Here is a 115,343-nt window from a genome sequence, read left to right on the forward strand (position 1 = left end):
GCAGCGAGCAAAAGCAGGATCCACGGCATGGGCACCTCCGTTGCAACGTAAACGGGTAAGTATAGAAGCCGATGGCGGAAGGGGAGGGAAGAGGAATCTGGAAAAGCGGCTCTCTCCGCGGAGGAAGAGAGCCGTTGCGGGTCAGGCGACGTGCTGCAGGAATTCGCGCAGGCGCGGGCTTGGCGGGTTCTTCACCAGCTCCTGCGGGTTGCCGTCTTCAGCAATGCGTCCTTTGTCGATAAAGATCAATCGCGAAGCCACTTTTTCGGCAAAGCCGATTTCGTGGGTTACGATCACCATCGTCATCCCCTCTTCAGCCAGATCCTGCATCACCTTGAGCACTTCATGGCGCAGTTCCGGGTCGAGCGCGGAGGTCGGTTCATCAAACAGCATCATCTTTGGCTTCACCGCCAGCGCGCGGGCAATGGCCACACGCTGCTGCTGGCCGCCGGAGAGTTCAGACGGATAGTGATGCGCGCGCTCGGCCAGGCCGACTTTCGCCAGCAGATCTTTCGCCTGCTTCTCTGCCGCCTGCTTGCTGGCGCCGCGCACCCGCAGCGGACCAAACATGACGTTCTCCAGCGCCGTCAGGTGCGGGAACAGATAAAACTGCTGAAATACCATCCCGGCTTCCTGACGAATCAGACGTTCGTCCACCTTCGGGTCGTTGACCTTCAGGCCATCGACAATCAGATCGCCGCTGGTGATCTCTTCCAGTTTATTGATGCAGCGCAGCATCGTTGATTTACCGGAGCCGGACGGGCCGATAATGACCACCACTTCACCCTGATTAATTTTCAGGGAGATATCGTGCAGCACCTGGGTCGGGCCAAAGTGCTTGGAGACGTTTTTAAATTCAATCACAGGATTTTCATCCTTCTTTCAAGACGACGCAGAATAAAGCTCAGGACCAGGGTGATAATCAGGTAGATCACGGCTACGGCGCTCCAGATTTCCAGGGCGCGGAAGTTGCCCGCGATGATCTCCTGTCCCTGACGGGTCAGTTCGGCGACGCCGATGACGATGAACAGCGAGGTATCCTTGATGCTGATAATCCACTGGTTGCCCAGCGGCGGCAGCATGCGGCGTAGCGCCAGCGGCAGGATCACGTGGCGAATGGTTTCGCGACGCGACAGGCCCAGCGCCAGGCCCGCTTCGCGGAAGCCTTTATGAATGGAGAGCACCGCGCCGCGGGTAATTTCCGCGATATAGGCGCCCGAGTTAATCATGATGGTCACTACCGCTGCGGAGAAGGGGTCGATGCGCAGGTCGCTAAAGGCCATCGGCAGCGCAAAGTAGATGAACATGACCTGCACCACAATCGGGGTGCCGCGAATGATTTCAATAAACACCAGTGCGATGTGGTTGGCGATCCAGCCGCCGAAGCAGCGGGCGAAACCGGCCACCAGACCGATTATCAGGCCGCCGGCCAGGCCGAGGACGGAAATCCACAGCGTCATTTTGGCGCCTTCCAGCAAAATCGGAATGGCAGGCCAGATGGCACTCCAGTCAAACTGCATAATACGTTCCTGTTACCGTGTCGAGAGCAGAGGAAATCCTCCGCCAAAATACGGTCTCCCGCCGAGTCTGTGCCGGAAGACCGTTGTGATGTCGCCGGAGCTGCGTCTGGCGAAGTGTGTTCTTATTATTTTGGTTCAGTGCCGAACCATTTTTTATAAATTTCGTTGTAGGTACCATTCTCGCGCAGCGTTTTCAGCGCACCGTTCACTTTCTCACGCAGCTCGTCGCTGCCTTTCGGGAAAGCGATACCGTAGTTTTGCGCTTCCAGTGATTCGCCTACCGCTTTGAACTTGCCGTTGCCTGCGGTTTTGATGAAGTACAGAATATTTGGCGTATCGTGCAGCACGGCATCAGCGCGGCCGGTACCCAGTTCCATATAGGCGTTATCGATGTTCGGGAACTGACGCAGATCTTTGGTTTTGATATTGGCTTTCGCGTAATCAACGGAGCCGGTACCGCTCTTCACCGCGACCACTTTACCGTTCAGATCTTTCACATCTTTGATGTCGTTATTATTGGCGTTGACCATCACCAGCAGGCCGCTTTTGTAGTAGCCGTCGGAGAAGTCGATCGCTTTTTTACGTTCGTCGGTGATGGTGATCCCGGCCAGCGCCAGATCGATATTTTTAGTTTGCAGCGCCGGGATAATGCCGCTGAAGTCCATTGGCTTCAGGGTGTAGTCGAGCTTCAGCTCTTTGGCGATAGCCGCCCACAGGTCAACGTCAAACCCGACATATTTATCGCCTTGCTTAAATTCGAACGGGACGAACGCCGTATCGGTGGCGACAACCAGGGTCTTATTGGCGGCATGGGAAGAAACCGCAAAAGCCAGGGTCAGTGCAGCCAGTGAAACTTTAAATACAGACTTCATAGCATTTCCTTTTATATCCACGGGACGATCCCCTGCGAGAACGACTAGCCTAATGAAAAAATCGTGCCACTTTTACAAGCTGTTGTTTTTCAACAAACGAAGCGCGAGCGGTTGCACAATTTCGATCATGACAGGCACTCACTGCACCAGGATGGGGCGTCACTTTGGTGCGTTATAGAGTTGCTGAATAACGAGCACATTTTTAGCGCAAACCCTGATGGGAAAACAATCTCAACGTAACGATTGTGTGAGGTGATTATTACAATTGTTTTACTTTTGTGCGCATTTTCATCAATTTGGCGCCCTAAAACGGTGCAATGTCAGCGGGCAATGAAAGCAAAGAAGGGAAAACAGATAGAACGGAAAACAAAAAGGTGGGGCAGGGAAAAGCAAAGGCGCCGCCGACCGCGTTGCGATCGGCGGCAAAGCCTTACTCGATATTCGCTTCGATGAACCACAGGAATTTATCCAGATCGCGGGAGGCCGCGGTGAAAATATCCGCGGTATCCTCGTCTTTGGCTTCACCAATCGCCTTGCGTACGTCGTTAGCGACGACGGCATAGCGGTCAGCCAGCGCTTTCAGGTGATCCTGAACGTGATGGATATCGAGCGGGTAGCTCTGCAGCGGCGTTTTGCTGTTAATGACCTGAGTGGTGCCCAGTGCGACGCCGCCCAGCTGCACGGCACGCTCCGCCATGGTATCCAGGTGCTCGGTTAGCGCGGTACGGAAGCCATCCAGCATTTCGTGCACGGCGATAAAGTTCGCACCGCGCATATTCCAGTGTGCCTGCTTGGTGATAAGTGACAGGTCAATGAACTGGATCACCTGGCGATTCAACAGCTCAATGGTCGCTTTCTTTTCGCTGTCAGCGACATCGTTGCGGGTATAGACCAGATTAGATGCTTTTGATTTAACCAGTTTTGCGGTACTCATCGTTTCATATCCTCTTGATATTGATGCTCGTCACACTTCAAATCTGAATGATGTGGAGCGTTGTCCCAGGTAACTTCGGGACTAAGTATAGCAAGGGTTTCAAAGAGTGAGGCATCGGCAGGCCATATCACTTCGATAGCGCAAAGTGGTTGGTTATTTTAAAAAACGCTAAATATCATAGGGTTATATTTAGCTGAACGGCCCGGATTTCTCACGGGCCGGCGGCGTAACAGAATGTTAATTGATATCGACTTGCTCGATTTTACTTTGTCGCTGCATGGTCAGCGTGGCGCCCATTGAGGCGATAATGATCGCGCCCAGCGCCAGAGTCTGGGAGAGCTTCAACGTTTCGCCGAGGAAGACCATACCGGAAAGGGCGGCTAACGCCGGTTCGAGGCTCATCAGTGTGCCGAAGGTGCGCGTCGGCAGGCGCGTCAAGGCCATCATTTCGAGAGAGTAGGGCAGCGCGGTTGAGAGAATAGCAATCCCCAGCCCCATCGGCAGCAGCGACCATTGCCACAGCGTATCCGTAGCCTGCGCCATGCCTAACGGAACAAACACCAGCGAGGCGATGAGCGACCCCATCGCCACCGTGGCTGGCCCATGCTCTTCACCGGCGCGCTGCCCGGTCAGAATATAGACCGCCCAGCAGGCGCCGGCGCCCAGGGCAAAGAGCGCGCCGGTTAAATCGACCTGCGCCACGTTCTGCCCCAGCGGCAGGAGATACCACAGTCCGAGGATCGCCAGCGCCACCCAGACAAAATCCAGCGGTCGGCGCGAACCAAACAGCGCCACCGCCAGCGGGCCGGTAAACTCCAGGGCTACCGCCACGCCGAGCGGAATACGCTGCAGGGATAAATAAAAGAGATAGTTCATCGCGCCGAGCGCCAGGCCGTACAGTAGCAGCGGCACGCGCTGCGCCGGGGAGAAACGTAACCGCCATGGCTTGAACACGATCACCAGAATCAGCGTCCCGAGCGCCAGGCGCAGGGCGGTGACCCCCGGGGCGCCAACCAACGGGAACAGCGATTTGGCGAGCGAGGCGCCGCTCTGAATCGAGGTCATGGCGATTAAAATCACCAGAATCGGCAACCATGCCGCCGCTTTTCGGGATGGACCGGGCATCCTTTCTCCTGTCAGGTTTTGTCAAAAGTCGTAAAAGTGCCAGTGTACTGGAATAACCTGCTGACGGTTGAGCTAATGTTGAAAAAAACAGAGGCAAAAACAGTAGAATGGCGCACATTGCTGAGAAATTCGCCAGGTGATTAAGATTAATCTGGATGCTTGCGAATTTCTTAATGAGCGTTAAGATGTACGTTAACGCCAAAAATTGTTGTTTTCCATATTGTTATAGAAGTATGGAAACTTTTAGTTACATGAAAAAGTATGTTAGACAATGTAAACTCCAAAGAGTTTCCCAAAAGTTTTTGATATATTTAAGGCTTAGGACTTATTAGAAACACATTTGAGGTGGTTATGAATAAAATTGCACGTCTTTCAGCACTGGCCGTTGTTCTGGCTGCATCCGTAGGTACCACTGCATTTGCTGCAACTTCTACCGTAACTGGCGGTTACGCGCAGAGCGACATGCAGGGTAAAGCGAACAAAGCTGGCGGTTTCAACCTGAAATACCGTTACGAGCAAGATAACAACCCACTGGGCGTTATCGGTTCCTTCACCTACACCGAAAAGGATAACACCAGCAACGGTACTTACAACAAAGGTCAGTACTACGGCATCACCGCAGGTCCGGCTTACCGTCTGAACGACTGGGCAAGCATCTACGGCGTAGTGGGTGTTGGTTACGGTAAATTCCAGAACAACAACTTCCCGAACCAGAAATCCGATATGAGCGACTACGGTTTCTCCTACGGTGCTGGTCTGCAGTTCAACCCGATCGAAAACGTTGCCCTGGACTTCTCCTACGAGCAGTCTCGTATTCGTAACGTTGACGTCGGTACCTGGATTGCTGGCGTGGGTTACCGCTTCTAATCACTCCGGTGATATAAAAAATCCGCCTCACGGGGCGGATTTTTTTTGCCTGTTGCCGGCCAGCCCGGGCGGTTGACCGGGCTGAACGAGTCGTCTTAGTTGACCGTGAACTCATCGCTGCCGAGGTGGGCGTAGTCCACCTTCTGCAGCTGGAAGTTGGTGATGTACACCGGACCGGCCTTTTGCTCAGAGATAAAACGATAGCGCGGGACGATTTCCGCCGCCTTGATCCCAGTCCACTGGGAGAAGAAACTGAGGAAATCATTCGCTGAGCGCTGCGCTTTAATCACTTTATGCGCGTTGTCATCGCTGGACAGCACCATAAACGGCACCTGGAAGTTCTGCTGGAACTTATCGTCATGCGCCAGATACTGCACCTCTTTTCCCCGCTCCTTGAACGCCAGACCATGATCGGAAAAGTAGGTCAGTGAAAAGGTATCGCCGGAGTTTTGCAACTGGCTGTAGAGCTTAGCCAGCAGCGAGTCGGTCTGCGTCATGCTGTAGAGATAACAGGAGGTCTCTTTCGACTGGACGAAAACCGTGTACTTGCCTTTGGTCCGGTCGCAGGCCTGCGGGTGAGAACCCATCAGATGCAGGACGATCAGCTGCGGCTGGGTGCGCTGCGTAGAGAGTACCTGCTCGGTCAGCTTTAATAACTGCTCGTCCTGAGTATTTTTATTGGCCTCGAAATCGCCGTTTTTCAGGAACTGGACTTCATCCGCACGTTTGGCGATGCTGGCGATAGCGGTGTCGTACTCGCCAATCTGCCCCTGGTTGGAGAACCACCAGGTCTGGAAACCGGCGCGATTGGCGAGGGTGACAAAGTTATCCTGAAACTGCGGTTTGCCGTCGACCACCCGGTTAAGCGTCAGGCCGAGCGATTTCTGCGTCGAGCCGCTGGCGGCGACATAGTTGTTAAACAGATAACCGTTTACCGAGCTGGCAAACGGCGTGTTGTCCCAGTGGCCACCGAAGGCGCCGAGGGCGTCGCGGCGGGCGCTTTCGCCAATCACCACCACATAGAGATGGTACTTTGGCTTCACCGCCAGCACGTGCCAGCTGTCTTTCATGCCGGCCAGCTGCGCCATTCGCGCCTGCTCGTCCAGCACCTCGTTATTATTCACCACCACGTCTTTCACAAAACGAAAGGCCGGATAACCGGTGTCAATCACCTTGAACACGCCGCCCCAGGCGAGATTCTGCACCGGCTGCAGAAAGAAAATTCCGATGCTGAACAGCAGGCCCAGGGTCTCCATTTTTCCCCAGCGGGATGGCTCAACGATCCTGCGGCGGACCGCAATGATCCCCAGCGCGAAAATGAAGACCGCCAGCAGATAGTTGTACCATGGGAAGATGGTCAGAATTTCCGTGGATTCTTCCACGTTGGTGGCGTGAAGCGCCAGCAACGTATTGAAGTTGGGGGCGCCGTAGGCCTGGCCAAAGGGGTAGTAGAGCGCCGCCAGCAGCGAATAGGCACCGACCACCCCTTTCTGGACGCGTGGAAAGGCACGCCACAAAAGATGTAACACGCAGGTAAATGCCACGGTATAGAGCAGGCTAAATTCATAGCCCAGCGCCAGGTTAATTAATAGCGACTGTAAAAAGTAGAATCCTGTCCATGGGTTCAGTGCCAGTCGGCGGGCGACCAGCGTATTTTTCAGGGTGGTGACATTCATAGTAAACAATCAAAAAGAGGCCATGCGCATCCCCTGGCATCAAGGGGGAAAACCTGCTGGACAGTGCGCGAAGAGGGTCTCTGCGAGCCGCGAATGTGGCAGGGCTGTGCAAAGATAGGGCTTGTAAATGGTAAGGTCAACCAGACATAACAGATTGTTTTGCGAGGGCGCTTACAAAACTTGAAAAAAGGTCAGGGAAACGGGGGGAACCGGCCATTTTAGCGGCAGAAGATGACAGAAAAATGAAGCGGCGTACCGCGACGCCGCCTTAGGAATTAGGCTTGTCCTGCTGCGGTTTACCGTTAATCATCTCGCACAGCATACCGATCAGCATTAGTCGTACTTTAAAGGGTGAATGGCTAAACACGTTTAAGCACCTCTTGAATTCATTCATCTGCTCTCCTCCTGCCTGTTCACGCCGTCAATCCTTGATGGCTGTTTGCATTACATACAGATATAGCACAGGCTATATTTTATAGCTATGGCTAAAACGTTAATTTTTTGTGCTCTTGGCGCAATCCATTACAATGTGGATCTTTTTATATGATGCTTGACGCGTCACACGAATGAGGAAGCACAATGAACCGTCGCGCAGGTAAGCCAATAACAAAAAAAGTGACGCAGTTAGTAAATGTTGAAGAGCACGTTGAGGGGTTCCGTCAGGTGCGGGAAGCGCATCGCCGCGAGCTGATCGATGACTATGTGGAGCTGATCTCCGATCTGATCAACGAAGTGGGGGAGGCGCGCCAGGTGGATATGGCGGCGCGTCTTGGCGTTTCGCAGCCTACGGTCGCCAAAATGCTTAAACGCCTGGCCAGCGTGGGTCTGATCGAACAGATCCCCTGGCGCGGGATCTTCTTAACCCCTGAAGGGGAAAAGCTGGCCCAGGAAAGTCGCGAGCGCCACCAGATTGTGGAAAACTTTCTGCTGGCCATTGGCGTCAGTCCGGAGATTGCCCGCCGCGATGCGGAGGGAATGGAGCATCACGTGAGTGAAGAGACGCTGGCGATGTTCCTGAAATTTACCCAGAAACAGGGATCCCAGGAAGCATGACTCTTCCCTTCGTTCAGTCGCTGCTGCGCGACCGTTTTTTACACCTGCTGCTGATTATCGCCTGCGTGCTCAGCGCCATCGTGCCGTTTGTCCCGGCAAGCTGGCCGGCGGCCATTGACTGGCATACCATCATCACGCTCAGCGGCCTGATGCTGTTGACCAAGGGCATTGAACTAAGCGGCTACTTTGACGTGCTGGGACGGAAAATGGCTCGCCGCTTCGTGACTGAGCGCCAGCTGGCCATCTTTATGGTGCTGGCGGCGGCGCTCTTATCCACCTTCCTGACCAACGATGTCGCCTTGTTTATTGTGGTGCCGCTGACGCTGACGCTGAAAAAGTGGTGCGCGATCCCGGTTAACCGTCTGATTATCTTCGAAGCGCTGGCAGTCAACGCCGGGTCGCTGCTGACGCCGATCGGCAACCCGCAGAACATTTTGCTGTGGGGACGATCCGGTCTCTCTTTCGTCGGGTTTATCGGCCAGATGCTACCCCTGGCGGCGGCAATGATGTTGACTCTGCTGGTGCTGTGCTGGTTCTGTTTCCCGGCAAACCGGCTCAGCTACCAGAGTAGCGATAAGGCGCCATCGTGGCAGCCTAAGCTGGTCTGGAGCTGTCTGGGATTGTATCTGGTGTTCCTGACCGCGCTGGAGATGAATCAGGCGCTGTGGGGGCTGGCGCTGGTGCTGCTGGGCTTCCTGATACTGGCCCGGGCGGTGATCGTCCATGTGGACTGGTCGCTGCTGCTGGTGTTTATGGTGATGTTTATCGACGTCCACCTGCTGACCCAGCTTCCGGCGCTGCATCATGTGCTGAGCGGCGTCGGGACGCTTTCCGGCGGCGGACTGTGGCTGACCGCCATCGGCCTGTCGCAGGTGATCAGTAATGTGCCCTCGACCATTCTGCTGCTCAACTATGTCCCGCCGTCGATACTGCTCGCCTGGGCGGTTAACGTCGGCGGCTTTGGTCTGCTGCCAGGATCGCTGGCCAATATCATCGCCCTGCGCATGGCCAGCGATCGGCGGATCTGGTGGCGCTTCCATCTTTACTCCATTCCTATGCTGCTGTGGGCGGCCATCAGCGGCTATTGGCTCTTTAAACTCTGCGCCTGATTTCTGCAGAATTGGGCAAGAAACTGACAGAAACACCCCATTCGCACGCCTCGACTCAGCGGTATAACTATACCGCTGACGTTAACCATCCTGTTGAGGAGAGTGCTATGCGATATCAAAAACTGGGCAATACCGGTCTGTTTGTCTCTGAGCTGTGCCTGGGCACCATGACCTTCGGCGGCGAAGAAGGGATGTGGGGCAAAATCGGCCAGCTGCGCCAGGCCGAAGCCGAGCAACTGGTCGGCAGCGCGCTGGACGCCGGGATCAACTTTATCGATACCGCCAACGTCTACTCGGAAGGGCGCTCTGAAGAGATTACCGGCCAGGCGCTGAAAAACCTGAAAATCCCGCGTGAAAACGTGGTGGTGGCGACCAAAGTGTTTGGCGAAACCGGCACCGCTGGCGTGAACTCGCGCGGCAGCTCACGGTACCACATCATGGGCAGTGTGAAAGAGAGCCTGCGCCGCCTGCAGCTCGATCATATCGATCTCTATCAATTGCATGGCTTCGATCCGGCGACGCCGATCGAAGAGACGCTGTCGGCCCTGGATACCCTGGTACAGCAGGGCCATGTGCGCTACATCGGTGTTTCTAACTGGGCGGCCTGGCAAATCGCCAAAGCGCTGGGCATAGCGGAACGCCTTGGACTCTCCCGGTTTGCTTCTCTGCAGGCCTACTACACTATCGCCGGGCGTGACCTGGAACGCGAGCTGGTGCCGATGCTGCAAAGTGAAGGCCTCGGCCTGATGGTCTGGAGCCCGCTGGCGGGCGGCCTGTTGAGCGGGAAATACCGCCGCGACGGCGAGGCGGAAGCGGGTGGTCGTCGCCTGGCGTTCGACTTTCCGCCGGTGGATAAAGCGCGCGCATTTGACTGCATTGACGTCATGCGGGTGATAGCCGAAGCAAAAGGGGTATCGGTGGCGCAGATTGCCCTGGCATGGCTGCTGCATCAGCCGGTGGTGACCAGCGTGATTATCGGCGCTAAACGGGCCGAACAGTTGCAGGATAACATCGCTGCCACCGCTATTCGCCTGAGCGAAGATGAGTTGCGCCAGCTTGATGCGGTCAGCGCCCTGCCGCGCGAATATCCGGGCTGGATGCTGGAGCGCCAGGGGGAATATCGTCGTCATCAGCTTGACGCGCAGTAACGCCGTTTCCACTTACCTCTAAAGATCGCCGCTTGCGGCGATCTTTTTTGTTTGTCTGGCTCACAGAAAACGATCCGTCTTTTGCTTCCGCGGTGGTTTTTTTGTATATGACTAGTCATGAATTTAAAATGACTAGTCATATACAGAGGCGAACCATGAAAGACACATTACCGGCCGATTTTTTATGGGGCAATTCGGTCTCCAGCATGCAGACCGAAGGGGCGTGGAATGAGGGAGGAAAGGGGAGGTCGGTTTACGATATTCGTCAACCGTCGGAGTTCGCCTCGGACTGGAAGGTGGCGACTGACTCCTATCATCGCTTCCGCGAAGATTTCGATCTGATGCAGGATCTGGGCATGAACTGCTATCGCTTTCAGATCGCCTGGAGCCGGGTGTGTCCGGAGGGGGACGGCGAATTCAATGAAGAGGGGATCGCGTTCTACCATCAGTTTATCGATGAGCTTATTGCCCGCGGCATAGAGCCGATGATCTGCCTGTATCACTTTGATATGCCGCTGTCGCTGGCGGAGCGCTACAACGGTTTTACCGACCGCCGGGTCATGGACGCCTTTATCCGCTATGGCCAGAAGATGATCGACTGCTACGGCGATAAGGTGAAGTACTGGCTGACCTTTAATGAACAGAACCTCTACCATTCGCCGGAAGCCTTCCTGATCACCGGCTATTTGCGTGGCGATAAAACGCTGCGCGAACTCTACCAGATCCAGCACCACGTGATGATGGCGCATGTCCATCTGACCCACTATCTGCATCAGACGAAGCCGCAGTGCCTGATGGGCGGAATGCTGGCTCACGCGCTGGTCTATCCGGCTACCTGCAAACCACGCGATATTCTCTGCGCTCAGCAACTGGACGAGTTTTTAAACCAGAACCTGCTGCGCGCCTACGCGGGCGAGGGCTATAGCCCGGAGGTGATGCACTTTGTCGCCCGCGAAGGCTTTGACGATATTTATCGCGCCGAAGATATGGCGCTGATGGCAATGGTGAAGGTGGATTATCTGGCGTTCAGCTATTACGCGAGCCGCTCGCTCAATAGCGACGCGATCCCGCCGGGAACGGCGGTCAACAATTACATGCTATTCGGTAATCAGGATAACCCGTACCTGAAAGCGACGGAATGGAACTGGCAGATCGATCCGCTGGGATTTCGCATGATCATCACCCGTTATTACAATGACTGGCGGCTACCGGTGTTCCCGATTGAAAACGGCATCGGGGTGATCGAATCCTGGGACGGTGAACATCCGGTTGCCGATGATTACCGCATCGCCTACCATCGCGACCATATTAACGCCATGAAAGCGGCGATGTTTGAGGACGGCGCGCAGGTGATCGGCTATCTCGGCTGGGGATTAATCGATATTCTTAGCTCACAGGGCGATATGCGTAAGCGCTACGGCGTGGTGTACGTCAATCGTGAGAACCATGACCTCAAGGATCTACGGCGGGTGCCGAAGAAGAGCTATGCGTGGCTGAAGCAGGTGATCCACAGCAACGGCGAAGCGATGTAACGGTGTCCTGGCGGTCAGGTCAAGTATGCTGCCCGCCAGTCACGCACAGAATGTAAAAGGACCGGGAATGACGGCGAAGTATCTGCAAATTGCGCGGGAAATAAAAAAACGCATCATCAGCCAGCAGTATCCTGCCAGCGCGCCGCTACCCGACCAGTTTGCGCTGGCGGCGGAGTTCAACACCAGCCGGATGACGATTCAACAGGCGATGCGTCAGTTAATCGTCGAAGGGCTTATCTATACTCGCAAAGGGCAGGGCACCTTTGTGCGGAAAAATTTTCTCCAGCTGTCGCAGTGGGAACTGTCCGGCAGCGACTATTTTGGCGCCACCAAAACCTGGGAGCATCTTGGCGAGGTACAAAGCGAAGTGGTGCGCTTTGAGGTGCGTTTTCCCAGCGACAAAGAGCAGAGTTCGCTGCTGATTGACGCCGATGCCCCGGTGTATGACTTTGTCCGTCTGCGGCTGCTCAACGGTGAGCCGGTGTCGCTGGATCTGACAGTTATGCCGGTGGGACTGGTGCCAGGGCTCAATAAAAGCCATCTGGAAAGCTCGGTGTTTCGCTATGTGCAGGAGACGCTGGGGCTGAAGCTGATGGGATCTTACCGCGTAGTGCGGGCGATGAAGCCCGATGAACTGGATAAATTACATCTTCACTGCGACGCCACCGACCCGGTGCTGGAGGTTGAGCAGGTTATCTACCTCGAAGACGGTACGCCGCTGGAGTATGCCCACTGCCACTATCGCTACGATCACGGCGGGATTATTCTGGTGAATAACGGCTAGACCGGGGGGCCTGTTTGCGCAGCGCTAAGCAGGGCCAGGGTGTTGTCAGGTCTGGTAGCCCGGGAAAATACAGATAAAAAAACGGCGGGCATCAGGCCCGCCGTTTTTCTTGCCATACAGAACTTAGTTCAGACGCACCGGCATACCGGAGCGGTTCTGGATAGCCTGCTCAACCACGTTCTGATCGACATCAGACTGGCCGGTGATCGCCTGTACCGGCTGAGTCAGGGTGATTGGCACGATTTCGCCGCCCTGGAACTGCGCTTCGGTGGTCGACAGCGGGTTGTGAACCTCAATGTAACGGCTGCCGTCCGGCTCGGTGGTCGCTTTTACCGGCTCATCGATAAATTGTACGCGGGTGCCGACCGGCACGTTATCAAACAGGAACTTGATGTCATCGTTGCGCAGACGCACGCAGCCGTGGCTCACGCGCAGGCCAATACCAAAGTTCGCGTTGGTGCCGTGGATGGCGTACAGACGGCCGATATACAACGCGTACAGGCCCATCGGGTTATCCGGACCGGCCGGTACGACGGCTGGCAGCGGGTTGCCGGCAGCGATGTATTCGGCATGCATCTTGGCGGTCGGCGTCCATGTCGGGCCGGCTTTCTTGCGTTCGACTTTGGTGGTCCAGTTAATCGGCGTATCTTTACCTAACTGGCCGATACCGATCGGCAGGACGATCACGGTATTGGTGCCTTTCGGATAGTAGTACAGACGCATCTCGGCGCTGTTAATCACGATGCCTTCGTGGACGGTGTCCGGCAGAATCAACTGCTGCGGGATGTTCAGGACGCTACCGCCTTTTGGCAGATAGGTGTCCACCCCCGGGTTGGCTTCCAGCATGTTGGACAGCCCCATCTGATATTTCGCCGCAAAGTATTCCAGCGGCTGCTTGTTATCATCAGGAATGGTGATGACCTGATTCTGACCAACCAAACGGCTGCCGTCGGTCGGCAAAGGATAGGTGACAGCAGACGCTGTATTGCAAAAGCCTACGAGGGCGAAGGCTGCCGCTAAGAGTGTAGATAATTTCATAGTCTTTAATGTCGTGTGCGAAATCAACGCCACACAGGCCTTTGTTAATGATTGAGACAGTAGATGGGAGCGCATTATATGTGCATTCCGCTGAACAGGTAAATCAGATGTGTACGAAATCACATTTTTTTCCCTGTCGTCTCGACTGTCGGGGCCTGGCGGACAATGCGACCGCCGCCTCCCACGCGGTTCACAGGGAGGTTATCCTTCCAGTAACCGGTCCTGTAGCGAAGCGCGGGCCGGGGCGGTGAGCTGGTACTCTTCTGCCAGCCAGGCGTCGACGCTACCATAGCGCTGGTGGATGGCCGACAGCGCGGCGGCGAGATAGGACTCTTTCACCGTCAGAATATCCGCCAGACTCTGGCGTCCCTGGGGCGTCAGGTCGTTGCCGAGCATCTCCAGCATCCAGGCTTCCACCTGCGTCAGCATACCGTGGGTAAGCAGATACTCCTCCATGACCGTCTCGCTGTCGCATCCGACGGCAAACAGCGTCAGCGCGCAGCCGACGCCGGTGCGATCTTTGCCGACGGCGCAGTGTTGGAGTAACGCCCCTTCAAAAGGGGCCGTCAGCCAGGCAGTGAGCTGGCGATAGGCCGGATTGTTAAACGGCAGCTGGCGATAGAGTTGCAGCATAAACTGTTCACCGTTCAGCGCGTTAAGGGTGGCAGCATTCAGCTCGGTGACCTTCGCATTCACATCGCTGATCGGCGGATTGGCTGGCGCGTTCAAATAATGAGTGAGCGGGCTAAGCTTGTCAGGCGTGCGCTGCACCTCACCGGGGTCGCGATAGTCGAGCACCCGACTGAGCGGCAGCGTCGCCAGGTGGTTGAGATCGTCCGCCGTCAACTGGTTTAGCGCGCCGGAGCGTAGCAGCTTGCCGCTGCGTACCGTGCGTCCGTCGGCGGCACGCTGGCCGCCCAGATCGCGAAAATTGATACCGCCCTGCAGGGATAAAAAGGCCGGGTGTCGCGGTAGGCTGGTGGTCATGGGGTTCCTCATAATGACGTACAGAATAACCGTTTGAGCCCTGGTCTGTGGCTCATCTGACAAAGACCTTAGCACAAGCGCCGCGGTGGAATTTACCGCAGGCCGTGAAAAGTGTGTCATTTGCTGGCATAATGTCTGTTGTGTCACACCCCTCATTCTCTTTTTTCAGGATATCCCCGTGCTAGTATCCAGCAACGTTACCATGCAGTTTGGCAGTAAGCCGCTGTTCGAAAATATCTCCGTTAAATTTGGCGGCGGCAACCGTTATGGTCTGATCGGCGCCAACGGCAGCGGTAAATCGACCTTTATGAAGATCCTCGGCGGCGATCTCGAGCCGACGCTGGGCAACGTTTCTCTCGACCCGAACGAGCGTATCGGTAAGCTGCGCCAGGATCAGTTCGCCTTCGAAGCATTCACCGTGCTGGATACGGTTATCATGGGCCACGGCGAGCTGTGGGAAGTGAAGCAAGAGCGCGATCGCATCTACGCGCTGCCCGAAATGAGCGAGGAAGACGGCTATAAAGTGGCCGATCTGGAAGTCAAATACGGCGAGATGGACGGCTACTCCGCCGAAGCGCGCGCCGGCGAACTGCTTCTCGGCGTCGGCATTCCGGTTGAACAGCATTACGGCCCGATGAGCGAAGTCGCGCCGGGCTGGAAGCTGCGTGTCCTGCTGGCGCAGGCGCTGTTTTCCAATCCGGATATCCTGCTGCTCGACGAACCGACGAACAACCTCGACATCGACACCATTCGCTGGCTGGAGCAGGTGCTGAACGAACGTGACAGCACCATGATCATCATTTCGCACGACCGTCACTTCCTGAACATGGTCTGCACCCACATGGCGGATCTCGATTACGGTGAGCTGCGCGTCTATCCGGGCAACTATGACGAGTATATGACCGCGGCGACCCAGGCACGCGAACGTCTGCTGGCGGATAACGCCAAGAAGAAAGCGCAGATCGCTGACCTGCAGTCCTTCGTTAGCCGCTTTAGCGCCAACGCCTCTAAATCGCGTCAGGCGACCTCTCGCGCCCGTCAGATTGATAAAATTAAGCTGGATGAAGTGAAAGCGTCCAGCCGTCAGAACCCGTTTATTCGCTTCGAGCAGGATAAGAAACTGTTCCGTAATGCGCTGGAAGTGGAAGCGCTGGCGAAAGGTTTTGATAACGGCCCACTGTTCAAAGGGGTGAATCTGCTGCTGGAGGTTGGCGAGAAGCTGGCGGTGCTGGGGACCAACGGCGTCGGTAAATCAACGATGCTGAAAACCCTGGTGGGCGAGCTGGAAGCAGATAACGGTACCGTTAAGTGGTCCGAAAACGCCCGTATCGGCTATTACGCGCAGGATCATGCCGAAGATTTCGAGAACGATCTGACGGTCTTTGACTGGATGAGCCAGTGGAAACAGGAAGGCGATGACGAGCAGGCAGTACGCAGCATCCTCGGTCGTCTGTTGTTTAGCCAGGACGATATCAAAAAGCCGGCGAAAGTCCTTTCTGGTGGTGAAAAAGGGCGCATGCTGTTCGGTAAGCTGATGATGCAGAAGCCAAACATCCTGGTAATGGACGAACCGACCAACCACCTGGATATGGAATCGATTGAATCGCTGAACATGGCGCTGGAGATGTATCAGGGCACCCTGATCTTCGTCTCTCACGACCGCGAGTTCGTGAGCTCGCTGGCGACCCGCGTCCTGGAGATCACCCCTGAACGCGTTATCGATTTCAGCGGCAACTACGAAGACTACCTGCGCAGCAAAGGTATCGAGTAATCCCTGCCCGTTACCCGGGTTGCGGCTTACGCCTTACCCGGGCTACGCCTGGCATGTGATCTGTAGGCCCGCGCAAGCGTAGCGCCGCCGGGCAATAAGCGCGGGTAAAGAGCCACTTTCGCGCCGGATGGCGGCTGCGCCTTATCCGGCCTACGGTCCGTGCCATTGTGAGCTTAAGAGCTCTATCTTGTACCCATGGTGACTGAAACTGTCTGTTACCCGGGCTACCAAACCGCACAGTGCTGTAGCCCCGGTAAGCGGTAGCGCCACCGGGGATTTTGAGGCCACCCGTTTGTAGCCCGGATTAGCGTAGCGCAATCCGGGAACATCATTAAATCCAGGCCGGGCAAGGCGTAAGCCGCCGCCCGGCATATCGCTTAGCGCCTCCACTCCGTTCCTTCGACGCCATTCACCAGTAGCTTGCGCTTTTCTCCCGCCGGTAATGACAGCTTCAGCGCTTTCCACGCCGGGCGATAGTTGCCGCGAGCGTTGATATTCAGGTTTATGCTGTTGGCGCTGCAGATCATTTCCCACTCCAGCCATAGCGCATCACCTTCTTTATAGCCCCAGCTTTCGCCGTCGTCTTCAAACAGCAGACCGCGGGTTGAGCCGGTACCTTTCAGCGGGAACAACTGCAGTTCGCGACGATCGTCTTTTTGCGCATCGACATGGCTGATACGTTCACTGAGCGGCAGACCGGCGCCGGCGCGAACCAACAGCGGCAGTTTTTCCAGCGGCGCGTCCAGCGTCACCCACTGGCCGCCGGCGAACCACTGGTGGCTGTAAAAATCGTACCAGCCGTCCTGATTATCGGGCAGCCACAGCTGGCGTTGACGGGCGCCGGGCTCGACCACGCTGGCCACCAGCAGATCGCGACCCAGCAGGAAGTCATCGCACTCGGCGAAGGTCTGGGTATCGTGCTGGTGATCGAGGAAGGTCGGGCGCAGCATCGGTTCGTCATCGGCATGCGCCTGCCACAGCAGAGTGTACAGATAGGGCAGCAGGCGGTAGCGCAGTTCGATGGCTGAGCGGATCGCCGGGGTGATTTCCGGGTACATCCAGGCTTCATTGACCGTCTGGTCGTCATTCCACGAGTGAATGGTAAAGCGAGGATGCATCACGCCGTTTTGCACCCAGCGCACGAACAGCTCCGGCTCAGGTTTATCGCCGGAGAATCCGCCGACGTCGTGGCCGACGTTAAACAGCCCGGACAGGCTCATGCCTAATCCCATGCGGGTGTTATAGCGTAATGTATCCCAGTTGGTGCGGTTGTCGCCGCTCCAGGTCTGGACGTAGCGCTGCATCCCGGCGCAGCCGGAGCGGGAGATCAGATACGGGCGCTTTTGTGGCGCAAAGCGCTGCTGGGCTTCCATGGAGGCGCGCATCATCAGCAACGGCATCACCGGGCGAATATGCTTAATGGCGATTTCGCGGCCAAAGCCGTAGCAGCGCGCTTCGCCGTCCCACACCTCATACTCGTTATTATCGTTCCAGGTCGAATCGATACCCATCTCCAGTAGCTGGGTGGTCACGCCTTCCTGCCACCAGGCCACGGTGTGCGGGTTGGTGAAGTCGAGATGCGACCCTTCATCGTCCCAGAAGCTGGAGCGCTCCGGCGCGTCGTTTTGCGAATCGCGAATAAAAAGACCGCGCTCCGCCACTTCGCCATAGCGCGGATGATCCTGCAGCAGGCAGGGTTTGATATTGGCGGCCAACTTCAGCCCGGCGTCGTGGAACGACTGGCTCATCACTTTTGGCTGCGGCACTTTGTCGTAGTTCCAGTTAAAGACGTAGCGCTTGCCGTTGATCGAGGTATAGCCGGAAGAGAGCTGGAACGAATCGCAGGGGATCGCGTGCTGCTCGCACAGGCGGATGAAGTTCATCAGCTGATTTTGCGCATCCGGCGCGTCGGTGTAGTGCATGGTGGAACCGCTGTAGCCGAGGCTCCATTTTGGCCCGAACAGGGTTTTACCGGTCAGACGGACGAAGGCTTTGGTCACATCCAGCACCTGTTTACCGGTAAACAGGTAATAATCGATATCGCCGGCCTCCGCCTGCCAGCGGCGATAGGCGGTGTGGTAGTTGTCGATTTCATTACCCAGATCCAGCCAGCAGCTGCTCAGGTTGTCGTAAAACAGGCCGTAGCTGATATCGCTGCGCTGCGTGATGGTAAACGGAATATGTTTATACAGCGGGTCGGTGCTGACGGCATTGTAGCCCATGGCATCGAGGTTACGCATTTCATAGCGCTTACCGTTGCGCTGCAGGTCGCCGGCCTTTTCGCCCAGGCCGTAGAAACGCTCATCTTTACGGCGGCTGAGATAATGGGCGACGCCATCCCCGTGAGCGTTTGCCAGATAGGCGCTGGTGGGACGGTCACTGGCGAGCGTCTGCCACTCACCGGCGTCGTCGCGATAGCTCCACTCCAGCCAAAGCGGCTGGTGGACGGTGACGCGCAGCTGGCGGGTGGCGATGGTCAGCGCGTTATCTTCTTTGGTCATCTGCCAGGCCGGGAGACTAAAACCGCTGAGGTCATCCCGCGCACGGCCTTCCCACGGCACATCCTGCTGCGGGGCGATACTCCAGGTGCGATCCAGCGCCAGCTGGCCCTGGCGCTTCAGCAGGACGCGGAACAAATTCTCTTCCAGCACATACAGGCACAGGGTGTGCTGGCCATCGACGGTCAGTTCAACGTGATGCTCCAGCTGTTGGTGCAAACTCCAGTGTTTCAACGTCTTCATATTTTACATCCACTCTCAGGCGCGCTTGGCGCGACGTTCAGCAATAAATGCCACCAGGAAAACGGCGCCAATCAGGTCAAAGAAACCCATGGCGATAAACAGCGGGTTGAAGCCAATTTTATCGGCGGTCACCCCGATCAATAACGAGAACAGGAAGCTGGCGATCCATGCCGCGGATCCGCGCATGCCGTTGACTGTCGCCATTTGCCCCTTGTCGAAAGATTCCACCACCAGCGCGCTGAGCATGCAGGAGATGATCTGGTGCCCGAAGCCGCCAATGGAGATCAGGACGATAGTGATATAGGGATCGCGGGTGATGGCGACGAGGGCCAGCGAGATCATCAGAAACGCGCCGGTCACTGAGCTGGCGATGACTGAGTTGACTCGCGTACAACCGAACCAGCGAACGTACAGGCGGGTGAGGTAGCCGCTAACCACGCTGCCAAGGTCGGCGGCGAGGAACGGCAGCCAGGCAAACATCGCTATCTGCTTCAGATCCATCCCGTGCTCTTTCGCCAGGTACAGCGGCACCCAGAAGCTCAGCACCGCCCAGGCGGGCTCGGCCATAAAGGCGGGGATGGCGATCCCGTAGAAACGTTTGTTCTTTGAGACGGTTTTTAGCGCGGTCAAAAAGGGCAGCTTCACCGGCGGGGCTTCGTTATCCTGCTTGATGTACTCCAGCTCGCTTTTGCTGAGGTTCGGGTGCTTTTCCGGGTTCTGATAGAAAGCCCACCACAGCACCACCCACAGCAGCGCCAGCGCGCCGGTAAACATAAACGCACCCTGCCAGCCGAAGGAGGCGTGGGCGAAGTAGATGATTGGCGGGGCCAGCATCGCGCCGATAGAGAAGCCGACACCAGCCCAGCCGGCGGCGATCGGTCGCTCGGATTTCGGGAACCACTCGCCGATGGTTTTGGCGTTGGCCGGCGTGGCGGCCGCTTCAGCGCCGCCCATAAAGAAGCGCAACATAGCCAGGTGCAGCCAGCTGCCGGCGCCGGCATGGGCGATACAAGCCAGCGCCCACAGGGTAGCGCAGATCATAAACCCGAGCTTCAGGCCGATGACGTCGATAAGCCAACCACAGAGCGGCTGGAAAATCGTGTAAGCCAGCTGAAACGCGCCGACGATCCAGGAATATTGTTCGGTGGTAATGCCGAGGGTCGCTTTCAGTTCCGGGGCGATAATCCCCAGCGAGTTGCGTGTGATGTAGTTGACGGTGACGCCAAGTAAAAACAGGACCAGCACCCACCAGCGCAGGTTTTTTACCACCCGGCGCGTTTTGCTGACCGCGATATCATTGTTGAGGCCTTGACTCATAGCACACTCCACAAGACGTTTGTAGGGGGAAAGTGACGGCCTCTTTCCGTGAGTGGTCACATATTTTTTTAACTATTTGAATAGTCTAATTTTTATCTCAACATCATTGGTATGACTAGTATGGGAGGTGTTGGACCAATTCAGGCTAAGGGAGAAAAATCGTCGGGCATAGCGCTATTTATGCAATTTTTTTCATGAAATGACGAAGATCTCATATTTCGCTGTGATATTTGCTTGCGTGAGGGGCTTTGGCGATTATGAAAATCCTTTCATTTTCCAATCGGAGCTGGATCACAAAATGGATAAAAAGCTGCGCGTTGCCGAAATTGCCGCCCGCACCGGGCTGTCGGCCAGCACGGTTTCACGCGTCCTGGCCGGGAAAGCGAATACCAGTGACAAGGCGCGCCGGGCGGTGCTGGACTGCGCCCGCGAGCTGGGGGTCATGCAAGGGCTGGCCGCCGGGCGTCTGCTGCTCAATAATCTGCTGGTGTTTGCCCCGCAGCGCGCCTTCGATGAACGGTCGGATATCTTCTACTACCGCGTGATCCAGAGCATCAATAACGCGCTGGCGGCGCATGAAGTGCGCCTGCGCTACTGCGCGCTGGACGAGAACGACAGCGACGCCAATCTGTTTCTTGCCCGCATGAACGAAGCGGAGACCCAGGCCGCGGTGCTGCTGGGGATTGACGATCCGCATATTCATGGCCTGGCGGCGGATCTGGGTAAACCCTGCGTATTAATCAACTGTCGGGATGAAGGGATGCGGCTGCCGTCCATTGCCCCCGACCATCGTCTGATTGGCCAGTGCGCGGCGCGCTATCTGTTTGATATGGGTCACCGGGCGGTGATGAATGTCATGTGCCTGCGCCGCTACACCATGGAGCTACGGCTGGGAGGGATCCAGGAGGCATGGCGCGCGCGCAATCTACGCTTTACCGCCAGCCGGGATCTCATCAGCGTCGCCAACTTTAGCGCCAGAGAGACGGAAGAGCAGGTCGGGGTCTGGCTCGACGCTTTACAGGGGCGCCCGATGCCCACCGCCTTCCTGGTGGGTGGTGATTTCATGGCCGCCGGCACCGTCAGCGCCCTGCAAAAACGAGGCCTGCGGGTGCCGCAGGATGTTTCGGTAATGAGTATCGACGGGTTTAATCTGGCGGCGATCCAGGAGGTGCCGCTGACCGCGGTGCATGTGCCGCGAGATGAGCTGGGCAGCGAGGCGGTGCATCTGCTACAGCAGCGCCTGCTGCGCCCGGAGGCTCCGCACGGCTCGCTACTGCTGCACGGCACGCTGGTGGTACGCGATTCTGTACGGCGGATCCGGCCGGGCAAGAGCCATACCGCCGTCGAGCCGCAGGGGCTGTATGATGATTAAACCGGGATACCCAGCGCCCGTTTCCCGTGGATATTCAGATCCTCAAGGGTGAAGCGCCCCTGCCAGCTGGCTTCATAGTCCTCGCGCGGAAAATCCCCCGGCGAGGCGCCTTTTTCCACAGCAATTTTCACTTTCTGCGCGTAGGCGAGGTTTTTCTCGCACATCGGCGCGGCCGGGATGTACATCACGTTGCCCCAGCCCTGTTGATTTTCCACCGGCGCCACTGAGTGAATAACATCGCAGTGCCACCAGACGGAGTCCCCGGCATTCAGCGCCGGAATCGAGCTTAACGCTTTAATTAAGAGCGGGTGCCACTGCTCAGAGATCGGCAGCACTCTGCCCGGCGCGACGCCGCACAGTTCATCTTCCGGCACATCGTCAAGCAGGGGGCGCAGCAGCACATAAGCCATCGCCTCGGGGATCGGCACCACGTGCAGCAGCCCCTGACCCGGGATCATGTCCGACAGCGCGGTCCAGCCCTGGAAGGTGCGGAACACCGAGCATTTGGTGGTGTTGTCGACGGTGTACTCTTCCACTTCGGTACGGTGCGCCGCGTCCCACGGATCGTAGGCGTCGATATTGCCATTAAAGACGTTGGCGAAAACCTGCTGATAGGCGGGAAGCAGCCAGCGCTCCAGCGCCCCGGAATCGGTATGCGCCCCCAGCCCCTTTGACGTGGTTCCCGGCGGACGACGACGAATGCGGTCAGGATAAATCACGCTGACATCCGGATCGAACCAGCGCTTGCCATTCTGCTCAAAGCGCCACAGGCGGTTGAGGAAGGATTGCACTGCTGCCATTTCATCGCTCTGGCGAGCCTGCATCTGTGAGGGCGACCAGTAGATCGGATAGATTTCCGGGCGCGAGGCCTCCAGCGAACCGAAGAAGCTGTCGCCAGGCCCTTTGTAAACATCATCGAAGTGGTTCAGATCGAGGTATTCCAGCATCGCGTTATCCCAGGCCAGCGCCTGTTCGCGCGGGTAGTGGCCTTTGATGACCGCGCAGCCCCGGCGCTTAATCGCCGCGCGCTGCGCATCGCTCACGTTACCCTGGGCGATATCGCTGAACGGGATCGTCGGCCAGACCTCCTGGCCTGCGGCTTTCAGGGCCTCAATCTCTTCCAGGCGCTCTGTGATGCGTGCCGAGAGTTTATCGAATACCGCCTGGACATCGCCGATTTGCGCCCGTAAGGCCTGTTTCATCTGGCGAATTGCCGCTTTGTGGTCGGCAGGTAATGTTTCGTGGGTCGGGAGAGCAGCCATAATAACCTCGCTGTATCTTTCATTCGAAAGTGTTAAATCTTACAAACGTTAATTTAAGTTAAAATGGAGTTAATGCAAGTTTAAAATCTTGCTGCGGCGCACAAAATGGAAAAGCCGGGGCGCGCTGCCCCGGCGAAGGGTCACGCGTTGAAGGGGGCGGTGTTATCGAGGACGGCCTGAATGACGTTCAGCGCGCCGTCATGGTTGTTATCGTCAGTGGCGTAGCCAGCGATGGCTTTGATGCTGTCAGCAGCGTTGCCCATGGCAAAGGCGTATTTCACCAGCTTCAGCATTTCGGCGTCGTTGCCGCTGTCGCCGATGGCCACGCACTGCTGCGGCGAAAGGTTCCAGCGTTTGAGCAGGCGGCTGATGCCGTTGGCTTTATGCAGGCCGGGGATGATCAAATCGACAAAACCAAAGCCGCTGGTGACCGGCTTCATGATCCCGTCGAGCGACACGTGCAGCTTATCGATCAGCTGTGGGATCTCGCTGTCCGGCAGGTTGAGGGAGAATTTAAACAGCGTGTCGTCGATGCGATGGTAATTGCTTACCCGCTGCAGACGGTGGTAGTGCTTTGACATCAGGTCGACGAAGGCATCCGGAGCTTTATCGCTCACATACGCGCTCTGCAGGCCGCAGGCGACGAAGTTCAGCTGCGGATCGTTAAGTAATTCCCCGATCACCACCTGCGATTCGTGGCGGGTCAGTTCGCCGTGGAACAGCTGTTTACCATGCTCAAAGACCAGCGCGCCGTTTTCGGCGACGAACGAAATCTGCTCGCGGATTTCCGGAAAAAATGAGATCAGCTGATAGTACTGGTTGCCGCTGGCGACAACAAATTCAATACCTTGCTGTTTGAGCTGCGCAAACTGCGCGAGGAAACGCGGGCGGTCGTACTGCTTGGCGTCATTGAGAAAAGTTCCGTCCATATCGGTGACGATAACTTTAACGGTCATAAGGGGATGCTCCTGGCTTAACTTCGACCAGTAACATTCTAATTACAATGTGATGGGGAGCACAAATTTATTTCGAATGAAAGTTCACTCAGCGCAGAAAACGCCGGGTGGCAACGTTGCCTTACCCGGCCTGCGGAGCAGGGTAGGCCCGCTAAGCATAGCGCCAGCGGGCACGAAGGGTTACAGCGTATGTTCGGTTCGGGCGATGATATCGTCCTGGGTATCTGGCGACAGCGCGGTGAAGAATGCCGAGTATCCGGCGACGCGGACCACCAAATCGCGGTACTGGTCAGGGTGTTTCTTCGCCTCCAGCAGCGTGTCGCGTGACACGATGTTGTACTGGATATGCCAGCCTTTGTGCACCTCGAAGAAGGTGCGCAGCAGCACCATCAGCTTCTGCTTGTCGGACTCGTTCTCCAGCGTGGACGGATTCAGCTTCTGGTTAAGCAGCACGCCGCCGAGGATCGCCCCGGTGGGGAGTTTGCCCACCGAACTGATGACCGCTGTCGGCCCCAGATGGTCGGTACCGGAGGCCGGGCTGGCCCCCTCCGCCAGTGGAGTGTGCGCTTTACGGCCATCCGGGGTCGCCATGGTCTGGGCGCCGAACGGAACGTTGGCGGAGATAGAGGACGTGCCGGCGTAATAGTTGCCGCCGATTGGGCCGCGGCCATAACGCGGGTTGTGATACTGCTTCAGCTCGTCGATATAGGTCTGGTAGGCCCGCGCCAGCAACTCGTCGACGCTGTCATCATCGTTACCGTACTTCGGCGCGCCGTTGATCAACCGCTGGCGCAGCTGCTCGTGGGTCAGACCGTCGAAATCTTCCGCCAGCGCCTTCGCCAGTTCCTGCTGGCCGATGGCGCCCTGATCGAAGACCAGTTTTTTCACCGCCGCCAGGCTGTTGCCGAGGTTGGCGATGCCTACCTGCAGGCCGGAAACCCAGTCATACTTGGCGCCGCCTTGCTTGATGCTCTTCGCCCGTTCAATACAGTCATCCACCAGCGCCGAACAGAGAATATCGTGGACGTTCTCCTCCAGCATGGTATCGACCACATACTCAATCTCAATGGATTTACGGGTGTAGTAGCGGATCTGGTTATCCCAGTCGGCCAGCACCTGGTCGAAATTAGCGAAGTTGCCTTTCGACAGGGCATGCTCCTGGGGCAGGAATACCTGACCGCTGGTGGCATCGCGGCCGCCTTCCAGCGTCGCCAGCATCACCCGCGCGAAGTTGATAAAGCTCATGCCGGTGCAGCGATAGCCCCATTTGCCGCCGACCGCGGTTTCGATGCAGCCGATGGCGGCGTAATCGTAGGCGTCCTGTGGCTCGATGCCGAGTTTGATAAATTCCGGAATGACGATTTCATCGTTATTAAACGCCGGTATGCCGAAGCCGCAGCGGATCACCTGGACGCAGGCGTCGAGGAAGTCGTTGCTCATCCCGGCATGGTAACGCACGCTGAGGTTCGGCTGGGTAGAGCGCAGACGACCACAGGATTCCAGGATGGCATACGACAGCGGGTTGACGGCATCTTGCGGCTGGCCGTCGACCAGGTTCTGGCCGCCAATGGTGACGTTCTGGTACAGCGGGCTGCCGGCAGAGGCCTTGGAGTGCGAGCCGGAGCGAATTTTGTTGACCTCCAGCAGCTTCAGCCAGCAGCTGTGCAGCAGCTCAATGGCCTGTTCGCGATCCAGCGATTGCTGCAGTTCAACGTCGCGGCGGTAGTACGGATAGAGGTACTGGTCCATACGGCCAAAGGAGACCGAGTGGCCATTGGATTCAATCTGCAGGATCAACTGAATGAAGTAGCACAGCTGCAGTGCCTGCCAGAAGGTTTTCGGCGGCTCATGGGCGATGATGTCGCAGTTTTCGGCAATCGTCAGCAGCTCGTGGCGGCGTGATTCGCGGGATTCTGCTGTCGCCATCTCGCGCGCCAGTGCGGCGAAGCGTTTGCTGTGGTCGCTGACCGCTTCCAGAACGATATCAATCGCTTTCAGGAACTGTTCGCCATGCAGGTCTTCCAGTACCGTCAGGTTAATGCGCGACCGGCGTTCAGCAACCTTGGCGCGCATGCCGTCGAGGCCTTTTTCCAGCAGTAACGGGAAGTTGACCGCCAGGTGGGCGTCACCGGAAGTCATGTTGCCTTCCGCCTTGATAATACCGGTGGCGAGGAGCGCCTTCTGCTCATCGGTAAACATACCGTAGCAGCGGTCCTGTACGGTCTGCCCGCGCCACCATGGGCACACTTCATGCAGCACGCGTTTGTTCTCTTCGCTGACCGAGAAGCCGGCGCCGGGGCGGTCGGCGAGATCGTCGATCTCTTTCTCAATCCAGCTGACGGTGTATTCCGGGAAAATCGGCGCAGCGCGCACTTCGCTGGCCTGGTTGCCGACGATCAGCTCATCGTGCTTGATCCAGATGGTGCGCTCCGCCAGGTGGTGGGCGAGGGCCAGGGCGCGACGCACCGGGATCGGTTTATCGAGATGTTGCTGATACATCTCGGTGTAGTGGCGGGCGCGCTCGGTACAGACCGGCGGCTTAACGATATGCACCAGCGCCATTTTATGGGCCTGGATGCGGGCGCTGAGGGTGTTGAGTTTCAGGGTCGTCATAGGGTTATCCTCGTAAGATCGCCGTTAGCCCCTTGCTCCGCGCATAATCTTGCGCAAAGGTGAGCAGCTCAGGAGCATCCAGCGGTTTGTCCGGTGCGGTGTAGGGCTGACTGAGTAACTGGTATTTGTTCATTCCCAGCGTGTGGTACGGCAGGAAATGGATTTCGCTGACCTGCAGGCGGTCGGCGGCAAAATCGGTGATCGCGGCAATGTCGGTTTCGCTGGCGTTGAATCCCTGGATCAGCGGCACGCGAATAATCATTTTTTTCCCTGCCTGCGCCAGACGCTGCAGGTTATCCAGCACCCGGCGGGCGCTGCCGTCGGTCCACTGCTGGAACACAGCTTCGTCGACATGCTTGAGGTCGGCGAGAAACAGGTCAACAAAGGGCAGGGAGGGAGCAATGTATTTCCACGGCACGTGCAGGCAGGTTTCCACGGCGGTGTGAATACCAGCCTGATGGCTGGCTTCGAAAAGCGCCTGCGCCAGCGTCGGGTTCATAAAGGGTTCGCCGCCGGAAAGGGTGATGCCGCCGCCACTGCGATCGTAGAACGGTTTATCACGCAGCACCGTCGCCATGATCGCTTCGACGTTTTTCTCCTCGCCGCAGACCGTTAGGGCGGTGGTGGGGCAGCAGTCACGCAGCGCAGTAATATGCTTGTCGTTAACGTTTTGCCGATTAATGATCAAACCATCGAGGGTACGGGTGATAACCTCCGGCGCCGCCTGCTGGCACAAATCGCAGCCGGCCAGGCACAGCCGCGAGTCATACAGCAGATCTTCGCTGCGGGCGCGGCTTTCCGGGTTCTGGCACCAGCGGCAGCCCAGCGAGCAGCCTTTCAGGAAGACGACGGTACGGATCCCTGGGCCGTCATGGGTGGAATAGCGCTGGATGTTGAAGATCATGGCTTATCCTCTTGTTTGCGTATGAACATAAAAACACTTTCGAATGAAAGTTATATTGACGCAAATCAATAAGCGGGATGGGGATAAGCCCCTGGGGATAAAATAACGAGAGAGGTCACAAAACCACCGACGACCCTCGTCGCCGGTGTGGGGGGTTAGTGCGAACCGCATACCTCGCACTGCGGATGACGCATCAGCTTCATTTCACGAAACTGGCAGGTCATGGCGTCGTACATCACGATTTTTCCGCTGGCAGGGGTGCCGTAGCCGGTTAGCAGTTTAATGGCCTCCATCGCCTGCAGCGAACCGATAGTGCCCACCAGCGGGGCCATTACCCCGGCTTCGACGCAGGTGAGGGCATTTTCGCCGAACAGACGGCTCAGGCAGCGGTAGCAGGGTTCGCCATCCTGATACGTGAAGACGCTGATTTGCCCCTCCATGCGGATCGCCGCCCCGGAGACCAGCGGGGTGGTGTGCTGGAAACAGCCGGCGTTGAGCTGGTTACGAATGGCGACGTTGTCGGTGCAGTCCAGCACCAGATCGTGATCGGCAATCTGCCCCGCCAGCGCGGTCTCATCCAGCAAGGCATTGAGCGTAACCAGCCGGACGTGCGGGTTAATCCGCGCCAGCGCCTCGCGGGCAGAATCCACCTTCGGCTGGCCGAGGGTGGCGTCGCTGTGCAGCGTCTGGCGTTGCAGGTTGGACAACGAGACGGTGTCGAAATCGAGCAGGGTGAGCTGACCCACTCCGGCGGCGGCCAGATACTGCGCGGCGGCGCAGCCGAGCCCGCCGAGGCCGACCACCAGCACGCGAGCGGCTTTTAACCGCTCCTGGCCGTCAAAATCAAAACCGCGCAAGACGATCTGCCGGTTATAGCGCAGCATCTCTTCATCGCTCAGCTCAACGGTCATTACCGCCCTCCAAACAGGTGACTGAACGGTTCGACCTCGACCCATTCGCCTGCTTCAACGTGGCCGCGCTCACGCTCCAGCACGATAAAGCAGTCGCCGAGGCTGAAGGAACTAAAAATGTGCGAGCCCTGATGGCCGGTGGTGGTCACCACCAGCTCGCCGTCGGGGTTGCGCTGCAGAATACCGCGCTGAAAATCGAGACGACCCGGGGACTTTTTCAGTCGCGTGGCGGCGCGTACCCGCAGGCGGGGTGGCTGAAGCGGGCCGTGCTTGCCCGAGAGTTTCGCCAGCAGCGGCTGCACCAGCTGACAGAAGGTGACGGTGGCGGAAACCGGGTTACCCGGCAGGCCGCAGAACCAGCTGCTGCTGAGTTTGCCGAAGGCGAAGGGTTTCCCCGGCTTGATCGCCAGCTTCCAGAAGCCGATTTCGCCCAGCTCTTCAAGAATGGTTTTGGTGTAGTCGGCTTCGCCCACCGAGACGCCACCGGAGCTGATGACCACGTCAGCCTGCTGGTCGGCGGCGATAAACGCGTCACGCAGCTTCGCCGGGTCGTCAGGAATAATGCCGAGGTTAATGACCTCGTAGCCCAGCTGCTGCAGCATCAGGTGCACCGCCAGGCGGTTGGTATCGTAAATCTGGCCGTCGCCGAGCGGTTGACCCGGCAGCTGCAGCTCATCGCCGGTTGAGAAGACCGCGACGCGGACCTTGCGCACCACCTCGACCTCGGCAATGCCCAGCGAGGCCAGCACCGGCAGCTCGGCCACCGTCAGCGGCGTCCCCGCCGGGAAGACCACCGCGCCGTGGGCGATATCTTCTCCACGGCGGCGAATATGCTGCCCGGCTTTGACTGGCGCGGTAAAGCGCACGCCGGCGTCGGTCTGTTCGATCTCTTCCTGCATTACCACCGCATCGCAGTCTGCAGGCACCGGCGCGCCGGTCATGATGCGGATACAGGTACCCGCCGGCCAGGTCTCGTTAAACGGTTGGCCGGCAAAGGCCTTACCGGCGACCGGCAGCGCCGCGCCGTCGCGAAGATCGCTTAGCCGGACGGCATAGCCATCCATCGCCGCGTTATCAAAGCCGGGGACATCCAGCGGGGAGACGATGTCATGGGCGGTCACGCGCGAGAAGGCCTGCAACAGCGGTACAGTTTCCGTCGCGCTCAGCGGCGTAATACGATCGAGCATCTGGGTGAGGGCTGTGTCGAGCGGCATCAGTCCGGCGGTAAAATCCATGGGTCACTCCTGCGGGCAAAACAGCGAAAACGCCTATTATGGCAGAAAAGCGGCGCGGGCTGTATGCCACCTGGGTACGAGGCTTTACATCGCCCGCCGCTCTTTCTATATTCAAAAATTGTATAAGACATTCAGCAATATAATGATATCAATACCCTATTCCTGACGTGACCGGCGCCGCGACGCTGCGCAACAGGGCGGGGCTATCCACTTCATCGTTAAGGACTGGCGAAATGGGCAAAGCGGTTATAGCAATTCACGGCGGCGCAGGGGCGATTTCCCGCGCGCAGATGACGCCGGAACGGGAGCGGGAGTATGTGGCGGCGCTGTCGGCAATCGTCGAAAGCGGGCAGAAAATGTTGGCCGCGGGCGCCAGTGCGCTGGATACCGTGACTGAAGCCGTCCGTCTGCTGGAAGAGTGCCCGCTGTTTAACGCCGGGATGGGCTCAGTATTTACCCACGATCAAACCCATGAACTGGACGCCTGCGTGATGGATGGCTATAGCCTGCAGGCGGGCGCGGTGGCTGGGGTCAAACATTTGCGTAATCCGGTGCTGGCGGCGCGTCTGGTACTGGAGGAGAGCCCGCACGTGCTGCTGATTGGCGAGGGCGCGGAAAATTTCGCCTTCTCCCGGGGGATGGAACGCGTCGAAAACGATCTCTTCTCCACGCCCGAGCGCCTGCTGCAGCTGCAGGAGGCGAAAGCGGGCGGGGAGATTATCCTCGACCACCACGCCGCCCCGCTCGATGAACGCCAGAAAATGGGCACCGTCGGCGCGGTGGCGCTCGACCTGGCTGGCAATCTGGCGGCGGCGACCTCCACCGGCGGCATGACCAACAAGCTGCCCGGACGCGTCGGCGACAGCCCGCTGCCGGGCGCGGGATGCTATGCCAACAATGCCAGCGTGGCGGTCTCCTGCACCGGCACCGGCGAAGTCTTTATGCGCACCCTGGCGGCCTACGATATCGCCGCCTTAATGGAGTATGGTCAGCTGAGTCTCTACACCGCCTGCGAGCGGGTGGTGATGGAAAAACTGCCCGCTCTCGGCGGTAGCGGCGGGCTGATTGCCGTCGATCGCGAAGGTAACGTCGTTTTACCGTTTAACAGTGAGGGCATGTACCGCGCCTGGTGCTATGCCGGCGATACGCCGACCATTGGCATTTATCGCGAATAGAAGAAGGGAGAGGGAGATTGTCGCAAACTCACGAAACCGATACCTGCGAAGTGCTGGTAGTGCGCAACCTGAACGTGGCCTTTCGCCAACAGGATGCGCCAGAGGTGCAGGCTGTGCGTCAGCTTTCCTTCAGCCTGCGTCGCGGCGAGACGCTGGCGATAGTGGGTGAGTCCGGTTCGGGAAAATCGGTGACCGCGCTGGCGCTGATGCGTTTGCTTGACGCTGCCAGCAGCGAAGTGAGCAGCGAGGGGCTGTGGCTGCGGCGGCGTAACCGGCAGGTGATCGCGCTCAATGAGCAAACGGACGCCGAGATGCGCCGGGTGCGCGGCGCGGATCTGGCCATGATTTTTCAGGAGCCGATGACCTCGCTGAATCCGGTTTTTACCATCGGCGAACAAATTGCCGAATCCCTGCGCCTGCACCAGGGGCTGGGGCGCGAAGAGGCGCTGCGCGCGGCGAAAAAGATGCTCGACCAGGTGCGTATTCCCCAGGCGGAAGAGATGCTCTCACGCTATCCGCACCAGCTCTCCGGCGGCATGCGCCAGCGGGTGATGATCGCCATGGCGCTCTCCTGTCGGCCGGCGGTGTTGATAGCCGATGAGCCGACCACGGCGCTGGATGTCACCATCCAGGCGCAAATTTTGCAACTCATTGCCGTCCTGCAAAAGGAGATGGCGATGGGGGTGATCTTTATCACCCACGATATGGGCGTCGTGGCCGATATCGCCGATCGGGTGCTGGTGATGTATCGCGGTGAGGCGGTAGAGACCGGCAGCGTTGAGGAGATCTTTCGTTCGCCGCAGCATCCTTATACTCAGTCGCTGCTGGCGGCGGTCCCGCGGCTGGGGGAGATGCGGGGTCAGGATCTGCCGCGCCGTTTTTCGCTTCCCGGTCAGCCGCAGGCGGAGACAGAAACGCCAGACACGGTGGCGGCGGGGGAGCCTATCCTGCAGGTGCGCGACCTGGTGGCCCGTTTTCCGGTGCGCGGCGGGCTGCTCAATCGCGTGACGCGCGAAGTGCATGCGGTGGAGAAGGTCAGTTTTGATCTCTGGCCGGGAGAAACTCTGTCGCTGGTGGGCGAGTCCGGCTGCGGCAAGTCGACCACCGGCCGGGCGCTGTTGAGACTGGTAGAGACCCAGGGAGGCACCATTACCTTCGACGGCCAACGGATTGATACGCTCTCCGGCAGCAAGCTGCAGTCCCTGCGCCGCAATATTCAGTTTATTTTTCAGGATCCTTACGCTTCGCTTGACCCGCGTCAGACGGTCGGTGACTCGATTATGGAACCGCTGCGGGTGCATGGCCTGCTGCACGGGGAAGCAGCCCGTGAGCGGGTTTCCTGGCTGCTGAAGCGCGTGGGGCTTCAGCCGGAGCATGCCTGGCGCTACCCTCATGCCTTTTCCGGCGGCCAACGGCAGCGGATCTGCATTGCCCGCGCGCTGGCGCTGAATCCGAAGGTGGTGATAGCCGATGAGTCGGTGTCGGCCCTGGATGTCTCCATTCGGGCGCAGATTATCAATCTGATGCTCGATCTTCAGCGCGAGATGGGCATCGCGTTTCTGTTTATTTCCCATGATATGGCGGTGGTGGAGCGCATCAGCCACCGCGTGGCGGTGATGTACCGCGGTCGCATTGTCGAAATAGGCCCGCGCCGCGCGGTGTTTGAAAACCCGCAGCACCCCTATACCCGTAAGCTAATGGCCGCCGTACCGGTGGCCGACCCGGCCTACCGTCATCCGCAGCGGGTCCTGCTGTCTGATGACGTCCCGGGCAATATCTATAAGCGGGGCGAGGAGATCGCCAGCGTGCCATTGCAGCAGGTTGGGCCGGGCCACTTTGTCGCCCGCGAGTCCGCCGATGTGCTGGGCAGAGCATAACAACACATAACGCACTTTTTCAGGAGAACACGATGACACAACCTGTTTCACGCAAATGGTGGCTGGCGCTGAGTATCGCGGCGGCCCTGGCGAGCGCCCCCGCCTTTGCCGCCAAAGATGTGGTAGTGGCGGTCGGGTCTAACTTTACGACGCTCGATCCCTATGATGCCAACGATACGCTGTCGCAGGCGGTGGCGAAGTCCTTTTATCAAGGCCTGTTCGGCCTTGATAAAGAGATGAAGCTGCAAAATGTTCTTGCCGAGAGCTATACCGTGTCACCGGACGGCCTGGTGTACACCATCAAGCTGCACAGCGGGGTGAAATTCCAGGATGGCACCGACTTTAACGCCGAGGCGGTCAAGGCTAACCTTGATCGCGCGAGTAACCCGGATAACCATCTCAAGCGCTATAACCTGTATAAAAATATCGCCAGCACCGAGGCGGTCGATCCGACCACGGTCAAAATTACCCTGAAGCAACCCTTCTCGGCGTTTATTAACATTCTCGCCCATCCGGCAACGGCGATGATTTCGCCGGCGGCGCTGAAAAAATATGGCAAGGATATTGGCTTCCATCCGGTGGGTACCGGGCCGTATAAGCTCGACACCTGGAACCAGACAGATTTCGTGAAGGTCAGCAAGTTCGATGGTTACTGGCAGCCGGGCCTGCCGAAGCTGGACTCCATCACCTGGCGTCCGGTAGTGGATAACAACACCCGGGCGGCGATGCTGCAGACCGGCGAAGCGCAGTTTGCTTTCCCGATCCCTTACGAACAGGCGCCGCTGCTGGCAAAAAACAGCAAACTGGAGCTGGTGGCCAGCCCGTCGATCATGCAGCGCTACATCAGCATGAACGTGACGCAGAAGCCGTTCGAAAATCCGAAGGTGCGTGAAGCCATCAACTATGCGATTAACCGTCAGGCACTGGTCAAGGTGGCGTTTGCCGGATACGCCACCCCGGCGACCGGGGTGGTGCCGCCGTCGATTGCCTACGCCCAGACTTACACCGCCTGGCCCTACGATCCGGCGAAAGCTCGCCAGTTGCTGAAAGAGGCTGGGTACCCTAACGGCTTCAGCACCACGCTGTGGTCATCACATAATCACAGTACCGCGCAGAAAGTGCTGCAGTTCACCCAGCAGCAGCTGGCGCAGGTGGGGATTAAGGCGCAGGTGACGGCGATGGACGCTGGTCAGCGGGCGGCGGAAGTGGAAGGTAAAGGGCAGAAAGAGAGCGGGGTACGGATGTTCTATACCGGCTGGTCCGCCTCCACCGGTGAAGCCGACTGGGCGCTGTCGCCGCTGTTCGCCTCGCAAAACTGGCCGCCGACGCTGTTTAATACCGCGTTTTACAGCAACCCGCAGGTGGATAACGCGCTGAGCGAGGCGCTGAAAACCACCGACCCGCAAGAGAAAACCAAACTCTATAAAGAGGCGCAGGATATTATCTGGAAAGAGTCGCCGTGGGTACCGCTGGTGGTCGAGAAACTGGTCTCCGCCCACAGCAAGAACCTCACCGGTTTCTATATCCAGCCGGATACTGGCTTTAGTTTTGAACAGGCAGATTTAACACCGTGAAGGATGGGATGATGCCCTCCGGCGCCAGCGCGCGGGGGGCGGTTTTTCCGCGGGGCGGGTTGCGGAGGTATGATGCTCAACTATGTGATTAAGCGCCTGCTGGGGCTGATCCCCACCCTGCTTATCGTCGCAGTACTGGTGTTTTTGTTCGTCCATATGCTGCCCGGTGACCCGGCGCGGCTGATTGCCGGACCGGAGGCCGATGCCCAGGTGGTGGCGATGGTGCGCCAGCAACTGGGGCTTGACCAGCCGCTGCATGTCCAGTTCTGGCACTACATCACCAACGTACTGCGCGGCGATTTTGGCATTTCCATGGCCTCGCGGCGTCCCGTTTCCAGTGAAATAGCCAGCCGCTTTATGCCCACGCTGTGGCTGACGCTGGCCAGCATGAGCTGGGCGGTATTGTTCGGGATGGCGGCGGGGATCGCGGCGGCAGTGTGGCGCAATCGCTGGCCTGACCGTCTGGGAATGGCGTTGGCGGTGAGCGGCATTTCGTTTCCGGCTTTTGCTCTCGGCATGCTGCTGATGCAGGTGTTTTCGGTTGAGCTGGGCTGGCTGCCGACGGTGGGGGCCGACAGCTGGCGGCACTATATTTTGCCGTCGTTGACCCTTGGCGCGGCGGTGGCGGCGGTCATGGCGCGCTTTACCCGCGCGTCGTTCGTCGATGTGTTGCATGAAGATTACATGCGTACCGCGCGGGCGAAAGGGGTGAGCGAAACGTGGGTGGTGCTCAAGCATGGCCTGCGCAACGCGATGATCCCGGTGGTGACCATGATGGGGCTGCAGTTCGGTTTTCTGCTCGGTGGGTCGATCGTCGTGGAAAAGGTGTTTAACTGGCCGGGGCTTGGGCGCCTGTTGGTCGATTCGGTAGAGATGCGCGATTACCCGGTGATTCAGGCGGAAGTCCTGCTCTTTTCGCTGGAGTTTATTCTTATCAATTTAGTGGTGGATGTGCTGTACGCGGCCATTAACCCGGCTATCAGGTATAAGTAAGGTGCGATTGCTCAACTGGAGAAGGCAGGCGGCGCTGAACGCCATGCCGGGTATCAGACCCGGCGAGATCCATACCCCATGGCATGAGTTCTGGCGGCGCTTTCGTCGCCAGCCGGTGGCGATGGGCGCCGGTATTTTCGTGCTGTTGCTGATTGCGGTAGCCATCGTTGCCCCATGGATAGCGCCGTACGATGCGGAAAATTATTTCGACTATGACCGGCTTAACGAGGGGCCCTCGCTGGTGCACTGGTTCGGTGTCGACTCGCTGGGACGCGATATTTTCAGCCGGGTGCTGGTCGGGGCGCAGATCTCGCTGGCTGCCGGGGTACTGGCGGTGCTGATTGGCGCGGCCATCGGCACGGTGCTTGGGCTGCTGGCCGGGTACTATGAGGGCTGGTGGGACCGGCTCATTATGCGACTTTGCGACGTGCTGTTCGCCTTTCCGGGGATCCTTCTGGCGATTGCGGTGGTTGCCGTCATGGGCAGCGGGATGGCCAACGTGATCATCGCCGTGGCGATCTTCTCGATCCCGGCGTTTGCTCGTCTGGTGCGCGGCAATACGCTGGTGTTAAAGCAGCAGACCTTTATTGAATCGGCGCGCAGCATCGGCGCCAGCGACGCCACCATTCTGTTCAACCACATCCTGCCGGGGACGGTGTCATCGATCGTGGTTTATTTCACGATGCGTATTGGGGTGTCGATTATTTCCGCCGCCAGCCTGTCGTTTCTCGGCCTCGGCGCGCAGCCGCCCACTCCGGAGTGGGGCGCGATGCTCAACGAGGCGCGGGCGGATATGGTGATGTCCCCGCACGTGGCGCTGTTTCCGGCGGTGGCGATTTTTGTGACCGTGCTGGCGTTTAATCTGCTGGGAGATGGCTTGCGCGATGCGCTGGATCCGAAGTTAAAGGGGTAGGGTGAGGGAAAGCTCCGCCGTGCGGTGCTTTATATTATTTGTGGCTTCAGCGCACATTGCGCTCCCGGTTAGTCTTCTGCGTTATGTCTCTCATAGCGCAGGGAGCGCACAGGGGGCGGCCAGTCGCCGCCGTCCCCTGTCCCCCCGGGCTCCGGCCAGCACCGGCAGTTTCAGCAACAATGGTGAATAAATTAACGACAGGTCGCACGAACTGTAGGCCGGGTAAGGCGTTAGCCACCACCCGGCATAAAAGCAGCTCCGCGCCCGCTGTCCTTGCTGGGCTTGGGGGGCGCCTACGGGAGAACCCCGTATGGCGCTATCTGGTAAGCAGAATTAGACCCGGGTACCCCACAGGTCGTATTCGTCGGCATGCTCAACTTTCACCCGTACCACGTCGCCCGGCTTAACGCGGGTTTCGCCGTTCAGGTAGACCGCACCGTCGATTTCAGGGGCATCGGCCATGCTGCGGCCAATGGCGCCTTCTTCGTCAACTTCATCCACCAGTACCATGATTTCGCGGCCCACTTTCTCCTGCAGACGCTCGGCAGAGATCTGCTGCTGCAGCTGCATAAAGCGGTTCCAGCGCTCTTCTTTCACTTCTTCCGGTACCTGATCCGCCAGTTCGTTGGCGGTGGCGCCTTCTACCGGGCTGTATTTGAAGCAGCCGACGCGGTCGAGACGCGCCTCTTTCAGGAAGTCGAGCAGCATCTGGAAATCTTCTTCCGTTTCGCCCGGGAAGCCCACGATAAAGGTAGAGCGCAGGGTCAGATCCGGGCAAATTTCACGCCACTGCTTAATGCGCGCCAGCTGGCGGTCTGCAGAGCCAGGACGCTTCATCAGCTTCAGAATACGCGGGCTGGCGTGCTGCAGCGGAATGTCGAGATACGGCAGGATCTTGCCTTCCGCCATCAGCGGGATCACATCGTCGACGTGCGGGTACGGGTAGACATAGTGCAGGCGAACCCAGATGCCGAGCTTCGCCAGCTCTTCGCACAGGCTGACCATGCTGGTCTTCACCGGCATGCCGTTGTGGAAACCGGTACGGTGCTTGACGTCGACGCCGTAGGCGGAGGTGTCCTGAGAAATCACCAGCAGCTCTTTCACACCGGCGTCAGCGAGGCGTTTGGCTTCCGCCAGCACTTCGCCAATCGGACGGCTCACCAGATCGCCACGCATGGACGGGATGATGCAGAAGGTACAGCGATGGTTGCAGCCTTCAGAAATTTTTAAGTAGGCGTAGTGGCGCGGGGTCAGCTTAACACCCTGTTCCGGCACCAGGCTGAGGAACGGGTTGTGCTTCGGCTTCGGCGAGTAGTGGTGGACGTGCTCCAGCACCTGCTCATAACTGTGCGGACCGGTGATCTCCAGCACCTTCGGGTGAACTTCGCGGATCTGATCCTCTTTCGCGCCGAGGCAGCCGGTGACGATCACCTTGCCGTTCTCTTTCAACGCTTCGCCGATCGCTTCCAGCGATTCCTGCACAGCGCTATCGATAAAGCCGCAGGTGTTAACGATGACCATATCGGCGTTGTCGTAGGTGGGGACGACGTCATAACCTTCGGTGCGCAGTTCGGTCAGGATACGCTCTGAGTCCACGAGATTTTTCGGGCAGCCCAGGGAGACGAAGCCGATTTTCGGCTGGTGCGTGACATTGCTCATAGCTTAAAAAGTGTTCAATTATTGGAATGGTCAGGGCAGGAATTCTACAGATCTTTGCGAAAAAGAGTATAGCTCCATCGCGGTTAATGGTGAAAAAGCGCTCGGGTGAAGGGCGCGTGAGCTTCAGCGCCGGGTCAAAACCGCCATTCCTGATAAAAACGCCCGTCATTTACGTTGTAATCTACAAGTTGATAACAATTTCTTTACTAAATACCTCGGTGACCGCGAGGAGAAGAGGCAAGGAAATGACACCAACAAGCGCACCGGTGGCGATTGCCACCCTGCCATTCAGTAATCTGGAGATCCCCCCGCAGCCGCCGCAGATCCAACACTCCCTTGAGCAGGGGAATGTGCTCTATCTGCCGCAGCTGGCGTTTTCATTAACCGCCACGGAGCAGGCGTTGCTGACCCCTGAGCTGGTCGCGCCGCGGCGCAAGAATATCAGCTATCAACCTGACACCCGAACGCTCAGAGGCGTGGCGGATAAGCAGAAAATCGCCGCCGTCGCCCGGCTGATGGCGCGTTACCACCAGATGTCGCTGCAGCTGATTGACGCGTTATTGCCAGGCTATGGCGAGGCGCTGCACCATCCGCAAACCAGTCTGCGTTTGCATCCCATTGCCGACTGGCGTGAAACGACCTCCTGGCGCAAAGACGATTCGCGCCTGCACGTGGATGCTTTCCCGTCGCGCCCGGTCAATGGTGACCGTATTCTGCGCATCTTTTGCAATATTCACCCTGGCGGCGAACCGCGAACCTGGCGGACGGGGGAGCATTTCGATACCCTCGCGGCGCGCTTTCTGCCGCAGCTGAAACCCTGGTCGCCGCCAGGCGCCTGGCTGCTGGCAGCGCTGGGGATCACCAAAAGTCGGCGCAGCCATTACGATCATCTGATGTTGGCCCTGCACGATGCGATGAAAAGCACCCCTGAGTACCAACAACAGGGGGTGCAGCAGGAGATCGACTTTGCCGCCGGCAGCACCTGGATCTGCTTTTCCGATCAGACTCCGCACGCCGCAATGCGCGGCCAGTATCTGCTTGAGCAAACCTTCCTGTTGCCGGTGAAGGCGATGAGTCACCCGCAGCTCTCGCCGCTGCGGGTGCTGGAAACGCTCCTGCAAAAGCCGTTAGTTGCGCGCAACGTGTAGCGCCCGGCGTGGCTACCGGGCAAAGACTTATTGCGCCGGCGTGACGGCCCCGGAAGGCCTGGCGCTGGGCTTTTTCGGCTCGCGCTTATCCTTCAGGGTGAAAATGGAGATCAGCGTAAAGAGCCCGGCGATACCGCCGAGGATCAGATAGGTGTCGGCGAAGCCAATGGTATCGTACAGGTAGCCTGCCAGCGGAGAGTAAATGGCGGTGGCGATCGAGGCGACAAACAGCACCAGCAAATAGACCGTCGAAGAGAGCTTGTGGTCGAAGTTGGCAGCGATGAATTTAAAGACCGATACCAGAATTAACGGTTTCTCCAGGGCATGCATCATTTTCACCGCGCCAATCCACACCGGACCGAGGGGGATGGCTGACCCGACAATGCGTACCGACATGATCAACCCGGCGATGATCAGCGCCCATTTGGCGCCGGTCCGGTTAACAAACCACGGCATCAGGCATAAGAACAGGGTTTCACCGCAGACCTGAACGGATGCGAGGATACCGTACCAGCGGTTGCCTTCCTCCGGCGTCGGGAACTGCAGCGAGAAATACTGGGCAAACTGCTGATCGTAGGTGTCATAAATCTGCGTGACGAACAGGGTAAAGAGCAGCAGCATCCAGAACTGACCATTCTTCGCCAGCTCGAGGGCATGGGAGACCTTCAGCGATTCGCTTCGCGCCACATCGGCGTCGGTTAATTCAATTTTGGTCAGCATAAAGCAGATGGCGGCGATGACGATGGCGAGGCTGGCGAGCCAGAAGGCCAGATTAGGATTGCTGTCGATATATTTACCCACAATCCAGGCCGCCGCTGCCCAGCCTAACGAGCCCCACATCCGTACCCGACCGTATTCGAACTGGTAGCGGCGTGAAATCTTATCGATGTAAGAGTCGATCACCCCGCAGCCGGAGTTAAAGATGATCCCCAGATAGATCCCCCCCAGCAGCGCGCCAAACCAAAAGTTGTGCACCAGCAGCGGCGCGTAAACGTAGATAAAGAAGGGCCCCACCGGCAGGAGCAGGGCGACCAGCAGCCAGATAAGCCGTTTTTTCAGGCCGAATTTGTCGGAGATAAAGCCGAAGAAAGGCTGCATCAGCAGGGCGATAAAGGCGTTGACCGAGTACAGCAGGCCAGTCTTCGTGGCGCTGATGCCAAGATGCTGGGTGGTCCAGATGACGAAGAAAGCCATGGTCGACGACCAGGCGAACAGGTAGAGGAAATCGAAAAGACTCAACAGGAGGTAGTTTCTTTTACCGGGCGTCATGTTTCAGTTCCTTGCAAACGGGTAGAGAGATTATCAGCGATCCGCGAGCGCTGTTTTTATGAAATGTTATACGTATTACATTAATGATTTGTTATGGCACTCTGACTGACGATCGCGCAATAGCGCCTGTAATATATTGTGATCATTGCAGCACTATTTCCGCCTTTTAATGGCAATAATTGCAAGTTGGTTTCTTTTTGAAATTAATTGTGATCGTATAACATTATCTTTGGTATATATCCTACAAAGCGGTAAGGTTGTCACATTGTAAAGCCTGTTACAGGCTTGGTAATAATTGACCTGGCGCATCATTTTGCACAAAAAATAACCGTATTATGAGAAGGGTAAAGGACGACAGAGGAGGAACTGTGATGACCGTTGACAGACGATATCGCCACCTTTTGCAGAAGCTCATCAATGCCAATATCGATATTGATGCCTATCTGCAGCTGCGAAAGGCCAAAGGCTACATGTCAGTCAGCGAAAATGACCATCTGCGTGATAACTTGTTTGAGCTGTGCCGTGAAATGCGTGCGCAGGCCCCGCGCCTGCAGAATGTCATTTCACCGGAGGAGAAGGAGGCCCTTCGCCTGGCTGGCGAGTCCATCGCCGCCGCTGCAGTATGCCTGATGAGCGGGCATCATGATTGCCCACTGTACATTGCGGTTAACGTAGAGAAGCTAGAACGCTGTCTGACAGGATTGACATCAAATATTCATAAATTGAATGAATTGGCGCCAATCACCCATGCCTGATCGGCTGAAACCCAGGGGAAGTAGACGCTTCCCCTGTTAAAGGTTATGTAAAAATCCCCGCGCAACTTTCCCCGCTGGCTACCCTTTAGCGCAGAGCTGACTAAAGGAGAATGCCATGCGTCCGATCCCGCTGCTGTTGATATTGAGCGCCTTAGCGCTGCCGGCGTTAAGCCAGGCCGCGGTGCGGGTGGAGGTATTGGAAAACCGGCTGGCCCATCCGTGGGGTCTGGCGTTTCTCCCCGACGATCAGGGCATGTTGATTACCCTGCGCGGCGGCGAGCTCAAGCGCTGGCAGCCAGGTAAAGGCCTGTCGGCGCCGATATCCGGCGTGCCGCAGGTGTGGGCCAACGGCCAGGGCGGCTTACTGGAAGTAACGCTGGCGCCGGATTTTGCGCAGTCGCGACGGGTATGGCTGAGCTATGCGGAAAGCGACGCCAGTGGCAAAGCGGGCACCGCGGTAGGCTACGGGCGGTTAAGCGAGGATGCCACCCAACTGACGAACTTTACCGTGGTGTTTCGCCAGCAGCCGAAACTCTCCGTTGGCAATCATTTCGGTGGCCGGCTGGTGTTCGACGGCAAAGGGTATCTGTTTATCGGTCTGGGAGAGAACAATCAGCGCGCCACCGCCCAGGATCTCAGCAAGCTGCAGGGGAAAGTGGTCCGCCTGACGGACGCGGGGGACGTTCCGCCGGATAATCCCTTTGTCGGCCGGGCTGACGCCAGGCCGGAGATCTGGGCCTACGGTATTCGCAATCCGCAGGGCATGGCGATGAACCCATGGAGCGACGCGCTGTGGCTCAATGAGCACGGCCCGCGCGGCGGGGATGAAATTAACATCCCGCAGGCGGGGAAAAACTACGGCTGGCCGCTGGCGACGCATGGCATTAACTACAGCGGCCTGCCGATCCCGGAGGCCAAGGGCAAGACGGCCCCGGGTACCGAGCCCCCGCTGTATGTCTGGCCGGTCTCCCCCGGGGTGAGTGGGATGGCCTTTTACTCGGCGCAGACCTTTCCCCAGTGGCAGCATAAGCTGTTTATCGGCGCGCTGAAGGAGACGTCGCTTATCGTCTTATCGGTGGACGGTAATCAGGTCCGCGAGGAGGGGAGATTGCTGGAGGCGCGCGGGAAGCGTATCCGCGACGTCCGCGTGGGACCCGACGGCTATCTGTACGTATTAACCGACGAGTCTAACGGCGAACTGTTGCGTTTGAGCCCGGAGGGTTAACCTCAGGTGACCGGGATCTTCACGACCTCGTGCCAGGCGGGGCGCTGGCTAATCTGCTGATACCAGCGCTGCAGATGGGGCCGCGGTTGCCAGGTATCGAGGATCTCCAGCAGATTGTAGACAAAGGGGGCAACGGCAATATCGCCAAGGCCGAAGTGCTCGCCAGAGAGCCATGGCGTTTTCGCCAGTTCGTCATCAAGCATGGCAAACAGCGATTCACAGGCGCTGATCCCCGCGGCGATGGCCGCCGGGTCGCGCTGCTCCGGCGGCGTCCTGACCAGACCCATTAATACCGGGCGATGGGCGGGAGAGAGCGTGCCGTTGGACCAGTCCATCCATTTTTCCCCTTGCGCACGCTGCGCCGGCGTGGTCAGCCACAGGCGATCGACGCCGTACTGCGCGGCAAGGTAGCGAATAATGGTATTTGATTCCCACAACACCACCCCGGTGGCATCGTCTTTTAACAGCGGCACCAGCCCGTTCGGGTTCATCGCCAGATATTCCGGGTCATGATTGAGACCAAACTCCAGCCCGGCGAGGATCTGCTCATAAGGAAGATCCAACTCCTCCAGCACCCAGCGTACTTTCTTCACGTTGGTCGAGTTATTACGTCCCCACAGTGTAATCATTTTCGCTCCTGAGTTTGTTTCACTGCCGTTGCAGCGCGATCGGCGATCATGTTGGGATAAAGTTAATATTTAGGCAATCACGATCAAAAAAGTTGTTCTGATTAAAGCACAGCGGCACGTTATTGCGTAAACTTTAAAAACTTTACCAACTCGCTGTTTCTTTAAGGTCATTTGTACGCTTTACTCACCGGTTGCTGCGGCGCGGTCAGAGTGGTGCGGCATATTTTGTTTGGAAAGGATACTTGGGTGGCTCTTATGATGCATGACGCTTTTTCCCTTCGCGGCCTCGCTGCAGGTTGCGCGCTGTTATTTCTTGTCGCACCTGCGGTGCAGGCTGCAGAACAACTCCCCGACGCCCCTTCGATTGACGCTCGCGCCTGGATCCTAATGGACTACGCCAGCGGGAAGGTGCTCAGCGAAGGCAATGCCGATGAAAAACTCGACCCGGCCAGTCTGACGAAGATCATGACCAGCTACGTGGTGGGGCAGGCGATAAAAGCGGGAAAAATCAAGCTCACCGATATGGTGACCGTCGGACGTGATGCCTGGGCGACCGGCAACCCGGCGCTGCGCGGCTCATCGGTGATGTTCCTCAAGCCCGGCATGCAGGTCTCGGTGGAAGATCTGAACAAAGGGGTCATTATTCAGTCCGGTAACGACGCCAGCATTGCGATTGCCGACTACGTGGCGGGCAGCCAGGACGCATTCGTCAGCCTGATGAACGGCTATGCCAAAAAAATGGGGCTGACCAACACCACCTTTATGACCGTCCACGGCCTTGATGCGCCGGGTCAGTTCAGTACCGCCCGCGATATGGCGCTGCTGACCAAAGCGATGATCCACGATGTGCCGGAAGAGTACGCGGTACATAAAGAGAAAGAGTTTACCTTCAATAAAATTCGCCAGCCGAACCGCAACCGTCTGCTGTGGAGCACCAACCTCAACGCCGATGGCGTGAAAACCGGGACCACCGCCGGGGCCGGCTATAACCTGGTCTCCTCAGCCACCCAGGGCGATATGCGTCTGATCGCCGTGGTGCTGGGGACCAAAACTGACCGTATTCGCTTTAACGAGTCTGAAAAACTGCTGACCTGGGGCTTCCGCTTCTATGAAACCGTGACGCCGATTAAACCCGATGCCACCTTCGTCACCCAGCGCGTGTGGTTTGGCGACAGCAGCGAAGCGAAACTGGGAGCCGGCGAGGCGGGCTCTATTACCCTGCCGAAGGGCCAGCTGAAAAACCTGAAAGCCAGCTACACCTTAAATCAGCCGCAGCTTACCGCGCCGCTGGAGAAGGGGCAGGTGGTCGGGACTATCGACTTTAAGCTGAATGATAAAACCATCGAACAGCGCCCGCTGATCGTCATGGAGCCGGTGAAAGAGGGCGGCTTCTTCAGCCGGATGATCGACTTCGTGCTGATGAAACTGCACGGCTGGTTCGGCAGCTGGTTCTCCTGATGCCATGACCGCGCCCGGCGGGGCGCGGTCAGTGACGCCTCAATACAGCAGGGAGATCTGCTGCGCCTTCGCCAGCGCGACCAGCTCATCATCCGGGCAGATATCGCTGGCGATCACGTCAAATTTCGCTAACGCCCCCATGCGCGCCGGACGCACTTTGCCAAACTTGCTGTGGTCGACCACCAGCACATGGTAGCGCGCGTGACGCATCGCCCAGTGCTTGACCGGCAGCTCCTCCAGGTTATAGCAGGTCGCCCCCTGCTCGCAGTCAATGCCTGCCGCCGAGTAAAAGGCGATGTCGGGGCTCAGATGGCTGAGGGTATCCTCAAGGCTCAGCGGCATAAAAATCGCGTTGCTGGCGTGAAATTCCCCACCGCACAGGACCGCGCGACACTGCGGTTTCTCCTGCAGGGCCAGGAAGGTATTCAGGGAGTAACAGACGCCGGTGAAGGGCAGGGCATCATCGATGGCGTCAATGATCCACGGCGTGGTGGTCCCGCAGTCGAAGAAGGCCATCTGATGGGCCTCCAGCAGCGCGGCTGCATGGCGAGCGGCGCGGCGTTTTTCCTCGACCAGCCGGGTTTTTTGATCGCTGAGCAGGTAATGGGTGGCGCTGCGCGGCTCCAGCACAATGTATCCGCCGAGCAGCACAACCGGGCCGCTATGGCCATTAAGGTCGCGACGAATGGTCATTTCCGAGACCCCAAGCAGGGAGGCGGCTTCTTTCAGATGCAGCTTATCGCTGCGCTTGAGTGCCTGAATGAGCTGACTGATACGTTCGTCACGGCGAGTTTCCATATTCCCTCTGCGCTAAAATCGCCCTGCGGGGGCAGGGCGTTAGCGGGATTTTACCTGTCGCTTACGGGTTAGTCACGCGGTGGCCGCAGCGACAGCTGGCGTTTAGCCGCGTACCCAGCCTTTGCGGATCGGCAAGGAGAAGCAGAGACGATACAGTCGCTGCAACTGGCGATACAGCGCCGGGCCGAACGTATGCCAGATCAGCGCCGCGCCAAGGCAGCCGCACATTCCGGCCAGCAGACCGCCGACCATATCCAGTGGCCAGTGTACGCCGAGATAGACGCGGGACCAGGCGATGGCGGTGGCAATGGCCATCAGCAGGGCGCCGGACCACAGGCGGTGCCAGAACAGAAAAGCCAGGGCAAAGGTAAAGCTGACGGTGCCGTGATCGCTGGGGAAGGAGTCGTCCGCCGCGTGATGCAGGAAGTTATAGCCCACGCCAGCGACAAACGGCCGATCGTGCGGATAGAGGTGGCCGATCGCCCACGACACGGTCAGGCTAATCATTAGCGCCAGCATCAGCTTAAACACCATCTGCCGCTGGGCAGGCCCCCACAGCCATAATGTCACTACCAGCAAGGGCACGATCAGAATCAGATCTTTGGCGATCAGGATCGCCACCTCAATGGCCCACTGCGGCGAGGCCGGCGTCGCGTTGATCAGGGCGAACAGCGCGTAGTTAATATTTTCCAGCATAGACTTCCAGGCTCGTTGGTCCGATAGCAAATAAGCCGCCTACCCTAAAAAAAAGCGGTGCGGAGATAAAGCAGCATTGTCTTAAAGATCAGGTTGTTATGAATTAGCGCATGTTGAGAAGCCGCGCTAACACCCTGAAAAGCGTCAGTATATCGTTTGTCACATTGCTGAAACATAAACGGAATATATACGCAGGCTGAATAGCAGGGGGAGAGTCCGGACGGCGGCGCGCAATTCGCAATCGCGCAATTCGCAATATTGTGCGGTGTCACCCACAATTCACTATCTCCGCGCCGGGAGTTTCATTAAACTTTGCGCGATTTTTGATAGATAAGAGATTTCATGCAAAATTATTCGCTTTCAGGCCGCCGCCTCGGAAGGCAGGCGTTGCTGTTCCCGTTATGTCTGGTGCTGTACGAGTTTTCCACCTATATCGGCAACGATATGATCCAGCCGGGTATGCTGGCCGTGGTGCAGGAGTTTCAGGTGGGCAACGAATGGGTACCTACCTCGATGACCGCCTATCTGGCCGGCGGCATGTTTTTACAGTGGCTGCTGGGGCCGCTGTCGGACCGTATTGGCCGCCGCCCGGTGATGTTGACCGGGGTGGTGTGGTTTATCGTCACCTGCCTGGCGACGCTGCTGGCGCAGACCATTGAGCAGTTTACCCTGCTGCGCTTCCTGCAGGGGATCAGCCTGTGCTTTATCGGCGCGGTAGGCTATGCGGCGATCCAGGAGTCTTTTGAGGAGGCTGTGTGCATCAAAATCACCGCCCTGATGGCCAACGTGGCGCTGATTGCTCCGCTGCTGGGGCCGCTGGTGGGCGCTGCCTGGGTGCACGTGCTGCCGTGGGAGATGATGTTCGTCCTGTTCGCCGTGCTGGCGGCCATCTCGTTCGTCGGGCTGCAGCGGGCGATGCCGGAAACCGCGACGCGGTTGGGCGAAAAACTGTCGGTCAAAGAGCTGGGTCGCGATTATCGCCTGGTGCTGAAAAACCTGCGCTTCGTCGCTGGCGCGCTGGCGACGGGCTTTGTCAGCCTGCCGTTGCTGGCGTGGATTGCCCAGTCGCCGGTCATTATTATCAGCGGCGAACAGGCCACCAGCTATGAGTATGGCATGCTGCAGGTGCCGATTTTCGGCGCGCTGATTGCCGGTAACCTGGTGCTGGCGCGCCTCACTTCGCGCCGTACCGTGCGCTCGCTGATTATCATGGGCGGCTGGCCGATCATGTTTGGTCTGATCCTCTCCGCGGCGGCGACCGTGGTCTCTTCCCACGCTTATCTGTGGATGACCGCTGGCCTGAGCTTCTACGCCTTCGGAATTGGCCTCGCGAATGCCGGGCTGGTGCGCTTAACGCTGTTCGCCAGCGAGATGAGCAAAGGCACGGTCTCGGCGGCGATGGGAATGCTGCAGATGCTGATCTTCACTGTCGGCATCGAGCTCAGCAAACATGCTTATGAGCTGGGGGGCAACGGCTTGTTCAGCCTGTTTAACCTGCTGGGCGGGGTACTGTGGCTGGGGCTGATGATCTACTTCCTGAAAGATAAAAGCGTCGGCAATTCGCAGCAGGCGTAACCGGTGGCAAACCCGGATGCGCTCGCATCCGGGGTCTTATCAGGCGAACGGCGCTTCGCGATTTAACACCTTATCAATAATCTGCAGCACGCCTTCTTCGTTGTTGTGCGGCGCGTGATGGCTGGCGACAGCTTTGACGTCTTCCCGGGCGTTGGCCATGGCAAAGCCAAATCCGGCGTGCTGCAGCATCTCGATATCATTGCCGCTATCGCCGAACGCCACCACCTCATGATCCTCAATGCCCCAGCGCTGCTGCAAAATGCGCAAGCCGTTGGCTTTGTGCACCCCAGGCATAATTAAGTCAATACTGCCGTAGCCGGTGGCCACCGCGGTGACCATATCCCCCAGCGCCGCGTGCAGCTTCGGCTGAATTTCCGGGATCAGGCTGTCCGGTACATTGAGACCAAATTTGAGGATCGCGTCATCAAGGTGGTTAAAATCATCCACCAGTTCGAGGCGGTGATAATACTTCGCCGCCACCGTCTTCAGCGCGTCGTTATAGCGGTTGAGAGTGTAGGCGCTGCGCTTCCCGCAGGCGATGATTTCGATATTCGGCAGGGTCTGCAGATGATCGACCACGGCGTTGAAATGGTGGGCCGGCAGCTGGCAGTTGAAGACGTCTTCATTGCCGCTCACCACCCAGCCGCCGTTTTCCGCCACAAAGGCGATCTGATGGGCGATCTCCGGGAAAAAGGAGATCAGCTGATAATATTGGTTGCCGCTGGCGACCACGAAGCGAATATTCTGTTCACGCATTCGCTGGTACTGGGCGAGGAAGCGCGGCCGGTTGTAAGTTTTGGCATCGCTTAAAAAGGTGCCGTCCATATCCACCGCAATCAGTTTGATGCTCATTAGCTGTTCTCCATAACGGGTTCAGATTGTGGCTTAGCCACCGCGCGGGCGACCAGTGCCGCCACCATGACCAGACCCAGCACCACCATCATGGCGCTGCGCAGGCCGAAGTGTTCGCCGAGGAAGCCCAGCAGCGGCGGCCCGACGAGGAAAGCAAGATAACCGGTGATCGCCACCACGCTGACGCGCTTGGGCGCGTCCGGCCCGGTATCGCTGGCGGCGGAGATGGTCAGCGGGAAGCCGAGCGAGGCGCCGATGCCCCACAGCAGTACCGAGATGCCCGCCACCCAGGGGTTATCGACGAAGATGATCAGGCCAATACCCAGGGCGCCCATCACCGCGCTGCCGCGGACCACCGTCACCCGGCTGTAGCGATCGATAAACCAGCCGCCGGTAAAGCGGCCCAGCGTCATCCCGAGGGTGAAGCCAGCATAGATCAGCGAGCCGGAGGTGGGGCTAAAGCCGTGGCCGTCCACCATCAGCAGCGGCAGCCAGTCGTTGGCCGAACCTTCGGCAAAGGCCATCGCCAGGACGATGACCCCGATCAGCAGCAACTGCGCGTCGCGCCATACCGGCAGACCCTTCGCCTCACCGTGGGCGGCTTCGGCGGCATTTTTACCGGTGCCATCGGGAATGGCGCGGATGGCAATGGCGATGGGCAGGATAGCCACCAGCGCAGCCGCCAGGATGTGCGGGGCGGCAGGCAGGCCGAATCCGGTCACTGCCATGCCCACCCCGGCGCCGAACAGGGTGCCAAAGCTGTAGAAGCCATGCATCATCGGCAGCACCGTTTTATTCATCTCCCGCTCGATGGCCGCGCCTTCGACGTTAATAGCGACTTCTGCGGAGCCAAAGCTGGCGCCAAAGATGGCCAGGCCGAAGGCGAACAGCGGGGCGGAAGAGACCCACAGCGCCAGGCTGAGCACCAGCATGCCGAGTACGGCGAAGGACATGGTGGTGCGGATGACCTTGCGGGTACCAAAGCGCTTCACCAGCCACGCTGAGCAGAGAATACCGCTCATCGACCCCACCGACAGACCAAACAGCACCACGCCCATTTCTGCCGTAGAAAGCATCAACTGATCGCGGATCGCCGGCGTGCGGGTGGCCCAGGAGGCCATTAATAAGCCGGGGATGAAAAAGAACATAAACAGCGCCCAAAGCCGAAGCTGGAGCGCTCTGCGCGAGGTTTGCGTCGTCATCCGTAAACGCCTTAAAGGAGAAGAGTGAAGACAACAGTAGCAAGCATGTGTACATTTGTACATAAACCGGAAGAGGAAAATTATGGCCCGTAGACCGAACGATCCGCAGCGCCGCGAGCGCATCCTGCAGGCGACGCTGGACACCATCGCGGCGCACGGCGTCCAGGCGGTGACGCACCGCAAAATCGCCCTCTGCGCGAATGTGCCGCTGGGGTCGTTGACCTATTATTTCAGCGGCATCGAGGCGCTGGTTGAGGAGGCGTTCAGCCTGTTTACCGCCGAGATGTCGGCGCAGTATCAGCAATGCTTTGCCGGGGTAACGAACCGGGAACAAGCCTGCGATGCCATCGCGGAGCTGATCTTCAGCGCCCAGGTGACCACGGCGCGCAATATGGAGCTGATGTACCAGCTGTACGCGTTCTGCAGCAGCCAGCCGGCGCTAAAGGGGGTGATGCAGAACTGGATGCGGCGCAGCCAGCAGACGCTGGAGCAATGGTTCGCTGCTGACACCGCCCGCGGTCTTGACGCCTTTATTGAAGGGATGACCTTGCACTTTGTCACCGACCGCGCGCCGCTGTCGAAGGCGGCAATCCGGCTGCTGGTTGGGCAGCTGGCGGGGGAGAGGGCGCAGGAAGAGGGGCGCTGAGGCGGCGTTTCACCCGTAATGGCTAAATGCAGGCAACAAAAAACCCATCAACCTTGAACCGAAGTGGCGGGGTTGATGGGCTCCACAAAATGGGGACATCAAAGAAAAGCAGTGGCATTACTTATGACTGATGCCCTGAGAAAAAGTTCTGCCTGTGACGGCTTTTTTCTCAAAAATTTATTGTAGCCCTGGCCAGATGATCACGATGAGCGTCCCGGCAAGGGTAAGCAGCACGTTGGCAATGGCGTAGGTGCCTGCGTAGCCGAGCGCCGGAATGTTGCTGCGCGCGGTATCGCTGATGATCTCCATTGCCGGGGCGCAGGTGCGGGCGCCCATCATGGCGCCAAACAGCATCGCCCGGTTCATGCGCAGCACATAGGCGCCGAACAGGAAGCAGATCACTACCGGCAACAGGCTGACAATAAGCCCTGCCGCCAGCATCTGACCGCCGACGGCGCCCAGACCGTTATTGATCCCGGCCCCGGCGCTGAGTCCGACCCCGGCCATAAACACCATCAGGCCAAACTCTTTCACCATGTTCAGCGCTCCCTGCGGGATATAGCCGAAGGTTGGGTGGTTGGCGCGCAGGAAGCCAAGCATAATGCCGGCAAACAGCAGGCCGGCGGCGTTGCCGATGCCGAAGCTAAAAGAGCTGAACTGGAAGGTGATCATGCCGATCATCAGGCCGACGATAAAGAAGGCGCAGAAGGCCAGCAGGTCGGTCACCTGGCTGTGAATGGAGATAAAGCCGATGCGGTCGGCCACGGTTTTTACGCGACGGGCATCGCCGCTGACCTGCAGCACGTCGCCTTTGTTCAGCACCACGTTATCGTCGATAGGCATTTCAATCTGGCTGCGAATAACCCGGTTTAAGAAGCAGCCGTGGTCGGTGAGCTTCAGCTGCGCCAGGCGGCGGCCGACGGCGTTGTGGTTTTTGACCACAATCTCTTCGGTGACGATGCGCATGTCGAGCAGATCGCGGTCGAATACCTCTTTGCCGTTACGGAAGCTCGGGTCGAGGCGGGCGTGCGCGTCCGGATAGCCCACCAGCGCAATATCGTCGCCCATCTGCAGCACCGCGTCGCCGTCCGGGTTGGCCAGAATGCCGTTGCGGCGGATGCGTTCGATATAGCAGCCGGTCTGGCGATAAATACCCAGTTCGCGCAGATTTTTGCCATCCGCCCAGGCCACCAGCTCCGGGCCAACGCGGTAGGCGCGGATCACCGGCAGGTACACTTTACGTTTTGAATCGGTATCGAGGCCGCGCTCGCGGGCGATTTGCTGGGCGCTGGTCTGCAGATCCTGATGCTGCAGCTTGGGCATATAGCGGGCGCCGACGATCAGACTCACCAGGCCGACCAGGTAGGTCAGGGCATAGCCGAGGCTCAGATGGTCAAGCGACTGCGCCAGCTGATCGCTGGGCAGACCGAAATGGCGCAGGGTGTCGCCCGCGCCCACCAGCACCGGGGTGGAGGTCATGGCGCCCGCCAGCATACCGGCGGTAAGACCAATATCCCAGCCGAACACTTTGCCCAGCACGGTGGCGATCAGCATCGCGCTGCCGACCATCACCAGCGCCAGCATCAGGTAGTTTTTGCCGTCGCGGAAAAAAATGGAAAAAAAGTTGGGCCCGGCTTCCACGCCGACGCAAAAAATAAACAGCATAAAGCCGAGATTAAGGGCATCAGTGTTAATCGCGAAATGCTGCTGACCTAATAAGAGAGAAACGACTAAAACGCCAATGGAATTACCAAGTTGTACTGAGCCGAGACGCAGTTTTCCCAGGCATAGTCCTAATGCAAGTACAACGAATAATAACAGGATGTAATTCCCGTTTAACAAATCTGCGACGTTTATATTCACGAAAGCCAACTTCTCATTTACTAGTAAGTTGTTGAAGGAAATGGTTATTTGGTCTAAGGTTGCTCAGGCGTTCGCGTTGTGGCGAACCTATTCTGGCACCCTGTTATAACCAGCAAAAATATACCCGCTAGTTTAATCCTTCCTGGATGCGGCGGCTAGTGACAATCGTTTTTAGGCTGGTAGGGGAGTTATTGGCATGGATTGCCGAAATGCTTTATCTGACTGGGCGACGTGGACGTGAGTTAGAGGCAACATCAGGAGGATACGGTGAAGTCTGAGCGTAGTTGGGCCGGTATTATCTGCGGCTTCGTTCTGTTCATTGTGGTGTGCTTATCGCTGCTATTACATATGAAAGGGGCCTTTCGCGCCAGCGGCAACCCGGAGCTGGGCCTGCTCTTCTTTTTGCTGCCAGGGGCGGCGGCGAGCTGCCTCTCTCCCGGACAGCGGGTGCTGCGCCCTTTGCTGGGTGCGATGCTGGCGGCGCCGGTCTGTATGGTGACGATGCGGCTGTTCTTCGTGACGCACAGAACGTTCTGGCAGGAGATGGCGTGGGTACTGAGCGCGGTGTTCTGGTGCGCGCTCGGGGCGTTGTGCTTTTTGTTTATCTGCGCCTGGCTTGATACCTGGCGCAGTCACTCATCGAGCAAATAAATTGGCTCAGGCAAACAGACCGAGGTTCTCTTTCGCCCAGGCTTCGAAATCGGTGCAACCGCCGATGTGTTTCTGGTCGACGAAAATCTGCGGTACGGTTTCAACCGGTTTGCCGACGGTTTTTTCCAGGTCAGCTTTGCTGATGCCTTCGGCGTGAATATCCACGTAACGGTAGTTAAAGTCATCACGCTCGTTGGTCAGTTTTTCTGCCAGCTCTTTGGCGCGAACGCAGTAAGGGCAGCCTGGACGACCAAAAATAACGGTAAACATTGCTTCTCTCCTTAAACCTCAGCCGGATGGCGAATGGCGCTTATGATGCCTGCATTGACCGGGGAGGGAAAGAAGGTTCTGCCTTTTGCTTCGATGGTTTACGGCTATGTTTGATAAATGTCGTACTATCAAAACCCGTATACTGACCCGGCGGCGCAGTGGGATTGTCTGATGCGCCGCGCTTATCAACCGGAGAGGCGTGATGCGAAAATTTGCCCCGTTGCCGAAAAGCATTCTGCTGGTTGAGATCCTCGGGATGGGGCTGTTAACCCTTGCCTGGCTCTCGCTTAACCAGTATGTCCAGCTGCCTGAGCCCATTGCCAGTCCGACTGCGGCGCTGGTGATGATCTTTGCCGGGATTATGCTGATGATCCCTGCCGCCATCGCTGTCATGTGGCGAGTGGCGCAGATCGTGGCCCCGCAGTTAACGCACTCTCCAAAGCCTGAATCCTTGTCTGACAGAGAAAAACGCAATGACGCCGACCATTGAGCTGCTGCGCAGCCATCGTTCCATCCGCCACTTCACCGATGCGCCCGTGAGCGACGAACAGCGCGCAGAGATTATCGCCAGCGCGCAAGCGGCATCTACCTCGAGTTTTTTACAGTGCACCTCCATCATCCGTATTACTGACCCAGCGCTGCGTGCGCAACTGGTCCCGCTGACCGGCGGCCAGCAGCACGTCGCCCAGGCGGCGGAGTTTTGGGTCTTCTGCGCCGACTTTAACCGCCACCTGCAGATTTGCCCACAGGCGCAGCTGGGGCTGGCGGAACAGCTGCTGATCGGCGTCGTCGATACGGCGCTGCTGGCGCAAAACGCGCTGATTGCCGCCGAGTCCCTCGGGTTGGGTGGCGTCTATATCGGCGGGTTGCGCAACAACATTGAGGCGGTGACGGCGCTGCTGGCGCTGCCGCAGCACGTCCTGCCGCTGTTCGGTCTTTGCCTTGGCTGGCCGGCGGATAACCCGGACATCAAGCCGCGGATGCCGGCCGCCATGCTGGTGCATGAGAACCACTATCAGCCGCTGGATAACGCGCTGCTGGCGGACTATGACGAACAGCTGGCGCACTATTATCTGTCGCGCGGCAGCAACGCCCGCCGCGATACCTGGAGCGATCATATCCGTCGCACTATCGTGAAAGAGAGTCGTCCGTTTATTCTCGACTATCTGCATAAGCAGGGGTGGGCAACACGCTGATTACGTGTACACTGCTGCTCCGGCCAGGCGGTATCCGCCGCTGGCCGCAGGAAAGGTGAAAGTGTGTTCGATAGCTGAGGCCCGCCAGAGCGGGTCTTTTCGCAGAGGTGCAGGATGAAAATTGCCATATTATCCCGGGATGGAACGCTTTATTCATGTCGACGCCTGCGCGAAGCGGCGCAACAGCGCGGGCATCAGGTCGAGATCCTCGATCCGCTTTCCTGCTATATGAACGTCAGTCCGGTGGCGTCGTCCATCCACTACAAAGGGCGTCAGCTACCGCATTTTGATGCGGTGATCCCGCGGATTGGCTCGGCGATCACCTACTATGGCACCGCGGCTTTGCGTCAGTTTGAGCTATTGGGAAGCTATCCGCTGAATGAGTCGGTCGCCATCACCCGCGCTCGCGATAAGCTGCGCTCGCTGCAGCTGCTGGCGCGCCAGGGCATCGATCTGCCGCTGACCGGCATCGCTCACTCCCCCGATGACACCAGCGACCTGATCGCCATGGTGGGTGGGGCACCACTGGTGGTGAAGCTGGTGGAAGGCACCCAGGGGATCGGCGTGGTGCTGGCGGAGACCCGTCAGGCGGCGGAGAGCGTGATCGACGCCTTTCGCGGGCTGAATGCGCATATTTTGGTGCAGGAATATATTGCCGAGGCGAAAGGCTGCGATATTCGCTGCCTGGTGGTCGGCAATGAGGTGGTAGCGGCGATCGAACGGCGGGCTAAAGAGGGCGACTTTCGTTCTAACCTGCACCGCGGCGGCATGGCCACGGTGGCGCAGATTAGCGACGAGGAGCGGGCGATTGCCATCAAGGCGACGCAAACCCTTGGGCTCGATGTCGCCGGTGTCGATATTTTACGCGCCACCCGCGGGCCGCTGGTGATGGAGGTGAATGCCTCGCCGGGGCTGGAAGGGGTGGAAACCACCACCGGCGTGGACATCGCCAGCAAGATGATCGCCTGGATCGAGCGCCAGGCGACGCCGGAATTCTGTTTGAAAATAGGCGGCTAGCCGCCGGATGCAAGTCTGTCATGGTATGCGGCGCTTTTTTTGCGTAAGCTATGGCGTCGTTTTTCCATTGTAAGAGGTCACAGGCACTATGGATTCACTGGTCGTTCCAGGTCTGGATACGCTACGTCGCTGGCTGGATGAGATCGGCATCAGCTTTTTTGAGTGCGATTCCTGTCAGGCATTGCACCTGCCGCATATGCAGAATTTCGACGGTATTTTTGATGCCAAAATTGACCTGGTGGACAACGTGGTGCTCTTTTCCGCCCTCGCGGAGGTGAAGCCGTCTGCCCTGCTGGCGCTGTCGGCGGATCTCTCGGCCATCAACGCCAGCTCGTTAACCGTGAAGGCCTTTATCGATATTCAGGACGATAACTTACCCAAGCTGGTGGTCTGCCAGTCGTTGTCTATCGGTCCAGGAGTGACCATGGATCAGTTCGCCTGGTTCTTCCGCCAAAGTGAAGAGCAGATCTCGATGGTGATCCTCGAAGCCGGCGCTAATCAGCTGCTGTACAAAGGTGAAGAGGAAGAGCCCGCGGCGGAAAACGTGCAATACCATTTTCTTCACTAAAGCCGCCTAAAATTAGCGCAGCCACTACCGCAGCGGCTGCGTATTACCCGCTTTTATTCTGCGTTTAACCTTCTCTTAAAGCATTATTCACCGCCATTCAGGCCGTTTTGGCTTATCACGTAGACCGTTATTGCATAAAAATTTGATAAAAGGCGTTTTTTTACCTGGGCTATAGCCTCTTATTCTGGCTACAGTTATTCTGGCGATGCTTCCAGTTGCGAGCAACCACTCCGGGAGAGATCCGCTCTCCTTTTCTCAGGCAATGAAAAAATATGCATGATTCTTGCATGCGTTGAAATGCGTATATTTGAGCCCGTAAATTAACGGGCGTTGAGAAGGATAAGAGATATGACCGCCTTTGGTAAAAAATGGTTAACAGGTCTGGTTACGGGTGCGCTGATGGCCGTCTCTGCCGGTTCGCTCGCCGCCGAACAAAAAACCCTGCATGTTTATAACTGGTCTGATTATATTGCGCCGGACACGGTAGCGAATTTCGAAAAAGAGACCGGGATTAAAGTCGTGTATGACGTTTTTGATTCCAACGAAGTACTGGAAGGCAAATTAATGGCCGGCAGCACCGGTTTCGACCTGGTGGTACCGTCGGCAAGCTTCCTTGAGCGCCAGCTGGCGGCGGGCGTGTTCCAGCCGCTGGATAAGAGCAAGCTGCCCAACTGGAAGAACCTTGACCCCGAAGTGCTGAAGCTGGTCGCCAAGCATGACCCGGAGAATAAATACGCGGTGCCTTATCTGTGGGCAACGACGGGTATTGGCTACAACGTGGATAAGGTGAAAGCGGTCCTCGGCAAAGATGCGCCGGTAGACAGCTGGGATCTGGTGCTGAAGCCGGAGAACCTCGAAAAACTGAAAAGCTGCGGCGTCTCCTTCCTCGACGCGCCGGAAGAGATTTTCGCCACCGTGCTGAACTACCTTGGCAAGGATCCTAACAGCAGCAAAGCGGATGATTACACCGGCCCGGCCACCGATCTGCTGTTGAAGCTGCGGCCGAACATTCGCTACTTCCACTCTTCGCAATATATTAACGATCTTGCCAACGGCGATATCTGCGTGGCGATCGGCTGGGCAGGGGATGTCTGGCAGGCGGCCAACCGCGCGAAAGAGGCGAAAAATGGCGTCAACGTCTCCTACTTTATTCCGAAAGAAGGCGCGCTGGCGTTCTTTGATGTCTTTGCCATGCCGGCCGACGCCAAGAATAAAGATGAAGCCTATCAGTTCCTTAACTATCTGATGCGCCCGGATGTGATCGCTAAAATCAGCGACCAGGTGTTCTACGCCAACGGCAACAAGGCCTCCACACCGCTGGTCAGCGAGGCTATCCGTAACAACCCGGCGATTTATCCGCCAGCGGATGTGTTCGCCAAACTGTTCACGCTGAAGGTGCAGGATCCGAAGATTGACCGCGTGCGCACCCGCGCATGGACCAAAGTGAAGAGCGGCAAATAATCTCTGACGGCCCGTCGAACACGGGCCGAATCAGATCTGCACTCGCCGGGAAATGGCAGCGCGCCCGGCGAGCAGAAGCACCAGGATGGTGCAATTGCACTGTTAAGCACGAAGTATGGCACCGGACCATATGGTGATCGTTTTTTTGCCGGAGAGCACCCGATTGAACGACGTAATGCCCCGCCCACAGGCGAAAGCCCCCAAAGCGCTGACCCCGCTACTGGAAATCCGTAACTTAACCAAGTCGTTTGATGGCCAGCACGCGGTCGACGACGTCAGTCTCACTATCTACAAAGGCGAAATTTTTGCTCTGCTGGGTGCATCAGGCTGCGGGAAGTCGACGCTGCTGCGCATGCTGGCGGGCTTTGAACAACCGACCGCCGGGCAGATTATGCTCGACGGCGTGGATCTGGCGCGCGTGCCGCCCTATCAGCGGCCTATCAATATGATGTTCCAGTCCTACGCCCTGTTTCCCCATATGACCGTTGAGCAGAATATCGCCTTCGGCCTGAAGCAGGATCGCCTGCCCAGAGCGGAAATCACCGCCCGGGTGCAGGAGATGTTGGCCCTGGTACATATGCAGGAGTATGCCAAACGCAAGCCGCACCAGCTCTCTGGCGGCCAGCGCCAGCGTGTCGCGCTGGCGCGTAGCCTGGCGAAACGGCCGAAGCTGCTGCTGCTCGATGAGCCGATGGGCGCGCTGGACAAAAAGCTGCGCGATCGCATGCAGCTTGAGGTGGTGGATATCCTTGAACGCGTTGGCGTGACCTGCGTAATGGTGACCCACGACCAGGAAGAGGCGATGACCATGGCGGGCCGTATCGCCATCATGAACCGCGGCAAGTTTGTGCAGATTGGCGAACCGGAAGAGATTTACGAGCACCCGACCACCCGCTACAGCGCTGAGTTCATTGGCTCGGTAAACGTCTTTGAAGGCCTGGTGAAGGAGCGTCTGGAGGATGGCCTGGTGTTGAGTTCGCCAGGACTGGTGCACCCGCTAAAGGTCGACCCCGACGCGTCGGTGGTGGACAACGTGCCGGTCTGGGTGGCGCTGCGCCCGGAGAAGATCATGCTGTGCGAAGAACCACCAGCGGACGGCTACAATTTTGCCGTCGGCGAAGTGATACATATCGCCTATCTGGGGGATCTCTCTATCTATCATGTGCGCCTGCAAAGCGGGCAGATGATCAGTGCCCAGCTGCAGAATGAACACCGCCATCGGAAAGGGACGCCCACCTGGGGTGATGAGGTGCGTTTATGCTGGGATGCTGACAGCTGCGTAGTGCTGACGGTGTAAGGAGAGGGCGATGAGTACCGTTGAATCCCCGTCAGGGGAGAAAAAACCGGGCGGTTTCGCATTGTGGGTGGCACGCCTGCAGATGGCGCATGGCCGCAAGCTGGTGATTGCGCTGCCCTATCTGTGGCTGATCCTGTTGTTTATGCTGCCGTTCCTGATCGTGTTCAAGATAAGCCTTGCCGAGATGGCGCGGGCGATCCCTCCCTACACCGAACTGATGGAGTGGGCGGATGGCCAGCTGACGCTGACCCTCAACTTTGCCAACTTCCTGCAGTTGACCGACGATCCGCTCTATTTTGAAGCTTATCTCCAGTCGCTGCAGGTGGCGGGCATATCGACGATCTGCTGCCTGCTGCTGGGCTATCCGCTGGCCTGGGCGGTGGCGCACAGCAAGCCGTCGACGCGCAATATTCTGCTACTGCTGGTGATCCTTCCGTCGTGGACGTCATTCTTAATCCGCGTCTATGCCTGGATGGGGCTGCTGAAAAGCAACGGCGTGTTGAATAACTTCCTGCTGTGGTTAGGGGTTATCGATCAGCCGCTGGAGATCCTGCACACCAACCTGGCGGTGTATATCGGTATCGTGTATGCCTACCTGCCGTTTATGGTGCTGCCGATCTACACCGCGCTGACCCGCATCGACTATTCGCTGGTGGAGGCCTCGCTGGATCTCGGCGCCCGGCCGCTGAAGACCTTCTTCCAGGTGATCGTCCCGCTCACCAAAGGCGGCATTATCGCCGGCTCCATGCTGGTGTTTATCCCGGCGGTGGGGGAGTTCGTGATCCCGGAACTGCTGGGTGGCCCCGATAGCATTATGATTGGCCGCGTGCTGTGGCAGGAGTTCTTTAACAACCGCGACTGGCCGGTCGCCTCGGCGGTGGCGATTGTCATGCTACTGCTGCTGATCGTGCCGATCATGTGGTTCCACAAGCACCAGCAAAAACAGATGGGAGAGCAGGGATGAACGACTTGCCGGTAGTACGCTCGCCGTGGCGCATTCTGATCCTCGTGCTCGGGTTCACCTTCCTCTATGCCCCGATGCTGATGCTGGTGATCTACTCGTTCAACAGCTCGAAACTGGTGACGGTCTGGGCCGGGTGGTCGACGCGCTGGTATAGCGAATTGTTCCACGATGATGCGATGATGAGCGCGGTAGGGCTGAGCCTGACCATCGCCGCCTGCGCGGCGACGGCGGCGGCGATCCTCGGTACCATCGCCGCGGTGGTGATGGTGCGCTTTGGACGCTTTCGCGGGTCTAACGGCTTCGCATTTATGATCACCGCGCCGCTGGTCATGCCGGACGTGATCACCGGTCTCTCGCTGCTGCTGCTGTTCGTGGCGCTAGGGCATGCCATTGGCTGGCCGTCGGACCGCGGGATGTTGACCATCTGGCTGGCGCACGTCACCTTCTGTACCGCCTACGTGGCGGTGGTGATCTCCTCGCGTTTGCGCGAGCTGGACCACTCGATTGAAGAGGCGGCAATGGATTTGGGGGCGGCACCGCTGAAGGTCTTTTTCGTCATCACGCTGCCGATGATTATGCCGGCGGTGATCTCCGGCTGGCTACTGGCCTTCACGCTGTCGCTGGATGACCTGGTTATCGCCAGCTTTGTCTCCGGCCCCGGGGCCACGACGTTACCGATGCTGGTCTTCTCCAGCGTGCGCATGGGGGTCAACCCGGAGATTAACGCCCTGGCGACGCTCATCCTTGGCGTGGTCGGTATTGTTGGTTTTATCGCCTGGTATTTGATGGCTCGCGCAGAAAAGCAGCGAGTGCGCGATATCCAGCGTGCAAGACAAGGCTGAACCACCTAAAATCGGTACAGCAGCCTCCTGTCGGCGCCACCCTGTGGCGCCGTTTTCATGGAAGACATTACGTTGGGATTGTTTACGAAAACTCGCTCATCTCATGCCCGCCTTAACGTCCCTGCGCTGGTGCAGGTGGCGGCCTTTGCTATTATTTTGATTCGTGCTCTGGATCTGCTGATGATCCTCAATCTGTTGGGTCTGCAGGGGTTATACGAATTCATTCACCGCAGCGTCCAGACCTGGAACCTGACGCTGGTCTTCCTCGGCAGCCTGGCGCTGGTATTTGTCGAAATCTGGTGCGCCTTCTCGCTGGTGAAAGGGCGCAATTGGGCGCGCTGGGTCTATCTGCTGACGCAGATTATCGCCGCCGGCTACCTGTGGGCGGCGTCGCTGGGCTACGGATATCCGGAACTGTTCAGCATTCCCGGCGAATCAAAACGGGAGATTTTCCACTCGCTGGTGATGCAAAAACTGCCGGATCTGCTGGTCCTGACGCTGCTGTTTGTGCCAGCAAACTGTCGTCGGTTTTTCCGCCTGCAATAACGGTGATACAATCCCCGCCCCTGGATTTTTGAAGGTCAATTATGCATTGCGCACTCTACGACGCCGGCCGCTGCCGCTCCTGTCAATGGCTGGAGCGGCCGGTCCCGCAACAGCTCGCCGATAAAATGGCCGATCTGCGCACGCTGCTGGCGGCGATCCCGGTCGCTGCCTGGGGCGAGCCGGTCAGCGGGCCAGAGACGGCCTTTCGTAACAAGGCCAAGATGGTGGTCAGCGGCAGCGTTGAACGTCCGCTGCTGGGGATGCTGCATCGCGATGGCACCCCGGTGGATCTCACCGACTGCCCGCTCTATCCTTCAGCGTTTGCGCCGGTGTTTGCTGCCCTGAAACCCTTTATCGCTCGCGCCGGGTTAACGCCCTACAACGTCGCCCGCAAGCGCGGGGAGCTGAAATATCTGCTGCTGACCGCCAGCCAGCAGGGGGAGATGATGCTGCGCTTCGTACTGCGCTCAGAGGCCAAGCTGGCTCAGCTGCGCGCCGCGCTGCCGTGGCTGCAGGCGCAGCTCCCGCAGCTCAGCGTGATCACGGCGAATATCCAGCCGGTGCATATGGCAATCATGGAAGGCGAGCAGGAGATCTTCTTCACCGAACAGCAGGCGCTGGGGGAAGTCTTTAACGAGGTGCCGCTGTGGATCCGCCCGCAAAGCTTCTTTCAGACTAACCCGGCGGTAGCCAGTCGGCTGTATGCCACCGCCCGCGACTGGGTACGCGCGCTGCCGGTCCAGCATATGTGGGATCTGTTTTGCGGCGTCGGGGGATTTGGCCTGCACTGCGCGACGCCGGCGATGCGCCTGACCGGTATAGAGATCGCTCCGGAAGCGATCGCCTGCGCCAGGCAGTCTGCCGCACAGCTGGGGCTCAGCAATTTGCATTTTCAGGCGCTGGACTCGACGCAGTTCGCCACTCATGAAGCGGATATCCCGCAGCTGGTGTTGGTCAACCCGCCGCGCCGCGGCATTGGCGCTGAACTGTGCGACTACTTAAGCCGCATGGCGCCGCCCTATATCATCTATTCAAGCTGTAACGCCCGCACTATGGCGACCGATATTGCCCGTCTTCGCGGCTACCGCGTTGAGCGGGTCCAGTTATTTGATATGTTCCCTCACACCGCGCACTACGAAGTGCTGACCCTGCTGGTCCGCGAAGTTTAAACAAAATGTGAAGGCTTTGCGCCGCTGAAATCAGGTAAGCTTGGCGCTGCATGTTTTGTTATTGGTGGGGGGAATCTAATGGCCAAAACCATTCTGCTGGTGGAAGATGACGAGGATATTGCCACGCTGCTGCGGCTCAATCTTCAGGATGAGGGCTATCAGATTGTGCATGAAGCCGACGGCGACCAGGCCCTTGTCCAGCTGGAAAAACAGGTCTGGGATGCAGTGATCCTCGATTTGATGCTGCCCGGCGTCGATGGCCTGGAGATCTGCCGGCGTATCCGCCAGATGACCCGCTACCTGCCGGTGATTATCATCAGCGCCCGCACCAGTGAAATGCACCGCGTGCTGGGCCTGGAGATGGGGGCCGATGACTATCTGGCGAAACCCTTTTCGCTGCTGGAGCTCATTGCCCGCGTCAAAGCGCTGTTTCGTCGCCAGGAGGCGATGGGGCAGAACCTGCTGATGGACGCCGGGCGCCTGTCCTGCCATGGCCTGAGCATCGATCCGCTGTCGCGCGAAGTGAAGCTGCGCGGCGAGGTGGTGGACCTCACGCCGCGCGAATTCGATCTGCTCTATTACTTCGCCCGCCATCCCGGTGAGGTGTTTTCGCGGCTGGCGCTGCTGGAGCAGGTTTGGGGATATCAGCACGAGGGCTATGAGCACACGGTTAATACCCATATCAACCGCCTGCGCAGCAAAATCGAACGTGATCCGGCGGAGCCGGACATCATTCTTACCGTCTGGGGTAAAGGCTATAAGTTCGCCCCGGTGTCGCAAGAGGCCGCCCCGTGATCCGCCGCTTAAGCCTCAGCCAGCGGCTGGCGCTGGTGGTGGTCTCCCTGCTGATACTGTGCGCGGCGGCAGTGTGCGCCGTTCAGTTACACAGCAGCGCGCAGTATGGCAACGCCATGGTGCAGCGCCTCTCCGCCGGGCTGGCTCAGCAGATTGTGGCCCGCGAGCCGCTGGTGGACGCCCACGGCGAGGTCAACCGACAAACCCTGAAGTCGTTATTTGACCGCCTGATGACCTTTAATCCCAGCGTGGAGCTCTATCTGCTGTCGCCGGATGGCGACCTGCTGGCCGATGCGGCGCCGCCGGGACATATCCAGCGCCAGCGTATCGACATGGCGCCGGTGCAGGCTTTTCTCACCGGCAGTGCGTCGCCGGTGTATGGCGACGATCCGCGTAGTCTCGACGGACGAAAAGTCTTCAGCGCCGCCCCGCTGCGCGTTGACGGGCAGCTGCGCGGCTACCTGTATATCATTTTGCAGGGAGAGACGTTTAATCAGCTGGCGGCCGACGCCTGGCAAAAAACGCTGTGGAGCATTGTTCTGTGGACGCTGCTGCTGGTGGCCTTGTTTGGCCTTCTGGTAGGGGGGCTGGCATGGTTTTGGGTCACCCGGCCGGTCCGCCTGCTCACCGCCCAGGTCGCGGCGAGCGGTCAGGACAGCATCAGCGCCATCAAAACCCTGGCGGCCCGTACGCCGGAGCCGCAGCCAGGTAACGAGGTGGCGATGCTCGAGAATCGTTTTATTGACCTCGCGCAGCAGATAGCCGGCCAGTGGGATCGGCTGGCCGACAACGACCGCCAGCGCCGCGAATTTGTGGCCAATATCTCCCACGATTTGCGCACGCCGCTGACATCGCTGCTGGGGTATCTGGAAACGCTGACCCTGAAGGACGAATGGCTGACTGCCGAGGAGCGCAGGCAATATCTCACCATCGCCCTGCGTCAGGGCAACAAAGTGCGCCATCTCTCGCAGCAGCTGTTTGAGCTGGCGCGACTGGAGCACGGGGGCATTAAGCCACAGCGCGAGCGTTTCGCGATGGGGGAGCTGATCTCCGATGTCGCACAGAAGTTTGAATTAACTGCCCGCACGCGCGAGGTGAACCTGCATATTGATGTGCCGGGACCGCTGCCGCTGATTAACGCCGATGTGTCGATGATTGAGAGGGTGGTGACCAACCTGCTCGATAACGCGATGCGGCATACTCCCGTCGGCGGGGAGATCCGTCTGGCGGTCTGGCAGGAGGATCAACAGCTCCAGGTGGAAGTGGCAGACAACGGAACGGGCGTCGACGCCGCGCTGCGCGACGATCTGTTCCAGAGGCCGTCGGCGTTGTCTACCCAGGCATCGCGGGAGGAGCGCGGCGGGTTAGGGCTGCTGATTGTGAAACGAATGTTGGAGCTGCACGGAGGCGGTATCAGACTGGTGGAGTCGGTAAGCGGGGCGCGGTTCAGGTTCTTCGTGCCACTTTGAGACATTGCCGGATGCGGATACGCCTTACCCGGCTACGGGGAAAGAGTAGGCCGGGTAAGCGCAGCGCCACCCGGCAAAAAAGTTACTCCGGGAACCACTGATTGCTGATTTTCTGGTAGGTACCGTCGGCCTTAATCGCTTTCAGCGCGGCGTTCAGTTTCTCCAGCAGCGCCTTGTTATCCGGGCGCACAGCAATGCCGAGTCCGGTGCCGAAGTATTGCGGATCCGTCACTTTCGGCGTGGCTGCGCCCAGCTGCGGGTTGGTTTTCAGCCACTCGTTGACCACCGCCGTGTCGCCGAACACGCCGTCGATACGACCATTTTTCAGATCGATAATCGCATTCTGGTAGCTGTCATAGGCGACGGTCTTCACCTCAGGATGTTTATCCTGCAGATATTTCTGGTGAGTAGTGCCGTTTTCCATGCCAATCCGTTTGCCTTTCAGGTCATCGAAGGAATGGAACGCGTCTTTTTTGGCGATCACCAGCGCGGAGTTGGCGTAGTACGGGTCGGTGAAGGCCACCTGCTTGCTCCGCTCCGGCGTGATATCCATTCCGGAAATCACCGCATCATATTTCTTGAATTTCAGCGCCGGGATCAGGCTGTCAAACGCGTGGTTGGTAAAAGTACATTCTGCCTGCATTTGTTTGCACAGCGCTTTGGCCAGGTCGAGATCGAAACCAACAATCTGATTATTGGCATCCATCGATTCAAACGGCGGATAGGTCGCGGACACGCCGAAGCTGATTTTCTCTGCGGCGGCAGCGCCGAAGGTGAACGTGGTGAGCAGTGCAGCCAGAACTAACTTTTTCATCGTGGAACTCCCGTCTGTCAATCTTATGATTATTCGCCGTGTCTGCGGCATAGAGTGACAATGCCATTAAATGAATTTATATGCAATAAAAATGATTAAGTATTTTTAATGGCATAAAAAAAGACGGACAGGTGTTAGACTTGTCCGTCTTGTTGTTTGCTTTTTATGCAGTAAGGCTCAGGTGCTAGTTACGTCGCTCGAAGGCCAGCGCTTTACGTTCCACCAGGCGCATCAGCAGCGTCAGCAGTCCGTTGACGATGAGATAGATAATCCCGGCGGCGCCGAACACCATCACGTCGTAGGTGCGTCCGTACAGCAGCTGGCCGTGTCCCATCACTTCCATCAGGGTGATGGTATAGGCCAGAGAGGTACTCTTGAAAACCAGCACCACTTCGTTGGAATAGGACGACAGCGCACGCTTAAAAGCATAGGGCAGCAGGATCGCCAGGGTATCCTTTTTACTCATCCCCAGCGCGCTGCACGACTGCCATTGCCCGTCGGGGATCGCCCGGATGGCGCCATAAAACAGCTGAGTGGTGTAGGCGGCGCTGTTGAGCGACAGGGCGATCAGGGCGCACAGCCACGGTTCGGAGATAAGATGCCACAGCCACGGATAATCCTGTAGCGAAGGAAACTGTCCGGGGCCGTAGTAAATCAGGAAGATCTGCACCAGCAGCGGCGTACCGGTAAACAGGGTGATATAGCCGCGGACTATCCACACCAGCCCCGGCGTTTTCAGCGTCAGGATTATGGTAAAAATCAGCGACAGGATCAGCGCCACGATAATCGACGCCACGGTCAGCGTCAGGCTGGTATGAAGCCCTTTCAGCAGTTCGGGTAAGTAGTCGAGCATCAGCCTGGTCTCCGTTCGAAGCGTGTCGCACGCTGGTCAATCCGCTTAAGGATGTATTGACTCAACAGGGTGATGACGAGATAGATTGCCGCCGCAATGATATACCAGTTAAAGGGTTCCTGAGTGCGAGTGGCGATGCTTTTGGTCTGCAGCATCAGATCGTTGACGCTGATCAGGCTCACCAGCGCGGTGTCCTTCAGCAGCACCAGCCACTGGTTACCGAGACCGGGCAGGGCATGGCGCCACATCTGCGGCATCACCAGGCGGAAGAAAATCGCGGCTTTCGACAGTCCCAGCGCCTGGCCGGACTCCCACTGCCCTTGCGGAACCGCTTTCAGCGCGCCGCGCAGCGTTTGCGAGGCGTAGGCGGCATACAGCAGCGACAGGGCGATCGCCCCGCAGAGGAACGGACTGACGTCAAAGTTCTCAATCTGCATCTGCACCGGGATCTGCGTGAACCCGAGCGGGATGGTGAAACCGTCAGAGAGCGTCAGCAGCAGCTGGGAAGAGCCGAAATAGATAAACAGTACCACCAGAATTTCCGGTAGTCCGCGCAGAATGGTCACAATGCCGGTTGCAAGCCAGGCTACCGGACGCCATTTCACTGACTCCAGTACCGCAAAGAGCATCGCCAGGACCAGGCCGATGGCGAGCGCGCAAACGGCAAGGCCGACGGTCATCCCGGCGGCGCTTGCTAATGGAAAAATTTCGTTCATTCAGTCTTACTTCTGGAACCATTTGTTATAGATGGTCTGGTAAGTGCCGTCTTTCTTCACTTTTTCCAGCGCAGCGTTAAATTTCTGCTGCAGATCGGTGTTGCCCTGACGCACGGCAATGCCCAGCCCGGTGCCGAAATAGGCTTTGTCGGTCACTTTGTCGCCCACGGCCGCCAGCTTCGGATTGCTCTTCAGCCATTCGGTGACCACGGCGGTATCACCAAAGACTGCGTCAATACGACCGTTCTGCAGGTCCAGCTTCGCATTCTGGTAGCTGTCGTAAGGAACGGTAGTAATTTCCGGATGTTTATCGGTGATGAATTTCTGGTGGGTGGTGCCGTTCTGCACGCCCACTTTTTTGCCCTTCAGCTGGTCAATGCTGGTGAACTTACCCTGCTGACCGACGAACAGCGCCGAGTTGTCATAATACGGGGTAGAGAACAGCACCTGCTTTTCACGCTCCGGCGTGATGTCCATCCCGGCCATGACCGCGTCGAAACGGCGGAATTTCAGTCCCGGGATCAGGCTGTCAAAGGCCTGGTTGGTAAAGGTACAGGTGGCATCGATCTCTTTACACAGCGCGTTCGCCAGATCGACATCGAAACCGACGATCTGGTTGTTGGCGTCCACCAGCTCAAACGGAGGGTAGGAGGCCTCGGTGGCGAAACGAATGGTCTGCGCGGCGGAAGCGGAGAGGCTCATGCCTGCGAGCAGGGCGGCTATCAGTACTTTTTTCATCGTCATTTCCCCGAAAAACATCAATGTGAAAGATAGTTTTTAAACGCGTCAGTTTGCGGATGCGTGAAGCAGGAGGCATCCCCTTGCTCGACGATATGGCCATTTTCCATATACACCACCCGACTGGCCGTCTTGCGCGCCACTTCAACTTCGTGGGTGACGATAACCTGGGTGATGCCGGTTTCAGCCAGCTCGCGGATAATGCTGACGATTTGAGCCGTGATTTCCGGATCGAGCGCCGCGGTAGGCTCATCGAACAGCAGGACCTGCGGCTCCATCATCAGCGCGCGGGCGATAGCCACACGCTGCTGCTGGCCGCCGGATAAATGCAGCGGATAGCGATCGCTGTAGGGCTTCAGACGCAGGCGTTCCAGCAGCTTCTCTGCACGAGCCAGCGCCTGATCCTTGCTTAACCCCAGTACGCGACAGGGTGCTTCGATCAGGTTTTGCTGCACCGTCAGGTGCGGCCACAGGTTGTACTGCTGAAAGACCATGCCGACGTTCTGACGCAGCTCGCGAATCGCTTTATCGGACGGCGCTTTGGTGAAGTCGAATTGGTTGCCGGCGATGGATAACGAACCGGAACGCGGCATCTCCAGCAGGTTGAGTACGCGCAGCAGCGAGCTCTTCCCGGCACCGCTGGGGCCGAGCAGCACCAGCGTTTCCCCCTGCGGGCAATCCAGCGTGATGTCGAACAGCGCCTGGTGCGCGCCGTAGAAGCAATTAATGCCGTTTAGTTTAATACTCATCTGGGCAGTCTGATACGAATAGCTATTGAGGCCGCAAATACTACCTTTGGCAGAATAGTTATGCAATATTTATGCGTTAAAAGTTAAATCTAAACCACGTTTAGCTTTAAAGTTAGCACAAAATATGGCCTGGTGGGTGAGGGGGGCGCAAATGTCGGCATTCCCGGGGCGAATACCGACATTTTACCGGGGTTATCGTTTCAGCGACGTGGCTTCAACTCCGGAATCAGCGTTTCTCCAGACTCTGTCGCAAGGAACCCGCTGGTGCGTGGCTGTTGTTGCCGAGATAGCGGACGTCATCGACAGCCCAGCACTGGCCTTCCTGGATCATCAGCACTTCATCTTTCCAGCTCTGGGTGCCCTGTTTCAGTTCGACGCGCAGCGGAATATTGCGCGCATCACGGTTCGGGATGGTGGAGGCGCTGGCAACGACGGCGCTGTCCGCCGGGGTGCTGCTACTGGAGAACGGGTTAGCCTGTAACAGTTTGCTGTTGGCCGGATCCTGGCGGGCGTCGTTGAGTAACTGCGCCAGTCCGTCGCTCAGATAGGGGCGCAGTGCTGCCGGATCCTGAGTGCGGTTCTGGATCTGGGTGTCATAGAATTTTTGCGCTACGTCGTCAGGGCCGCCTTCAACGCAGGGGCCGCTGCGGGTGCCATTATCTTTATAGGCCGGGGTGACGGTCGTACAGGCGCTGAGCGCCAGCGCGCAAGGGAGAAGTACAGCAAGAAGTTTGTAGCGCATGATGATTTCCTTATAAGCAAACTACGTTTTCAGTTTCCGTTAAAGCATAGCGTATAGCGTGCGGATTGTACTTGACGCAAAGAGCTAAGACCTTGATGTGACTACGGCCTTAGGGCAGGAAATCGACAATGAGCATCACAGAGTGATATTAAGGCAGGAAAGACCAGGCGCCGTTTAAAAATAAACAGACTTTTTGAGCAAACAAGAAACATTACCCGGCAATATGATAATGTTTCTTGAGATATAAGATTAATTACTTCTTCTTATAGATGTTAGCGGAGACGTGCAGTTTTTTATCGGTATTACCGGAGGAGAGTACGATAACGTCCGCGCCTTTTTCATCGGCCTTTTTAATCAGTTCTTCTCGGGCATCGCTCGGCGCAGTCTGGCCAGTAGAGGAAATGGTGCCGATTTTGGTATATTGCGTATGGACCTTATTAAAGGCTTCTTTCGTTAAAATCTCAGCGGAGAAGGCGTTCGCCGTTAAAAACAATGCTGCACCTGCCACTAAAGCTGCATATTTCATATTTTTAAACTCCATTGTTTATTTTGCTATCATCATGCTCTTGTTTTAACTGACCAATGAGCGGTTTCAGATTGTACTAACGCCGCTTTTTTTTCAAGTGCAATACTGCAATTTTATGACGTTTAGGTAACTATTTTTTAAACAAAAGATGACGTGGTTCTCATTGATAATTCTTGCTTTTTTTTGCCGGATGAACATAGGGGCGGCGCCAGACCTTTTTCCACTGTTGTTAGCTGAAAATTAGCTGAGGCGCCGGCAGGAGAAGGGGGCGGGGGCGCTGACAGACATTCCCGGGAACATGGTTTATCATAAAGAAGAGCAGGGGCTACGCCCCTACGCCCATGGTCATGCAGGTCACCAGGGAGACAAGATGTTAACGAATAAGCGAGAGAGTGCGCGGGAGCAGCGAGCCGCGTTGTGGGCCACCCGAGATAATGTCCAGAGACATGCGCTGTCGATGAGTATGCCCTGGCTGGCCTTCGTCAACATCGCTTTCGCGTTAATGATTTTCTTCCGTAATTTCATCTTCACTTATTTTGATCAGAAGTTACTGACGCACCAGGCGGTTATTCCTTATATTGAAGTGGCGCTGATTGCGGTCATTATTATTTCGACTATTTTAGCGGTCATCGCCGTCACGCCGCGGCTGGCGCAGGGGCGATATACGCTGAATGTTATTACCGGGCTGCTGCTGGCGCTCAGCCTGTGCTGGTCCCTAAGTAATTACTGTTTTATCTTTTTCTGGACGTTGCCCTTCGCCTGGCCACTGCTGGTGATTTTAATGACCACCGGCCTCACCGCGCTGTATCACCACTGGCCCGGAATTATCGCCTTTATGCTACCGATGTGGGTGACCGCCTTGCTGGCAGGGGTGCAGATTCACTATGACGCTGAAGTACGATTTTTGACCTTATGGGCTATTTTTACGGCGATTTTGCTTTATGGGCGGCGTATTCTGCAGCGCTGGTATGATGAAGCCTGGGATACGCACCAGGAAAATATGCAGCTTATCCATCGGCTGGAAAGTATCGCCAACCAGGATGCCTTAACCGGAACGGCCAACCGCCGGGCACTGAATGCTTTTCTGGCGCAGCTCTGGGAGCAAAAAGCACCTTTAGCGCTGATGATGATCGATGTCGATTACTTTAAGCGCTATAACGACCATTACGGTCATCAGGCCGGCGATGACTGCTTATCGTCTGTCGCGCAGGTGCTTAAAATGGCGGTGCGGGCTGAGGACGATCTGGTGGCCCGCTACGGCGGCGAGGAGTTTGTGGTGGCGCTGCCCGGGGTTTCCTTAGCGCACGCCACCGCCATTGCCGAGCGCATTCAGCAGAAAATCCACGACGCGGCCCTACCGCATGAAGCCTCGGCAGTGGCGGAGGTAGTGACCGTCAGTATGGGGATCGTGGCTTCCGATGGTACGGTCCCGGTGGAGGCGCTCATCGCCCGGGCGGACAGTGCGTTGTACCAGGCTAAAAATAAAGGACGTAATCAATGGTCTTATTAACCCGGCTCCACTGCCGGGCGAGGGAGAAGGGATGAAACGGATTGCGCGGATCGCCCTGCTGGCGCTGCTGCTAACCGGCTGTGCCGGGGAAAAGGGAATTATCGATCGCGATGGATACCAGCTGGACACTCGCCATCCGGCGCAGGCGGCCTATCCGCGAATAAAAGTGCTGGTGATCCACTATACGGCAGACAATTTTGATGTTTCTCTGGCGACGTTGACCGATAAAGAGGTCAGCTCCCACTATTTAATCCCCGAGCAGCCGCCGCGTTATCATCATAAACCGCGGATCTGGCAGTTGGTGCCGGAAGAGGATTTAGCCTGGCACGCCGGGGTGAGCTACTGGCGCGGCAGTACGCGTATCAATGATACGTCCATCGGCATTGAGCTGGAGAACCGCGGCTGGCAGAAGACGGCGGGCGTCAAAAGCTTTACCCCCTTCCATCCGGAACAGATAGCGGCCCTGATCCCGCTGGCGCGCGATATTATCACCCGCTACCACATCGCGCCGCAGAACGTGGTGGCCCATGCCGATATCGCGCCGCAGCGTAAAGACGATCCGGGGCCGCTGTTTCCCTGGCAACAGCTGGCGCAGCAGGGGATTGGCGCCTGGCCTGACGAGCAGCGAGTGGCCTTTTATCTGAACGGACGGCCGGCCAGCGATCCCGTTGACCCAGAGGTGGTGCTGGATTTACTGGCGCGCTACGGCTATCAGGTGACGCCGGAGATGACCCCCGCGCAGAAGAAGCGGGTGATTATCGCCTTCCAGATGCACTTCCGTCCGCAGCGCTGGGATGGCGTAGCGGATGCGCAAACTGAAGCGATAGCCGAGGCGCTGTTAGAAAAATATGGCCAGGGTTAGCGGTGAAGTTTACCGTGGTCGCGTAGCCAGGCGGCGGTACGCACAATGCCGTCGTCAAGCGTCACCACCGGCTGATAGCCCAGTTCATCCTGCGCGCGGGTGATGTCGAGCGTAAAATCAAAGTTAAGTTTGGAAACGCCGTAGTGGGTAAAGGCGGGCTCTTTGGCTGTTTTATCACCAAAACGTTCCATGCTGCGGGCAATAATATCCAGCATCGGGTAGGGAACTGAGCGGATCCGGCACTTGATGCCCAGCTCGTCGATCAGTTTCTGCACGATGCTTCGCAAGGTGCGCGGTTCGCCGTTGCTGATATTCCACGCGCGGGCGGAAGGAAGATGATCGCAGGCCGACTGGCTCGCCAGCCACATCGCATGCACGGCGTTTTCATAATAGGTCATGTCGACCAGCGCGCTGCCGCCCCGCGGCAACAGGACGCTGCCATAATGCTGCATCATTTGCGCCAGCCGGGGAATAAAGACTTTGTCGTGCGGCCCGAACAGGCTCTGCGGGCGCAGAATAGTAAAACGGGTATGCGGGTTGGCCTGCGCCAGCAGGTTGATCACCTCCTCGCTGGCCGCTTTGCTGCGGGCAAACTCGTTGGCGAAGCGGTGCGGGCGGAAATCTTCCTGGATATCGCGATGGTGGTGATAATCGAAATAGAGCGATGGCGAAGAGATATGGACGAAATTGCGTACCCCCCATGCTACAGACCATTCGCCCAGGCGACGGGTGGCGCGGACGTTAGCGAGATCGAAAGCCTGCTGGGTGCCCCAGGGCGATGTAAAACTCGAGCAGTGCCACAGGGTATCGATACCGGCGAGCATCACTTTAGCCTGCGAAGAGACCAGCTCGGTTAAATCTGCCGGGATGAATTCCGCCCCCATTTTGCTCAGAAGCTTACCCATCGCTTCGTTGCGCCCGGTGGCTCGCACGCTGATGCCCTTATTGCGCAGATATTCCACTGCGTTGCGGCCTAATCCGCTGGTCGCACCGGTAACCAGTACCTTCATATCACTCAACTGTCCCAGAAAAGAATTTCGTGCGCATTTTTCCGTGATTCTCCCGACTATGCAATGAGAATCATGAAAGAATAATACTTATCCTTCGTCTATGCCTGAGATTTGTTCGGCCAGCCGGGCGATGCGTTGCGCCATACCGCGGAAAATAAACAGATGCGCCGGGATCATCAGCAGCCAGTAGACCAGTCCGGGCATACCGTGCGGGTGCCACCAGGCGCGCACGTCCAGTTCACGACGCTCGCCTTTATCGTTAATCGTAAAGCTTAACCGGCCCAGGCCCGGCGCTTTCATGCCGAATAATAAGGTTAGCTGTTTTTCTTCCTCCACAATAATCACCTTCCAGCTGTCGACCGTATCGCCGGTTTGCAAATAGTCGCGCTGTGGCCGCCCTTTGGCTAAGCGGTGGCCGACCAGCAGGTCCATCGTACCGCGGGTTTTCCACAGGATATTGCCGAAAAAATATCCCTCTTTACCGCCGATTTGGTTAACGACTTGCCACAGCGCTTTGCGGCTCGCCTGGGTGGTCACGGTACAGCCAGCCTGCTTCGGAAAGTAGCCGTACTCCGGGCGCCAGCGGGCGAAGGCCTGCGCGTCGTAGCCCCAGTCGCTGGAGTTTACCAGCCACTCTTCGTCTTTCAGCGTGAGGCGGACTGCCTGATCGAAGGGGATCAGCGTTTGCGGGATCAGCGCGCGCAGGGCGCGGTCGTCGGCAATCAGATCGTGCTTCAGCCCCTGGATCAGCGCCTTGGCGATGGTTGGCGGGACCGAGGTGATAACGTTAAGAAACCACACCGAGATCCAGCGCGTCGGCAAGGGGATGGGAATGAGAGGGCGATGTTTGCCGCTGACGGCCATAAAGCGAATGAACTGCTGCTGATAGCTTAAGACCTCCGGACCGGCGGCTTCAAAGACGCGGTGTTCGCGGGACGGATGGTTCAGCAGCTCAACCAGGTCAACGAGCAGGTTTTCCAGCGCGACAGGGGTGGTACGCGAGCGTACCCAGCGCGGGGGAGTGAGCACTGGCAGGTTATAAACCATGTCGCGCATCACCTCGAAGGCGGCAGAGCCGGCGCCGACGATAATCCCGGCCCGCAGTTCGGTCACGGGTACACCCGACTCTCGCAGGACATCGCCGGTTACCTGACGGGCGCGCAGATGGTCAGATTGTTCCTGCACCGGGGCCTGCAGCGAACTGAGGAATATCACCTGGCGCACTGACGACTGACGCAGGGCATCGCGCACATGCGTGGCCACCCGCCGCTCATGGGCGATAAAATCGCCGCCTTCGCCCATGCCGTGGACCAGATAATAAAGGGTATCGATGCCGGCGAGCAGTGCAGGCAGAGCCTGCGGCTGATTAAGATCGACTGACCGACAGGTGACGCCGGGCAAATCGAGCTTTTGCAGTCGGTCGATATGGCGTGCCGCCGCCAGCACTGAATAACCCCGCGCGCTTAACTCGCGCACCAAATGCTGGCCAATATAGCCGCTGGCGCCGAGCACCAGAACAGATTGCGACACGCCTGACTCCTTAGCGCTGTAAAAAAGCCTGCCAGTGAGCGACCACCTCGCTCAGCTGCTGACGATTGACATCCAGGTGAGTGACCAAACGGACGATTGGCGAGGCGTTGATCAACACGCCGCGCGACTGCATAAACTCGCCGAGCGCCGGGGCCTGCGCTTCGCCGACGCGCACAAACAGCATGTTGGTATCGTGGCGGGTGACGTCGGCGCCGATGGCGCGTAGCTGCTCCGCCATCCACGCGGCGTTGTCATGATCCTCCTGCAAGCGCTGCACGTTATTTTTCAGCGCGTACAACCCGGCAGCAGCCAGAATGCCCGCCTGGCGCATGCCGCCGCCGACCATTTTCCGCCAGCGGACGGCACGGCGAATGTACGCCTCGCTGCCGAGCAGCAGCGAGCCTACCGGAGCGCCAAGCCCCTTTGACAGGCAGATGGTGAAGGAGTCGCAGTACTGGGCGATATCACGCAGTTCGCAGCCGTAGGCCACCACGGCGTTAAAGATGCGCGCGCCGTCGACGTGCAGCGCCAGGTCGCGCTGGCGGGTAAATGCCCAGGCTTCCTGCAGATAGTCGCGCGGCAGCACCTTACCGTTATGGGTATTTTCCAGGCTGAGCAGACGGGTGGGGGCGAAATGAATATCGTCGGGTTTGATTTTCGCCGCCACTTTCTCCAGCGGCAGCGAACCATCCGCTGCGGCGTCAATCGGCTGTGGCTGAATACTGCCGAGTACCGCCGCGCCGCCGGCTTCGTACAGATAGTTATGTGCCCCCTGGCCGACGATATACTCTTCGCCGCGCTGGCAGTGGCTGAGCAGACCAACGAGGTTGGCCTGGGTGCCGGTGGGCAGAAACAGCGCCGCCTCTTTGCCGGCGAGGTCGGCGGCATAGCGCTGAAGTTCATTGACGGTAGGGTCGTCGCCATACACATCGTCCCCGACCGGGGCGGCCATCATGGCTTCCAGCATGGCACGCCCGGGGCGGGTAACGGTATCACTGCGCAGATCGATCACGGCTTTTCCTTGTTCTGGTTCAGAGTATGGCTTCTGTTTTACCTGAGCCAGTTGGTTTTCGCCAGTTCGATGACTTCATCGCCGCGCCCGCTGATGATCGCCCGCAGCATATACAGGCTAAAACCTTTCGCTTGTTCCAGCTTGATCTGCGGCGGGATCGCCAGTTCCTCTTTAGCGACGACGACATCGACCAGCACCGGGCCGTCGGTGCGAAAAGCGGTCTGTAGCGCTTCATCCACCTCGGAGGCTTTTTCAACGCGTATACCTTTGATACCGCAGGCCTCGGCGATGCGGGCGAAGTTGGTATCGTGGAGCTCCGTACCGTCGGTGAGATAGCCCCCAGCCTTCATCTCCATCGCCACGAAGCCCAGCACGCTGTTGTTAAAGATGACAATTTTCACCGGCAGCTTCATCTGCGCCAGCGACAGAAAATCGCCCATCAGCATGCTGAACCCGCCGTCGCCGCACATGGCCACTACCTGCCGCTCCGGGGCAGTGGCCTGGACGCCGATGGCCTGCGGCATGGCGTTGGCCATTGAGCCGTGGTTGAACGAGCCCAGCAGACGGCGTTTGCCGTTCATTTTGAGGTAGCGTGCTGCCCAGACGGTCGGGGTACCGACATCGCAGGTGAAAATGGCGTCTTCATCGGCAAAATGACTGATCTGCTGCGCCAGATACTGCGGGTGAATGGCTTTATCACTGGGTTTAGCCAGATCGTCGAGGCCTTTTCGCGCGTCGCGATAGTGCTCCAGCGCCTTATCCAGGAAGTGGCGATCGGTCTTCTCTTCCAGCAGCGGCAGTAGCGCTTTCAAGGTCGATTTAATATCGCCCACCAGCGCCATATCGACCTTACTGTGCGCGCCGATGCTGCCGGGGTTGATGTCGATCTGAATAATTTTGGCGTCGGTTGGATAGAAGGCGCGATAGGGGAACTGGGTGCCCAGCAGGATCAGGGTATCGGCATTCATCATGGTGTGGAAGCCAGAGGAGAAGCCAATCAGCCCGGTCATGCCGACATCGTACGGATTGTCGTACTCCACGTGCTCTTTGCCGCGCAGGGCGTGGACGATGGGGGCTTTAATTTTGGCCGCGAACTCCACCAGCTCCTGGTGAGCACCGGCGCAGCCGCTGCCGCACATGAGCGCGATATTGCTGGAGTAGCGAATAAGCTGCGCCAGCTTGCGCAGTTCTTCTTCCGCCGGAGTGACCGTTGGCAACGGCGCATGATACCAGTGGCTGCTGGCGCTCTCCGGGGCGGCCTTCAGCGCCACGTCACCGGGCAGTACCACCACCGAGACGCCGCGGTTAATCACCGCTTTACGCATGGCGATGGCCAGCACCTGCGGAATTTGTTCCGGGGTGGAGACCAGCTCGCAGTAGTGGCTGCATTCGCGGAACAGTTCCTGAGGATGGGTCTCCTGAAAATAGCCGCTGCCGATTTCGCTGGAGGGGATGTGGGCGGCAATGGCCAGCACCGGCACATGGTTACGATGACAGTCAAACAGACCGTTAATCAGATGCAGGTTGCCCGGCCCGCAGGAGCCGGCGCAGACCGCCAGTTCGCCGGTCAGTTGCGCCTCGGCGCCAGCGGCGAAAGCAGCGACCTCTTCGTGCCGGGTGGGCATCCAGTCAATGGTGCCCATGCGGTTCAGACTATCGCTCAATCCATTGAGGGAATCTCCGGTGACGCCCCAGATACGTTTCACGCCAGCCTGTTCCAGCGTTTTGGCAATGTATGCGGCCACGGTTTGTTTCATGATCTCCATCTCCTTTTTGTGATAACGCCTTCAAGCTTAGATGAAACTGCAGGTTACGTTGCTGATTGCCCCTTATTTTTTGCTGGTTTTATTGCTGAAAAATTGTGCATACTCTGGGACCACACAGGGTGTAAAACAGGAAGCACATCATATGGTTAAGGGAATGTTAAACGCAGTAAATAAAACGCTGTCGCATGAAGACGCCGGTAAACTCTTGTTACGACTCGCCGTCGGCGGGTTAATGCTGTTTCACGGTCTGCACAAGCTGCTGGACGGCGTGGGCGGGATCAGCGGCATGCTGGTGGCGAAGGGGTTGCCGGGGTTTATCGCCTACGGTGTGCTGGTGGGGGAAGTGGTCGCTCCTTGCTTGTTAATTCTCGGCGTCCTGACCCGTCCGGCGGCGCTGGTGCTGGCGTTCACCATGGTGGTGGCGTGGCTGATGGTCGGTCTCGGCAAGACGTTTGCGCTTGATGCGGTGGGGGCGTGGGCGATCGAGAACCTGGTCTATTTCTTTGTTGGCGCGCTGGCTATTGCGCTACTCGGCGCGGGGCGTTATTCGCTGGCCGGTCAGTCGGCCTGGCGGTAAAAATGCCTCATTCGTCCTGGGGCGTAAAGTCGATACTGTTGTCGGTTTGCAACTTTTTCAGTCCGAGAAAGCGTTTATCTCATGTCGCCTGAGCGTTTATTGTCGCCAGGGATTTTCCCGGAGGCGGCGCATTGCGCCTTCTCCGGGCTATTCAATCGCACAGCGCTGTAGCCCCGGTAAGCGGTAGCGCCACCGGGGATTTTGACCTCAGGCCAGCACCAGATCGCTCTGCGGATGGCAGGAGCAGGCCAGCACATAGCCGTCGGCGATTTCGGCGTCAGTGAGCGTCATGGTGCTGGTGACGCTGTACTTCCCGGAAACCACTTTCGTTTTACAGCAACCGCAGACGCCGGCGCGGCAGGTGACGGTCACCGGCACCTTATTACTCTCAAGCGCATCAAGCAGTGTGGTGCCCACCGGCGCGTAAAACTCGCGCGCTGGCTGCAGTTTGGTAAATTTCAGGCCACTGGTCGCGGCCTCCGCCACTGGGGTGAAGAACTTCTCCTTAAAGAAGCGGGTGACGCCCAGAGCGGCAACATCCTGCTCGACCTTCTCCATATAAGGCGCCGGGCCGCAGGTCATCACGGTGCGGCTGGCTAAATCCGGCACGCTCTGCAGCAGCTCCCGGGTCAGACGGCCGGCGACAAAGCCATGAGTGGCATGATGCTCCGCCACCAGGGTGACTGGATACTGGCGCCACTCCTCGGCAAAGATCACATCCTCCGGCGAACGCACGTTATAGATCACCTGCACGTCGGCCTGCGGTCGATACTTCGCCAGCCAGCGGCGCATCGACATTATTGGCGTTACGCCGCAGCCGGCGGCCAGCAGCAGGAATTTATCTTCCGCTTTATCGTCGCAGGTAAACTCGCCCATCGCATCGGACAGCCAAAGGTAATCGCCGCGTTTGACTTCGCGGGTCAACCATTGCGAACCCGCGCCCTCGTCAATACGGCGAACGGTCAGCGTAATGTACTCGCTGACCCCCGGCGTGGAGGAAAGGGTATAGGCGCGCAGTGTTTCCGCCGAGTTATGCACGCTGACCAGGGCGTACTGGCCGGCGCGGTACGGATAGTAATCGTGGCACAGCAGCGAAAGGGTCCACACGTCCGGGGTTTCCTGGTGAATGTGGTGAACCTGCATCCGCCACGGGCACTGGGAGGTTGGCATGGTCATCAGGGACTCCTTATGCGCTCAGCAGCTGCTGCATATCTTGTTCTACGGTGGTCACCGAACGCAGACCAAACTTCTCATTGAGGACCGCCAGCAGATCCGGAGTGAAGAAGCCAGGCGCCGTCGGGCCGGTGACGATGTTTTTCACCCCCAGCGACAGTAGCGTCAGCAGAATGACGATCGCTTTTTGTTCAAACCAGGAGAGCACCAGCGACAGCGGTAGATCGTTAACGCCGCAGCCCAGTTTTTCCGCCAGCGTAACCGCGAGAATAATTGCCGAGTAGGCATCGTTGCACTGACCGGCGTCGACCAGACGTGGCAGGCCTTCGATATCACCGAAGTCCAGCTTGTTGAAGCGATATTTGCCACAGGCCAGCGTCAGGATCAGGCAGTCGTCCGGCACACTGGTGGCGAAATCAGTGAAGTAGTTACGTTCGCCGCGGGCGCCATCGCAGCCGCCGACGAGGAAGATGTGGCGCAGTTTTTCACGGCTGACCAGATCGATTAGCGTATCCGCTGCGCCAAGCAGCGTCTGACGGCCAAAGCCGACGGTGATCAGATGCGGGATTTCGCTGTACGGGAAGCCCGCCATCTGCTGCGCCTGGGTGATAACCGGGGAGAAGTCTTCACCTTCCAGATGATTCACGCCCGGCCAGCCGACGATGCTGCGGGTCCAGATGCGGTCGTCGTAGGCGCCGACGGTGGGGTCGATGATGCAGTTAGAGGTCATCACGATAGGGCCCGGGAAGCGGGCGAATTCCACCTGCTGGTTCTGCCAGCCGCTGCCGTAGTTGCCGATCAGATGTTTGAATTTACGCAGCTCCGGATAGCCGTGTGCCGGCAGCATTTCGCCGTGGGTATAGACGTTGACGCCGGTGCCTTCCGTCTGCTCCAGCAGGTTGTAGAGATCTTTCAGGTCGTGGCCGGAGATCAGGATGCACTTCCCTTCGGTGGCTTTAACGTTGACCTGAGTCGGCGTTGGGTGGCCGTATTTGGTGGTTTCACCGGCGTCAAGGATGCTCATCACCTGGAAGTTCATCTGGCCGATCTCCATCGAACATTCGAGCAGCGCGTTCATATCCGCAGGCCAGGTTCCCAGCCATGCCATGATTTTATGGTACTGGGCATAAATCGCGTTGTCGTACTGGCCGAGTACATGGGCGTGCTCCATATAGGCCGCCGCGCCTTTCAGACCGTACAGGCACAGCAGGCGCAGGCCGAGGATATTCTCGCCGATGGCGGCTTTATCTTTATTTGGGGCATAGTCTGCCGCCTGACGCTGCAGGTCACCCAGATCGTCGCTGACCAGGTGTAGATCGGCTACCGGATTATCAACCGCGGCGCTGGCGTCGAGATTCAGGCACTGTGCTTTCAGCGCCTCACGCAGGGCAATAGCCTGACGGGCATAGCCGACGATACGCGGAGAATCGAAGTTGACGTTGGTCAGGGTGGAGAAGAAGGCGCGGGGGGCAAAGCTGTCGACCTCATGATCGATAATGCCATATTCGCGGGCCTTGAGCGCCCAGGCGGACAGGCCTTGCAGTGATGCAATCAGCAGATCCTGCAGATCGGAGGTTTCCGCTGTTTTACCGCACATCCCCTGCGCGTAAGAGCAGCCGTTGCCGGCTGGGGTACGAATGGTTTGTTCACATTGCACACAAAACATGGTCACACCTTTAAAGTTATATTTAATATACATGTTTAAGGTTATGCCGCATGGCACAAGGTGAAAAGGCATTTCTGATACAACTTAAAGGGAGATTGATTTAGCGCAAATTTGGCGGCAGGAAGGTTGCCGCCAGCGCGTACTCAGGCGGTAAAAAAGGCGATCAGGATCGGGACCAGCAGGCTAAGCAGAAAACCGTGCACGATGGCGGCAGGGACGATCTCGACTCCGCCGGAACGCTGGAGCACCGGTAAGGTGAAGTCCATCGAGGTGGCGCCGCACAGCCCCAGCGCTGTGGAGCGGCTGCGGCGAACAAGGCCTGGAATTAACATAATAGCCAGCAGCTCGCGACACAGATCGTTAAAGAACGCCGCGCTGCCGATCACCGGGCCAAAGGATTCGGTGAGTAAAATACCGGAGAGCGAGTACCAGCCGAAACCGCTCGCCATCGCCAGACCGGTCTTTAACGGCAGACCGAGAATAAAGGCGTTAAGTATCCCGCCGAGTAATGAACTGGCCATAACCACCACGGCGACGATCATTCCCCGACGGTTAAGGACTATTTGTCGCAGACTCATTCCATTATTGCGTAATTGAATACCGACGAGGAACAGGAGAAAGATCAGCGTATATTCGCTGGCTTCGGTCGCGTGCTGTAAAAAAGACAGGCCGGTCAGGCCGAGCAGAAAACCGAGCACGACCACGCCGCACAGCTGCAGCGATTCCAGGGCCATGGCCAGGCGCGAGGGTAATTTCTCCTGCCGATGCTGGCTGCGCCATGGCATTTTACTTTCCAGCCACAGCAGGGCGGCAATATTACACAGTAAAATGATGACCACGCTCACCGCGGCGTAATGCAATATGGCCAGCAGGTTGCTGGCCAGATTGTCGAGGAACGCCAGGCTGATCCCCATAAAAAAAAGGATGACATAGACAATCCAGCTGAGCATCCGGTTAATCAGTTTTAGCGCGGAGGGTTGACGAAGTGGCACCAGATAGCCGACAACCAGCGGCAACAGAATGATGAAGAGTCCCGAGAACATGAACGATGCAGCCCTTGCATAATGAGAATAGCGCCCATGACACTACCCAAATCACCGGGCCGAGTAAAGCTGTCACCAGAAAGAAAAAGCCCGGAAACCCGGGCTTTACAAAGGATTAATCGCGTTTTTCCAGCAGGGTGCGATACAGCACGCCGCCGAGGATCCCGCCGACGATCGGCATGACCCAGAACAGCCACAACTGCTGCAGCGCCCAGCCGCCCTGGAAAATCGCTACCGCGGTGCTGCGCGCCGGGTTGACCGAGGTGTTGGTGACCGGAATGCTGATCAAATGGATGAGGGTCAGCGCCAGGCCGATAGCGATCGGCGCAAAGCCCGCCGGTGCGTGTTTATCGGTCGCGCCATGGATTACCAGCAGGAAGCCGCAGGTCAGGACAATTTCAATGACGATAGCCGACAGCATGGAGAAACCGCCCGGGGAGTGTTCGCCATAGCCATTGGAGGCAAAGCCGCTGGCGGCGGCATCAAAGCCGGCTTTACCGCTGGCCACCACGTACAGCACCGCCGCGGCAATAATGCCGCCGACCACCTGAGCGATAATATAGCCAATGACCTCTTTCGCCGGGAAACGGCCGCCGGCCCACAGACCCAAGGTCACTGCCGGGTTGAAATGCCCCCCGGAAATATGGCCAACCGCAAACGCCATGGTTAATACTGTTAAGCCAAATGCCAACGCGACGCCGGCAAAACCAATGCCGAGCTCAGGGAATGCTGCGGCAAGCACGGCGCTACCGCAGCCACCAAATACAAGCCAGAATGTGCCGAAGCATTCGGCTGCTAATTTTCTGAACATAACCACCTCAATTAAAATGTATACGCGCACGAGCGGACCGTGCCGGTCTTTATTTATCGTGATAAGGGATGACGATAAAAATAAAGCGGCGTTATTCTAGAGATAACCGCCATCCCAGAGCCAGTTAAATATATTGATGTTATTTGATTTAGGGCAAGGTGAGTGGATTCCTTTTGCCAGTTTAGCCTTTCCTTTATCCGTGGAAGATTATCAATAGTGTAGAACATAACGCCTGAAATAAAACTATTTTGTTTGATGAATAATCAACAGCCGTTAATAGGCGATAAGTGAGTAATTTTATGAATATATTTAATCTGCTGAATATGATGCGCCGATGCGATTAAGCAGAGTGTCATCTTGCCGCTGCCCTCGCTATACTGTTGATTACTGAAGGAGAGTGGTGGTTTAGCGGAGGGGATATGCTTCTTGAGCGCGTAGAAATCGTCGGTTTTCGCGGTATCAATCGTTTGTCGTTGATGCTGGAGCAAAATAACGTCCTGATCGGGGAGAACGCGTGGGGGAAGTCCAGTCTGCTTGATGCACTAACCCTGCTTTTGTCCCCTGAGTTCGATCTTTATCACTTTGTCCGCGATGACTTCTGGTTTCCCCCGGGTGACATCCAGGGGCGCGAGCACCATTTGCATATTATCCTGACCTTCCGCGAAAGCGAACCGGGCCGCCATCGGGTCCGGCGTTTTCGTCCGCTTCAGCGCTGCTGGGTACCTTGTGACGATGGTTATCATCGGGTGTTCTACCGCCTGGAAGGCGAGCTCGCCGATGACGACACTGTGATGACCCTGCGGAGCTTTATCGATGGCGAAGGCGAAGCGCTGGCGGTTGAGGATATTGATGATCTGGCCAGACACCTGGTGCGTCTGATGCCGGTGCTGCGCCTGCGCGACGCGCGCTTTATGCGGCGCATCCATAACGGAACGGTACCGCATTCGCCGCAGATAGAGATCACCGCCCGCCAGCTGGATTTTCTCTCCCGGGAACTGGTCAGTCATCCGCAAAATTTATCGGACGGTCAGATCCGCGAGGGGTTGTCGGCCATGGTGCAGCTGCTGGAGCATTACTTTGCCGAGCAAAGCAGCGCCCAGACGCGACATCGTCTGATGCGGCGGCGCTCCCATGATGAGCAGCGCAGCTGGCGTTACCTGGATATTATCAACCGGATGATCGACAAACCCGGCGGGCGCAGCCATCGGGTGATCCTGCTGGGGCTGTTTTCCACCCTGCTACAGGCGAAAGGGACGGTGCGCCTCGATCGCGATGCGCGGCCGCTGTTGCTGATTGAAGATCCGGAGACGCGTCTGCATCCGATTATGCTCTCCGTCGCCTGGCATCTGCTGAATTTACTGCCGCTGCAGCGCGTGACCACCACCAACTCCGGGGAGCTGTTGTCCCTGACGCCGGTGGAGCAGGTCTGTCGACTGGTTCGTGAGTCGTCGAGGGTGTCGGCATGGCGGCTGGGACCCGGCGGAATGAATGCCGAAGATAGCCGGCGTATCGCCTTTCATATTCGCTTCAACCGCGCCTCATCGCTCTTCGCCCGCTGTTGGCTGCTGGTGGAGGGGGAGACGGAGACCTGGGTTATCAACGAACTGGCCCGCCAGTGTGGTCATCATTTTGATGCCGAGGGGGTGAAGGTGATCGAATTTGCCCAGTCTGGCCTTAAACCCCTGATCAAATTTGCCCGCCGGATGGGGATCCAGTGGCACGTACTGGTGGATGGCGATGAGGCAGGGAAAAAATATGCCGCCACCGTGCTCGGTCTGCTGAATAACGATCGCGAGCTGGAGCGCGACCATCTGACGAGCCTGCCAGCGATGGATATGGAACACTTTATGTATCGTCAGGGATTTGATGACGTTTATCACCGGGTGGCGCAGATCCCGGATAATGTCCCCATGAACATGCGGCGGGTGATCACCAAGGCCATCCATCGTTCATCCAAGCCCGATTTGGCGATTGAGGTGGCGATGGAGGCTGGCCGACGCGGGGTGGACGCGGTGCCGACGCTGCTGAAGAAAATGTTCTCGCGGGTACTGTGGCTGGCTCGTGGTCGCGCAGATTAACCTGCGGCGTAGGGCTGGCGTAAAGCTCTCCGGTAGCTAAACAAAACGTAAGCGACGTTAAAAATGGGTGTTCTGTTGCCGACGGGTTTGGATAGAATCACCGTCTGGAGCGGCAGGGAAACAGCAGGAATCGGATGATGAAAGTGAAGGGAAAACGCAGGACAATCTGGTGGTTGTTAGCGATCGTTGTGCTGGGTCTGGCCGTCTGGGGATGGCGGATCCTGAATGCGCCGCTGCCGCACTACCAGACGCTGGTGGTGCGCAAAGGTGACCTCCAGCAGAGCGTGCTGGCCACCGGTAAGCTGGATGCCCTGCGGAAAGTTGACGTCGGCGCCCAGGTCAGCGGGCAGTTGAAAACGCTGCACGTCAACATCGGCGATAAGGTCAAAAAGGACCAGTTGCTGGGGGTTATCGATCCGGAGCAGGCGCAAAACCAAATTAAAGAGGTTGAAGCGACGCTGATGGAACTGCGTGCCCAGCTCAATCAGGCGCGCGCGGAGAGCAAACTGGCGCAGGTGACTCTGGCCCGTCAGCAGCAGCTGGCGCAGCGCCAGCTGGTCTCGCGACAGGACCTTGATACCGCAGCCACCGACCTGGCGGTGAAACAAGCGCAAATCGGTACCATTGAAGCGCAAATCAAGCGTAACCAGGCGACGCTCGACACGGCGAAGACCAACCTCGACTACACGCGGATCCTGGCGCCGATGGCTGGCGAAGTGACGCAAATTACCACCCTGCAGGGACAGACGGTGATCGCCGCCCAGCAGGCGCCGAACATTCTGACGCTGGCGGATCTCAGCACCATGCTGGTCAAAGCGCAGGTCTCTGAAGCGGATGTCATCCACCTCAGACCGGGGCAAAAGGCGTGGTTTACTGTGCTGGGGGATCCGCTGACTCGCTATGAAGGCACGCTGAAAGACATTCTGCCGACGCCGGAAAAAGTCAATGACGCCATCTTCTACTATGCCCGCTTCGAGGTGCCGAATCCGCAGGGCATCCTGCGTCTCGACATGACCGCGCAGGTGCATATCCAGCTGGCCGAGGTGAAAAACGTGATTACCATCCCGCTGAGCGCCCTGGGTGACGCGGTGGGTGATAATCGCTATCACGTCCGGTTGTTGCGCACCGGCGAGGTAAAAGAGCGTGAGGTTGCCATTGGCGCCCGCAACGATACCGACGTCGCGGTGGTGCAGGGGCTGGATGAGGGAGATGAAGTGATCGTCGGCGAGAGCGCGAGCGGGGCGGCAAAATGACGGCGCTGCTTGAGCTGCGTGATATTCGTCGCAGCTACCCTTCCGGCGACGGCAGCGTTGAGGTACTGAAGGGGATCACCCTCAGCATCAATGCGGGGGAGATGGTGGCGATCGTGGGTGCCTCCGGCTCGGGTAAATCGACGCTGATGAATATTCTCGGCTGTCTCGACAAACCGACCAGCGGCACCTACCGGGTGGCGGGAACCGATATCGCGCAGCTGAATGGCGATGCGCTGGCCCGGCTGCGGCGGGAACACTTTGGTTTTATCTTTCAACGCTACCACTTGCTGTCGCATCTTACCGCCGCGCAGAACGTTGAAGTGCCCGCGGTGTATGCCGGCAGTGAGCGGCGGGCACGCCTGGCGCGCGCCCATGATCTGCTGGTGCGTCTGGGGCTGGGCGATCGGGCTGACTATCAGCCGTCGCAACTGTCCGGCGGCCAGCAGCAGCGGGTGAGTATCGCCCGTGCGCTGATGAACGGTGGGGAAGTGATTCTGGCGGATGAACCGACCGGTGCGCTGGACAGCCATTCTGGCGAAGAGGTGATGGCGATCCTGCATCAGCTCAAAGCTCAGGGCCATACGGTCATCATTGTCACCCACGATCCGCAGGTCGCAGCCCAGGCGGAGCGGATCATCGAGATCCGCGATGGCGAGATCGTCCGCAATCCACCCGGCAGCCGCCAGGGCGGTGGGCTGCGCGCCCGTCAGCAGGCGGAACCCTCGGCGTGGCGTCAGTTTACCAGTGGCTTTCGCGAAGCGCTGGTGATGGCGTGGCGAGCGATGGCGGCGAATAAAATGCGCACCCTGCTGACCATGCTCGGCATTATTATCGGTATTGCGTCGGTGGTATCAATCGTGGTGGTCGGTGATGCCGCCAAGCAGATGGTGCTGGCGGATATTCGCGCCATCGGCACCAATACCATCGATGTCTATCCCGGAAAGGATTTTGGCGATGACGACCCGCGTTATCAGCAGGCGCTGAAATATGACGATTTGCTGGCGATCCAGAAACAGCCATGGGTGCGTTCCGCCACGCCGGCGGTATCGAAAAGCCTGCGCCTGCGCGCCAACAATATTGACGTTGCCGCCAGCGCGGAAGGGGTCGGGCCGCAGTACTTTAATGTTTACGGCATGACCTTCAGCGAAGGCAATACCTTTAATGAACTGCAGCTCAATAGTCGGGCGCAGGTGGTGGTGCTCGACAGCAATACCCGTCGCCAGCTGTTTCCCAATAAAGCGAAAGTGGTGGGCGAGGTGATTCTGGTGGGCAATATGCCGGCCACGGTGATCGGCGTCGCGGATGAAAAACAGTCAATGTTTGGCAGCAGTAAAATTCTCCGCGTCTGGTTGCCTTACACCACCATGGCAGGAAGAGTGATGGGCCAGTCGTGGCTGAACTCCATTACGGTACGCGTTCATGAAGGTTATGACAGTGAAACCGCAGAGAAACAGCTGCTGCGGCTGCTGGAGCTGCGGCATGGAAAAAAAGATGTATTCACCTGGAATATGGACAGCATCTTGAAAACCGCAGAAAGGACCACACATACCTTACAGCTGTTCCTGACATTGGTAGCGGTGATCGCCCTGGTGGTTGGCGGTATTGGCGTAATGAATATCATGCTGGTGTCGGTGACCGAACGGACGCGGGAAATCGGCATCCGCATGGCGGTTGGCGCGCGGGCCAGCGATGTACTGCAGCAGTTTCTCATCGAAGCGGTGCTGGTTTGCCTGGTCGGTGGTGCGCTGGGGGTCACGTTGTCGCTGATGATCGCGTTTATTCTGCAGCTGTTTCTGCCCGGCTGGGAGATCGGTTTTTCCCCGCTGGCGCTGGTGACGGCTTTTCTCTGTTCGACGTTGACCGGGGTGCTGTTTGGTTGGCTGCCTGCGCGCAACGCGGCACGGCTCGATCCGGTGGATGCGCTGGCACGCGAATAGAAATAAAAATGCCAGTCAGAAGGACTGGCATTTTATTAGCAGGATGTACACAATGAAGCAAAAGAGTTATGCAGCCGTTTCCGCTTCCACAGGGACGATCACGCTGGCGTGGTTGCCTTTTGGCCCCTGGTGAACATCAAACCGAACGGCTTGTCCGGCTTTTAGCGTTCTGTAACCATCCATCTGGATGGTGGAGTAATGGGCGAAAATGTCTTCGCCGCCGCCCTCAGGGCAGATAAAACCGAACCCTTTGGCATTGTTGAACCACTTAACAGTACCCATTTCCATACTTCGACATCCTTCGTAAATCTTTATAAGTAAGATGGAATGAACCGGTGGTGGAGTGACGAGTTGTTCAATTGCTCGCCAACTCTCGCCACTACAATTTAGAGAAATACGAAAACGCGTCAAGCGATTGAGGAGGGGGAAAGGCGAAAAATGCGTCAAAATTTGAAGCAGTTAACGCTATTGCCGGGGAATGTGACAGCCGTCGCGGATAGAAGCGATAGATGATAGTTATCTATGATCTGTTGTAGATTTGTGATGAGCATAACCTCTGGTCATCGACAGGCCTCCGCCTGTTGGCAACAGCAACCGATGATGAACACTGACGATGAGTAAGAGAGATTGGCTGGACTTCGAGCACCTGGTTGACGACGAAGTTCGTGATGCGATTAAACCGCCATCTATGTATAAAGTGATATTGGTCAATGATGACTACACTCCAATGGAGTTTGTTATTGACGTGTTACAAAAATTCTTTTCTTATGATGTTGAACGTGCAACGCAACTGATGCTCACGGTTCACTATGAAGGTAAGGCGATTTGTGGCGTGTTTACCGCGGAAGTGGCGGAGACCAAAGTCGCTATGGTGAATCAGTACGCGAGGGAGAACGAGCATCCATTGCTGTGTACGCTGGAAAAAGCCTGAATACAGGCATGAAAATTGGGGGAGGTGCCTATGCTCAATCAAGAACTGGAACTCAGTTTAAATATGGCTTTCGCCAGAGCGCGCGAGCACCGTCATGAGTTTATGACCGTCGAGCACTTGCTGCTGGCTCTGCTAAGCAACCCCTCGGCCCGTGAGGCCCTGGAAGCGTGTTCAGTGGACCTGGTGGCATTGCGTCAGGAACTTGAAGCCTTCATCGAACAAACCACACCCGTCCTGCCAGCCACGGAAGAAGAGCGCGACACCCAGCCGACGCTGAGCTTCCAGCGTGTGCTGCAGCGCGCCGTCTTCCACGTGCAATCTTCTGGCCGCAGCGAAGTGACCGGCGCCAACGTGCTGGTGGCCATTTTCAGCGAGCAGGAGTCGCAGGCCGCTTACCTGCTGCGTAAACATGAAGTCAGCCGACTCGATGTGGTGAACTTCATTTCTCATGGTACACGCAAAGACGAGCCGAGCCAGTCTTCCGATAACAGCGGAAGCCAGCCTGGCAATGAAGAGCAAGCCGGCGGGGAGGAACGTATGGAAAACTTCACCACCAACCTCAATCAGCTTGCTCGCGTCGGCGGCATTGATCCCTTGATCGGCCGTGAAAAAGAGCTGGAGCGCGCGATTCAGGTCCTGTGCCGTCGCCGTAAAAATAACCCACTGCTGGTGGGGGAATCCGGCGTCGGTAAAACCGCGATCGCCGAAGGCCTTGCCTGGCGCATTGTGCAGGGCGATGTGCCGGAAGTGATGGCCGACTGCACCATCTACTCGCTCGACATTGGCTCTTTGCTGGCAGGGACCAAATATCGTGGCGATTTTGAAAAACGCTTCAAAGCGTTGCTCAAACAGCTGGAGCAGGATACCAACAGCATCCTGTTTATTGATGAAATCCACACCATTATCGGTGCGGGGGCGGCTTCTGGCGGCCAGGTCGATGCGGCTAACCTGATCAAACCGCTGCTTTCCAGCGGCAAGATCCGGGTGATCGGCTCCACCACCTACCAGGAGTTCAGCAACATCTTTGAGAAAGATCGTGCGCTGGCCCGTCGTTTCCAGAAGATCGATATCACCGAACCGTCGGTGGAAGAGACGGTGCAGATTATCAACGGCCTGAAGCCGAAGTACGAAGCGCACCATGACGTGCGTTATACCGCTAAGGCGGTGCGTGCGGCGGTTGAGCTGGCGGTAAAATACATTAACGATCGTCATCTGCCGGATAAGGCGATTGACGTCATTGACGAAGCGGGCGCGCGGGCGCGCTTAATGCCGGTCAGCAAGCGTAAGAAAACGGTTAATGTGGCGGATATCGAGTCAGTGGTGGCGCGTATTGCGCGGATCCCTGAGAAGAGTGTCTCCCAGAGCGATCGCGATACGCTGAAAAACCTTGGCGACCGTCTGAAAATGCTGGTCTTTGGTCAGGATAAAGCCATTGAGGCGCTGACCGAAGCCATCAAAATGGCGCGCGCCGGGCTGGGCCATGAGCACAAGCCGGTTGGGTCATTCCTGTTCGCCGGGCCTACCGGGGTCGGGAAAACCGAAGTGACCGTGCAGCTGGCGAAGGCGCTGGGTATTGAGCTGCTGCGTTTTGACATGTCCGAATATATGGAACGTCATACCGTCAGCCGTTTAATCGGGGCGCCTCCGGGTTACGTTGGCTTCGATCAGGGTGGGCTGCTGACCGATGCGGTGATTAAACATCCGCACGCGGTGCTGCTGCTTGATGAGATCGAAAAAGCGCATCCGGATGTGTTCAACCTGCTGCTGCAGGTGATGGATAACGGTACGCTGACTGATAACAACGGGCGTAAAGCGGACTTCCGCAACGTGGTGCTGGTGATGACCACGAACGCCGGGGTGCGGGAAACTGAGCGTAAATCGATTGGCCTTATTCAGCAGGACAACAGTCCGGATGCAATGGATGAGATCAAGAAGATCTTTACGCCGGAGTTCCGTAACCGCCTCGACAACATTATCTGGTTCGATCATCTCTCTACCACGGTGATCCATCAGGTTGTCGACAAGTTTATCGTTGAGCTGCAGGTCCAGCTGGACCAGAAAGGCGTCTCCCTGGAAGTCAGTCAGGAAGCGCGCGACTGGCTGGCGGAGAAAGGCTACGACCGGGCGATGGGCGCACGTCCAATGGGACGCGTCATTCAGGACAACCTGAAAAAGCCGCTGGCGAACGAGCTGCTGTTCGGCTCGCTGGTCGATGGTGGCCAGGTGACGGTGTCTCTGGACAGCGCGAAGAATGCGTTGATCTACGATTTCCAGAGCGCGCAAAAGCACAAACCGGAAGCCGCCCACTAACGCGATGTCTTCAACGTAAAAACCGGCCCTGGGCCGGTTTTTTTTTGCCGGTGGCAGAAATGAAAAGACCGGGAATTATCCCGGCCTTCAGCATCTGACGCCTTAGGGGCGAAAACAATCAGCGACTACGGAAGACAATGCGGCCTTTGCTCAGGTCGTACGGGGTCAGCTCAACAGTCACTTTGTCGCCCGTCAGAATGCGGATGTAGTTTTTACGCATTTTACCGGAAATATGCGCAGTTACCACGTGACCGTTTTCCAGTTCTACGCGGAACATAGTGTTAGGCAACGTTTCAAGTACGGTGCCCTGCATTTCAATATTGTCTTCTTTGGCCATCTAGTCCTCTGGGGTATCACTACCGTAGTTTTGAACCGGCAAGATAATGCCGAAGTTCATCATGTAAGTAAAGTTTTACGTATCTACCCTGAATAATTCACCTTGCCGGAAAGCGCACAGTCAGCACACCGGCAACGGATATATGACGGGTATGAATCGCCGAAGTAGTTTTGGCGCATTGCCCGGAACACACACAGCTATGCCGCGTGACAGGCGCAAACGTAAAGGGGAGTGACAGAACGATGGGCGTTATCTGACTCTTATTATTCCCAAACGGCGGCGGGGCAACAGGCAGAAGCTACTCTACCGCGCAATTATACCATCCTGACGCAAAATGTGCTGAAAACATTTTTATTGCGCGCCTGGAAATAGCACCCGCGGCACCCAAAATCGCTCGGGCAGGCGGTAGCCGCGTAATACTGACAGGTAGTCAAGATAATCGCGGCGGGGAATATCCACCGCGCCTAATGAGGCGGTATGATTGTTCAGTACCTGGCAGTCGATTAATTTACCACCACTCTGCGCAAAAGCCTGACAGAATACCAGCAGCGCGGTTTTGGAGGCATTTTCTGCCCGGCTGAACATCGATTCACCGCAAAACAGCGCCCCTTGCGCCACGCCGTACATTCCCCCTACCAGAGTATTCCCCTGCCAGACTTCAATGGAGTGAGCATGTCCCAGCTCATGGAGTTGGTGATAGGCGCGAACAATACTGCTGGTTATCCAGGTGCCTTCATCGCGATCGCTGGCGCAGCCTTCAATCACCTCGCCAAAGGCATGATTCAGCGTGACGCGATAAGGCGAACGCTGATGAAAACGCTTCATACTGCGGCTGAGATGAAACTGTTCCGGCCAGAGCACCGCCCGGGGATCGGGCGACCACCAGAGGATCGGGTCGCCAGGAGAAAACCAGGGGAAAATACCGCGCTGATAGGCCATCAGCAGACGCGCCGGGCTCAGATCGCCGCCAAGCGCCAGCAGGCCATTAGGTTCACGCAGGGCGCCTTCCGGGGAAGGGAAGGCGATAGAATGCCGGGAGAGCTGAACCAGACGCATTTTAACCTCAATACGCATCAGCAAAAATTAGATAATAGCCTACAGACGCTGTTTAAACTGGAAGTACCGGCCCTGTTTAGCGAGCAAATCCGCGTGACTACCTTGCTCAATTATCTGGCCGTTGTCCATGACTATTATCTGATTAAAACGCGCCAGGCCCCGCAGGCGGTGCGTCACCATCAGCACGGTTTTCTCGCGCATTACTTCCGCCAGAAGATGCAGGATCTGGCTTTCGGTGGCCGCATCCAGACCTTCTGTCGGCTCATCGAGCAGCATCAGCGGCGCATCGTGGAGCAGTGCGCGGGCAATCGCCAGCCGGCGCAGTTCGCCGCCGGATAGCTGGCGTCCGCCTTCTCCCAGCCAGCTGTTCAGTCCGCCATCTTCCAGCAGCTTTTCCAGCCCCACTTTCTCGAGGGTTGTGCACAGCGCGGCATCGTCAGCGTCTGGCGCCGCCAGCAGCAGGTTGTCGCGCAGCGTAGCGCTGAACAGGTGCACGCGCTGCGGCACCACGCTCATCGCCAGACGCAGGCTGGCTTCGCTGAGCTGGGACAGCGGCTGGCCGTTGAGCAAAATCTCTCCCTGTGCCGGGTCCCAGGCGCGGGTGAGCAACTGCAACAGCGTTGACTTTCCACAGCCGGTTCGCCCAAGGATGGCGATATGCTCACCGGCGGTAATCTGCAGGGAGATATTCTCCAGGGCGGGGGAGGGCTGTTGCGGATAGCGGAAGGTAACCTGCCTGAAGGTTAAGGCCACCTGCGCAGGCACGCTGGCTTCACTCTCGACGAAGGTGACCTCCGGCTGCTGGTCGGTGATCTGTGAAATCCGCCGTGCGGAGGCGATTACCTGGCCTAAATGCTGGAAAGCGCCGGTCACCGGCGCCAGGGCTTCGAAGGCCGCCAGCGCGCAGAAAACAAACAGCGCGATCAATGCCCCAGGCTGGCTATTACCACCGATGCCAGCGGACGCCAGCCAGAGCATGGCCACCACGGCGATGCCGCCGATTAACAGCATTACCGCCTGCGAAAGCGCGGTCAGCTCGGCCTGACGGCGCTGCGCGTCCTGCCAGCTGAGCTCGGTCTTTTCCATTTGCGCGCGGTAGCGGTCGCTGGCGTTAAACACCATCAGCTCTGCCTGGCCCTGCAGCCAGGCAGTGAGCTGTTGGCGATACTGACCGCGCAGCTGCGTCATACTCTCGCCGGCCGGTTTACCCGCGCGATAGAACAGCGGCGGCATAACCAGCAGAGTGACCAGCATGATACCGCCGAGCGTCAGCGCGAGAGTGACGTCGAGCAGGCTTAATCCGCAGGTGACCACCACAATCACCACCAGCGCGCCGACCAGCGGTGAAATCACCCGCAGGTAGAGATGATCCAGGGTATCGACATCGGCCACCACACGGTTGAGCAGTTCACCCTGGCGAAAGCGCGCCAGCCCCGCCGGAGAGAGGGGCAGCAGTTTGCTGAAGGTGAAGACGCGCAGGTGCTGCAGCACGCGGAAGGTCGCGTCATGGCTAACCAGACGCTCAAAGTAGCGCCCGGCGGTACGGATAATCGCTGCGCCGCGGACGCCCGCGGCAGGCAGCATATAGTTAAAACTGTAGATCCCGGCGACACCCACCACCGCTGAGGCGGAGAGGAACCAGCCGGAGAGCGTCAGCAGGCCGATGCTGGCCAGCAGGGTCACGATGGCCAGCACGACGCCGAGCAGCAGCATCCATTTATGGCGTTTATAGAGCGCCAGATAGGGTAAAAGTGCGCGCATTTAAATCTCCTCCCGACGATGGGCCAGCAGCGCCGAGAAGGCCCCACTGGCGCGGGCCAGCGTGGCGTAGTCGCCTTGCTCGATAATCTGTCCGTCCTGCATGACCCAGACGGCATCCCAGTCAGCAAGTCCCTCGAGCTGGTGGGTAACCAGCAGCGTGGTTTGCTCGGTGGAGGCATGGGTCAGGGCCTGCATCACCCGTTGTTCGCTATGGGCGTCGAGGCTGGCGGCGGGTTCATCCAGCAACAGCAGGCGGCAGGGCACCAACAGTGCGCGAGCAACCGCGATACGCTGCGCCTGACCTACCGACAGACTACCCGCCTGATCGCCCACGGCGGTATGGATCCCGTCCGGCAACAGGGCGATAAACTCACTGACCCAGGCTTTATCCAGCGCCAGCCGAAGCTGGGCATCGCTGGCTTCCGGCCACGCCAGCAGCACATTCTCCCGTAGCGTAGCGGCAGGTAGCTGGGGATTCTGTCCCACCCAGCTTAACAGGCGGCGCCAGCGTTCGGCGTCCAGTTCGCGCAGCTCTGCGCCGTTGACCTTCAGCGAGCCCTCGTAGGGCAAAAAGCCGAGCAGTGTGTTCAGCAGCGAACTTTTCCCGGAGCCGCTCTGACCCACCAGCACAACGCGTGCGCCAGCAGGCAGTGAAAAGTTAAGCGGCCCGGCCAGGACTTTACCTTCCGGAGACTTGATCACCAGGTCGCGCGCTTCCACGCCAATCAGATCGTTATCATTTAAGGTTTTTTCGCCGCGCTCCAGCTGGGTCAATGGGGTTTCCATAAACGTTTTCAGGCTGTCTGCGGCGCCCACGGCCTGAGCTTTGGCATGGTAGAAGGTGCCCAGGTCACGTAATGGCTGGAAAAATTCCGGCGCGAGGATCAGCGTCAGGAAGCCTGCCATCAGCGTGACGCCCGCGCCATAGTGGCCGAAGTTCAGCTCGCCAAGGTAAGAGAAGCCAAAATAGACCGCCACCAGCGCAATGGAGAGGGAGGTGAAAAACTCCAGCACCCCGGAGGAGAGGAAGGCCAGACGCAGGACTTCCATGGTGCGTTGGCGAAAATCCTGCGAGGCGTCGCGAATATTATCGATTTCTGCCTGACCGCGGTGAAAAATACGCAGGGTTTCCATGCCGCGCAGGCGGTCGAGGAAATGGCCGCTGAGGCGGGCCAGCGCCTGGAAGTTACGCCGGTTGGCATCGGCGGCGCCCATCCCAACCAGCGCCATAAAAAGCGGGATCAGCGGGGCGGTGCCGAGGAGGATCAACGCGGCGGCCCAGTTAATCGGGAAAATAGTGATAACGATCAGCAGCGGTACGCAGGCCGCCAGCGTCATCTGGGGCAGGTAGCGCGCATAATAATCGTGCATATCATCGATCTGCTCAAGGATAAGCGTTGCCCAACTGCCGGCCGGTTTGCCCTGGATCCAGGCCGGGCCCGCCTGCTGGAGGCGGTCAAGAACCTGACGGCGAATTTCATAGCGGATATGCTGCCCGGCCTGAAAACCGACCCGCTCACGCAGCCAGACCACCCAGGCGCGCAGCACAAAGACCAGCACCAGCAGCGTCAGCGGCAGCAGCAGGGCGGTTGCCGGAATATTTTCCATCACCATCCGGTGCAGGATCCGCGCCAGGAACCAGGCCTGCGCCACGATCAGCAGACCGCTTGCCACGCCAAGCAGGCGGGAAATCATCAACCAGCGACGGGAGATAATACTTTGCTGTTTTAACCAGCGGGTTAACTCTTGTTGACGGGTTTTATTCATTGCGCGCTTTGCAGGTATCGTTATGGGAATATTGGGCACGGCAATGTTACATCGCGGCAAAAATAAAGGCGACTTTTCGTCGCCTTCTTTACCTTTGTTACTGACTTGTAAAGATTATTTGCAAGCGTCGGCCAAACCGTCCAGGTAACGCTCTGCGTCCAGCGCCGCCATGCAGCCGGTGCCGGCGGAGGTGATCGCCTGACGATAGATATGGTCCATGACATCGCCAGCGGCAAATACGCCCGGGATACTGGTTTGCGTGGCGTTGCCGTGGATCCCGGACTGCACTTTGATATAGCCGTTTTCCAGTTCCAGCTGACCTTCAAAGATGGCGGTGTTCGGGCTGTGGCCGATGGCGACGAACAGGCCTGCCACTTCCAGAGACTCAACGTTGTCACTGTTTTTGGTATCACGCAGGCGCAGGCCACTGACGCCCATCTGGTCGCCGGTCACCTCTTCGAGGGTGCGGTCGGTATGCAGCACGATGTTGCCGCTCGCCACTTTATCCATCAGACGCTTGATGAGGATTTTTTCCGCGCGGAAGGCGTCGCGACGGTGGATCAGATGCACCTCAGAGGCGATATTGGACAGATACAGGGCCTCTTCAACCGCCGTGTTACCGCCGCCGATCACCGCCACTTTCTGGTTACGATAGAAGAATCCGTCACAGGTCGCACAGGCTGAAACGCCACGGCCTTTAAACGCCTCTTCCGATGGCAGCCCGAGGTAGCGCGCCGATGCGCCGGTGGCAATGATCAGCGCATCACAGGTGTACTCACCGCTATCGCCTGTCAGACGGAACGGACGGTTTTGCAGATCGACGCGGCTGATATGGTCGAAAATAATTTCCGTTTCAAATTTCGCGGCATGCTCGTGCATGCGCTCCATTAGCAACGGGCCGGTGAGATCGTTAGGATCGCCTGGCCAGTTTTCCACTTCCGTCGTGGTGGTCAGCTGACCGCCTTTTTCCATCCCGGTGATCAGCACCGGCTGCAGATTGGCGCGTGCGGCATAGACCGCCGCGGTGTATCCCGCAGGTCCAGAACCAAGGATAAGCAGTTTACTGTGTTTGGCTGTGCCCATGAGATCCCCATATTAATTGGCATACATTGGGCAGAGATTGTAGGGAATTTGTTGTCGTAAAAAAAGAGCACAGCAATTTTGTTAACGATGTGTGCAATAGAAGCCGCCGATGAATTGGCGATTTTACCGGCAAAGAATATAACTATTTCTACTGTCAGCGGGACAATTATAAGACGAAAAAATGAGAATCAACCAGGGGGGATGATGAATATCTGGCATCTTGTACTAAAAATCGATGTTTTGCTTTGACAATCCCCTGTGCTTTTGCGAAAACATTCATGGAAGAAGAAAAGCAGTATTTGGCGTGCGGCGAATTTTCATGCACGCAAATGCCATTTTTATCCGGGTTAACGAAATCTACGCATGGTGTGGACAGACGCCATGCGTGATGTCGGTGACTGCCGTCAGGCAACGGGCTTCTCACGTACCCCTGGGTTACCCATTGTCGTACGGGTAATAACAGGATGGGCTCTGGCAGTGAAGGAACAGAGCCGGAACAGGAGTAGGGAAGGAATACAGAGAGACAATAATAATGGTAGATAGCAAGAAGCGCCCTGGCAAAGATCTCGACCGCATTGATCGTAACATCCTGAATGAATTGCAAAAAGATGGGCGAATTTCTAACGTCGAGCTTTCTAAACGGGTGGGACTTTCTCCGACGCCTTGCCTTGAGCGCGTGCGTCGTCTTGAAAGACAGGGTTTTATTCAGGGCTATACGGCGCTGCTCAACCCGCATTATCTGGATGCATCACTTCTGGTATTTGTTGAGATTACTCTGAATCGTGGCGCGCCGGATGTGTTTGAGCAATTTAACGCCGCAGTGCAAAAACTTGAAGAAATTCAAGAGTGTCATCTGGTGTCCGGTGATTTCGACTATCTGTTGAAAACCCGCGTACCGGATATGTCAGCGTATCGTAAATTACTGGGCGAGACCTTGCTGCGCCTGCCGGGCGTAAACGACACCCGTACCTACGTGGTGATGGAAGAAGTCAAGCAAAGTAATCGTCTGGTTATTAAGACGCGCTAACACGGAACAGGTGCAAAATCGACGTAGTTTGATTACACTCCTGTTAATCCATACAGCAACAGTGCCGGGGAGACCCGGCGCTGTTGTCCGTTTTAGCAGCAGGCAGGAAACAGCCTGATACCTGGAGAGCCTTTCTTGAGCCAGGAATACACCGAAGACAAAGAAGTCAAACTAACCAAACTCAGCAGCGGGCGCCGACTCCTTGAGGCGATGCTCATCCTTTGCTCCCTCTTCGCCATCTGGCTGATGGCGGCACTACTGAGCTTTAATCCCTCGGATCCAAGCTGGTCGCAGACGGCATGGCATGAGCCTATTCATAATTTAGGCGGCGCCCCCGGTGCGTGGCTTGCCGATACCCTCTTTTTCATTTTTGGCGTCATGGCCTACACCATCCCGGTGATCATCATCGGTGGATGCTGGTTTGCCTGGCGGCATCAGGAAAACGACGAATACATTGATTATTTCGCCGTTTCCCTGCGCCTCATTGGCGCGTTAGCCCTGATCCTGACCTCCTGTGGTCTGGCAGCCATTAACGCCGATGATATCTGGTACTTCGCTTCGGGCGGAGTGATCGGCAGCCTGCTGAGTACCACGCTGCAACCGCTGCTGCACAGCAGCGGCGGCACTATTGCCCTGTTGTGCATCTGGGCGGCCGGTCTGACGTTGTTCACCGGCTGGTCGTGGGTCAGCATTGCGGAAAAATTGGGCGGTGGCATCCTGTCGGTGCTGACCTTTGCCAGCAACCGTACCCGTCGGGATGATACCTGGGTCGATGAAGGCGAATACGAAGACGACGATGAAGAGTACGACGATGAAGACGAAGCGGCAAACCCGCAGGAGTCGCGTCGTGCCCGTATCTTACGCAGCGCGCTGGCGCGGCGTAAGCGTCTGGCCGAGAAGTTCACCAACCCCATGGGACGTAAAACAGACGCGGCGCTTTTCTCCGGCAAACGGATGGATGACGGGGAAGAGTCAGTGCAATACAGCGCCAGCGGAGCGCCTGTCGCCGCTGACGATGTCCTGTTTTCCGGCGCCAGCGCCGCGCGTCCCGCAGAGGATGATGTGTTGTTCTCCGGTGCCAGCGCCGCGCGCCCTGGAGATTTCGACCCTTACGATCCGTTGCTGAATGGTCATAGTATCGCTGAGCCCGTGGGCGCCGCGGCGGCGGCCACTGCCGCGCCACAGGCGTGGGCTGAATCCGCGGCTGGCCATCAGGGCGTTGCGCCTGCTTATCAGCCGGAAGCGGGTTACCCGCCGCAGGCGTACCAGCCAGAACCGGTACCGTATCAGCAGCCGACTTACGATCCACACGCCGGTCAGCCGACGCCACAGGCGTATCAGCCAGAGCCCGCGCCGCATCAGCAGCCGGCTTACGATCCGCATGCCGGGCATCCTGCGCCGCAGGCGTATCAGCCAGAGCCGGCGCCGTATCAGCAGCCGGCATACGATCCGTATGGCGGGCAACCTGCTCCACAGGCGTATCAGCCACAGCCGGCGCCATATCAGCAGCCGGCATACGATCCGTATGGCGGGCAACCTGCTCCGCAGGCGTATCAGCCTGAGCCGGCGCCGTATCAACAGCCTGCTTATGCTCCTCATGCCGGTCAGCCAGCGCCGCAGGCGTATCAGCCTGAGCCGGCACCGTATCAGCAGCCGACTTACGATCCGCATGGCGGTCAACCTGCACCGCAGGCGTATCAGCCTGAGCCAGCAGCGTATCAGCCGCAAAGTGCGCCAGTTCCGTCACCGGAGCCAGAACCAGAGGTTGCGCCGGAAGAGGTGAAACGTCCACCGCTCTATTACTTCGAAGAAGTCGAAGAGAAGCGGGCACGTGAACGTGAGCTGCTGGCCTCCTGGTATCAGCCTATTCCGGAGCCGGAAAGCCCGATCGCCACTAAACCGCTGACGCCGCCAGCCGCCCCGTCCAAACCGCCAGTGGAGACAACGGTGGTCTCTGCGGTCGCGGCAGGGGTGCATCAGGCAACGGCCGCCAGCGGCGGCGCGGCGGCAGCAACTGCCGCATCCGCTGCGGCTGCGCCATTGTTCAGCCCGGCGTCCAGCGGACCGCGGGTTCAGGTGAAAGAAGGCATCGGTCCGAAATTACCGCGACCAAATCGCGTTCGTGTCCCAACGCGTCGGGAGCTGGCCTCATACGGCATCAAGCTACCGTCGCAACGGGAGGCTGAACAGCGTGCGCGGCAGGCGGAACGCGATCCTCATTATGACGATGAGCTGCTCTCTGATGAAGAAGCCGACGTTCTGGAGCAGGATGAACTGGCCCGCCAGTTCGCCGCCACCCAGCAGCAGCGCTATGGTCATCGCTGGGAAGACGATAACGCGACTGATGACGATGACGCCGACACTGCGGCGGAAGCGGAGCTGGCGCGTCAGTTTGCTGCCACCCAGCAGCAGCGCTACGCCGCTGAGCAGCCGCCGGGGGCGAACCCGTTCTCGCCGGCGGATTATGAATTTTCACCAATGAAGACGCTGGTCAATGACGGACCGAGCGAGCCGCTGTTTACGCCGACACCGGAAGTCCAGCCGCAGCAACCGGCCCCGCACTATCAACAACCGGCGGCCGCTCCGCAGCAGGGTTATCACGCTGCGCAGCATCAACCTGTACACCATCAGCCAGTGCCGCCGCAGCCAGTGCAGCAGCAACAACCGGTTGCCCCGCAGGGGTATCAGCCTGCTGCGCCTGCGCCGCAGGAGAGCTTGATCCACCCGCTGCTGATGCGTAATGGCGATAGCCGTCCGCTGCAAAGACCGACCACGCCGCTGCCGTCGCTGGATCTGTTAACGCCGCCGCCCAGTGAAGTCGAACCGGTGGATACCTTTGCTTTAGAGCAGATGGCGCGACTGGTAGAAGCACGCCTGGCCGATTTCCGTATCAAAGCGGATGTCGTTAACTACTCGCCAGGCCCGGTGATCACCCGCTTTGAGCTCAATCTGGCGCCAGGTGTTAAAGCGGCGCGGATCTCGAATCTGTCACGGGACCTGGCGCGTTCGCTGTCAACGGTTGCTGTGCGCGTGGTGGAAGTGATCCCGGGCAAGCCGTATGTCGGCCTGGAATTACCGAACAAAAAGCGTCAGACCGTCTATCTGCGTGAAGTGCTCGACAATACCAAGTTCCGCGATAATCCGTCGCCGCTGACCGTGGTGCTGGGTAAAGACATCGCTGGCGACCCGGTGGTGGCTGACCTGGCGAAAATGCCGCACCTGCTGGTTGCCGGTACTACCGGTTCCGGTAAGTCAGTCGGTGTGAACGCCATGATCCTCAGCATGCTCTACAAAGCGCAGCCGGAAGATGTGCGTTTCATTATGATCGACCCGAAAATGCTCGAGCTGTCGGTCTACGAAGGTATTCCACATCTGCTGACGGAAGTGGTCACTGACATGAAAGACGCCGCCAATGCGCTGCGCTGGAGCGTCAACGAGATGGAGCGCCGCTACAAGCTGATGTCAGCGCTGGGCGTGCGTAACCTGGCGGGCTATAACGAGAAGATCGCGGAGGCCGCGCGCATGGGGCGTCCGATTCCGGATCCGTACTGGAAGCCGGGCGACAGCATGGATGCCGTGCATCCGGTGCTGGAAAAACTGCCATACATCGTGGTGCTGGTGGACGAGTTCGCCGACCTGATGATGACCGTCGGCAAGAAGGTGGAAGAGCTGATTGCCCGTCTGGCGCAAAAAGCGCGTGCGGCGGGGATCCATCTGGTGCTGGCGACGCAGCGTCCGTCAGTGGATGTCATTACCGGCCTGATTAAGGCCAACATCCCGACGCGCATCGCCTTTACCGTATCGAGTAAAATCGACTCGCGTACCATTCTCGATCAGGGCGGCGCGGAATCGCTGCTGGGTATGGGGGATATGCTCTACTCCGGGCCGAACTCTACCACGCCGGTGCGTGTCCACGGGGCGTTTGTGCGCGACCAGGAAGTCCACGCCGTGGTTCAGGACTGGAAAGCCCGCGGTCGTCCGCAGTACGTCGATGGCATTACCTCCGACAGCGAAAGTGAAGGCGGCGGTGGTGGCTTAGACGGCGGTGAAGAACTTGATCCGCTGTTCGATCAGGCGGTCAACTTTGTGACTGAGAAGCGCAAAGCATCGATTTCCGGCGTACAGCGTCAGTTCCGCATTGGGTATAACCGTGCAGCGCGCATTATTGAACAGATGGAAGCGCAGGGGATCGTCAGCGAGCAGGGCCATAACGGTAACCGCGAAGTGCTGGCACCGCCGCCCTTTGAATGAGTGCAAAGTTGGGTAAATAAGCGCAAAATCAGCCAATTCTTCTGTTCCGCCGCCATCAGCGGTCCTACATTAGGGGCAGAAGAGGCTCCCGCGTCGGGAGTGACGCACATTAAGGAATAACAATGAAAAAACTCGCAATCACCTGTGCATTACTGTCTGGTATGGTCGTCAGCCAGGTCTGGGCAGATGCGGCCAGTGACTTAAAAAGCCGTCTTGATAAAGTGAGCAGTTTCCATGCCAGCTTCACGCAGAAAGTCACTGACGGCAGCGGTAATGCCGTCCAGGACGGTCAGGGCGACCTGTGGGTAAAACGTCCGAACCTGTTTAACTGGCATATGACCCAGCCGGACGAGAGCGTCCTCGTCTCTGACGGTAAAACACTGTGGTTTTACAACCCGTTCGTTGAGCAGGCCACGGCGACCTGGCTGAAAGATGCTACCAGCAACACGCCGTTTATGCTGATTGCCCGCAACCAGTCCAGCGACTGGCAGCAGTACAATATCAAACAAAACGGCGATGATTTTGTGCTGACGCCGAAAAGTGGCAGCGGTAACCTGAAGCAGTTCACGATCAACGTCGGTCGGGATGGCACCATCCACCAGTTCAGCGCCGTCGAGCAGGATGATCAGCGCAGCAGTTATCAGCTGAAGTCGCAGCAGAATGGCGCAATCGACGCATCTAAGTTCACCTTTACGCCGCCGAAAGGGGTGACGGTGGACGATCAACGTAAGTAGAGGCGAAAGTGAGCAATCTGTCGCTCGATTTTTCCGACAACGCGTTTCAACCTCTGGCCGCTCGTATGCGGCCAGAAAATTTAGCGCAGTATATTGGCCAGCAGCACCTGCTGGCGCCGGGTAAACCCCTGCCGCGGGCGATTGAAGCCGGGCACCTGCATTCAATGATCCTCTGGGGGCCGCCGGGCACCGGCAAGACCACCCTCGCGGAAGTGATTGCCCGCTACGCCAGCGCCGATGTCGAACGGATCTCGGCGGTGACCTCAGGGGTCAAAGAGATCCGCGAAGCCATTGAGCGCGCGCGGCAAAACCGCAACGCTGGCCGACGGACCATCCTGTTTGTTGACGAAGTGCATCGTTTCAACAAAAGCCAGCAGGATGCCTTTCTACCGCATATTGAAGACGGCACCATCACTTTTATTGGCGCGACCACCGAAAACCCCTCCTTTGAGCTTAACTCAGCGCTGCTCTCCCGCGCCCGCGTCTACTTACTGAAATCGCTGACCGCCGACGATATCGAGCGGGTGCTTGACCAGGCGATGAACGATAAGTCCCGCGGCTACGGTGGGCAGGATATTATTCTGCCGGATGAGACCCGCAAGGCCATCGGCGAACTGGTGAACGGCGACGCGCGTCGGGCGCTGAATACCCTGGAAATGATGGCCGATATGGCCGAGAGCGATGACTCGGGCAAGCGGGTGCTGAAGGCGGAACTGCTGACCGAGATCGCCGGCGAGCGCAGCGCGCGCTTTGATAACAAAGGCGACCGGTTCTACGATTTGATTTCCGCCCTGCATAAGTCGGTGCGCGGTAGCGCGCCGGATGCGGCACTTTACTGGTACGCGCGGATCATCACTGCCGGTGGCGACCCGCTGTACGTTGCCCGCCGCTGCCTGGCGATTGCCTCGGAAGATGTCGGCAACGCCGACCCACGGGCGATGCAGGTTGCTATTTCGGCGTGGGACTGCTTTACCCGCGTCGGGCCAGCAGAGGGTGAACGAGCAATTGCCCAGGCCATTGTCTATCTGGCCTGTGCGCCGAAGAGCAACGCCGTCTACACCGCCTTTAAAGCGGCGCTGGCCGACGCCCGCGATCGTCCTGACTATGACGTTCCGGTGCATCTGCGCAATGCGCCGACCAAACTCATGAAAGAAATGGGTTACGGGCAGGAGTATCGTTACGCTCATGACGAACCCAACGCCTACGCCGCTGGCGAGCAGTACTTCCCGCAGGAAATGGCGCAAACGCGCTATTATCACCCGACAAACCGGGGGCTTGAGGGCAAAATTGGCGAAAAGCTCGCCTGGCTCGCTGAACAGGATCAAAATAGCCCGATAAAACGCTACCGCTAATTGAGGCGTTGCGGTAAGGTTATTACATTATTTCCGTGGTCGTAGTCTGCGGCCACTTTTCTTTATTTAATTCGATAAGCACAGGATAAGCATGCTCGATCCCAATCTGCTGCGTACCGAGCCAGACGCAGTCGCAGAAAAACTGGCACGCCGGGGCTTTAAGCTGGATGTAGATAAACTTCGCGCGCTTGAAGAGCGTCGTAAAGTTCTGCAGGTGCAAACGGAAAACCTGCAGGCGGAGCGCAACTCCCGATCGAAATCCATTGGCCAGGCGAAAGCGCGCGGGGAAGATATCGAGCCATTACGCCTGGAAGTGAACAAGCTTGGCGAACAGCTGGATGCCGCAAAATCCGAACTGGAAGCGCTGCTGGCGGAAATTCGCGATATTGCCCTGGCGATCCCGAACATTCCCCATGATGATGTGCCGGTTGGCCGTGACGAAAACGACAACGTTGAAGTTAGCCGCTGGGGTACGCCGCGCCAGTTCGATTTCGAAGTGCGCGATCACGTGACGCTGGGTGAAATGCACGGGGGGCTGGATTTTGCCGCCGCCGTTAAGCTCACTGGCTCGCGTTTTGTAGTGATGAAAGGCCAACTGGCCCGTCTGCACCGCGCTCTGGCCCAGTTCATGCTGGATCTGCACACCGAACAGCATGGCTATAGCGAAAACTATGTCCCGTACCTGGTGAACCAGGACACGCTGTATGGCACCGGCCAGTTGCCGAAATTTGCAGGCGACCTGTTCCATACTCGTCCGCTGGAAGAAGAAGCCGACAGCAGCAACTACGCGTTGATCCCGACGGCGGAAGTGCCGCTGACCAACCTGGTGCGCGATGAAATCATCGACGAAGACGATCTGCCGATCAAAATGACCGCCCATACGCCGTGCTTCCGCTCTGAAGCCGGTTCCTATGGTCGCGACACCCGCGGTCTGATCCGTATGCACCAGTTCGACAAAGTTGAAATGGTGCAGATCGTGCGCCCGGAAGACTCCATGGCGGCGCTGGAAGAGATGACCGGCCATGCCGAGAAAGTGCTGCAGTTGCTGGGTCTGCCGTACCGTAAGGTCGCGCTGTGCACCGGCGATATGGGCTTCAGTGCCTGCAAAACCTACGACCTGGAAGTGTGGGTTCCGGCGCAGAACACCTATCGTGAAATTTCTTCCTGCTCTAACGTCTGGGATTTCCAGGCGCGTCGTATGCAGGCTCGCTGCCGCAGTAAGTCCGACAAGAAGACTCGTCTCGTTCATACTCTGAATGGTTCTGGTCTGGCGGTAGGTCGTACCCTGGTGGCGCTGATGGAAAACTATCAGCAGGCCGATGGCCGTATTGAAATCCCGGAAATTCTGCGCCCGTATATGCGTGGCCTCGAATATATCGGGTAATTTTTTCTTCCTCTCTTTTAAAAGCGCCTGCGGGCGCTTTTTTTACGCCCTTATTGATACCGGGCAATAATCCATTCTACGAATGCAGTGATACTCCCTTTGGATTAAATCAGCATAAAAAACCAATAATATTTCAAAGCAATATATATATGACTATATAGCGCTTGTCAGTTTATTGTGAGCAACCAAAGCGAGTATCCATGAAAATTAAAGCCCCCGATGCTTTACTGGCTGCTGAGGTAAGCCGCCGTGGTTTAATGAAAACCACGGCAATAGGCGGCCTGGCGCTGGCCAGCAACGCACTAACATTACCCTTTACCCGTATGGCGCATGCCGCCGATACACCGGCTCCCGCCAGCGAGAAGGTGGTCTGGAGCGCCTGTACCGTCAACTGCGGCAGCCGCTGCCCGCTGCGCATGCACGTGGTGGATGGCGCGATTAAATACGTTGAAACCGATAATACCGGTGACGATAACTATGATGGCCTGCATCAGGTTCGCGCCTGCCTGCGTGGTCGCTCGATGCGTCGCCGGGTCTATAACCCGGATCGCCTGAAGTACCCGATGAAGCGCGTCGGTAAACGCGGCGAGGGCAAGTTCGAGCAAATCAGCTGGCAAGAGGCGTTCGATACCATCGCCAGCAATATGCAGCGGCTGATTAAAGAGTACGGCAACGAATCCATCTACCTGAACTATGGCACCGGCACGCTCGGCGGCACGCTGACACGCTCCTGGCCGCCGGGGAAAACGCTGATTGCTCGCCTGATGAACTGCTGCGGCGGCTATCTCAACCACTACGGCGATTACTCTTCGGCGCAGATTGCCGAGGGCCTCAATTATACCTACGGCGGCTGGGCCGACGGCAATAGCCCGTCGGATATTGAAAACAGCCAGCTGGTGGTGCTGTTCGGCAATAACCCAGGCGAAACACGGATGAGCGGCGGCGGGGTGACGTACTACCTTGAGCAGGCGCGGCAGAAATCCAATGCCCGGATGATCATTATCGATCCACGTTATACCGACACCGGCGCCGGACGCGAAGATGAATGGATCCCGATTCGCCCCGGGACCGATGCGGCGCTGGTATCAGGTCTGGCGTGGGTGATGATCACCGAAAACCTGGTCGATCAGCCGTTCCTCGATAAATACTGTGTGGGATACGACGAGAAAACGCTGCCCGCCGGTGCGCCAGCCAATGGTCACTACAAAGCTTACATTCTTGGCCAGGGCGCTGATGGTATCGCCAAAACGCCGGAGTGGGCCTCGACGATTACCGGTATTCCGCGCGAACGTATTGTTAAACTGGCGCGCGAAATTGCCACCGCCAAACCGGCCTATATCAGCCAGGGTTGGGGGCCGCAGCGTCACGCCAACGGCGAAATCGCCACCCGGGCTATCTCGATGCTCGCTATCCTGACGGGTAACGTCGGGATCAACGGCGGCAACAGCGGCGCGCGCGAGGGCTCCTACAGCCTGCCGTTTGAGCGCATGCCGACGCTGGAGAATCCGGTTCAGACCAGTATCTCGATGTTTATGTGGACCGACGCTATCGAGCGTGGTCCGGAAATGACCGCGCTGCGCGACGGCGTTCGTGGCAAAGATAAGCTCGACGTGCCGATCAAAATGATCTGGAACTATGCGGGCAATTGCCTGATTAACCAGCATTCTGAGATCAACCGTACCCATGAGATCCTGCAGGACGACAAGAAGTGCGAGATGATCGTAGTCATCGACTGCCATATGACCTCGTCAGCGAAATACGCCGATATTCTGCTGCCGGACTGCACCGCCTCCGAGCAGATGGATTTCGCGCTGGATGCCTCCTGCGGCAACATGTCCTACGTCATCTTTGCCGATCAGGCCATCAAGCCGCGTTTCGAATGCAAAACCATCTATGAGATGACCACCGAGCTGGCAAAACGCCTCGGCGTGGAGCAGCAGTTTACAGAAGGCCGTACCCAGGAAGGCTGGATGCGCTATCTGTATGAGAAGTCGCAGAAAGCGATTCCCGATCTGCCAGATTTCGACACCTTCCGCCAGCAAGGCATTTATAAGCAGCGCGATCCGCAAGGACACCATGTGGCCTACAAAGCCTTCCGCGAGGATCCGCAGGCCAATCCGCTGACCACGCCGTCGGGCAAGATCGAAATTTACTCGCAGGCGCTGGCGAAAATCGCGGCTACCTGGGAACTCCCGGAAGGGGATGTTATCGATCCGCTACCTATCTATACCCCGGGCTTCGAAAACTACAACGATCCATTGACAGCGAAATACCCGCTACAGCTGACCGGCTTCCACTATAAATCGCGCGTTCACTCAACTTACGGCAACGTCGATGTGCTGAAGGCCGCCTGTCGGCAGGAGATGTGGATTAACCCGATCGACGCCCGCAAGCGCGGTATTGCCAACGGCGATCGCATTCGCATCTTCAACGACCGCGGTGAAGTACATATCGAAGCGAAGGTGACGCCGCGCATGATGCCGGGCGTTGTCGCGCTGGGGGAAGGGGCCTGGTATAACCCGGACGCTTCGCGGGTGGATCAGGCGGGCAGCATCAACGTGCTGACCACCCAGCGTCCTTCGCCGCTGGCGAAGGGGAACCCGTCGCATACCAACCTCGTCCAGGTTGAGAAGCTGTAAGGAGTAACCGATGACAACTCAGTATGGATTTTTTATTGATTCCGCCCGTTGCACCGGTTGCAAGACCTGCGAACTGGCCTGTAAGGATTACAAGAACCTGACCCCGGAGGTCAGCTTCCGCCGCATCTATGAGTATGCCGGCGGCGACTGGCAGGAGGACAACGGCGTCTGGCAGCAGAACGTGTTCGCCTACTACCTCTCCATCGCCTGTAACCACTGCGAGGATCCGGCCTGCACCAAGGTCTGCCCGAGCGGGGCAATGCACAAGCGTGAAGACGGTTTTGTCGTGGTCAACGAAGAGGTGTGCATTGGCTGCCGCTACTGCCATATGGCCTGTCCGTACGGCGCCCCGCAGTACAACGCCGACAAAGGCCATATGACCAAGTGCGACGGCTGTCACGAGCGCGTCGCCGAGGGGAAAAAGCCGATCTGCGTCGAGTCCTGCCCGCTGCGGGCGCTCGATTTCGGGCCGATTGCCGAACTGCGCGCTAAGCACGGCCAGCTGGCCGCGGTGGCCCCGCTGCCGTCGGCGCACTTTACCAGTCCGAGTATCGTTATCAAACCTAACGCCAATGCCCGGCCGTGTGGCGATACCACCGGTTATCTGGCGAACCCGAAGGAGGTGTGAGATGGGAAACGGATGGCATGAATGGCCGCTGATGATCTTTACGGTCTTCGGCCAGTGCGTCGCAGGCGGGTTTATCGTCATGGCGCTGGCGTTGATGACGGGCAATCTCTCCCGTGAGCAGGAGCGGCGCGTGGTGGGGAGCATGTTTGGCCTGTGGGTATTGATGGGGATCGGTTTTATTGCCTCGACGATGCACCTTGGCTCACCGCTACGGGCCTTTAATTCGCTGAATCGCGTGGGGACCTCGTCGCTGAGTAATGAGATAGCCAGCGGGGCGATCTTCTTCGCCGTCGGCGGAATTGGCTGGCTGCTGGCCGTGTGCAAAAAGCTGCCTGCCAGCCTGCGTAGCCTGTGGCTGATAGTCACCATGGTGTTGGGCGTGATCTTCGTCTGGATGATGGTGCGGGTGTACAACACCATCGACACGGTGCCGACCTGGTATACCGTCTGGACACCGCTGAGCTTCTTTCTGACGCTGTTTATCGGTGGTCCGCTGCTGGGATATCTGTTGCTGCGCGTGGCAGGCGTTGACGGTTGGGCGCTGCGCCTGCTGCCGGTGGTCTCTTTGCTGGCACTGCTGGTGAGTATTGTCGTGATCCTGATGCAGGGGAGTGAACTCACTACTATCCGCAGTTCAATCCAGCAGGCCTCGGCCCTGGTGCCGGATTACGGGGTGCTTATGGCCTGGCGGGTGGTGCTGCTGGCGCTGGCCCTGGCCTGCTGGTGTGTGCCGCAGATCCGCGGCCGCAAGCCGGCGGTCTCTCTGCTCAGCCTGGCGTTTGTTCTGGTGCTGGCGGGAGAGATGATTGGCCGCGGCGTATTCTATGGTCTGCATATGACCGTGGGAATGGCCGTCGCCAGTTAATCCGCGTCATCATGCCGGCGTGCGACCGCCGGCATGATGAAAACGTGCTGTCGATAGATGAAATTTTTCAACTGAAATTAACATCGACATTTACTAATAAATTAAGAAAAACAACAGCGTATTATCTGTTGCCTCACCTTTACCCATTCTGTGGATAAAAAACTTCTATCGTAGCCTGCAAAACCGCGTCACGCCTGATTTCAGGTGGATTGACATTGTTTTTAGCGGTGGCATGATGCGCTCGCGATCTGAACATTCCTCACGGTTTTTACCCATGACCATCTATACCCGGCCAGTGCAAATGCTGCTCTGTGGCCTGCTTTTACTGACCCTGGCGATAGCGGTGCTGAATACGCTCGTCCCGCTCTGGCTCGCCCATGAAAATATGCCAACCTGGCAGGTCGGCATGGTGGGGTCATCTTATTTTACCGGCAACCTGGCCGGTACGCTACTGGCCGGTTGGGTGATTAAGCGCCTTGGCTTTAACCGCAGCTATTATCTCGCGTCGTTAATTTTCGCCGTCGGCTGCGTAGGGCTGGGGATCACCGTTGGCTTCTGGACGTGGCTGAGCTGGCGTTTTATCGCCGGCGTAGGCTGCGCGATGATTTGGGTGGTGGTGGAAAGCGCGCTGGTCTGCAGCGGGACTTCCCGCAGCCGCGGCCGTTTGCTGGCGGCGTACATGATGGTCTATTATGTCGGTACCGTACTGGGCCAGCTGATGGTCAGTAAATTACCCACCGATTTAATGAGCGTCCTGCCGTGGGTGACAGGGCTGGCGCTGGCGGGGATCCTGCCGCTGCTGTTTACCCGTATTATGGGACAGGCTGAAGAGCCGCATGAAACAGTACGTATCTGGCCGATGCTGAAGCTGCGCCAGGCGCGCCACGGTGTCAATGGCTGCATTATCTCGGGGATTGTCCTCGGCTCGCTGTACGGCCTGATGCCGCTATGGCTGAACCATCAGGGCGTCAGCGACTCCGGCATTGGTTTCTGGATGGCGGTGATGGTTAGCGCGGGCATCCTGGGGCAGTGGCCGGTAGGGCGCCTGGCTGATCGTTATGGCCGCCTGCTGGTGCTGCGGGTGCAGGTCTTTGTGGTGATCATCGGCTGTCTGGCGATGCTGAGTCAGGCGGCAATGGCCCCGGCGCTGTTTGTGCTTGGGGCATCCGGTTTCACGCTGTATCCGGTGGCAATGGCCTGGGCCTGTGAAAAAGTGGAGCACCATCAGCTGGTGGCGATGAATCAGGCGCTGCTGATGAGCTATACCATCGGCAGCCTGCTGGGCCCGACCCTGACGGCGATGCTGATGCAGAACTTCTCAGACAACTTGCTGTTTATCATGATCGCCAGCGTGTCGTTTATCTATCTGCTGACCCTGCTGCGTAAAGCCGGGCATCATCCGACGCCGGTGGCGCACGCATAACCATTGTGACGTGCAGCGAAGGCTGCGCGTCATCTGCTTCAATCGATCGTGTTTTCCACTGCAGAGAGACGGCATTGCGCTTTTCATGAGGATCAACGGCGGGGCTGGAACGATTTCCCGTGTCGCTTCGGGCCGGCGTAAGCGCACCACCGACCCTGATGAGGCTATTAGTACATCACCTTGTGACCATACTGCTCAAGAATGCCTTTCACCCGCTCCATGGTCTCTTTCTTCGGCGGGTGGACACCGTCCAGTTTGTATTCTTCACCCATCGCTACCCATTTGTGTTTGCCCAGCTCATGGTAGGGCAGCAGCTCAATTTTCTCGACGTTGCCCATATCGCGGGTAAATTCGCCCAGGCGGTGTGCGGAGTCATCATCGTCTGACCAACCCGGAACCACCACATAGCGGATCCAGACATTGATATTCTTTTTCGCCAGGTACTGGGCAAACTCGAGGGTGCGGTGGTTGGACACGCCGACCAGGTTCTGGTGAATTTCATCGTTCATCTGTTTGAGATCCAGCATGACCAGGTCAGTCACCTCCAGCAGATCGTCGATAACCGGATCGTAGCGACGGACAAAGCCGTTGGTATCGAGGCAGGTATGAATACCTTCCTTCTTACAGGCGCGGAACCAGTCGCGAACAAACTCCGCCTGCAGGATCGCTTCGCCGCCCGACGCCGTGACGCCGCCGCCTGAGGCATTCATAAAGTGACGATAGGTCACTACCTCTTTCATTAACTCTTCAACAGTGATTTCTTTGCCGCCGTGGGTATCCCAGGTGTCACGGTTATGGCAGTACAGGCAGCGCATCAGGCAGCCCTGGAAAAAGGTAATAAAGCGGATGCCCGGGCCATCAACGGTGCCACAGGATTCAAAGGAGTGGATGCGACCAATAACTGACATTGCGGTGTTTTCTCCAGATGTGGCCCATCCGGGGCCGTGTTGGTGCACAGCTCAGCGGCTGTGTCGAGTCTGTTTTGACAGGTACCCAAAGTATAGATAACTGGCAAAGCAGGCTGGGGCGGGGAAGCACTTGTTAAAAAGGCCCCACTGACGTGGGGCCTTTATTGTACGCTTTTTCAGTCAGACTGGGAATTACATGGTCTGAGTGAAGGTACGGGTAATAACATCCTGCTGCTGTTCTTTCGTCAGGGAGTTAAAACGTACGGCGTAGCCAGATACGCGGATGGTCAGCTGCGGATATTTTTCCGGGTTTTCCATCGCGTCGAGCAGCATTTCGCGGTTCATGACGTTCACGTTCAGGTGCTGACCACCTTCGATGGACGCTTCGTGATGGAAGTAACCATCCATCAGGCCCGCCAGGTTGGTCTTACGAACTTCGTCATCTTTACCCAGTGCGTTCGGCACGATAGAGAAGGTGTAAGAGATACCATCTTTCGCGTAAGCAAACGGCAGTTTAGCTACGGAGGTCAGAGAGGCAACAGCACCTTTCTGGTCACGACCGTGCATCGGGTTAGCACCTGGTCCGAACGGCGCGCCAGCGCGACGACCGTCTGGGGTGTTACCGGTTTTCTTACCATATACCACGTTAGAGGTGATGGTCAGAACAGACTGAGTCGGGATAGCGTTGCGGTAGGTGTGCAGTTTCTGAATTTTCTTCATGAAACGTTCAACCAGGTCAACGGCCATATCATCGACGCGAGCATCGTTGTTACCAAACTGCGGGTATTCGCCTTCGATTTCGAAGTCGATAGCCAGACCGTCTTCGTCACGAATCGGTTTAACTTTCGCATATTTGATAGCAGACAGGGAGTCAGCAGCAACGGACAGACCAGCGATACCACACGCCATGGTGCGGATAACGTCACGGTCGTGCAGCGCCATCAGAGAGGCTTCGTAGCTGTACTTGTCGTGCATGTAGTGGATGATGTTCAGCGCGGTGACGTACTGTTTAGCCAGCCAGTCCATGAAGTGATCCATGCGATCCATGACTTCGTCGAATTTCAGGACGTCGCCTTTGATCGGTTCAGATTTCGGACCCACCTGCATTTTCAGTTTTTCATCCACGCCGCCGTTGATAGCGTACAGCATGGTTTTCGCGAGGTTGGCACGAGCGCCGAAGAACTGCATTTGCTTACCAACAACCATCGGGCTTACGCAGCATGCGATAGCGTAGTCGTCGTTGTTGAAGTCCGGACGCATCAGGTCATCGTTCTCGTACTGCAGAGAAGAGGTATCGATAGACACTTTAGCAGCGAATTTCTTGAAGCTCAGCGGCAGTTTTTCAGACCACAGGATAGTGATGTTCGGCTCCGGAGACGGCCCCATGGTGTACAGGGTGTTCAGGAAGCGGAAGCTGTTTTTGGTCACCAGAGTACGACCGTCAACGCCCATACCACCGATGGATTCCGTTGCCCAAATCGGGTCACCGGAGAACAGTTCATCATATTCCGGGGTACGCAGGAAGCGAACCATACGCAGTTTCATGACCAGGTGGTCAACCATTTCCTGCGCGTCTTGCTCGGTGATTTTACCCGCTTTCAGGTCACGTTCGATGTAGATATCCAGGAAGCTGGAGGTACGACCGAAGGACATTGCCGCGCCGTTCTGAGATTTAACGGCAGCCAGGTAACCGAAGTAGGTCCACTGGATTGCTTCCTGAGCAGTTTTTGCCGGAGCAGAGATATCGCAGCCGTATTTCGCTGCCATTTCTTTGATCTGACCCAGAGCGCGATGCTGTTCAGCGATTTCTTCACGCAGACGGATAGTTGCTTCCAGATCTTCGCCGCTTTCCAGTTTCGCTTGCAGAGACTGGAACTGAGCGTATTTGTCTTTCATCAGGAAGTCGATACCGTACAGCGCAACGCGACGATAGTCACCGATGATACGGCCACGGCCATAAGCATCCGGCAGACCGGTCAGCACGCCGGATTTACGGCAGTTCAGGATGTCTTTGGTGTAAACATCAAATACGCCCTGGTTGTGGGTTTTACGGTACTCGGTGAAGATTTTTTTCAGCATCGGGTCCAGCTCGCGATTGTACGCTTTGCAGGAACCTTCAACCATTTTGATACCACCGAACGGGATGATTGCACGTTTCAGCGGCGCTTCGGTCTGCAGACCAACGATTTTTTCCAGACCTTTCTCGATATAGCCTGCGTCGTGAGAGGTGATGGTGGAAGCCAGGGCAGTGTCAAAATCAACAGGCGCGTGAGTGCGGTTTTCCTGTTTTACACCTTCCATTACGCTGTCCCACAGCTTGGTGGTCGCTTCAGTTGCGCCAGCCAGGAAGGATTCGTCGCCTTCATATGGGGTGTAGTTTTTCTGAATGAAGTCACGGACGTTGACTTCATTCTGCCAGTCACCTTTCGCAAAACCTTCCCAGGCTGTGGCTAACTTTTCATTAAGCTCGGACATGTAACACCTACCTTCTTAAGTGGATTTTTTATTTACTGCCTGAAACAACCCTTAGTGATGGTCGTTGCCACGCAGGTAAATGACCCAGTATGTCAACCCGACCAGCAGACCTCCGCCGATAATGTTCCCGATAGTCACCGGAATCAGGTTATCAGTGATGAAGTTCATAACGGTCAAGTGTGAGAAACTTTCCGGAGTTGAACCGACCGCGGTCCAGAATTCCGGGCTCGCAAAATTGCGGATTACGATACCCATTGGGATCATAAACATGTTGGCGATGCTGTGCTCAAAGCCGCTGGCAACGAACATCGCTACCGGCAGGACCATGATCATCGCTTTATCCATCAGGCTACGACCGGAATAGCTCATCCATACGGCGAGACAAACCATCAGGTTAGCGAGGATACCCAGGCTCACGGCCTCCACAAAAGTATGGTGCATTTTGTGGTCAGCGGTCTGCAGGACGTTTAGCCCCCAACCGCCGTTGGCAGTCATATATTCGCCTGATAACCACATCAGCAGCACAAACAGCAGTGCGCCCACCAGGTTACCAAAATAGACGTTGAGCCAGTTTTTTGCCAGTTGCCCCCATGTAATTCGACCGCTGGCTTTCGCCACCACGATCAATACGGTAGAGGTAAAGAGGTCAGCGCCGCAGATGATGCACAGAATCAGACCCAGGGAAAAACAGACCCCACCGATAAGCTTGGCAATCCCAAAAGGCATCGCGGCAGTGCCGGTGGTCGCGGTGATATAGAATACGAAAG

General features: G+C 57.7%; 98 protein-coding genes and 1 pseudogene (1 of these 99 running past the window's edge). 49 read left to right on the plus strand and 50 right to left on the minus strand.

Features of this window, described 5'->3' with window-relative positions; all coding sequences use genetic code 11:
* Positions 1-141: 141 nt before the first annotated feature.
* The 5 genes from glnQ to rhtA all read right to left on the minus strand — a co-directional run bounded on the left by glnQ (position 142) and on the right by rhtA (position 4,451).
* A complete protein-coding gene (gene glnQ / locus CWM53_RS12660) occupies positions 142-864 on the minus strand; it encodes a glutamine ABC transporter ATP-binding protein GlnQ (RefSeq protein ID WP_008805775.1) in 723 nt (240 codons plus the stop codon).
* Positions 861-1,520, minus strand: coding sequence for a glutamine ABC transporter permease GlnP (gene glnP, locus CWM53_RS12665; RefSeq protein WP_002895837.1), 660 nt, complete (start codon positions 1,518-1,520; stop codon positions 861-863). Before glnP ends, glnQ begins: the two co-directional genes overlap by 4 nt.
* Positions 1,521-1,645: 125 nt before the next feature.
* Complete coding sequence (gene glnH, locus CWM53_RS12670; RefSeq protein WP_004886198.1) at positions 1,646-2,392, minus strand: glutamine ABC transporter substrate-binding protein GlnH; 747 nt, start codon at positions 2,390-2,392, stop codon at positions 1,646-1,648.
* Positions 2,393-2,822: 430 nt separating this feature from the next.
* Positions 2,823-3,326 (minus strand): DNA starvation/stationary phase protection protein Dps, encoded by a 504-nt coding sequence (gene dps / locus CWM53_RS12675; RefSeq protein ID WP_004886200.1) that lies wholly within the window; start codon positions 3,324-3,326, stop codon positions 2,823-2,825.
* Positions 3,327-3,563: 237 nt separating this feature from the next.
* A complete protein-coding gene (rhtA, locus tag CWM53_RS12680) occupies positions 3,564-4,451 on the minus strand; it encodes a threonine/homoserine exporter RhtA (protein ID WP_032729736.1) in 888 nt (295 codons plus the stop codon).
* Between the two features lie 351 nt (positions 4,452-4,802).
* Here rhtA and ompX point away from each other — a divergent pair, with 351 nt between their 5' ends.
* A complete protein-coding gene (ompX, locus tag CWM53_RS12685) occupies positions 4,803-5,318 on the plus strand; it encodes an outer membrane protein OmpX (RefSeq protein WP_008805777.1) in 516 nt (171 codons plus the stop codon).
* 95 nt (positions 5,319-5,413) lie between these two features.
* Here ompX and CWM53_RS12690 read toward each other — a convergent pair whose 3' ends face one another.
* Entirely contained in the window at positions 5,414-6,994 is a 1,581-nt protein-coding gene (locus CWM53_RS12690) for a phosphoethanolamine transferase (RefSeq protein ID WP_100729811.1), read from the minus strand.
* A gap of 268 nt (positions 6,995-7,262) precedes the next feature.
* A complete protein-coding gene (gene mntS, locus CWM53_RS12695) occupies positions 7,263-7,388 on the minus strand; it encodes a manganase accumulation protein MntS (RefSeq protein WP_074386468.1) in 126 nt (41 codons plus the stop codon).
* A 185-nt stretch (positions 7,389-7,573) separates the two neighbouring features.
* On the opposite strand from mntS, the gene mntR reads away from it, so the two are divergent.
* The 5 genes from mntR to CWM53_RS12720 all read left to right on the plus strand — a co-directional run bounded on the left by mntR (position 7,574) and on the right by CWM53_RS12720 (position 12,620).
* Positions 7,574-8,047 (plus strand): manganese-binding transcriptional regulator MntR, encoded by a 474-nt coding sequence (gene mntR / locus CWM53_RS12700; RefSeq protein ID WP_008805779.1) that lies wholly within the window; start codon positions 7,574-7,576, stop codon positions 8,045-8,047.
* Complete coding sequence (locus tag CWM53_RS12705; protein WP_061155244.1) at positions 8,044-9,156, plus strand: anion transporter; 1,113 nt, start codon at positions 8,044-8,046, stop codon at positions 9,154-9,156. Before mntR ends, CWM53_RS12705 begins: the two co-directional genes overlap by 4 nt.
* A gap of 107 nt (positions 9,157-9,263) precedes the next feature.
* Complete coding sequence (locus tag CWM53_RS12710; RefSeq protein WP_074386466.1) at positions 9,264-10,304, plus strand: aldo/keto reductase; 1,041 nt, start codon at positions 9,264-9,266, stop codon at positions 10,302-10,304.
* Between the two features lie 155 nt (positions 10,305-10,459).
* Positions 10,460-11,836, plus strand: a complete 1,377-nt coding sequence (locus CWM53_RS12715) for a glycoside hydrolase family 1 protein (protein ID WP_100729810.1) — start codon at positions 10,460-10,462, stop codon at positions 11,834-11,836.
* 67 nt (positions 11,837-11,903) lie between these two features.
* Complete coding sequence (locus CWM53_RS12720; protein ID WP_100729809.1) at positions 11,904-12,620, plus strand: GntR family transcriptional regulator; 717 nt, start codon at positions 11,904-11,906, stop codon at positions 12,618-12,620.
* A 123-nt stretch (positions 12,621-12,743) separates the two neighbouring features.
* Here CWM53_RS12720 and ldtB read toward each other — a convergent pair whose 3' ends face one another.
* Positions 12,744-13,658 (minus strand): L,D-transpeptidase, encoded by a 915-nt coding sequence (ldtB, locus tag CWM53_RS12725; RefSeq protein ID WP_061155240.1) that lies wholly within the window; start codon positions 13,656-13,658, stop codon positions 12,744-12,746.
* Between the two features lie 201 nt (positions 13,659-13,859).
* Positions 13,860-14,775, minus strand: a pseudogene (locus tag CWM53_RS12730) (tyrosine-protein phosphatase).
* Between the two features lie 48 nt (positions 14,776-14,823).
* On the opposite strand from CWM53_RS12730, the gene CWM53_RS12735 reads away from it, so the two are divergent.
* Entirely contained in the window at positions 14,824-16,416 is a 1,593-nt protein-coding gene (locus tag CWM53_RS12735; protein ID WP_061155238.1) for an ABC-F family ATPase, read from the plus strand.
* A 377-nt stretch (positions 16,417-16,793) separates the two neighbouring features.
* Here the strand turns inward: CWM53_RS12735 and CWM53_RS12745 are convergent, their stop codons facing one another.
* On the minus strand, positions 16,794-19,157 hold the full coding sequence (locus tag CWM53_RS12745; RefSeq protein ID WP_100631677.1) for a glycoside hydrolase family 31 protein: 2,364 nt from the start codon (positions 19,155-19,157) through the stop codon (positions 16,794-16,796).
* A gap of 15 nt (positions 19,158-19,172) precedes the next feature.
* Entirely contained in the window at positions 19,173-20,474 is a 1,302-nt protein-coding gene (locus CWM53_RS12750; RefSeq protein WP_100631676.1) for an MFS transporter, read from the minus strand.
* Positions 20,475-20,772: 298 nt separating this feature from the next.
* On the opposite strand from CWM53_RS12750, the gene CWM53_RS12755 reads away from it, so the two are divergent.
* Positions 20,773-21,846, plus strand: a complete 1,074-nt coding sequence (locus CWM53_RS12755) for a LacI family DNA-binding transcriptional regulator (protein WP_100631675.1) — start codon at positions 20,773-20,775, stop codon at positions 21,844-21,846.
* Here CWM53_RS12755 and CWM53_RS12760 read toward each other — a convergent pair.
* The 6 genes from CWM53_RS12760 to moeA form a co-directional block, all read right to left on the minus strand.
* On the minus strand, positions 21,843-23,108 hold the full coding sequence (locus tag CWM53_RS12760) for a DUF1479 domain-containing protein (protein ID WP_100729808.1): 1,266 nt from the start codon (positions 23,106-23,108) through the stop codon (positions 21,843-21,845). The two genes, CWM53_RS12755 and CWM53_RS12760, sit on opposite strands and share 4 nt — an antisense overlap.
* A 140-nt stretch (positions 23,109-23,248) precedes the next feature.
* Positions 23,249-24,064, minus strand: a complete 816-nt coding sequence (locus CWM53_RS12765) for a Cof-type HAD-IIB family hydrolase (RefSeq protein WP_100729807.1) — start codon at positions 24,062-24,064, stop codon at positions 23,249-23,251.
* A gap of 180 nt (positions 24,065-24,244) precedes the next feature.
* Positions 24,245-26,677, minus strand: a complete 2,433-nt coding sequence (locus CWM53_RS12770) for a formate C-acetyltransferase/glycerol dehydratase family glycyl radical enzyme (RefSeq protein WP_100729806.1) — start codon at positions 26,675-26,677, stop codon at positions 24,245-24,247.
* 4 nt (positions 26,678-26,681) lie between these two features.
* Positions 26,682-27,581, minus strand: a complete 900-nt coding sequence (locus tag CWM53_RS12775) for a glycyl-radical enzyme activating protein (protein WP_074386456.1) — start codon at positions 27,579-27,581, stop codon at positions 26,682-26,684.
* A gap of 155 nt (positions 27,582-27,736) precedes the next feature.
* On the minus strand, positions 27,737-28,492 hold the full coding sequence (moeB, locus tag CWM53_RS12780; RefSeq protein WP_061155230.1) for a molybdopterin-synthase adenylyltransferase MoeB: 756 nt from the start codon (positions 28,490-28,492) through the stop codon (positions 27,737-27,739).
* Entirely contained in the window at positions 28,492-29,727 is a 1,236-nt protein-coding gene (gene moeA, locus CWM53_RS12785; RefSeq protein ID WP_100729805.1) for a molybdopterin molybdotransferase MoeA, read from the minus strand. The genes moeB and moeA overlap by 1 nt, the downstream gene beginning before the upstream one ends.
* A gap of 233 nt (positions 29,728-29,960) precedes the next feature.
* Between moeA and iaaA the strand changes: the two genes are divergently transcribed.
* The 5 genes from iaaA to gsiD all read left to right on the plus strand — a co-directional run bounded on the left by iaaA (position 29,961) and on the right by gsiD (position 36,259).
* Positions 29,961-30,902: a beta-aspartyl-peptidase gene (gene iaaA, locus CWM53_RS12790; protein WP_074386454.1), complete on the plus strand. Its 942-nt coding sequence runs from the start codon at positions 29,961-29,963 to the stop codon at positions 30,900-30,902.
* Positions 30,903-30,919: 17 nt separating this feature from the next.
* Positions 30,920-32,779, plus strand: a complete 1,860-nt coding sequence (gene gsiA, locus CWM53_RS12795; protein ID WP_100631672.1) for a glutathione ABC transporter ATP-binding protein GsiA — start codon at positions 30,920-30,922, stop codon at positions 32,777-32,779.
* A 32-nt stretch (positions 32,780-32,811) separates the two neighbouring features.
* On the plus strand, positions 32,812-34,353 hold the full coding sequence (gsiB, locus tag CWM53_RS12800) for a glutathione ABC transporter substrate-binding protein GsiB (RefSeq protein ID WP_074386452.1): 1,542 nt from the start codon (positions 32,812-32,814) through the stop codon (positions 34,351-34,353).
* A gap of 72 nt (positions 34,354-34,425) precedes the next feature.
* On the plus strand, positions 34,426-35,346 hold the full coding sequence (gene gsiC, locus CWM53_RS12805; RefSeq protein WP_008805798.1) for a glutathione ABC transporter permease GsiC: 921 nt from the start codon (positions 34,426-34,428) through the stop codon (positions 35,344-35,346).
* Between the two features lies 1 nt (position 35,347).
* Entirely contained in the window at positions 35,348-36,259 is a 912-nt protein-coding gene (gene gsiD, locus CWM53_RS12810; RefSeq protein ID WP_004147729.1) for a glutathione ABC transporter permease GsiD, read from the plus strand.
* 333 nt (positions 36,260-36,592) lie between these two features.
* Here the strand turns inward: gsiD and rimO are convergent, their stop codons facing one another.
* Positions 36,593-37,918 carry a 30S ribosomal protein S12 methylthiotransferase RimO gene (rimO, locus tag CWM53_RS12820; RefSeq protein ID WP_061155225.1) on the minus strand — a complete coding sequence of 442 codons (1,326 nt, stop codon included), beginning with the start codon at positions 37,916-37,918 and terminating at the stop codon, positions 36,593-36,595.
* Positions 37,919-38,163: 245 nt separating this feature from the next.
* Between rimO and CWM53_RS12825 the strand changes: the two genes are divergently transcribed.
* The gene (locus CWM53_RS12825; RefSeq protein WP_100729804.1) at positions 38,164-39,066 is read left to right on the plus strand and encodes a Kdo hydroxylase family protein; all 903 of its coding nucleotides are present in this window, start codon (positions 38,164-38,166) and stop codon (positions 39,064-39,066) included.
* A gap of 27 nt (positions 39,067-39,093) precedes the next feature.
* On the opposite strand, the gene CWM53_RS12830 is transcribed toward CWM53_RS12825, so the two are convergent.
* Entirely contained in the window at positions 39,094-40,335 is a 1,242-nt protein-coding gene (locus tag CWM53_RS12830; RefSeq protein WP_061155223.1) for an oligosaccharide MFS transporter, read from the minus strand.
* Positions 40,336-40,706: 371 nt separating this feature from the next.
* Between CWM53_RS12830 and bssR the strand changes: the two genes are divergently transcribed.
* Both bssR and CWM53_RS12840 read left to right on the plus strand, forming a co-directional pair.
* A complete protein-coding gene (gene bssR, locus CWM53_RS12835) occupies positions 40,707-41,090 on the plus strand; it encodes a biofilm formation regulator BssR (RefSeq protein ID WP_100729803.1) in 384 nt (127 codons plus the stop codon).
* Positions 41,091-41,205: 115 nt separating this feature from the next.
* On the plus strand, positions 41,206-42,315 hold the full coding sequence (locus tag CWM53_RS12840; protein WP_100729802.1) for a PQQ-dependent sugar dehydrogenase: 1,110 nt from the start codon (positions 41,206-41,208) through the stop codon (positions 42,313-42,315).
* Positions 42,316-42,317: 2 nt separating this feature from the next.
* On the opposite strand, the gene CWM53_RS12845 is transcribed toward CWM53_RS12840, so the two are convergent.
* A complete protein-coding gene (locus CWM53_RS12845; protein WP_074386447.1) occupies positions 42,318-42,944 on the minus strand; it encodes a glutathione S-transferase family protein in 627 nt (208 codons plus the stop codon).
* A gap of 255 nt (positions 42,945-43,199) precedes the next feature.
* Between CWM53_RS12845 and dacC the strand changes: the two genes are divergently transcribed.
* Positions 43,200-44,402 carry a serine-type D-Ala-D-Ala carboxypeptidase gene (dacC, locus tag CWM53_RS12850; RefSeq protein WP_004201290.1) on the plus strand — a complete coding sequence of 401 codons (1,203 nt, stop codon included), beginning with the start codon at positions 43,200-43,202 and terminating at the stop codon, positions 44,400-44,402.
* Between the two features lie 39 nt (positions 44,403-44,441).
* Here the strand turns inward: dacC and deoR are convergent, their stop codons facing one another.
* Positions 44,442-45,200 (minus strand): DNA-binding transcriptional repressor DeoR, encoded by a 759-nt coding sequence (gene deoR, locus CWM53_RS12855; protein WP_004151717.1) that lies wholly within the window; start codon positions 45,198-45,200, stop codon positions 44,442-44,444.
* Between the two features lie 102 nt (positions 45,201-45,302).
* Positions 45,303-45,896, minus strand: coding sequence for an undecaprenyl-diphosphate phosphatase (gene ybjG, locus CWM53_RS12860; RefSeq protein WP_074386446.1), 594 nt, complete (start codon positions 45,894-45,896; stop codon positions 45,303-45,305).
* 342 nt (positions 45,897-46,238) lie between these two features.
* Between ybjG and kdeA the strand changes: the two genes are divergently transcribed.
* Positions 46,239-47,471 (plus strand): multidrug efflux MFS transporter KdeA, encoded by a 1,233-nt coding sequence (gene kdeA, locus CWM53_RS12870; RefSeq protein WP_008805806.1) that lies wholly within the window; start codon positions 46,239-46,241, stop codon positions 47,469-47,471.
* 39 nt (positions 47,472-47,510) lie between these two features.
* Here kdeA and CWM53_RS12875 read toward each other — a convergent pair whose 3' ends face one another.
* Together CWM53_RS12875 and CWM53_RS12880 are read right to left on the minus strand one after the other, a co-directional pair.
* The gene (locus CWM53_RS12875; RefSeq protein ID WP_074386445.1) at positions 47,511-48,323 is read right to left on the minus strand and encodes a Cof-type HAD-IIB family hydrolase; all 813 of its coding nucleotides are present in this window, start codon (positions 48,321-48,323) and stop codon (positions 47,511-47,513) included.
* A complete protein-coding gene (locus CWM53_RS12880) occupies positions 48,323-49,525 on the minus strand; it encodes an MFS transporter (RefSeq protein WP_008805808.1) in 1,203 nt (400 codons plus the stop codon). The genes CWM53_RS12875 and CWM53_RS12880 overlap by 1 nt, the downstream gene beginning before the upstream one ends.
* Before the next feature lie 82 nt (positions 49,526-49,607).
* Between CWM53_RS12880 and CWM53_RS12885 the strand changes: the two genes are divergently transcribed.
* Positions 49,608-50,171, plus strand: a complete 564-nt coding sequence (locus CWM53_RS12885; RefSeq protein ID WP_032735116.1) for a TetR/AcrR family transcriptional regulator — start codon at positions 49,608-49,610, stop codon at positions 50,169-50,171.
* A 177-nt stretch (positions 50,172-50,348) separates the two neighbouring features.
* Here CWM53_RS12885 and CWM53_RS12890 read toward each other — a convergent pair whose 3' ends face one another.
* Positions 50,349-52,034, minus strand: coding sequence for an aspartate:alanine antiporter (locus tag CWM53_RS12890; RefSeq protein ID WP_008805810.1), 1,686 nt, complete (start codon positions 52,032-52,034; stop codon positions 50,349-50,351).
* Positions 52,035-52,301: 267 nt separating this feature from the next.
* On the opposite strand from CWM53_RS12890, the gene ybjM reads away from it, so the two are divergent.
* Positions 52,302-52,685: an inner membrane protein YbjM gene (ybjM, locus tag CWM53_RS12895; RefSeq protein WP_008805811.1), complete on the plus strand. Its 384-nt coding sequence runs from the start codon at positions 52,302-52,304 to the stop codon at positions 52,683-52,685.
* 6 nt (positions 52,686-52,691) lie between these two features.
* Here ybjM and CWM53_RS12900 read toward each other — a convergent pair whose 3' ends face one another.
* On the minus strand, positions 52,692-52,955 hold the full coding sequence (locus CWM53_RS12900) for a GrxA family glutaredoxin (RefSeq protein ID WP_002896352.1): 264 nt from the start codon (positions 52,953-52,955) through the stop codon (positions 52,692-52,694).
* Between the two features lie 202 nt (positions 52,956-53,157).
* Here CWM53_RS12900 and CWM53_RS12905 point away from each other — a divergent pair, with 202 nt between their 5' ends.
* The 12 genes from CWM53_RS12905 to CWM53_RS12960 all read left to right on the plus strand — a co-directional run bounded on the left by CWM53_RS12905 (position 53,158) and on the right by CWM53_RS12960 (position 64,279).
* Positions 53,158-53,445, plus strand: coding sequence for a YbjC family protein (locus CWM53_RS12905; protein WP_074386444.1), 288 nt, complete (start codon positions 53,158-53,160; stop codon positions 53,443-53,445).
* Positions 53,429-54,151, plus strand: a complete 723-nt coding sequence (gene nfsA / locus CWM53_RS12910; RefSeq protein WP_074386443.1) for a nitroreductase NfsA — start codon at positions 53,429-53,431, stop codon at positions 54,149-54,151. Before CWM53_RS12905 ends, nfsA begins: the two co-directional genes overlap by 17 nt.
* A 114-nt stretch (positions 54,152-54,265) precedes the next feature.
* Positions 54,266-55,168, plus strand: a complete 903-nt coding sequence (gene rimK / locus CWM53_RS12915; protein WP_061155214.1) for a 30S ribosomal protein S6--L-glutamate ligase — start codon at positions 54,266-54,268, stop codon at positions 55,166-55,168.
* 88 nt (positions 55,169-55,256) lie between these two features.
* Positions 55,257-55,736 (plus strand): YbjN domain-containing protein, encoded by a 480-nt coding sequence (locus tag CWM53_RS12920; RefSeq protein ID WP_061155213.1) that lies wholly within the window; start codon positions 55,257-55,259, stop codon positions 55,734-55,736.
* Between the two features lie 348 nt (positions 55,737-56,084).
* Positions 56,085-57,197, plus strand: coding sequence for a spermidine/putrescine ABC transporter substrate-binding protein PotF (gene potF / locus CWM53_RS12925; protein ID WP_074386442.1), 1,113 nt, complete (start codon positions 56,085-56,087; stop codon positions 57,195-57,197).
* A gap of 163 nt (positions 57,198-57,360) precedes the next feature.
* Complete coding sequence (gene potG, locus CWM53_RS12930) at positions 57,361-58,494, plus strand: putrescine ABC transporter ATP-binding subunit PotG (RefSeq protein ID WP_074386615.1); 1,134 nt, start codon at positions 57,361-57,363, stop codon at positions 58,492-58,494.
* A gap of 10 nt (positions 58,495-58,504) precedes the next feature.
* Complete coding sequence (gene potH, locus CWM53_RS12935) at positions 58,505-59,458, plus strand: putrescine ABC transporter permease PotH (RefSeq protein ID WP_061155211.1); 954 nt, start codon at positions 58,505-58,507, stop codon at positions 59,456-59,458.
* Positions 59,455-60,300, plus strand: a complete 846-nt coding sequence (gene potI, locus CWM53_RS12940; protein WP_002896372.1) for a putrescine ABC transporter permease PotI — start codon at positions 59,455-59,457, stop codon at positions 60,298-60,300. Before potH ends, potI begins: the two co-directional genes overlap by 4 nt.
* A 57-nt stretch (positions 60,301-60,357) precedes the next feature.
* Positions 60,358-60,846 (plus strand): YbjO family protein, encoded by a 489-nt coding sequence (locus tag CWM53_RS12945; protein WP_100729801.1) that lies wholly within the window; start codon positions 60,358-60,360, stop codon positions 60,844-60,846.
* 41 nt (positions 60,847-60,887) lie between these two features.
* The gene (rlmC, locus tag CWM53_RS12950; RefSeq protein ID WP_100729800.1) at positions 60,888-62,015 is read left to right on the plus strand and encodes a 23S rRNA (uracil(747)-C(5))-methyltransferase RlmC; all 1,128 of its coding nucleotides are present in this window, start codon (positions 60,888-60,890) and stop codon (positions 62,013-62,015) included.
* Positions 62,016-62,093: 78 nt separating this feature from the next.
* A complete protein-coding gene (locus tag CWM53_RS12955; RefSeq protein WP_025712995.1) occupies positions 62,094-62,810 on the plus strand; it encodes a response regulator transcription factor in 717 nt (238 codons plus the stop codon).
* Entirely contained in the window at positions 62,807-64,279 is a 1,473-nt protein-coding gene (locus CWM53_RS12960; protein ID WP_100729799.1) for an ATP-binding protein, read from the plus strand. Before CWM53_RS12955 ends, CWM53_RS12960 begins: the two co-directional genes overlap by 4 nt.
* Positions 64,280-64,361: 82 nt before the next feature.
* On the opposite strand, the gene artJ is transcribed toward CWM53_RS12960, so the two are convergent.
* The 7 genes from artJ to yahO all read right to left on the minus strand — a co-directional run bounded on the left by artJ (position 64,362) and on the right by yahO (position 69,417).
* Positions 64,362-65,093: an arginine ABC transporter substrate-binding protein ArtJ gene (gene artJ, locus CWM53_RS12965; protein WP_008805821.1), complete on the minus strand. Its 732-nt coding sequence runs from the start codon at positions 65,091-65,093 to the stop codon at positions 64,362-64,364.
* Positions 65,094-65,277: 184 nt separating this feature from the next.
* A complete protein-coding gene (artM, locus tag CWM53_RS12970) occupies positions 65,278-65,946 on the minus strand; it encodes an arginine ABC transporter permease ArtM (protein ID WP_008805822.1) in 669 nt (222 codons plus the stop codon).
* Complete coding sequence (gene artQ / locus CWM53_RS12975; protein ID WP_023288989.1) at positions 65,946-66,662, minus strand: arginine ABC transporter permease ArtQ; 717 nt, start codon at positions 66,660-66,662, stop codon at positions 65,946-65,948. Before artQ ends, artM begins: the two co-directional genes overlap by 1 nt.
* Positions 66,663-66,668: 6 nt before the next feature.
* A complete protein-coding gene (gene artI, locus CWM53_RS12980) occupies positions 66,669-67,400 on the minus strand; it encodes an arginine ABC transporter substrate-binding protein ArtI (protein ID WP_002896390.1) in 732 nt (243 codons plus the stop codon).
* Between the two features lie 20 nt (positions 67,401-67,420).
* Positions 67,421-68,149: an arginine ABC transporter ATP-binding protein ArtP gene (gene artP, locus CWM53_RS12985; protein WP_012968630.1), complete on the minus strand. Its 729-nt coding sequence runs from the start codon at positions 68,147-68,149 to the stop codon at positions 67,421-67,423.
* 226 nt (positions 68,150-68,375) lie between these two features.
* Positions 68,376-68,891, minus strand: a complete 516-nt coding sequence (locus tag CWM53_RS12990) for a lipoprotein (protein WP_025712993.1) — start codon at positions 68,889-68,891, stop codon at positions 68,376-68,378.
* Between the two features lie 253 nt (positions 68,892-69,144).
* Entirely contained in the window at positions 69,145-69,417 is a 273-nt protein-coding gene (gene yahO / locus CWM53_RS12995; protein WP_008805825.1) for a DUF1471 family periplasmic protein YahO, read from the minus strand.
* Between the two features lie 370 nt (positions 69,418-69,787).
* Here yahO and CWM53_RS13000 point away from each other — a divergent pair, with 370 nt between their 5' ends.
* Complete coding sequence (locus tag CWM53_RS13000; protein ID WP_100676012.1) at positions 69,788-70,927, plus strand: GGDEF domain-containing protein; 1,140 nt, start codon at positions 69,788-69,790, stop codon at positions 70,925-70,927.
* 31 nt (positions 70,928-70,958) lie between these two features.
* On the plus strand, positions 70,959-71,789 hold the full coding sequence (locus CWM53_RS13005) for an N-acetylmuramoyl-L-alanine amidase (protein ID WP_100729798.1): 831 nt from the start codon (positions 70,959-70,961) through the stop codon (positions 71,787-71,789).
* Here CWM53_RS13005 and CWM53_RS13010 read toward each other — a convergent pair.
* From CWM53_RS13010 to poxB, 4 genes are all read right to left on the minus strand, one after another.
* Positions 71,786-72,799, minus strand: coding sequence for an NAD-dependent epimerase/dehydratase family protein (locus tag CWM53_RS13010; protein WP_008805828.1), 1,014 nt, complete (start codon positions 72,797-72,799; stop codon positions 71,786-71,788). The genes CWM53_RS13005 and CWM53_RS13010 overlap by 4 nt on opposite strands.
* An 87-nt stretch (positions 72,800-72,886) precedes the next feature.
* Positions 72,887-74,329, minus strand: a complete 1,443-nt coding sequence (locus tag CWM53_RS13015) for an SDR family oxidoreductase (protein ID WP_100729797.1) — start codon at positions 74,327-74,329, stop codon at positions 72,887-72,889.
* A gap of 10 nt (positions 74,330-74,339) precedes the next feature.
* Positions 74,340-75,341, minus strand: coding sequence for a low-specificity L-threonine aldolase (ltaE, locus tag CWM53_RS13020; protein WP_100631465.1), 1,002 nt, complete (start codon positions 75,339-75,341; stop codon positions 74,340-74,342).
* A gap of 38 nt (positions 75,342-75,379) precedes the next feature.
* A complete protein-coding gene (gene poxB / locus CWM53_RS13025; RefSeq protein ID WP_074386614.1) occupies positions 75,380-77,098 on the minus strand; it encodes a ubiquinone-dependent pyruvate dehydrogenase in 1,719 nt (572 codons plus the stop codon).
* Between the two features lie 151 nt (positions 77,099-77,249).
* On the opposite strand from poxB, the gene CWM53_RS13030 reads away from it, so the two are divergent.
* The gene (locus tag CWM53_RS13030) at positions 77,250-77,684 is read left to right on the plus strand and encodes a DoxX family protein (RefSeq protein ID WP_074386433.1); all 435 of its coding nucleotides are present in this window, start codon (positions 77,250-77,252) and stop codon (positions 77,682-77,684) included.
* 207 nt (positions 77,685-77,891) lie between these two features.
* Here CWM53_RS13030 and hcr read toward each other — a convergent pair whose 3' ends face one another.
* The 4 genes from hcr to aqpZ all read right to left on the minus strand — a co-directional run bounded on the left by hcr (position 77,892) and on the right by aqpZ (position 82,377).
* Positions 77,892-78,860 (minus strand): NADH oxidoreductase, encoded by a 969-nt coding sequence (gene hcr, locus CWM53_RS13040; protein WP_100729795.1) that lies wholly within the window; start codon positions 78,858-78,860, stop codon positions 77,892-77,894.
* Positions 78,861-78,870: 10 nt separating this feature from the next.
* Positions 78,871-80,523 (minus strand): hydroxylamine reductase, encoded by a 1,653-nt coding sequence (hcp, locus tag CWM53_RS13045; RefSeq protein ID WP_100631535.1) that lies wholly within the window; start codon positions 80,521-80,523, stop codon positions 78,871-78,873.
* Positions 80,524-80,666: 143 nt separating this feature from the next.
* The gene (locus CWM53_RS13050) at positions 80,667-81,566 is read right to left on the minus strand and encodes a lysine exporter LysO family protein (RefSeq protein WP_048329829.1); all 900 of its coding nucleotides are present in this window, start codon (positions 81,564-81,566) and stop codon (positions 80,667-80,669) included.
* Between the two features lie 115 nt (positions 81,567-81,681).
* Positions 81,682-82,377, minus strand: coding sequence for an aquaporin Z (aqpZ, locus tag CWM53_RS13055; RefSeq protein WP_002896434.1), 696 nt, complete (start codon positions 82,375-82,377; stop codon positions 81,682-81,684).
* A 419-nt stretch (positions 82,378-82,796) separates the two neighbouring features.
* On the opposite strand from aqpZ, the gene CWM53_RS13060 reads away from it, so the two are divergent.
* The 3 genes from CWM53_RS13060 to macB all read left to right on the plus strand — a co-directional run bounded on the left by CWM53_RS13060 (position 82,797) and on the right by macB (position 87,645).
* Positions 82,797-84,455, plus strand: coding sequence for an ATP-dependent endonuclease (locus CWM53_RS13060; RefSeq protein WP_100631467.1), 1,659 nt, complete (start codon positions 82,797-82,799; stop codon positions 84,453-84,455).
* Between the two features lie 137 nt (positions 84,456-84,592).
* Positions 84,593-85,708, plus strand: coding sequence for a macrolide transporter subunit MacA (gene macA, locus CWM53_RS13065; RefSeq protein WP_061155198.1), 1,116 nt, complete (start codon positions 84,593-84,595; stop codon positions 85,706-85,708).
* The gene (macB, locus tag CWM53_RS13070) at positions 85,705-87,645 is read left to right on the plus strand and encodes a macrolide ABC transporter ATP-binding protein/permease MacB (RefSeq protein ID WP_061155197.1); all 1,941 of its coding nucleotides are present in this window, start codon (positions 85,705-85,707) and stop codon (positions 87,643-87,645) included. Before macA ends, macB begins: the two co-directional genes overlap by 4 nt.
* A 66-nt stretch (positions 87,646-87,711) precedes the next feature.
* Here macB and cspD read toward each other — a convergent pair whose 3' ends face one another.
* A complete protein-coding gene (cspD, locus tag CWM53_RS13075; RefSeq protein ID WP_002896516.1) occupies positions 87,712-87,933 on the minus strand; it encodes a cold shock-like protein CspD in 222 nt (73 codons plus the stop codon).
* A gap of 325 nt (positions 87,934-88,258) precedes the next feature.
* Here cspD and clpS point away from each other — a divergent pair, with 325 nt between their 5' ends.
* Positions 88,259-88,576: an ATP-dependent Clp protease adapter ClpS gene (gene clpS / locus CWM53_RS13080; RefSeq protein ID WP_002896520.1), complete on the plus strand. Its 318-nt coding sequence runs from the start codon at positions 88,259-88,261 to the stop codon at positions 88,574-88,576.
* Positions 88,577-88,606: 30 nt separating this feature from the next.
* On the plus strand, positions 88,607-90,886 hold the full coding sequence (clpA, locus tag CWM53_RS13085; protein ID WP_061155196.1) for an ATP-dependent Clp protease ATP-binding subunit ClpA: 2,280 nt from the start codon (positions 88,607-88,609) through the stop codon (positions 90,884-90,886).
* A 118-nt stretch (positions 90,887-91,004) separates the two neighbouring features.
* On the opposite strand, the gene infA is transcribed toward clpA, so the two are convergent.
* The 5 genes from infA to trxB all read right to left on the minus strand — a co-directional run bounded on the left by infA (position 91,005) and on the right by trxB (position 96,890).
* The gene (gene infA / locus CWM53_RS13090) at positions 91,005-91,223 is read right to left on the minus strand and encodes a translation initiation factor IF-1 (protein ID WP_001040187.1); all 219 of its coding nucleotides are present in this window, start codon (positions 91,221-91,223) and stop codon (positions 91,005-91,007) included.
* A 351-nt stretch (positions 91,224-91,574) separates the two neighbouring features.
* Positions 91,575-92,279, minus strand: a complete 705-nt coding sequence (gene aat / locus CWM53_RS13095; RefSeq protein ID WP_061155195.1) for a leucyl/phenylalanyl-tRNA--protein transferase — start codon at positions 92,277-92,279, stop codon at positions 91,575-91,577.
* 39 nt (positions 92,280-92,318) lie between these two features.
* Positions 92,319-94,040, minus strand: a complete 1,722-nt coding sequence (gene cydC, locus CWM53_RS13100) for a heme ABC transporter ATP-binding protein/permease CydC (RefSeq protein ID WP_100631468.1) — start codon at positions 94,038-94,040, stop codon at positions 92,319-92,321.
* On the minus strand, positions 94,041-95,807 hold the full coding sequence (gene cydD / locus CWM53_RS13105) for a heme ABC transporter permease/ATP-binding protein CydD (protein ID WP_100729794.1): 1,767 nt from the start codon (positions 95,805-95,807) through the stop codon (positions 94,041-94,043). It abuts the gene before it with no gap.
* Positions 95,808-95,921: 114 nt separating this feature from the next.
* A complete protein-coding gene (gene trxB / locus CWM53_RS13110) occupies positions 95,922-96,890 on the minus strand; it encodes a thioredoxin-disulfide reductase (protein ID WP_012542328.1) in 969 nt (322 codons plus the stop codon).
* A gap of 532 nt (positions 96,891-97,422) precedes the next feature.
* Here trxB and lrp point away from each other — a divergent pair.
* The 9 genes from lrp (at position 97,423) to CWM53_RS13160 (ending at position 111,193) form a co-directional block, all read left to right on the plus strand.
* Complete coding sequence (gene lrp, locus CWM53_RS13115) at positions 97,423-97,917, plus strand: leucine-responsive transcriptional regulator Lrp (protein ID WP_000228469.1); 495 nt, start codon at positions 97,423-97,425, stop codon at positions 97,915-97,917.
* A 135-nt stretch (positions 97,918-98,052) separates the two neighbouring features.
* Positions 98,053-102,168 (plus strand): DNA translocase FtsK, encoded by a 4,116-nt coding sequence (ftsK, locus tag CWM53_RS13120; RefSeq protein WP_100729793.1) that lies wholly within the window; start codon positions 98,053-98,055, stop codon positions 102,166-102,168.
* Between the two features lie 122 nt (positions 102,169-102,290).
* The gene (lolA, locus tag CWM53_RS13125; protein ID WP_061155191.1) at positions 102,291-102,902 is read left to right on the plus strand and encodes an outer membrane lipoprotein chaperone LolA; all 612 of its coding nucleotides are present in this window, start codon (positions 102,291-102,293) and stop codon (positions 102,900-102,902) included.
* 8 nt (positions 102,903-102,910) lie between these two features.
* Positions 102,911-104,254, plus strand: coding sequence for a replication-associated recombination protein RarA (rarA, locus tag CWM53_RS13130; RefSeq protein ID WP_061155190.1), 1,344 nt, complete (start codon positions 102,911-102,913; stop codon positions 104,252-104,254).
* Positions 104,255-104,345: 91 nt separating this feature from the next.
* Positions 104,346-105,638 (plus strand): serine--tRNA ligase, encoded by a 1,293-nt coding sequence (gene serS, locus CWM53_RS13135; RefSeq protein WP_049003789.1) that lies wholly within the window; start codon positions 104,346-104,348, stop codon positions 105,636-105,638.
* 200 nt (positions 105,639-105,838) lie between these two features.
* Positions 105,839-108,277: a dimethylsulfoxide reductase subunit A gene (gene dmsA / locus CWM53_RS13140; protein WP_100631471.1), complete on the plus strand. Its 2,439-nt coding sequence runs from the start codon at positions 105,839-105,841 to the stop codon at positions 108,275-108,277.
* A gap of 10 nt (positions 108,278-108,287) precedes the next feature.
* Positions 108,288-108,905: a DMSO/selenate family reductase complex B subunit gene (locus tag CWM53_RS13145; RefSeq protein ID WP_100631472.1), complete on the plus strand. Its 618-nt coding sequence runs from the start codon at positions 108,288-108,290 to the stop codon at positions 108,903-108,905.
* Between the two features lies 1 nt (position 108,906).
* Positions 108,907-109,770 (plus strand): dimethyl sulfoxide reductase anchor subunit family protein, encoded by an 864-nt coding sequence (locus CWM53_RS13150; RefSeq protein ID WP_074386421.1) that lies wholly within the window; start codon positions 108,907-108,909, stop codon positions 109,768-109,770.
* 274 nt (positions 109,771-110,044) lie between these two features.
* The gene (locus tag CWM53_RS13160) at positions 110,045-111,193 is read left to right on the plus strand and encodes an MFS transporter (RefSeq protein ID WP_100676007.1); all 1,149 of its coding nucleotides are present in this window, start codon (positions 110,045-110,047) and stop codon (positions 111,191-111,193) included.
* A 167-nt stretch (positions 111,194-111,360) separates the two neighbouring features.
* Here the strand turns inward: CWM53_RS13160 and pflA are convergent, their stop codons facing one another.
* The 3 genes from pflA to focA all read right to left on the minus strand — a co-directional run.
* Complete coding sequence (gene pflA / locus CWM53_RS13165) at positions 111,361-112,101, minus strand: pyruvate formate lyase 1-activating protein (protein WP_100729791.1); 741 nt, start codon at positions 112,099-112,101, stop codon at positions 111,361-111,363.
* Positions 112,102-112,293: 192 nt separating this feature from the next.
* Positions 112,294-114,576: a formate C-acetyltransferase gene (gene pflB, locus CWM53_RS13170; RefSeq protein WP_061155185.1), complete on the minus strand. Its 2,283-nt coding sequence runs from the start codon at positions 114,574-114,576 to the stop codon at positions 112,294-112,296.
* A 51-nt stretch (positions 114,577-114,627) separates the two neighbouring features.
* Positions 114,628-115,343: the 3' portion of a formate transporter FocA gene (focA, locus tag CWM53_RS13175; RefSeq protein ID WP_061155184.1), read on the minus strand. 142 nt of this gene lie beyond the right edge of the window; only the last 716 of its 858 coding nucleotides appear in the window; the start codon falls outside the window, past its right edge; the stop codon is at positions 114,628-114,630.

Source organism: Klebsiella sp. A-Nf5, assembly GCF_002810545.1.
Lineage (GTDB): Bacteria > Pseudomonadota > Gammaproteobacteria > Enterobacterales > Enterobacteriaceae > Klebsiella > Klebsiella variicola.

Bases quoted from the DNA above. Each gene is read 5' to 3' on its own strand.
- glnP (WP_002895837.1), bottom strand. From the start codon at position 1,520: ATGCAGTTTGACTGGAGTGCCATCTGGCCTGCCATTCCGATTTTGCTG.
- glnH (WP_004886198.1), bottom strand. From the start codon at position 2,392: ATGAAGTCTGTATTTAAAGTTTCACTGGCTGCACTGACCCTGGCTTTT.
- dps (WP_004886200.1), bottom strand. From the start codon at position 3,326: ATGAGTACCGCAAAACTGGTTAAATCAAAAGCATCTAATCTGGTCTAT.
- rhtA (WP_032729736.1), bottom strand. From the start codon at position 4,451: ATGCCCGGTCCATCCCGAAAAGCGGCGGCATGGTTGCCGATTCTGGTG.
- ompX (WP_008805777.1), top strand. From the start codon at position 4,803: ATGAATAAAATTGCACGTCTTTCAGCACTGGCCGTTGTTCTGGCTGCA.
- CWM53_RS12690 (WP_100729811.1), bottom strand. From the start codon at position 6,994: ATGAATGTCACCACCCTGAAAAATACGCTGGTCGCCCGCCGACTGGCA.
- mntS (WP_074386468.1), bottom strand. From the start codon at position 7,388: ATGAATGAATTCAAGAGGTGCTTAAACGTGTTTAGCCATTCACCCTTT.
- mntR (WP_008805779.1), top strand. From the start codon at position 7,574: ATGAACCGTCGCGCAGGTAAGCCAATAACAAAAAAAGTGACGCAGTTA.
- CWM53_RS12705 (WP_061155244.1), top strand. From the start codon at position 8,044: ATGACTCTTCCCTTCGTTCAGTCGCTGCTGCGCGACCGTTTTTTACAC.
- CWM53_RS12710 (WP_074386466.1), top strand. From the start codon at position 9,264: ATGCGATATCAAAAACTGGGCAATACCGGTCTGTTTGTCTCTGAGCTG.
- CWM53_RS12715 (WP_100729810.1), top strand. From the start codon at position 10,460: ATGAAAGACACATTACCGGCCGATTTTTTATGGGGCAATTCGGTCTCC.
- CWM53_RS12720 (WP_100729809.1), top strand. From the start codon at position 11,904: ATGACGGCGAAGTATCTGCAAATTGCGCGGGAAATAAAAAAACGCATC.
- ldtB (WP_061155240.1), bottom strand. From the start codon at position 13,658: ATGAAATTATCTACACTCTTAGCGGCAGCCTTCGCCCTCGTAGGCTTT.
- CWM53_RS12745 (WP_100631677.1), bottom strand. From the start codon at position 19,157: ATGAAGACGTTGAAACACTGGAGTTTGCACCAACAGCTGGAGCATCAC.
- CWM53_RS12750 (WP_100631676.1), bottom strand. From the start codon at position 20,474: ATGAGTCAAGGCCTCAACAATGATATCGCGGTCAGCAAAACGCGCCGG.
- CWM53_RS12755 (WP_100631675.1), top strand. From the start codon at position 20,773: ATGGATAAAAAGCTGCGCGTTGCCGAAATTGCCGCCCGCACCGGGCTG.
- CWM53_RS12760 (WP_100729808.1), bottom strand. From the start codon at position 23,108: ATGGCTGCTCTCCCGACCCACGAAACATTACCTGCCGACCACAAAGCG.
- CWM53_RS12765 (WP_100729807.1), bottom strand. From the start codon at position 24,064: ATGACCGTTAAAGTTATCGTCACCGATATGGACGGAACTTTTCTCAAT.
- CWM53_RS12770 (WP_100729806.1), bottom strand. From the start codon at position 26,677: ATGACGACCCTGAAACTCAACACCCTCAGCGCCCGCATCCAGGCCCAT.
- CWM53_RS12775 (WP_074386456.1), bottom strand. From the start codon at position 27,581: ATGATCTTCAACATCCAGCGCTATTCCACCCATGACGGCCCAGGGATC.
- moeB (WP_061155230.1), bottom strand. From the start codon at position 28,492: ATGACCGTTGAGCTGAGCGATGAAGAGATGCTGCGCTATAACCGGCAG.
- moeA (WP_100729805.1), bottom strand. From the start codon at position 29,727: ATGGATTTTACCGCCGGACTGATGCCGCTCGACACAGCCCTCACCCAG.
- iaaA (WP_074386454.1), top strand. From the start codon at position 29,961: ATGGGCAAAGCGGTTATAGCAATTCACGGCGGCGCAGGGGCGATTTCC.
- gsiB (WP_074386452.1), top strand. From the start codon at position 32,812: ATGACACAACCTGTTTCACGCAAATGGTGGCTGGCGCTGAGTATCGCG.
- gsiC (WP_008805798.1), top strand. From the start codon at position 34,426: ATGCTCAACTATGTGATTAAGCGCCTGCTGGGGCTGATCCCCACCCTG.
- rimO (WP_061155225.1), bottom strand. From the start codon at position 37,918: ATGAGCAATGTCACGCACCAGCCGAAAATCGGCTTCGTCTCCCTGGGC.
- CWM53_RS12825 (WP_100729804.1), top strand. From the start codon at position 38,164: ATGACACCAACAAGCGCACCGGTGGCGATTGCCACCCTGCCATTCAGT.
- CWM53_RS12830 (WP_061155223.1), bottom strand. From the start codon at position 40,335: ATGACGCCCGGTAAAAGAAACTACCTCCTGTTGAGTCTTTTCGATTTC.
- bssR (WP_100729803.1), top strand. From the start codon at position 40,707: ATGACCGTTGACAGACGATATCGCCACCTTTTGCAGAAGCTCATCAAT.
- CWM53_RS12840 (WP_100729802.1), top strand. From the start codon at position 41,206: ATGCGTCCGATCCCGCTGCTGTTGATATTGAGCGCCTTAGCGCTGCCG.
- CWM53_RS12845 (WP_074386447.1), bottom strand. From the start codon at position 42,944: ATGATTACACTGTGGGGACGTAATAACTCGACCAACGTGAAGAAAGTA.
- dacC (WP_004201290.1), top strand. From the start codon at position 43,200: ATGATGCATGACGCTTTTTCCCTTCGCGGCCTCGCTGCAGGTTGCGCG.
- deoR (WP_004151717.1), bottom strand. From the start codon at position 45,200: ATGGAAACTCGCCGTGACGAACGTATCAGTCAGCTCATTCAGGCACTC.
- ybjG (WP_074386446.1), bottom strand. From the start codon at position 45,896: ATGCTGGAAAATATTAACTACGCGCTGTTCGCCCTGATCAACGCGACG.
- kdeA (WP_008805806.1), top strand. From the start codon at position 46,239: ATGCAAAATTATTCGCTTTCAGGCCGCCGCCTCGGAAGGCAGGCGTTG.
- CWM53_RS12875 (WP_074386445.1), bottom strand. From the start codon at position 48,323: ATGAGCATCAAACTGATTGCGGTGGATATGGACGGCACCTTTTTAAGC.
- CWM53_RS12880 (WP_008805808.1), bottom strand. From the start codon at position 49,525: ATGACGACGCAAACCTCGCGCAGAGCGCTCCAGCTTCGGCTTTGGGCG.
- CWM53_RS12885 (WP_032735116.1), top strand. From the start codon at position 49,608: ATGGCCCGTAGACCGAACGATCCGCAGCGCCGCGAGCGCATCCTGCAG.
- CWM53_RS12900 (WP_002896352.1), bottom strand. From the start codon at position 52,955: ATGTTTACCGTTATTTTTGGTCGTCCAGGCTGCCCTTACTGCGTTCGC.
- CWM53_RS12905 (WP_074386444.1), top strand. From the start codon at position 53,158: ATGCGAAAATTTGCCCCGTTGCCGAAAAGCATTCTGCTGGTTGAGATC.
- nfsA (WP_074386443.1), top strand. From the start codon at position 53,429: ATGACGCCGACCATTGAGCTGCTGCGCAGCCATCGTTCCATCCGCCAC.
- rimK (WP_061155214.1), top strand. From the start codon at position 54,266: ATGAAAATTGCCATATTATCCCGGGATGGAACGCTTTATTCATGTCGA.
- CWM53_RS12920 (WP_061155213.1), top strand. From the start codon at position 55,257: ATGGATTCACTGGTCGTTCCAGGTCTGGATACGCTACGTCGCTGGCTG.
- potF (WP_074386442.1), top strand. From the start codon at position 56,085: ATGACCGCCTTTGGTAAAAAATGGTTAACAGGTCTGGTTACGGGTGCG.
- potH (WP_061155211.1), top strand. From the start codon at position 58,505: ATGAGTACCGTTGAATCCCCGTCAGGGGAGAAAAAACCGGGCGGTTTC.
- potI (WP_002896372.1), top strand. From the start codon at position 59,455: ATGAACGACTTGCCGGTAGTACGCTCGCCGTGGCGCATTCTGATCCTC.
- CWM53_RS12945 (WP_100729801.1), top strand. From the start codon at position 60,358: ATGGAAGACATTACGTTGGGATTGTTTACGAAAACTCGCTCATCTCAT.
- rlmC (WP_100729800.1), top strand. From the start codon at position 60,888: ATGCATTGCGCACTCTACGACGCCGGCCGCTGCCGCTCCTGTCAATGG.
- CWM53_RS12955 (WP_025712995.1), top strand. From the start codon at position 62,094: ATGGCCAAAACCATTCTGCTGGTGGAAGATGACGAGGATATTGCCACG.
- artJ (WP_008805821.1), bottom strand. From the start codon at position 65,093: ATGAAAAAGTTAGTTCTGGCTGCACTGCTCACCACGTTCACCTTCGGC.
- artM (WP_008805822.1), bottom strand. From the start codon at position 65,946: ATGCTCGACTACTTACCCGAACTGCTGAAAGGGCTTCATACCAGCCTG.
- artQ (WP_023288989.1), bottom strand. From the start codon at position 66,662: ATGAACGAAATTTTTCCATTAGCAAGCGCCGCCGGGATGACCGTCGGC.
- artI (WP_002896390.1), bottom strand. From the start codon at position 67,400: ATGAAAAAAGTACTGATAGCCGCCCTGCTCGCAGGCATGAGCCTCTCC.
- artP (WP_012968630.1), bottom strand. From the start codon at position 68,149: ATGAGTATTAAACTAAACGGCATTAATTGCTTCTACGGCGCGCACCAG.
- CWM53_RS12990 (WP_025712993.1), bottom strand. From the start codon at position 68,891: ATGCGCTACAAACTTCTTGCTGTACTTCTCCCTTGCGCGCTGGCGCTC.
- yahO (WP_008805825.1), bottom strand. From the start codon at position 69,417: ATGAAATATGCAGCTTTAGTGGCAGGTGCAGCATTGTTTTTAACGGCG.
- CWM53_RS13000 (WP_100676012.1), top strand. From the start codon at position 69,788: ATGTTAACGAATAAGCGAGAGAGTGCGCGGGAGCAGCGAGCCGCGTTG.
- CWM53_RS13005 (WP_100729798.1), top strand. From the start codon at position 70,959: ATGAAACGGATTGCGCGGATCGCCCTGCTGGCGCTGCTGCTAACCGGC.
- CWM53_RS13010 (WP_008805828.1), bottom strand. From the start codon at position 72,799: ATGAAGGTACTGGTTACCGGTGCGACCAGCGGATTAGGCCGCAACGCA.
- poxB (WP_074386614.1), bottom strand. From the start codon at position 77,098: ATGAAACAAACCGTGGCCGCATACATTGCCAAAACGCTGGAACAGGCT.
- CWM53_RS13030 (WP_074386433.1), top strand. From the start codon at position 77,250: ATGGTTAAGGGAATGTTAAACGCAGTAAATAAAACGCTGTCGCATGAA.
- hcr (WP_100729795.1), bottom strand. From the start codon at position 78,860: ATGACCATGCCAACCTCCCAGTGCCCGTGGCGGATGCAGGTTCACCAC.
- hcp (WP_100631535.1), bottom strand. From the start codon at position 80,523: ATGTTTTGTGTGCAATGTGAACAAACCATTCGTACCCCAGCCGGCAAC.
- CWM53_RS13050 (WP_048329829.1), bottom strand. From the start codon at position 81,566: ATGTTCTCGGGACTCTTCATCATTCTGTTGCCGCTGGTTGTCGGCTAT.
- aqpZ (WP_002896434.1), bottom strand. From the start codon at position 82,377: ATGTTCAGAAAATTAGCAGCCGAATGCTTCGGCACATTCTGGCTTGTA.
- CWM53_RS13060 (WP_100631467.1), top strand. From the start codon at position 82,797: ATGCTTCTTGAGCGCGTAGAAATCGTCGGTTTTCGCGGTATCAATCGT.
- macA (WP_061155198.1), top strand. From the start codon at position 84,593: ATGAAAGTGAAGGGAAAACGCAGGACAATCTGGTGGTTGTTAGCGATC.
- macB (WP_061155197.1), top strand. From the start codon at position 85,705: ATGACGGCGCTGCTTGAGCTGCGTGATATTCGTCGCAGCTACCCTTCC.
- cspD (WP_002896516.1), bottom strand. From the start codon at position 87,933: ATGGAAATGGGTACTGTTAAGTGGTTCAACAATGCCAAAGGGTTCGGT.
- clpS (WP_002896520.1), top strand. From the start codon at position 88,259: ATGAGTAAGAGAGATTGGCTGGACTTCGAGCACCTGGTTGACGACGAA.
- clpA (WP_061155196.1), top strand. From the start codon at position 88,607: ATGCTCAATCAAGAACTGGAACTCAGTTTAAATATGGCTTTCGCCAGA.
- infA (WP_001040187.1), bottom strand. From the start codon at position 91,223: ATGGCCAAAGAAGACAATATTGAAATGCAGGGCACCGTACTTGAAACG.
- aat (WP_061155195.1), bottom strand. From the start codon at position 92,279: ATGCGTCTGGTTCAGCTCTCCCGGCATTCTATCGCCTTCCCTTCCCCG.
- cydC (WP_100631468.1), bottom strand. From the start codon at position 94,040: ATGCGCGCACTTTTACCCTATCTGGCGCTCTATAAACGCCATAAATGG.
- cydD (WP_100729794.1), bottom strand. From the start codon at position 95,807: ATGAATAAAACCCGTCAACAAGAGTTAACCCGCTGGTTAAAACAGCAA.
- trxB (WP_012542328.1), bottom strand. From the start codon at position 96,890: ATGGGCACAGCCAAACACAGTAAACTGCTTATCCTTGGTTCTGGACCT.
- lrp (WP_000228469.1), top strand. From the start codon at position 97,423: ATGGTAGATAGCAAGAAGCGCCCTGGCAAAGATCTCGACCGCATTGAT.
- lolA (WP_061155191.1), top strand. From the start codon at position 102,291: ATGAAAAAACTCGCAATCACCTGTGCATTACTGTCTGGTATGGTCGTC.
- serS (WP_049003789.1), top strand. From the start codon at position 104,346: ATGCTCGATCCCAATCTGCTGCGTACCGAGCCAGACGCAGTCGCAGAA.
- dmsA (WP_100631471.1), top strand. From the start codon at position 105,839: ATGAAAATTAAAGCCCCCGATGCTTTACTGGCTGCTGAGGTAAGCCGC.
- CWM53_RS13145 (WP_100631472.1), top strand. From the start codon at position 108,288: ATGACAACTCAGTATGGATTTTTTATTGATTCCGCCCGTTGCACCGGT.
- CWM53_RS13150 (WP_074386421.1), top strand. From the start codon at position 108,907: ATGGGAAACGGATGGCATGAATGGCCGCTGATGATCTTTACGGTCTTC.
- CWM53_RS13160 (WP_100676007.1), top strand. From the start codon at position 110,045: ATGACCATCTATACCCGGCCAGTGCAAATGCTGCTCTGTGGCCTGCTT.
- pflA (WP_100729791.1), bottom strand. From the start codon at position 112,101: ATGTCAGTTATTGGTCGCATCCACTCCTTTGAATCCTGTGGCACCGTT.
- pflB (WP_061155185.1), bottom strand. From the start codon at position 114,576: ATGTCCGAGCTTAATGAAAAGTTAGCCACAGCCTGGGAAGGTTTTGCG.